106 protein-coding genes and 2 tRNA genes (2 of these 108 running past the window's edge) are annotated in these 112,133 nt (G+C 66.6%); 57 read left to right on the top strand and 51 right to left on the bottom strand.

The annotated features are described in order from the left end of the window. The 3 genes from ABIC51_RS20730 to ABIC51_RS20720 form a co-directional block, all read right to left on the bottom strand. Positions 1-57, bottom strand: partial view of an HAD family hydrolase gene (locus ABIC51_RS20730; RefSeq protein ID WP_124815311.1) — the start only. Its footprint begins 627 nt before the window's first position; the window shows 57 of its 684 coding nt (coding positions 1-57); the start codon lies at positions 55-57; its stop codon lies beyond the left edge, outside the window. 94 nt (positions 58-151) lie between these two features. Next, a complete protein-coding gene (argH, locus tag ABIC51_RS20725) occupies positions 152-1,561 on the bottom strand; it encodes an argininosuccinate lyase (protein ID WP_027786739.1) in 1,410 nt (469 codons plus the stop codon). 138 nt (positions 1,562-1,699) lie between these two features. Further along, on the bottom strand, positions 1,700-2,509 hold the full coding sequence (locus tag ABIC51_RS20720; RefSeq protein WP_060359490.1) for a helix-turn-helix transcriptional regulator: 810 nt from the start codon (positions 2,507-2,509) through the stop codon (positions 1,700-1,702). 218 nt (positions 2,510-2,727) lie between these two features. Between ABIC51_RS20720 and ABIC51_RS20715 the strand changes: the two genes are divergently transcribed. Further along, on the top strand, positions 2,728-3,480 hold the full coding sequence (locus tag ABIC51_RS20715; RefSeq protein WP_060083242.1) for a class I SAM-dependent methyltransferase: 753 nt from the start codon (positions 2,728-2,730) through the stop codon (positions 3,478-3,480). Positions 3,481-3,615: 135 nt separating this feature from the next. On the opposite strand, the gene ppc is transcribed toward ABIC51_RS20715, so the two are convergent. Beyond that, the gene (gene ppc / locus ABIC51_RS20710) at positions 3,616-6,630 is read right to left on the bottom strand and encodes a phosphoenolpyruvate carboxylase (RefSeq protein WP_027786742.1); all 3,015 of its coding nucleotides are present in this window, start codon (positions 6,628-6,630) and stop codon (positions 3,616-3,618) included. Positions 6,631-6,837: 207 nt separating this feature from the next. Here ppc and hemC point away from each other — a divergent pair, with 207 nt between their 5' ends. Genes hemC through ABIC51_RS20695 form a run of 3 tightly spaced genes read left to right on the top strand, consistent with a single transcriptional unit; the run spans position 6,838 to position 11,002 of the window. Continuing rightward, positions 6,838-7,842, top strand: coding sequence for a hydroxymethylbilane synthase (gene hemC / locus ABIC51_RS20705; protein ID WP_027786743.1), 1,005 nt, complete (start codon positions 6,838-6,840; stop codon positions 7,840-7,842). Continuing rightward, entirely contained in the window at positions 7,842-9,812 is a 1,971-nt protein-coding gene (gene hemDX, locus ABIC51_RS20700; RefSeq protein WP_059697683.1) for a fused uroporphyrinogen-III synthase HemD/membrane protein HemX, read from the top strand. The genes hemC and hemDX overlap by 1 nt, the downstream gene beginning before the upstream one ends. Before the next feature lie 2 nt (positions 9,813-9,814). Then, entirely contained in the window at positions 9,815-11,002 is a 1,188-nt protein-coding gene (locus tag ABIC51_RS20695) for a heme biosynthesis protein HemY (protein WP_011352869.1), read from the top strand. Between the two features lie 126 nt (positions 11,003-11,128). Here the strand turns inward: ABIC51_RS20695 and ABIC51_RS20690 are convergent, their stop codons facing one another. The 5 genes from ABIC51_RS20690 to ABIC51_RS20670 all read right to left on the bottom strand — a co-directional run bounded on the left by ABIC51_RS20690 (position 11,129) and on the right by ABIC51_RS20670 (position 16,699). Next, positions 11,129-12,343 carry an alpha/beta fold hydrolase gene (locus ABIC51_RS20690; protein WP_175898236.1) on the bottom strand — a complete coding sequence of 405 codons (1,215 nt, stop codon included), beginning with the start codon at positions 12,341-12,343 and terminating at the stop codon, positions 11,129-11,131. After that, complete coding sequence (locus ABIC51_RS20685) at positions 12,340-12,753, bottom strand: helix-turn-helix domain-containing protein (protein ID WP_027786747.1); 414 nt, start codon at positions 12,751-12,753, stop codon at positions 12,340-12,342. Before ABIC51_RS20685 ends, ABIC51_RS20690 begins: the two co-directional genes overlap by 4 nt. 226 nt (positions 12,754-12,979) lie before the next feature. Next, complete coding sequence (locus ABIC51_RS20680; RefSeq protein WP_027786748.1) at positions 12,980-14,284, bottom strand: MFS transporter; 1,305 nt, start codon at positions 14,282-14,284, stop codon at positions 12,980-12,982. Positions 14,285-14,409: 125 nt separating this feature from the next. Further along, positions 14,410-15,168, bottom strand: coding sequence for an SDR family oxidoreductase (locus tag ABIC51_RS20675; RefSeq protein ID WP_027786749.1), 759 nt, complete (start codon positions 15,166-15,168; stop codon positions 14,410-14,412). Between the two features lie 91 nt (positions 15,169-15,259). Further along, positions 15,260-16,699: an aldehyde dehydrogenase family protein gene (locus ABIC51_RS20670; protein ID WP_027786750.1), complete on the bottom strand. Its 1,440-nt coding sequence runs from the start codon at positions 16,697-16,699 to the stop codon at positions 15,260-15,262. A gap of 233 nt (positions 16,700-16,932) precedes the next feature. On the opposite strand from ABIC51_RS20670, the gene ppa reads away from it, so the two are divergent. Continuing rightward, positions 16,933-17,460 (top strand): inorganic diphosphatase, encoded by a 528-nt coding sequence (gene ppa, locus ABIC51_RS20665; RefSeq protein WP_027786751.1) that lies wholly within the window; start codon positions 16,933-16,935, stop codon positions 17,458-17,460. A 56-nt stretch (positions 17,461-17,516) separates the two neighbouring features. On the opposite strand, the gene ABIC51_RS20660 is transcribed toward ppa, so the two are convergent. Then, on the bottom strand, positions 17,517-18,389 hold the full coding sequence (locus ABIC51_RS20660; RefSeq protein WP_175898237.1) for a GIY-YIG nuclease family protein: 873 nt from the start codon (positions 18,387-18,389) through the stop codon (positions 17,517-17,519). Between the two features lie 49 nt (positions 18,390-18,438). Beyond that, on the bottom strand, positions 18,439-19,473 hold the full coding sequence (locus ABIC51_RS20655) for a helix-turn-helix transcriptional regulator (protein ID WP_175898238.1): 1,035 nt from the start codon (positions 19,471-19,473) through the stop codon (positions 18,439-18,441). Between the two features lie 150 nt (positions 19,474-19,623). Here ABIC51_RS20655 and ABIC51_RS20650 point away from each other — a divergent pair, with 150 nt between their 5' ends. Beyond that, a complete protein-coding gene (locus tag ABIC51_RS20650; RefSeq protein ID WP_175898239.1) occupies positions 19,624-21,882 on the top strand; it encodes a glycoside hydrolase family 3 C-terminal domain-containing protein in 2,259 nt (752 codons plus the stop codon). Between the two features lie 85 nt (positions 21,883-21,967). Here the strand turns inward: ABIC51_RS20650 and ABIC51_RS20645 are convergent, their stop codons facing one another. Then, positions 21,968-23,146, bottom strand: a complete 1,179-nt coding sequence (locus tag ABIC51_RS20645) for a GNAT family N-acetyltransferase (protein WP_027786755.1) — start codon at positions 23,144-23,146, stop codon at positions 21,968-21,970. A gap of 110 nt (positions 23,147-23,256) precedes the next feature. Here ABIC51_RS20645 and ABIC51_RS20640 point away from each other — a divergent pair, with 110 nt between their 5' ends. Then, on the top strand, positions 23,257-24,966 hold the full coding sequence (locus tag ABIC51_RS20640) for an NAD+ synthase (RefSeq protein ID WP_175898240.1): 1,710 nt from the start codon (positions 23,257-23,259) through the stop codon (positions 24,964-24,966). Positions 24,967-25,049: 83 nt separating this feature from the next. Beyond that, positions 25,050-25,388, top strand: a complete 339-nt coding sequence (locus ABIC51_RS20635) for a P-II family nitrogen regulator (protein WP_006398637.1) — start codon at positions 25,050-25,052, stop codon at positions 25,386-25,388. A 136-nt stretch (positions 25,389-25,524) separates the two neighbouring features. Here ABIC51_RS20635 and ABIC51_RS20630 read toward each other — a convergent pair whose 3' ends face one another. Together ABIC51_RS20630 and ABIC51_RS20625 are read right to left on the bottom strand one after the other, a co-directional pair. After that, the gene (locus ABIC51_RS20630; protein WP_034195856.1) at positions 25,525-26,604 is read right to left on the bottom strand and encodes a porin; all 1,080 of its coding nucleotides are present in this window, start codon (positions 26,602-26,604) and stop codon (positions 25,525-25,527) included. Positions 26,605-27,167: 563 nt separating this feature from the next. After that, on the bottom strand, positions 27,168-28,094 hold the full coding sequence (locus ABIC51_RS20625; protein WP_174393304.1) for a LysR family transcriptional regulator: 927 nt from the start codon (positions 28,092-28,094) through the stop codon (positions 27,168-27,170). 133 nt (positions 28,095-28,227) lie between these two features. Between ABIC51_RS20625 and ABIC51_RS20620 the strand changes: the two genes are divergently transcribed. Then, a complete protein-coding gene (locus tag ABIC51_RS20620) occupies positions 28,228-28,725 on the top strand; it encodes a GNAT family N-acetyltransferase (RefSeq protein WP_021158490.1) in 498 nt (165 codons plus the stop codon). A 76-nt stretch (positions 28,726-28,801) separates the two neighbouring features. Here ABIC51_RS20620 and ABIC51_RS20615 read toward each other — a convergent pair whose 3' ends face one another. From ABIC51_RS20615 to ABIC51_RS20600, 4 genes are all read right to left on the bottom strand, one after another. Beyond that, positions 28,802-29,581, bottom strand: coding sequence for an ABC transporter ATP-binding protein (locus tag ABIC51_RS20615; protein WP_027786759.1), 780 nt, complete (start codon positions 29,579-29,581; stop codon positions 28,802-28,804). 18 nt (positions 29,582-29,599) lie between these two features. Further along, positions 29,600-30,313 carry an ABC transporter permease gene (locus ABIC51_RS20610; protein ID WP_027786760.1) on the bottom strand — a complete coding sequence of 238 codons (714 nt, stop codon included), beginning with the start codon at positions 30,311-30,313 and terminating at the stop codon, positions 29,600-29,602. Next, positions 30,310-30,999, bottom strand: coding sequence for an ABC transporter permease (locus tag ABIC51_RS20605; protein WP_027786761.1), 690 nt, complete (start codon positions 30,997-30,999; stop codon positions 30,310-30,312). The genes ABIC51_RS20610 and ABIC51_RS20605 overlap by 4 nt, the downstream gene beginning before the upstream one ends. Positions 31,000-31,240: 241 nt before the next feature. Further along, positions 31,241-32,023, bottom strand: a complete 783-nt coding sequence (locus tag ABIC51_RS20600; protein WP_021158492.1) for an ABC transporter substrate-binding protein — start codon at positions 32,021-32,023, stop codon at positions 31,241-31,243. Between the two features lie 369 nt (positions 32,024-32,392). Between ABIC51_RS20600 and ABIC51_RS20595 the strand changes: the two genes are divergently transcribed. After that, the gene (locus ABIC51_RS20595) at positions 32,393-33,088 is read left to right on the top strand and encodes a pirin family protein (RefSeq protein ID WP_060174820.1); all 696 of its coding nucleotides are present in this window, start codon (positions 32,393-32,395) and stop codon (positions 33,086-33,088) included. Between the two features lie 73 nt (positions 33,089-33,161). On the opposite strand, the gene ABIC51_RS20590 is transcribed toward ABIC51_RS20595, so the two are convergent. Then, positions 33,162-33,713 carry a Spy/CpxP family protein refolding chaperone gene (locus ABIC51_RS20590; protein ID WP_027786763.1) on the bottom strand — a complete coding sequence of 184 codons (552 nt, stop codon included), beginning with the start codon at positions 33,711-33,713 and terminating at the stop codon, positions 33,162-33,164. Positions 33,714-33,937: 224 nt separating this feature from the next. Here ABIC51_RS20590 and ABIC51_RS20585 point away from each other — a divergent pair, with 224 nt between their 5' ends. Continuing rightward, complete coding sequence (locus ABIC51_RS20585; protein WP_021158495.1) at positions 33,938-34,663, top strand: response regulator; 726 nt, start codon at positions 33,938-33,940, stop codon at positions 34,661-34,663. Continuing rightward, complete coding sequence (locus ABIC51_RS20580; RefSeq protein ID WP_060062600.1) at positions 34,647-35,963, top strand: ATP-binding protein; 1,317 nt, start codon at positions 34,647-34,649, stop codon at positions 35,961-35,963. Before ABIC51_RS20585 ends, ABIC51_RS20580 begins: the two co-directional genes overlap by 17 nt. Before the next feature lie 42 nt (positions 35,964-36,005). Here ABIC51_RS20580 and ABIC51_RS20575 read toward each other — a convergent pair whose 3' ends face one another. Next, positions 36,006-36,272, bottom strand: a complete 267-nt coding sequence (locus tag ABIC51_RS20575) for a double-stranded DNA-specific endonuclease (protein WP_027786765.1) — start codon at positions 36,270-36,272, stop codon at positions 36,006-36,008. A gap of 509 nt (positions 36,273-36,781) precedes the next feature. On the opposite strand from ABIC51_RS20575, the gene ABIC51_RS20570 reads away from it, so the two are divergent. The 9 genes from ABIC51_RS20570 (at position 36,782) to ABIC51_RS20530 (ending at position 48,239) form a co-directional block, all read left to right on the top strand. Next, on the top strand, positions 36,782-38,539 hold the full coding sequence (locus tag ABIC51_RS20570; RefSeq protein ID WP_354006611.1) for an ABC transporter permease: 1,758 nt from the start codon (positions 36,782-36,784) through the stop codon (positions 38,537-38,539). 22 nt (positions 38,540-38,561) lie between these two features. Further along, positions 38,562-39,899: an ABC transporter ATP-binding protein gene (locus tag ABIC51_RS20565; RefSeq protein ID WP_027786767.1), complete on the top strand. Its 1,338-nt coding sequence runs from the start codon at positions 38,562-38,564 to the stop codon at positions 39,897-39,899. A 510-nt stretch (positions 39,900-40,409) separates the two neighbouring features. After that, positions 40,410-43,409: a type VI secretion system tip protein TssI/VgrG gene (locus ABIC51_RS20560; RefSeq protein ID WP_175898241.1), complete on the top strand. Its 3,000-nt coding sequence runs from the start codon at positions 40,410-40,412 to the stop codon at positions 43,407-43,409. Between the two features lie 95 nt (positions 43,410-43,504). Continuing rightward, positions 43,505-44,191 carry an ankyrin repeat domain-containing protein gene (locus tag ABIC51_RS20555; RefSeq protein ID WP_226127849.1) on the top strand — a complete coding sequence of 229 codons (687 nt, stop codon included), beginning with the start codon at positions 43,505-43,507 and terminating at the stop codon, positions 44,189-44,191. 97 nt (positions 44,192-44,288) lie between these two features. Continuing rightward, entirely contained in the window at positions 44,289-45,104 is an 816-nt protein-coding gene (locus tag ABIC51_RS20550) for a DcrB-related protein (RefSeq protein WP_027786769.1), read from the top strand. A gap of 12 nt (positions 45,105-45,116) precedes the next feature. Beyond that, the gene (locus ABIC51_RS20545) at positions 45,117-46,460 is read left to right on the top strand and encodes a PAAR domain-containing protein (RefSeq protein ID WP_196487810.1); all 1,344 of its coding nucleotides are present in this window, start codon (positions 45,117-45,119) and stop codon (positions 46,458-46,460) included. A 5-nt stretch (positions 46,461-46,465) separates the two neighbouring features. Further along, entirely contained in the window at positions 46,466-46,936 is a 471-nt protein-coding gene (locus tag ABIC51_RS20540; protein WP_027786770.1) for a hypothetical protein, read from the top strand. Positions 46,937-47,000: 64 nt separating this feature from the next. Beyond that, on the top strand, positions 47,001-47,483 hold the full coding sequence (locus ABIC51_RS20535; RefSeq protein WP_048028495.1) for a tetratricopeptide repeat protein: 483 nt from the start codon (positions 47,001-47,003) through the stop codon (positions 47,481-47,483). A gap of 69 nt (positions 47,484-47,552) precedes the next feature. Further along, a complete protein-coding gene (locus ABIC51_RS20530) occupies positions 47,553-48,239 on the top strand; it encodes a hypothetical protein (RefSeq protein ID WP_027786772.1) in 687 nt (228 codons plus the stop codon). 69 nt (positions 48,240-48,308) lie between these two features. Here the strand turns inward: ABIC51_RS20530 and ABIC51_RS20525 are convergent, their stop codons facing one another. Next, a complete protein-coding gene (locus ABIC51_RS20525) occupies positions 48,309-48,803 on the bottom strand; it encodes a hypothetical protein (RefSeq protein WP_027786773.1) in 495 nt (164 codons plus the stop codon). Further along, positions 48,800-49,351: a hypothetical protein gene (locus ABIC51_RS20520; RefSeq protein ID WP_027786774.1), complete on the bottom strand. Its 552-nt coding sequence runs from the start codon at positions 49,349-49,351 to the stop codon at positions 48,800-48,802. Before ABIC51_RS20520 ends, ABIC51_RS20525 begins: the two co-directional genes overlap by 4 nt. Positions 49,352-49,639: 288 nt before the next feature. On the opposite strand from ABIC51_RS20520, the gene ABIC51_RS20515 reads away from it, so the two are divergent. From ABIC51_RS20515 to ABIC51_RS20505, 3 genes are all read left to right on the top strand, one after another. Next, the gene (locus ABIC51_RS20515) at positions 49,640-49,837 is read left to right on the top strand and encodes a hypothetical protein (protein WP_060063454.1); all 198 of its coding nucleotides are present in this window, start codon (positions 49,640-49,642) and stop codon (positions 49,835-49,837) included. 141 nt (positions 49,838-49,978) lie between these two features. Further along, entirely contained in the window at positions 49,979-51,400 is a 1,422-nt protein-coding gene (gene otsA, locus ABIC51_RS20510) for an alpha,alpha-trehalose-phosphate synthase (UDP-forming) (protein WP_027786775.1), read from the top strand. Beyond that, entirely contained in the window at positions 51,393-51,986 is a 594-nt protein-coding gene (locus tag ABIC51_RS20505) for an AAA family ATPase (protein WP_146253583.1), read from the top strand. The genes otsA and ABIC51_RS20505 overlap by 8 nt, the downstream gene beginning before the upstream one ends. A 24-nt stretch (positions 51,987-52,010) precedes the next feature. Here ABIC51_RS20505 and ABIC51_RS20500 read toward each other — a convergent pair whose 3' ends face one another. Both ABIC51_RS20500 and ABIC51_RS20495 read right to left on the bottom strand, forming a co-directional pair. Beyond that, a complete protein-coding gene (locus ABIC51_RS20500; RefSeq protein ID WP_146253584.1) occupies positions 52,011-53,378 on the bottom strand; it encodes an MFS transporter in 1,368 nt (455 codons plus the stop codon). A gap of 159 nt (positions 53,379-53,537) precedes the next feature. Next, entirely contained in the window at positions 53,538-53,918 is a 381-nt protein-coding gene (locus tag ABIC51_RS20495) for a DUF5594 family protein (RefSeq protein WP_059697999.1), read from the bottom strand. A 117-nt stretch (positions 53,919-54,035) separates the two neighbouring features. Here ABIC51_RS20495 and ABIC51_RS20490 point away from each other — a divergent pair, with 117 nt between their 5' ends. Further along, positions 54,036-54,437 (top strand): hypothetical protein, encoded by a 402-nt coding sequence (locus tag ABIC51_RS20490; protein ID WP_021158522.1) that lies wholly within the window; start codon positions 54,036-54,038, stop codon positions 54,435-54,437. A 222-nt stretch (positions 54,438-54,659) separates the two neighbouring features. Here the strand turns inward: ABIC51_RS20490 and ABIC51_RS20485 are convergent, their stop codons facing one another. Beyond that, positions 54,660-54,965, bottom strand: a complete 306-nt coding sequence (locus ABIC51_RS20485; protein ID WP_021158523.1) for a hypothetical protein — start codon at positions 54,963-54,965, stop codon at positions 54,660-54,662. Between the two features lie 143 nt (positions 54,966-55,108). Here ABIC51_RS20485 and eco point away from each other — a divergent pair, with 143 nt between their 5' ends. Beyond that, positions 55,109-55,609, top strand: coding sequence for a serine protease inhibitor ecotin (gene eco / locus ABIC51_RS20480; protein WP_021158524.1), 501 nt, complete (start codon positions 55,109-55,111; stop codon positions 55,607-55,609). 36 nt (positions 55,610-55,645) lie between these two features. On the opposite strand, the gene ABIC51_RS20475 is transcribed toward eco, so the two are convergent. Continuing rightward, a complete protein-coding gene (locus ABIC51_RS20475) occupies positions 55,646-56,260 on the bottom strand; it encodes a TetR/AcrR family transcriptional regulator (RefSeq protein WP_060172941.1) in 615 nt (204 codons plus the stop codon). A 115-nt stretch (positions 56,261-56,375) separates the two neighbouring features. Here ABIC51_RS20475 and ABIC51_RS20470 point away from each other — a divergent pair, with 115 nt between their 5' ends. After that, complete coding sequence (locus ABIC51_RS20470; RefSeq protein ID WP_027786779.1) at positions 56,376-57,116, top strand: SDR family NAD(P)-dependent oxidoreductase; 741 nt, start codon at positions 56,376-56,378, stop codon at positions 57,114-57,116. Positions 57,117-57,168: 52 nt separating this feature from the next. Here the strand turns inward: ABIC51_RS20470 and ABIC51_RS20465 are convergent, their stop codons facing one another. After that, complete coding sequence (locus ABIC51_RS20465; protein WP_146253585.1) at positions 57,169-57,501, bottom strand: hypothetical protein; 333 nt, start codon at positions 57,499-57,501, stop codon at positions 57,169-57,171. 213 nt (positions 57,502-57,714) lie between these two features. After that, positions 57,715-57,791, bottom strand: a tRNA-Met gene (locus ABIC51_RS20460). A gap of 240 nt (positions 57,792-58,031) precedes the next feature. Between ABIC51_RS20460 and ABIC51_RS20455 the strand changes: the two genes are divergently transcribed. Then, on the top strand, positions 58,032-58,367 hold the full coding sequence (locus ABIC51_RS20455; protein ID WP_059710042.1) for a hypothetical protein: 336 nt from the start codon (positions 58,032-58,034) through the stop codon (positions 58,365-58,367). 849 nt (positions 58,368-59,216) lie between these two features. Then, positions 59,217-60,167, top strand: coding sequence for a DUF4238 domain-containing protein (locus ABIC51_RS20450; RefSeq protein WP_011545905.1), 951 nt, complete (start codon positions 59,217-59,219; stop codon positions 60,165-60,167). Positions 60,168-60,177: 10 nt separating this feature from the next. Here ABIC51_RS20450 and ABIC51_RS20445 read toward each other — a convergent pair whose 3' ends face one another. Further along, a complete protein-coding gene (locus ABIC51_RS20445; protein WP_041489322.1) occupies positions 60,178-60,753 on the bottom strand; it encodes a recombinase family protein in 576 nt (191 codons plus the stop codon). Positions 60,754-61,048: 295 nt separating this feature from the next. Between ABIC51_RS20445 and ABIC51_RS20440 the strand changes: the two genes are divergently transcribed. The 10 genes from ABIC51_RS20440 (at position 61,049) to ABIC51_RS20395 (ending at position 68,010) form a co-directional block, all read left to right on the top strand. Beyond that, positions 61,049-61,735: a hypothetical protein gene (locus tag ABIC51_RS20440; RefSeq protein WP_354006610.1), complete on the top strand. Its 687-nt coding sequence runs from the start codon at positions 61,049-61,051 to the stop codon at positions 61,733-61,735. 371 nt (positions 61,736-62,106) lie between these two features. Beyond that, positions 62,107-62,619, top strand: a complete 513-nt coding sequence (locus tag ABIC51_RS20435) for a DNA-binding protein (RefSeq protein WP_354006609.1) — start codon at positions 62,107-62,109, stop codon at positions 62,617-62,619. Positions 62,620-62,756: 137 nt separating this feature from the next. Further along, the gene (locus ABIC51_RS20430; protein WP_354006608.1) at positions 62,757-63,020 is read left to right on the top strand and encodes a helix-turn-helix transcriptional regulator; all 264 of its coding nucleotides are present in this window, start codon (positions 62,757-62,759) and stop codon (positions 63,018-63,020) included. Next, positions 63,020-63,304, top strand: a complete 285-nt coding sequence (locus ABIC51_RS20425) for a hypothetical protein (RefSeq protein ID WP_354006607.1) — start codon at positions 63,020-63,022, stop codon at positions 63,302-63,304. The genes ABIC51_RS20430 and ABIC51_RS20425 overlap by 1 nt, the downstream gene beginning before the upstream one ends. Before the next feature lie 361 nt (positions 63,305-63,665). Next, positions 63,666-63,842: a hypothetical protein gene (locus ABIC51_RS20420; RefSeq protein ID WP_354006606.1), complete on the top strand. Its 177-nt coding sequence runs from the start codon at positions 63,666-63,668 to the stop codon at positions 63,840-63,842. Next, the gene (locus tag ABIC51_RS20415; RefSeq protein ID WP_354006605.1) at positions 63,835-64,137 is read left to right on the top strand and encodes a hypothetical protein; all 303 of its coding nucleotides are present in this window, start codon (positions 63,835-63,837) and stop codon (positions 64,135-64,137) included. Before ABIC51_RS20420 ends, ABIC51_RS20415 begins: the two co-directional genes overlap by 8 nt. Continuing rightward, positions 64,130-64,342, top strand: a complete 213-nt coding sequence (locus ABIC51_RS20410) for a hypothetical protein (protein WP_059553361.1) — start codon at positions 64,130-64,132, stop codon at positions 64,340-64,342. The genes ABIC51_RS20415 and ABIC51_RS20410 overlap by 8 nt, the downstream gene beginning before the upstream one ends. Then, positions 64,335-64,682 (top strand): hypothetical protein, encoded by a 348-nt coding sequence (locus ABIC51_RS20405; RefSeq protein ID WP_009908645.1) that lies wholly within the window; start codon positions 64,335-64,337, stop codon positions 64,680-64,682. Before ABIC51_RS20410 ends, ABIC51_RS20405 begins: the two co-directional genes overlap by 8 nt. A gap of 9 nt (positions 64,683-64,691) precedes the next feature. Then, positions 64,692-65,018 carry a hypothetical protein gene (locus ABIC51_RS20400; RefSeq protein ID WP_175999272.1) on the top strand — a complete coding sequence of 109 codons (327 nt, stop codon included), beginning with the start codon at positions 64,692-64,694 and terminating at the stop codon, positions 65,016-65,018. A 127-nt stretch (positions 65,019-65,145) separates the two neighbouring features. Continuing rightward, positions 65,146-68,010 (top strand): DUF927 domain-containing protein, encoded by a 2,865-nt coding sequence (locus ABIC51_RS20395; protein ID WP_354006604.1) that lies wholly within the window; start codon positions 65,146-65,148, stop codon positions 68,008-68,010. Positions 68,011-69,278: 1,268 nt separating this feature from the next. Here the strand turns inward: ABIC51_RS20395 and ABIC51_RS20390 are convergent. From ABIC51_RS20390 to ABIC51_RS20380, 3 genes are all read right to left on the bottom strand, one after another. Then, a complete protein-coding gene (locus ABIC51_RS20390) occupies positions 69,279-70,493 on the bottom strand; it encodes a tyrosine-type recombinase/integrase (protein ID WP_354006603.1) in 1,215 nt (404 codons plus the stop codon). A gap of 163 nt (positions 70,494-70,656) precedes the next feature. Further along, positions 70,657-70,731 (bottom strand) — tRNA-Arg (locus tag ABIC51_RS20385). 150 nt (positions 70,732-70,881) lie between these two features. Then, entirely contained in the window at positions 70,882-71,064 is a 183-nt protein-coding gene (locus ABIC51_RS20380; RefSeq protein WP_060319497.1) for a rubredoxin, read from the bottom strand. Between the two features lie 200 nt (positions 71,065-71,264). Between ABIC51_RS20380 and ABIC51_RS20375 the strand changes: the two genes are divergently transcribed. The 5 genes from ABIC51_RS20375 to ABIC51_RS20355 all read left to right on the top strand — a co-directional run bounded on the left by ABIC51_RS20375 (position 71,265) and on the right by ABIC51_RS20355 (position 79,161). Then, entirely contained in the window at positions 71,265-71,669 is a 405-nt protein-coding gene (locus ABIC51_RS20375; protein ID WP_027786782.1) for a DUF4399 domain-containing protein, read from the top strand. A 209-nt stretch (positions 71,670-71,878) separates the two neighbouring features. Continuing rightward, positions 71,879-73,828, top strand: a complete 1,950-nt coding sequence (locus ABIC51_RS20370) for an ATP-binding cassette domain-containing protein (protein WP_425126919.1) — start codon at positions 71,879-71,881, stop codon at positions 73,826-73,828. Between the two features lie 242 nt (positions 73,829-74,070). Further along, positions 74,071-76,053, top strand: coding sequence for a DNA topoisomerase IV subunit B (gene parE / locus ABIC51_RS20365; protein WP_027786784.1), 1,983 nt, complete (start codon positions 74,071-74,073; stop codon positions 76,051-76,053). A gap of 69 nt (positions 76,054-76,122) precedes the next feature. Beyond that, entirely contained in the window at positions 76,123-78,444 is a 2,322-nt protein-coding gene (gene parC, locus ABIC51_RS20360; protein WP_059697995.1) for a DNA topoisomerase IV subunit A, read from the top strand. A gap of 258 nt (positions 78,445-78,702) precedes the next feature. Next, positions 78,703-79,161, top strand: coding sequence for a CopD family protein (locus ABIC51_RS20355; protein ID WP_021158534.1), 459 nt, complete (start codon positions 78,703-78,705; stop codon positions 79,159-79,161). Positions 79,162-79,210: 49 nt separating this feature from the next. On the opposite strand, the gene ABIC51_RS20350 is transcribed toward ABIC51_RS20355, so the two are convergent. Further along, positions 79,211-80,095 carry a LysR family transcriptional regulator gene (locus ABIC51_RS20350; RefSeq protein ID WP_059697994.1) on the bottom strand — a complete coding sequence of 295 codons (885 nt, stop codon included), beginning with the start codon at positions 80,093-80,095 and terminating at the stop codon, positions 79,211-79,213. Between the two features lie 113 nt (positions 80,096-80,208). Between ABIC51_RS20350 and ABIC51_RS20345 the strand changes: the two genes are divergently transcribed. Further along, positions 80,209-80,655 carry a multidrug/biocide efflux PACE transporter gene (locus tag ABIC51_RS20345; RefSeq protein ID WP_059698014.1) on the top strand — a complete coding sequence of 149 codons (447 nt, stop codon included), beginning with the start codon at positions 80,209-80,211 and terminating at the stop codon, positions 80,653-80,655. A 45-nt stretch (positions 80,656-80,700) separates the two neighbouring features. On the opposite strand, the gene ABIC51_RS20340 is transcribed toward ABIC51_RS20345, so the two are convergent. The 7 genes from ABIC51_RS20340 to ABIC51_RS20310 all read right to left on the bottom strand — a co-directional run bounded on the left by ABIC51_RS20340 (position 80,701) and on the right by ABIC51_RS20310 (position 89,049). Continuing rightward, the gene (locus ABIC51_RS20340; RefSeq protein ID WP_027786787.1) at positions 80,701-81,909 is read right to left on the bottom strand and encodes a chromate transporter; all 1,209 of its coding nucleotides are present in this window, start codon (positions 81,907-81,909) and stop codon (positions 80,701-80,703) included. A gap of 196 nt (positions 81,910-82,105) precedes the next feature. Further along, positions 82,106-84,445, bottom strand: a complete 2,340-nt coding sequence (locus ABIC51_RS20335; RefSeq protein ID WP_175898275.1) for a bifunctional diguanylate cyclase/phosphodiesterase — start codon at positions 84,443-84,445, stop codon at positions 82,106-82,108. Positions 84,446-84,663: 218 nt separating this feature from the next. After that, positions 84,664-85,545, bottom strand: a complete 882-nt coding sequence (locus tag ABIC51_RS20330; protein WP_175898277.1) for a PhzF family phenazine biosynthesis protein — start codon at positions 85,543-85,545, stop codon at positions 84,664-84,666. Positions 85,546-85,558: 13 nt separating this feature from the next. Further along, entirely contained in the window at positions 85,559-86,017 is a 459-nt protein-coding gene (locus tag ABIC51_RS20325) for a RidA family protein (protein ID WP_006478174.1), read from the bottom strand. Between the two features lie 42 nt (positions 86,018-86,059). Continuing rightward, entirely contained in the window at positions 86,060-87,241 is a 1,182-nt protein-coding gene (locus tag ABIC51_RS20320; protein ID WP_021158541.1) for an aminotransferase-like domain-containing protein, read from the bottom strand. Positions 87,242-87,393: 152 nt separating this feature from the next. Continuing rightward, positions 87,394-88,302, bottom strand: a complete 909-nt coding sequence (locus ABIC51_RS20315; protein ID WP_021158543.1) for a DMT family transporter — start codon at positions 88,300-88,302, stop codon at positions 87,394-87,396. 54 nt (positions 88,303-88,356) lie between these two features. Further along, positions 88,357-89,049, bottom strand: a complete 693-nt coding sequence (locus tag ABIC51_RS20310; protein WP_059697990.1) for a VOC family protein — start codon at positions 89,047-89,049, stop codon at positions 88,357-88,359. Between the two features lie 230 nt (positions 89,050-89,279). Here ABIC51_RS20310 and ABIC51_RS20305 point away from each other — a divergent pair, with 230 nt between their 5' ends. The 4 genes from ABIC51_RS20305 (at position 89,280) to ABIC51_RS20290 (ending at position 93,880) form a co-directional block, all read left to right on the top strand. Further along, positions 89,280-90,740, top strand: coding sequence for an aminotransferase-like domain-containing protein (locus ABIC51_RS20305; RefSeq protein WP_027786792.1), 1,461 nt, complete (start codon positions 89,280-89,282; stop codon positions 90,738-90,740). Between the two features lie 157 nt (positions 90,741-90,897). Beyond that, positions 90,898-92,796 carry a molecular chaperone HtpG gene (gene htpG / locus ABIC51_RS20300; RefSeq protein ID WP_059697987.1) on the top strand — a complete coding sequence of 633 codons (1,899 nt, stop codon included), beginning with the start codon at positions 90,898-90,900 and terminating at the stop codon, positions 92,794-92,796. A gap of 8 nt (positions 92,797-92,804) precedes the next feature. Further along, positions 92,805-93,404, top strand: coding sequence for a chorismate--pyruvate lyase family protein (locus ABIC51_RS20295; RefSeq protein ID WP_146253617.1), 600 nt, complete (start codon positions 92,805-92,807; stop codon positions 93,402-93,404). After that, entirely contained in the window at positions 93,404-93,880 is a 477-nt protein-coding gene (locus ABIC51_RS20290; protein WP_059698011.1) for a DNA-deoxyinosine glycosylase, read from the top strand. The genes ABIC51_RS20295 and ABIC51_RS20290 overlap by 1 nt, the downstream gene beginning before the upstream one ends. 44 nt (positions 93,881-93,924) lie before the next feature. Here the strand turns inward: ABIC51_RS20290 and ABIC51_RS20285 are convergent, their stop codons facing one another. Beyond that, a complete protein-coding gene (locus ABIC51_RS20285; RefSeq protein WP_060193418.1) occupies positions 93,925-94,179 on the bottom strand; it encodes a hypothetical protein in 255 nt (84 codons plus the stop codon). 143 nt (positions 94,180-94,322) lie between these two features. Between ABIC51_RS20285 and ABIC51_RS20280 the strand changes: the two genes are divergently transcribed. The 3 genes from ABIC51_RS20280 (at position 94,323) to mctP (ending at position 97,228) form a co-directional block, all read left to right on the top strand. Further along, positions 94,323-95,240, top strand: coding sequence for a class I SAM-dependent methyltransferase (locus tag ABIC51_RS20280; protein ID WP_060085994.1), 918 nt, complete (start codon positions 94,323-94,325; stop codon positions 95,238-95,240). A 198-nt stretch (positions 95,241-95,438) separates the two neighbouring features. Continuing rightward, entirely contained in the window at positions 95,439-95,681 is a 243-nt protein-coding gene (locus tag ABIC51_RS20275; RefSeq protein WP_027786798.1) for a DUF3311 domain-containing protein, read from the top strand. After that, positions 95,678-97,228: a monocarboxylate uptake permease MctP gene (mctP, locus tag ABIC51_RS20270; protein WP_059697981.1), complete on the top strand. Its 1,551-nt coding sequence runs from the start codon at positions 95,678-95,680 to the stop codon at positions 97,226-97,228. The genes ABIC51_RS20275 and mctP overlap by 4 nt, the downstream gene beginning before the upstream one ends. Before the next feature lie 61 nt (positions 97,229-97,289). Here mctP and ABIC51_RS20265 read toward each other — a convergent pair whose 3' ends face one another. The 5 genes from ABIC51_RS20265 to ABIC51_RS20245 all read right to left on the bottom strand — a co-directional run bounded on the left by ABIC51_RS20265 (position 97,290) and on the right by ABIC51_RS20245 (position 102,409). Next, positions 97,290-97,745, bottom strand: a complete 456-nt coding sequence (locus tag ABIC51_RS20265) for a VOC family protein (RefSeq protein WP_027786800.1) — start codon at positions 97,743-97,745, stop codon at positions 97,290-97,292. A gap of 241 nt (positions 97,746-97,986) precedes the next feature. Further along, on the bottom strand, positions 97,987-98,940 hold the full coding sequence (tal, locus tag ABIC51_RS20260; protein ID WP_027786801.1) for a transaldolase: 954 nt from the start codon (positions 98,938-98,940) through the stop codon (positions 97,987-97,989). Positions 98,941-99,096: 156 nt separating this feature from the next. Beyond that, positions 99,097-100,308 carry a benzoate/H(+) symporter BenE family transporter gene (locus ABIC51_RS20255; protein WP_027786802.1) on the bottom strand — a complete coding sequence of 404 codons (1,212 nt, stop codon included), beginning with the start codon at positions 100,306-100,308 and terminating at the stop codon, positions 99,097-99,099. Positions 100,309-100,363: 55 nt separating this feature from the next. Beyond that, a complete protein-coding gene (locus ABIC51_RS20250) occupies positions 100,364-101,539 on the bottom strand; it encodes a vWA domain-containing protein (RefSeq protein WP_059697977.1) in 1,176 nt (391 codons plus the stop codon). Positions 101,540-101,566: 27 nt separating this feature from the next. Next, positions 101,567-102,409 (bottom strand): AAA family ATPase, encoded by an 843-nt coding sequence (locus ABIC51_RS20245; RefSeq protein ID WP_021158556.1) that lies wholly within the window; start codon positions 102,407-102,409, stop codon positions 101,567-101,569. Positions 102,410-102,643: 234 nt separating this feature from the next. On the opposite strand from ABIC51_RS20245, the gene ABIC51_RS20240 reads away from it, so the two are divergent. Continuing rightward, positions 102,644-103,003, top strand: coding sequence for a c-type cytochrome (locus ABIC51_RS20240; protein WP_021158557.1), 360 nt, complete (start codon positions 102,644-102,646; stop codon positions 103,001-103,003). Between the two features lie 38 nt (positions 103,004-103,041). Beyond that, on the top strand, positions 103,042-103,401 hold the full coding sequence (locus ABIC51_RS20235) for a c-type cytochrome (RefSeq protein WP_027786804.1): 360 nt from the start codon (positions 103,042-103,044) through the stop codon (positions 103,399-103,401). 99 nt (positions 103,402-103,500) lie between these two features. Here the strand turns inward: ABIC51_RS20235 and ABIC51_RS20230 are convergent, their stop codons facing one another. Continuing rightward, complete coding sequence (locus ABIC51_RS20230; protein WP_027786805.1) at positions 103,501-103,935, bottom strand: DUF1841 family protein; 435 nt, start codon at positions 103,933-103,935, stop codon at positions 103,501-103,503. Between the two features lie 283 nt (positions 103,936-104,218). On the opposite strand from ABIC51_RS20230, the gene ABIC51_RS20225 reads away from it, so the two are divergent. Continuing rightward, the gene (locus ABIC51_RS20225) at positions 104,219-105,148 is read left to right on the top strand and encodes a DMT family transporter (protein ID WP_027786806.1); all 930 of its coding nucleotides are present in this window, start codon (positions 104,219-104,221) and stop codon (positions 105,146-105,148) included. Between the two features lie 143 nt (positions 105,149-105,291). On the opposite strand, the gene nth is transcribed toward ABIC51_RS20225, so the two are convergent. Next, a complete protein-coding gene (gene nth / locus ABIC51_RS20220) occupies positions 105,292-105,936 on the bottom strand; it encodes an endonuclease III (RefSeq protein WP_027786807.1) in 645 nt (214 codons plus the stop codon). After that, positions 105,933-106,916, bottom strand: coding sequence for an electron transport complex subunit RsxB (gene rsxB / locus ABIC51_RS20215; protein ID WP_027786808.1), 984 nt, complete (start codon positions 106,914-106,916; stop codon positions 105,933-105,935). Before rsxB ends, nth begins: the two co-directional genes overlap by 4 nt. 156 nt (positions 106,917-107,072) lie before the next feature. On the opposite strand from rsxB, the gene ABIC51_RS20210 reads away from it, so the two are divergent. After that, a complete protein-coding gene (locus ABIC51_RS20210) occupies positions 107,073-107,705 on the top strand; it encodes a TetR/AcrR family transcriptional regulator (protein ID WP_021161256.1) in 633 nt (210 codons plus the stop codon). An 87-nt stretch (positions 107,706-107,792) separates the two neighbouring features. On the opposite strand, the gene ABIC51_RS20205 is transcribed toward ABIC51_RS20210, so the two are convergent. Together ABIC51_RS20205 and ABIC51_RS20200 are read right to left on the bottom strand one after the other, a co-directional pair. After that, the gene (locus ABIC51_RS20205; RefSeq protein ID WP_027786809.1) at positions 107,793-109,271 is read right to left on the bottom strand and encodes a polyhydroxyalkanoate depolymerase; all 1,479 of its coding nucleotides are present in this window, start codon (positions 109,269-109,271) and stop codon (positions 107,793-107,795) included. Between the two features lie 211 nt (positions 109,272-109,482). Continuing rightward, positions 109,483-111,312, bottom strand: coding sequence for a glycoside hydrolase family 15 protein (locus tag ABIC51_RS20200; RefSeq protein ID WP_060172951.1), 1,830 nt, complete (start codon positions 111,310-111,312; stop codon positions 109,483-109,485). Between the two features lie 166 nt (positions 111,313-111,478). On the opposite strand from ABIC51_RS20200, the gene ABIC51_RS20195 reads away from it, so the two are divergent. Beyond that, positions 111,479-112,133, top strand: the 5' portion of a protein-coding gene (locus tag ABIC51_RS20195; protein ID WP_175898278.1) for a lactonase family protein. The gene runs 590 nt beyond the window's last position; 655 of the gene's 1,245 nt are visible here — the first part of the coding sequence; the start codon lies at positions 111,479-111,481; its stop codon lies beyond the right edge, outside the window.

Here is a 112,133-nt window from a genome sequence, read left to right as displayed (position 1 = left end):
CCGCTCGGAATCGACGAGCAGGCCGTCCATGTCGAAGAGTGCGGCGGAAAAGGTCATCGGCGGCATTCGGGAAGCGGGGAAGGCGATGGGCGGCGCGACGGCCGCCCGAATGAAAAACGGACGCCGATGGCGTCCGTCCGGAACAGCGGGCTTACCGGCCGAGCGCGGCGCGGGCTGCCTTGACCGCCGCACGCACCTGGTCGGGTGCGGTGCCGCCAGGGTGATTGCGGCTGGCGACCGAACCTTCGAGCGTCAGGTAGCCGAACACGTCTTCGCCGATCAGGTGCGCGACGTTCGGCAGTTCCTGCTTCATCTCGTCGAGCGTCAGGTCGGCCAGGTCGATGCCACGGTCGTCGCAGATCTTCACGGCGTGCGCGACGGCTTCGTGCGCATCGCGGAACGGCAGGCCGCGCTTCACCAGGTAGTCGGCGAGGTCGGTGGCGGTCGAGAAGCCCTGCAGGGCGGCCGCGCGCATCGCGTCCGGCTTCACGGTGATGCCGGCCACCATCTCGGCGAAGATCCGCAGCGTGTCGGCGACGGTGTCGACCGTGTCGAACAGCGGTTCCTTGTCTTCCTGGTTGTCCTTGTTGTACGCGAGCGGCTGGCCTTTCATCAGCGTCAGCAGCGCCATCAGGTGGCCGTTCACGCGGCCCGTCTTGCCGCGCGCGAGCTCGGGCACGTCCGGGTTCTTCTTCTGCGGCATGATCGAGCTGCCGGTGCAGAAGCGGTCGGCGATGTCGATGAAGCCGACGCGCGGGCTCATCCACAGCACGAGTTCTTCGGAGAAGCGCGACACGTGCGTCATCACGAGCGCGGAAGCCGCCGTGAATTCGATCGCGAAGTCGCGATCCGACACCGCGTCGAGCGAGTTCGCGCAGATGCCGTCGAAGCCGAGCGTCTTCGCCACGGCGTGACGGTCGATCGGGTAGCTCGTGCCGGCGAGCGCGGCCGCGCCGAGCGGCAGGCGGTTCACGCGGGTGCGGCAGTCGCGCATGCGCTCCGCGTCGCGCGAGAACATCTCGACGTACGCGAGCAGGTGGTGGCCGAACGTGACGGGTTGCGCGACCTGCAGGTGCGTGAAGCCCGGCATGATCGTGTCGGCGTTCTGTTCCGCGAGGTCGAGCAGCGCGCCGCGCAGGTCGTTCAGCAGGCCGCCGATGCGGTCGATCTCGCCGCGCAGCCACAGGCGGATGTCGGTGGCGACCTGGTCGTTGCGCGAGCGGCCCGTGTGCAGGCGCTTGCCGGCATCGCCGATCAGCGCGGTCAGGCGCGCCTCGATGTTCAGGTGGACGTCTTCCAGGTCGAGCTGCCATTCGAATTCGCCGCGCTCGATTTCTCCCTTGATCTGCGCCATTCCGCGTTCGATCGCGGCCAGGTCGTCGGCGCTGATGATCTTCTGCGCGGCGAGCATGTTCGCGTGCGCGAGCGAGCCGGCGATGTCGACGAGCGCGAGGCGCTTGTCGAAAAACACCGACGACGTGTAGCGCTTGACCAGCTCCGACATCGGTTCCGAGAAGCGGGCCGACCAGGCCTCGCCCTTTTTGTGCAGTTGGGACGTCATGGCGATTCTTCGAAGGGGATGTTGGGCGGCGTGCGCCGCCGAGGGAATCCCGCGATTCTAACATTCGCGGGCCTGCCCGCCGCGGCGCGCAGCCGTTCGCGGCGGCCCGCCGGCCGTGGTCCGCGCGGGCCGGCCCGTTCAGTCGCGCACGAGCACGACCAGCTTCAGGTCTTCGCGGTGCGCGGGCTTCAGCGTGATCTGCTGATACACGAGGCGGCCGTCGGCCGGATGGTCGAATTCGCGCCGGCCGCCTTCGCGTTCGAACACGTCCTGCGATGCCCAGTACTGCGCGAAGGCATCGCTGCCGGCGGTCAGTGCGTCGATCAGCGCACGCGTGGGCGCGTCGGTCAGGTGCCGGATCGAATCGGCGCGGAATTCGGCCGCGAGCCGCCGCGCGCGGGTTTCCCAGTCGACGATCAGCGTGCGCGCGGCCGGCGACATGAACGTGAAGCGCAGCAGGTTGCGGTCGTGTTCGCCGTCGAGCCAGCCGGAAAAGAGCGCGGCGGCCGGTGCGTTCCACGCGAGTGCGTTCCATTGCCGGTCGAGCACGTAGGCGGGCGTCGCGATGGCCGCGACGGTCGCGGCGAGCGTCGGCGGCAGGTCGCCGCCCGCGACGTCGGGCTCGGCCGGGTCGCGCTGCGCGGCCAGCTCGAACAGGTACGCGCGCTCGGCCTTCGACAGTTGCAGCGCGACGGCGATCCGCGCGAGTGCGTCGGCCGACGCGGACACGGGGCGGCCCTGTTCGATCCACGTGTACCAGGTGGGGCTGACGCCGCAGAGCTGCGCGACTTCCTCGCGCCGCAGCCCCGGCGTGCGGCGGCGCGGGCCGGGCGGCAGGCCGACGGCCTGCGGCGACAGCCGCTCGCGGTGGGCGCGGATGAATTCGCCGAGCGCACGGGCGGGCGTGGCGTCGAGCGGCGGGACGGGGACGGAGGACGGCTGGTTCATGCGGAAACGGCGAAGTGGAAGCGGGGATGCGGCAACGATCAGACGGGTGTATCGAATACCAGAATAACTGCTTAACTTGTACTGGTACAAGCGCGGGCCTATTGTAGCGGCTCGCGCGCTGCCAGGGGAGCGGGCGTCCCACAAAACGTGTTGCATGGGGCCGGAAAGTGCACTGACGCATCCGCGCCGGCCGATTGCGCAAAAGAAAGGAGAGAACGATGAAACACCACGACCAGGTCGCCGACGCATTCGGCACGACGGCCGCCGCCTACCTGACGAGCACGGTCCACGCGACGGGCGCCGACCTGCAGACGCTCGCCGACGCGGTGCGCGCGACGCCCGATGCCGCGGTGCTCGATCTCGGCTGCGGCGCCGGCCACGCGAGCTTCGCGGTCGCGCCGCACGTGCGCGACGTGGTCGCCTACGATCTCGCCGCGCAGATGCTCGCGACGGTCGACGCCGCGGCGCGCGAGCGCGGGCTCGCGAACATCCGTACGCAGCAGGGCCCGGCCGAGAAACTGCCGTTCGAGACGGCGACGTTCGACTGGGTCGTGAGCCGGATGAGCGCACACCACTGGCACGACATGCGCGCGGCGCTCGCCGAAGTGCGCCGCGTGCTGAAGCCGGGCGGCCGCGTGCTGATGATCGACATCGCCGGCAACGACCATCCGCTCCTCGATACGTACCTGCAGGCCGCGGAAGTGCTGCGCGACGCGTCGCACGTGCGCGACTACCGCGCGGACGAATGGCTCGCGATGTTCCGCGATGCCGGCTTCGACGCGCACGTGCACAGCCGCTGGCGGCTGCCGATCGATTTCGATACGTGGGTCGCGCGCATCCGCACGCCGGCCGACAGCGTGACCGGCATTCGCGCGCTGTGGACGCATGCGCCCGACGAGGTGCGCGGCTATTACGCGGTGCAGCCCGACGGATCGTTCGAGCACGACGCGCTGCTGATCGACGCGCACTGAGCGTGCGGTGCGCCGGCACGGTTTCGTCGACGCCCGCGAGCATGAAAAAAGCCGCGATACGCCACCGTGCATACGGTGGGTATCGCGGCTTTCACGTCGCCGGCCGGCGCGGCATCGCGCCGCGCCGCATGCGGATCAGCCCGTGTTGCGCAGGCCGGCCGCGATCCCGTTGATCGTCAGGTGAATCCCGCGGCGCAGCCGCGCGTTCGTGTCGCCCGCGCGGTGGCGCTTGATCAGCTCGACCTGCAGGTGGTTCAGCGGATCGAGATACGGGAAGCGGTTCTTGATCGATCGCGCGAGCAGCGGGTTGGTCGCGAGGCGGCCTTCGTGCCCGGTGATTTCCGCCAGCGCCTGCGCTGTGCGCTCCCATTCCGCGACGATCCGCTCGAACACGTGCTTGCGCAGCTTGCGGTCGGCGACCAGTTGCGCGTAGCGCGACGCGACCGCGAGGTCGGTCTTCGCCAGCACCATGTCCATGTTCGACATCAGGTTCGAGAAGAACGGCCAGGTCTTGTTCATCTTCTTCAGCAGCGCGACGCGCTTCGTGCGCTCGGTTTCATCCTGCGCGCCGTCGAGATATGCACTCACCGCGCTGCCGAAGCCGTACCAGCCCGTCAGCAGCAGCCGGCACTGGCCCCACGAGAAGCCCCACGGAATCGCGCGCAGGTCCTCGATCTTGCGCTGCTTCGGATCCTGCAGCTTGCGCGAGGCCGGGCGGCTGCCGATGTTCAGCTCGGCGATCTCGGTGATCGGCGTCGACGAGAAGAAATAGTCGGTGAAGCCCGGGGTTTCGTAGACGAGCGCGCGGTACGCGGCCATCGCCGAATCGGACAGCGTCTGCATCGCGGCCTCGAACGCCGGCAGCTGCGCGGGCGCGTTGTTCTGCGGCAGGAGCGTTGCCTCGAGCGTCGCGGCGACGACCGTCTCGAGGTTCCGGCGGCCGATCTCCGGGTTCGCGAACTTGCTCGCGATCACCTCGCCCTGTTCGGTCAGGCGGATCTGGCCGTTCACGGTGCCCGGCGGCTGCGACAGGATCGCCTGGTAGGTCGGGCCGCCGCCGCGGCCGACCGTGCCGCCGCGGCCGTGGAACAGCCGCAGCGTGATCTTGCGGTCGCGGAACAGGTCGACGAGCGCGAGTTCCGCGCGATACAGCTCCCAGTTCGACGTGAGGAAGCCGCCGTCCTTGTTGCTGTCCGAATAGCCGAGCATCACTTCCTGCTCGGCGCCCTGGTGCGCGATCAGCGCGTCGATGCCCGGCAGCGCGAAGTATTCGCGCATGATGCGCGCGGCGTCGCGCAGGTCGGGAATCGTCTCGAACAGCGGGATCACCATCAGGCTGTTGCGGGCGTTGCCGCCGGGCACGCCGAGCGCGCCTTCGAGCAGGCCCGTTTCCTTCTGGAGCAGCAGCACCTCGACGAGGTCGCTGACGGTTTCCGTATGCGAAATGATGTAGTTGCGCACCGCGCGCGGGCCGAATTGGGCGCGCACGTCGCGCGCCTTCTCGAACACGCCGAGTTCGCTCTGGGCGAGCGCGGAGTATTCGAGGTACGGCGAGCGTAGCGGACGCGGATCGGCGAGCGCGGCGAGCAGCACGCGCAGCTTGTCTTCCTCGGCGAGCGCCGCGTAGTCGGCCTCGACGCCCGCGCGCGCGAACAGCTCGGCAACCACGGCTTCGTGGATGTCGGAGCTCTGGCGCAGGTCGATGCTCGCGAGATGGAAGCCGAACACTTCGGCCGCGCGCACGAGCGGCGCGAGGCGCGGCGCGGCGAGCGACGTGCCGTGGTGTTCGTCGAGCGATGCGGTCAGCACCTTCAGGTCGGCGACGAACGCTTCGGAATCCGCATACGGGATCGCGCGCACGGGCGGCGCGCCGCGGCCCGCGCTGCGCACGGGCACCGTTCCTTCGCCGAGGCGCACGCGTGCGCTTGCGGCGAGCCGCGTGTAGATGCCGATCAGCGCGCGACGATACGGCTCGTCGACGCGGTGCGGCGACTGGTCGGGCGACGCGGCCGCGAGCGCCTTCACGGCGTCGTTCGCGCCGACGAGCAGGTTCGACACGGACAGTTCGGCGCCGAGCTTGTGCACCTGTTCCAGATAGTGCTCGAGGATTACCGCGGCCTGGCGGTTGATCGCTTCGTCGAGCGTCGACGCGGTCACGTTCGGGTTGCCGTCGCGGTCGCCGCCGATCCAGCTGCCCATCTGGAAGAACGCGGGTACGCGCGCGGACAGGCCGTGCTCGGCGAGCGCGGCCTCGATGTCGCCGTACAGCGCCGGCAGTTCGTCGAGGAACGTCGCGCGGTAGTACGACAGCGCGTTCTCGATTTCGTCGCCGACCGTCAGGCGCGCGTCGCGCAGCATGCGGGTCTGCCACAGCGTGGTGACGCGTGCGCGCAGCATCGATTCGTTGTACTGGCGCTCGCGGCTGGTCAGCTCCTGGTCGCGCTCGGCGAGCAGGCGCGCGATGTCGTGCTGCGCGTCGAGGATGCTCTTGCGCTGCACTTCGGTCGGGTGCGCGGTCAGCACCGGCACGATCAGCGCATCGTCGAAGAAGCGCTGCAGCAGTCGCTTCGACGCGTTGCCGGTCGTTTTCAGCTGCTCGAGTGCGTACGCGACGGTGCCGGGCTGCGACGCGGAGCCGGCCAGCGCGTGGATGCGGCGGCGGCGGTTGTGGTGGCGGTCTTCCGCGATGTTCGCGAGGTGCGAGAAATAGCTGAACGCGCGCACGACGCTCACCGTCTGCTCCGGCGTCAGCTTGCGCAGCTTTTTCTCGAGCGTCTGCGCGGCTTCGCTGTCGTCCTCGCGGCGGAACTTGACGGCGGTCTGGCGGATCGTCTCGACGACGTCGAACACGGTGTCGCCTTCCTGCTCGCGCACGACGTCGCCGAGCAGGCGGCCGAGAAAGCGGATGTCGTCGAACAGCGGGCCGTCCTTGTCGTCGCGCGTGCGGGTGCCGGCCTTCGTCGCCCCGGCCGTGCGGGCGGCCGGGCCGGCGGCTTTCGCCGTGCGTTTTGTCTGACGTATCGGGTCTTTCGGTTTCGTTGCCGTTTTCGCACGGCCGTTCGCGGCGGTGGCGACGGTGTCCGTCGAGGCGTCGGAGGAGGACAGGGCAGCATTGCGGCGCGCCGTACGCGCCGATCCGGAAGACTTCACGATGGGTTTCCTTGGGAAAGCTCGAGTCAAAAGGAACTGCGGAAACTGCGAAACTGCGGTCAAGCAACCAGCTACGTGCGGCACATCCGCACATCGGCGCCGCGACCCGCCCGGCGGCAGGCCGGACGCAGGCTCCGGGCCCGGGCGGGCGGGGGCGTGCGTGCTACCATTGTTCGATCTTCAATCCCGTCCTTCGATGTTCCAGAAATGAATTCCGAGACTCCTGCGGCCGGGCCGCAACAGGCACAGCCGCCCGCGACGTTGACGATTGCTTCGCGCGAGAGCCGCCTGGCGATGTGGCAAGCCGAACATGTGCGTGATGCGCTGCGCAAATTATATCCAGCTTGTGACGTGAAAATCCTCGGAATGACGACGCGCGGCGACCAGATTCTCGATCGCACGCTGTCGAAGGTCGGCGGCAAGGGCCTGTTCGTGAAGGAACTGGAGGCCGCGCTGGCCGACGGCCGCGCCGATCTCGCCGTGCATTCGCTGAAGGACGTGCCGATGGCGCTGCCGGAAGGCTTCTCGCTTGCCGCGATCATGGAGCGCGAGGACCCGCGCGATGCGTTCGTGTCGAACGACTACGCGTCGCTCGACGCGCTGCCGGCCGGTGCCGTGGTCGGCACGTCGAGCCTGCGCCGCGAGGCGATGCTGCGCTCGCGCTACCCGCACCTGGACGTGCTGCCGCTGCGCGGCAACCTCGACACGCGCCTGGCGAAGCTCGATCGCGGCGATTACGCGGCGATCATCCTGGCGGCCGCCGGCCTGAAGCGCCTCGGCCTCGAAGCGCGGATCCGCGCGCTGCTCGACGTCGACGCGAGCCCGCCCGCTGCGGGCCAGGGCGCGCTCGGCATCGAGATCGCGTCGCACCGCGACGACGTCGCCGCGTGGCTCGCACCGCTGCACGACCCGCAGACCGCGCTCGCGGTCGAGGCCGAGCGGATGGTGTCGCGCGCGCTCGGCGGCAGCTGCGAGGTGCCGCTCGCCGCGCATGCGGTGTGGCGCGCGGGCGAGCTGTACCTGACGGGCCGCGTGTCGACGACCGACGGCAAGCGCGTGCTGACCGCCGAGGAGTGCGGGGCCGTCATGAGCGTCGCCGATGCGCTCGCGCTCGGCCGCGCCGTGTCCGACGAACTCGAGGCGCAAGGCGCGCTCGAGATCGTCCAGGCGCTGCTCGCGGGCTCGCAGGCCGCCGGCAAGGGCGACGCCTGATGGCGGGCGGCGCGCGCGCGTTCACCGCTGTCCTGACGCGCCCGGACGGCCAGTCCGGCGCGCTCGCGTCACAACTGGCCGAGGCCGGTTGCGACGTGCTCGAATTCCCGTTGATCGATATTGCGCCCGTCGACGATCCGGCGCCGCTCGACGCCGCGTTCGCGGCGCTCGCCGATTACGCGCTGGTGATTTTCGTGTCGCCGAACGCGATCGACCGCGCGCTCGCGCAGTACGGCGCGATTTGGCCGAACGCGCTGCCGGTCGGCGTGGTCGGACCCGGCAGCGTCGCGGCGCTCGAGCGTCACGGCATCGCGGCGCCCGCGCATCGCGTGATCGCGCCGCAGGCGCCGGCCGACGGCGGCGTACCCCATTACGATTCGGAAAGCCTGTTCGCGTGCATCGAGGCCGAATTCGGCGGCGCGCCCGCGCTGGCGGGCAAGCGCGTGCTGATCGTACGCGGCGACGGCGGGCGCGAATGGCTCGCCGACCGGCTGCGCGAAGCCGGCGCGGACGTCACGCTCGTCGCCGCGTACCGGCGCGTCGTGCCCGAGCCGCGCGTCGGCGCGTGGGAGCGCGTGCATGCGCTGCTCGACGGCGAACCGCATGCGTGGCTCGTCACGAGCTCGGAAGGCGTGCGCAACCTGCACGAACTCGCACGGACGCATCTGAACGATGCCGAGATCGCCGCGCTGAAGCATGTGCCGCTCGTCACGCCGCATCCGCGAATCGAGCAGACCGCGCGCGCATTGGGTTTTGATAGGATTACGCTGACCGGCGCGGGCGATGAGCGCATCGTCCGCGCGTTTCGAACGATGGCCGACGAGGCCGTCCAACCGGCGACAGCCGCACCGGTGACTAAACGCATGACAGATACCAACGATTCCAAAAGCGTCGCTTCCCAGCCGGCCGCTGCATCCGCACCGCCGTCCCGTCCCGCCTATATGGCGTCCGAACCGCCCGCGCGCCGCGGCGGCAGCGCGGTGCTGTGGTTCGTCGTCGTCGTGCTCGGCTGCGCGGCGGGCGTCGGCGGCTACGCGCTGAACCGCAAGATCGACCGGCTTGACGGCACGTTCGTCGCGCGCCAGAAGGCGCTCGACGCGCAGACGGCCGAAACGCGGATGAAGACCGAGCAGGCGCTGGCGAGTACGCACCAGGTCGACACGCAGCTCGCGCAGCTCGACGGCAAGCTCGCCGACGCGCAGAGCGCGCAGCAGGCGCTGCAGCAGCAATACCAGGACCTGTCGCGCAACCGCGATGCGTGGATGCTCGAGGAAGTCGACCAGATGCTGTCGAGCGCGAGCCAGCAGCTTCAGCTGACCGGCAACACGCAGCTCGCGCTGATCGCGCTGCAGAATGCCGACGCGCGCCTCGCCACCTCGCAGAGCGCGCAGGCCGTCACGGTGCGCAAGGCGCTCGCGCTGGACATCGAGAAGCTGAAGGCCGCACCGGCGGCCGACCTCACGGGCCTCGCGATCAAGCTCGACGACGCGATCGCGAAGATCGACGCGCTGCCGCTGTCCGGCGAGGCGATCGTCCCGCACGAAGCGCCGAAGGCCGCGCCGGCCGTGGCTGCATCGTCGGCCGTGGCCGGCGAGCCGCGCTGGAAGGTGTGGTGGCACGACTTCTCGGCCGGCCTCGGCCAGCAGCTGAAGGGGCTCGTGCAGGTGCGCCGGATCGACAACGCGGACGCGATGCTCGCGTCGCCCGACCAGGGTTACTTCGTGCGCGAGAACGTGAAGCTGCGCCTGCTGACCGCGCGCCTGTCGCTGCTCGCGCGCAACGACGGCGCGATGAAGGCCGACCTGCACGCCGCGCAGGCGTCGCTCGGGAAGTATTTCGACCAGGCATCGAAGGACACGCAGACCGTCGAGGATCTGCTCAAGCAGGTTGACGGCGCATCGCTGACGGTCGCGGTGCCGAACCTGAACACGAGCCTGAACGCCGTTCAGCAGTTCAAGAGCCGGGGGTAACGATGACGCTTCGAGGAATCGTCTGGCTCGCGGTCCTGTTCGCGATCGCCGCTGCGCTCGCCACCGTCGGCCGTTTCGACGCGGGGCAGGTGCTGCTCGTCTATCCGCCGTACCGGATCGACGTGTCGCTGAACCTGTTCGTGATCGCCATCGTCGTGCTGTTCATCGTCGTGTATGCGCTGCTGCGCATCGTGCGCAACATCTGGCGCATGCCGCAGCGGGTCGCCGCGTATCGCGCGCGTTCGCGCAACGAGAAGGCGCAGGCATCGCTGCGCGACGCGATCGCGAACCTGTACGCGGGCCGCTTCTCGCGCGCGGAGAAGGCCGCGCGTGAAGCGCTGTCGGTCGACGCGAACCAGGGCGCGGCGAGTCTCGTCGCGGCGACTGCCGCGCACCGGATGCACGAGTACACGCGTCGCGACGACTGGCTGTCGAAGGTCGACGCACCCGAGTGGCAGGACGCACGGCTGCTCGCCGCGGCCGACATGCGCGCGGACGCGCGCGATGCCGACGGCGCGCTCGCCGCGCTGGCCGACCTGCAGGCGGGCGGCAAGCGTATCCATGCGCAGCAGGTTGCGCTGCGCGCGCAGCAGCAGCTGAAGAACTGGGCCGAGGTGCTGAAGCTCGCGAAGGCGCTCGAGAAGCGCGAGGCGCTGCATCCGGCCGCAGCCGTGCGGCTGCGCCAGCAGGCTGCGGAAAACCTGCTGCGCGAACGCCGGCACGACCCGGACGCGCTGCTCGAGGTGTGGCAGTCGCTGTCGCCGGTCGAGCGCCAGTCGCCGCGTCTCGCCGATCTCGCGGCCGATCTTCTCGTTCCGCTCGAGCGCCGCAACGAAGCGCGCCGCATCGTCGAGGACGCGCTTGCCCACAACTGGGATGCGCGCCTGCTGCGCCGTTACCCGGATACGGCCGGCGCCGATGCGCTGCCGCTGATCCAGAAGGCCGAAGGGTGGAAGAAGGATCATCCGGAGGATGCCGACCTGCTGTTCGCGCTCGGCCGTCTCTGCCAGCAGCAGCAGCTGTGGGGCAAGGCGCAGTCGTTCCTCGAGTCGGCGCTGAAGCTCGCCGACAACGAGGCGCTGAAGGTGCGTGCGCATCGTGCGCTCGCGCGCCTGTTCGAGCATCTCGGCGAAACCGACAAGGCCGCGAAGCACTACCGCGAAAGCGCGCTCGCGATCACCGTGGTCTGACGCGGGCGGCGTGGCTGCCTGCCGCAGGCGGCCCGCGCAACCCGCGCAAGAAAGCCCCGAATGCCGGAAGGCCTTCGGGGCTTTTTTTCGTCCAGGGCGGGCCCGGACGACACGTCATGCGCCTAGCTAGCGCAGCAGGTCGTCCTCGCTGGCGACGAACCACACCGATTGCCCGCGATTCGATTCGCGCACGAGTGCGCGGAACGCTTCGCTGCGGGTGAGCCAGCGCTCGATGTCGCCGACCACGCCGAGCCTGACGCCGTAGTTGACGAGTTTCTGCAGGACGGCGCCCGCGAGGCCGCTTTCGAGCCGGTAGAAGTCGTCGTGCAGCGCGTCCGCGGGTACCGCGATCCAGTCGGCTTCGTGCTCGTGCGCGAGGGCGACGAGGTCGAGCGCATCGCTTTCCCGCTGCACGACGGCGGCGAAGGGATCACGGACCAGCACGCGGCGGCCGGCTGCCTGAACGATTCGGTGGGGCATGTCGATGGTTTCCGTCGACGCGAGAAACGCGAGTACGGTGTCGCGTTGCCCGCGGATGAAGTGGGGCTGCTCGGGAAGAAACAGGATCTGCGCGTGCGGCACGAGACGCGTCAGGCGCTCACGCGTGTCGCGCGAGTCGAGCATCACGTCGCGGCCGCCGACGATCGCCAGCGTGGGCACCGACAGCGTGCGCAGCACGTTGTCGGCGAACACCGGAATCGGCTCGATGCGCGGGCGAAACCCGCGATCGACGGCGTGCATCAGCGCGAGCGTGTCACGCTCGGCCGCCGTCGACGCGGGCGGCAGGCGGCCGAGCACGCGCCGTCGCACGCACGCGCGCCCGGCATCGCCGAGCAGCAACAGCGGCAGCGCCCACCACAGAAACCGCTTCTGCCGGCCGATGCCGGACGGGCAGAGCAGCGCGAGCCGCGTCACGCGTGCCGGCCGCCGCAACGTGAAGTCGAGCGCCGTTCGCGCCCCGAGCGAGATGCCGACGAACGCGGCACGTGACGCCTGCAGGCCGTCCAGCACGTCGTCGAGCCACTGCGCATGCGCGTCGCCCTCAAGCGGCAGTCGCGACGGCGCGCTCGGTCCTGCTTCGCCGATCACGTCGATCGCATGGAGCCGGAAGTGTGTCGACCATTGCGCCGCGTAATGCTGCCAGCTCGCCGCCGTCGTCTGCGCGCCGTGGATCAGCACGACCGGCGGCGCGTGCTCGGGGCCGCAGGTGATCACGTGCGTCGCGCCATGGCGCGTCTGCACCGTGACGCGCCGATGCCCGGCCGGCCAGTGCGACAGCGCGGCGTCGTAAGCCGCGCGAATGGCGCGTGCATGGCGCGGCGACCTGAAGATCGCGCTCATGTCCCGCTTTGCTGCAGCAGCGCCTCGAGCGACGACATCAGCACGGCCGTGTCGGCCGGCGTCGCGGCGACGATGATCTTGACCTGGCTCGCGGCGGGATCGAACGTGACGTCGATCCGCACGGGGTCGACGTACGACGTGCGACCGGACGCCATCGCATGCAGCGATCGCGACAGGTACTGGTGCAGCGACTGCGACGCGTCCGGAATGTCGACGATGCTGGTGACGCGCACCGCACGCGGCACGGGCGCGGGCGGCTCGGTTTGCGCGAACGCGGCGAGGTCGGTGTCGAGGATGCGGTAGGCGCGGCCGACCCGCGTCGCACGCAGCTTGCCCTCGCGGATGAAGCGCAGGACGGTCTTCGGGTGGAGGCGCAGGCGGGCGGCGGACTCGTCGACGGTATGGAACATGATCGGCTCGTGATGCTCAATATGCTCTCTATTGTTCCATGAAATTGGGATCGTTAGGGGGTATTGTGGAGATTATGGCATCAGCACTGGCGGGATGCCGAGCCGGCATCGGCCGGGCGGCACGCATGTGGAAGCAGAAACGCCCCGCTGGCCGGAGCGGTTCCGGCCAGCGGGGCGTTTCCGGGGCGGATCGTCCGCCGGCAGGGGGGCGCCGATGCGCCCCGCGTCATTTGTCGACCAGCCGCTTCGGCACCGACAGCGCGAGCAGCCCGCCGAGCACGAGGAACCCGGCGAGCATGTACATGCCCGAATCGTTGGCGCCCGTCGCCTGCTTGAGCCAGCCCATCAGGTACGGGCTCAGGAAGCCGGCGAGGTTGCCGATCGAGTTGATCATCGCGATGCCGGCCGCGGCCGCCGTGCCGCCGAGGAACGCGGTCGGCAGGCTCCAGAACAGCGGCAGCGTGGTCAGGATGCCGATCGTCGCGAGCGTGAGGCCGAGCATCGCGAGCGCGGTCTGGTGCGCCCAGACCACCGACAGCACGAGCCCGAGCGCGCCGATCGCGGCCGGAATCGCGACGTGCCAGCGGCGTTCGCGGTGCCGGTCCGCGCTGCGCGCGATCAGGATCATCGCGACCACCGCGGCTGCATACGGAATCGCCGACAGCAGGCCGATCATGAACGTGTCGGTCACGCCGGTGGCCTTGATGATCGTCGGCAGCCAGAAGCCGACGCCGTAGAGCCCCATCACGAACGAGAAATAGATCAGCGCCATCAGCCACACGCGCGGGCTCGACATCACGGTGCCGAGCGGCAGGTCTTCCTTGGTCGCTTCCTCCGCGTCGACGTTGCGGGTGAGCAGCGCCTTTTCCTCGTCGGTCAGCCACTTCGCCTTCGAGATCCGCTCGTCGAGCGAGAAGAACACGAGCACGCCGGCGAGCACCGACGGGATGCCTTCGAGCAGGAACAGCCACTGCCAGCCGTGCCAGCCGCTCACGCCGTCGAATGCCTTCAGGATGAAGCCCGAGATCGGCCCGCCGATCACGCCGGACAACGCGACCGCCGTCATGAAGAACGTCGTCATCCGGCCGCGCCGGTGCGCGGGATACCAGTAGGTGAGGTAGAGGATCACGCCGGGGAAGAAGCCTGCCTCGGCGACGCCGAGCAGGAAGCGCATCACGTAGAACATCGCGGGCGTCGTGACGAACATCGTCAGGATCGAGATCACGCCCCACGTCGCCATGATGCGGGCGATCCACACGCGCGCGCCGACCTTGTGCAGGATGATGTTGCTCGGCACTTCGAAGAGGAAATAGCCGAAGAAGAAGATCCCGGCGCCGAGCCCGTAGACGGTGTCGCTGAGATTCAGGTCGCTCGCCATCTGCAGCTTCGCGAAACCGACGTTCACGCGGTCGAGATACGCGACCACGTAGCACAGCAGCAGGAGCGGCACGAGCCGCCACGACACCTTGCGATAGGTTGCTTCCTCGAATGCGCCGGACGAGCCCGGCAGCGATTGCGTCGATGTTGCCATGTTGTCTCCTGTCCTTGTAATTGGCCGGAGAAGGCGTATCGGTGCCTGGTCCGGAGTCGTGCGAAGCCATGCGCGTGTGCCGCGGCGGTTGCCGGCCGCGGCACGCCGCGGCAAGGGGGATACGGCTAGATGCAGCGCCCGCCGTCGACTTCGAGACAGACGCCCGTGATGAACTCGGCCTCGTCGGATGCCAGGTACAGCGCCGCGTTCGCGATGTCCTGCGGCGTCGAGAAGCGGCCGAGCGGGATCGTCGCGAGGAAGCGGCTGCGGTTCTCGGGGGTATCCTCGCAGCCCATGAATTCGGTCATCAGCGCGGTTTCGCCGAGCACGGGGTTGATGCAGTTCACGCGGATGCGGTCGGCGCCGAGTTCGGCCGCGAGCGACTTGCTCGCGGTGATCATCGCGCCCTTCGTGCTGTTGTACCAGACGAGGCCCGGCCGCGGCCGCACGCCGGCCGTCGACGCGACGTTCACGAACACGCCGCCGCCCCGCTCGCGGAAGTACGGAACGAACGTCTGCACGCACCAGAACAGGCTTTTCATGTTGACCGCGTACACGCGGTCGAATTCGGCTTCCGACACGTCGAGCACCGGCTTGTTGCGGTGCGTGGTGCCCGCGTTGTTCACGACGATCTGCACCGCGTGGAAATCGTCGAGCGTCGCCTGCAGCAGCGCGTGCCAGTCGTCCTGCCGCGACACGTCGCCGGCCACCGCGATTGCCTTGCCGCCCGCGAGCGCGATCTCGCTCGCGACACGCTCGGCCGCTGCTCCGTTCAGGTCGTTGACGACGACGTTCGCGCCTTCGCGCGCATACGTCTTCGCGATGCCTTCGCCGAATCCCGAGCCGCCGCCCGTGACGATGGCCGTCTTGCCGCTCAACCGCATGGTGTGTCTCCTATGCTGGATTTAGTGTCGTCGTGCTTCGGCATGCGGCCGCGCGCTGCCGGCCGCATGCCGCGTCCTGCTTGCCGCGTGTTCAGCCGTGCCGGATCGCGATCGTTTTCAGCGCGGTGAAGCCGTACAGTGCCTCGAAGCCTTTCTCGCGGCCATGCCCCGAATGGCCGACACCGCCGAACGGCAGCTCGACGCCGCCGCCCGCGCCATAGTTGTTGATGAACACCTGGCCGGCCCGCAGGCGCCGCGCGATACGCATCTGGCGTGCGCCGTCGCGCGTCCAGATGCCCGCGACGAGGCCGTACGGCGTGCCGTTCGCCAGCGCGACGGCTTCGTCTTCGTCGACGAAACGCATCGCGGCGAGCACGGGGCCGAACACTTCCTCCTGCGCGAGCCGGTGCGACGGCGGCACGTCGCGCAACAGCGCGGGTGCCTGGTAGAAGCCGCTTTCGGGCGCCTCGGCGACGACCTGCCCATGCGCGGCCATCGGAATGCCGTCGTGCTGCGCGTCGGACAGGAAATCCCACACGCGCTGCTGCTGCTTCGCGTTGATCAGCGGGCCGCAGTCGAGGTCGGCGCGGCTCGGGCCGACGCGCAGCCCGTTGAACGCGGTGGCGAGCCGCTCGACGAGCGGCTCGTACACCGCGCGCTCGATCAGCACGCGGCTGCCGGCCGAGCAGGTCTGCCCGCCGTTCTGCACGATCGCCGACACGAGCACGGGCAGCGCCGCCTCGAGGTCGGCATCGGCGAACACGATCTGCGGCGACTTGCCGCCGAGTTCGAGCGTGACGGGTACGTGGTTCTCGGCCGCCATCTGCGTGACCAGCTTGCCGGTGGCCGGGGAGCCCGTGAACGAGATGTGGTCGATGCCGGGATGGCGCGCGAGCGCGGCGCCGGCCTCATGGCCGTAGCCGGTGACGATGTTGAGCGCGCCGGCCGGCAGCCCGGCCTCGGCGGCCAGCTCGGCGACGCGCAGCAACGACAGGCATGCATCCTCGGCCGGCTTGACGACGCATGCGTTGCCGGCCGCGAGCGCGGCGCCGACGCTGCGCCCGAAAATCTGCATCGGGTAGTTCCACGGCACGATGTGGCCCGTGACGCCGTGCGGCTCGCGCACCGTCAGCACGGTGTAGCCGGCTTGGTAGGGAAGGGTTTCGCCGTGCAGCTTGTCGGCCGCGCCTGCGTAGAACTCGAAGTAGCGCGCGAGCGCGGCGGCATCCGCGCGTGCCTGCTTGAGCGGCTTGCCGGTGTCGCGTGCCTCGATCGTGGCGAGTTCCTCGAGGGAATCGGCCACGCGCGCCGACAGCCGCATCAGCACGCGGCCGCGCTCGGCGGCGCTTTTTGCGCCCCATGGGCCGGCGAACGCGTCGCGGGCCGCGGCGACCGCACGCTCGATGTCGGGCGCCGTGCCGCGGGCAATGGCTGCGAACGGCTGGCCGTCGGACGGATCGACGACCGCGATGGTTTCCAGTTGCGCAGGCAACGTCCATTCGCCTGCGATGAAGTGCTTCGCCTCTTCCATGCGTGCTCCTGTCTTCGCGCCGACCGCCGACGGTGCTCCGGCGCCGACGCCGATTCCATGCAACGCGGCCGGTGGTTCGACGGCCGGACATCGGGAACGATTATCGCGCCGATCGTCATCCGGACGCCACCGGTCGATTGGCTATAATGGCGCATTCCGTTGGGGGACGCCTGCGGCGATGCATCGGCCGCGGCGCCCTGTCCCGAATTCCCATCGACCTACAGAGAGTGCTCATGAGCTTCAACCATGTTCCGGCCGGCAAGGACCTGCCGCAAGATTTCAACGTGATCATCGAGATTCCCGCGCAAAGCGACCCGGTGAAGTACGAGGCGGACAAGGAACTGGGCCTCCTCGTCGTCGACCGTTTCATCGGCACGGGCATGCGCTATCCGGTGAACTACGGCTACATCCCGCAGACGCTGTCGGGCGACGGCGATCCGGTCGACGTGCTGGTGATCACGCCGTTCCCGCTGCTGGCCGGCTCGATCGTGCGTTCGCGCGTGCTCGGCATGCTGCAGATGACCGACGAGTCGGGCGTCGACGCGAAGCTGGTCGCGGTGCCGCACGACAAGGTCTGCCCGATGACGGCCAACCTGAAGTCGATCGACGACGTGCCCGAGTACCTGAAGGACCAGATCAAGCACTTCTTCGAGCAATACAAGGCGCTCGAGAAGGGCAAGTGGGTGAAGGTCGAAGGCTGGGCCGGCATCGAAGCCGCGCACAAGGAAATCGCCGACGGCGCAGCGAACTACAAGAAGTAAGCCGGCTGGCCGGCCTCGCGGCCGGTTCGTTCGGAACGCAAACCGCGCGTGTCTCGTCAGGAGGCCGCGCGGTTTTGTTTTGTGCGCGGGCCGGCGCCCGGGGTGGCCTTCTTTCGGGGGCGCGCGGGGGCCGGCGCAGGCAGGGCGGTCGCGTTCGATGCGCTTCTCGCACGATTCGCGCGCGTGGCGCGGCGGGTCGCGGTGACGGGATTCGCCGGGGTTTCGACCGTGTCGGTGGTGGTCTTTGTTGCCGATGCACGGCTGCGCGCCGGCGCGGCAGCAACGTCGGTGCGTGGTTTGGCGACGGACTTGCCGCCGGCTGCCGGCGCTTTCTGCTTCGGTGCGGCCTTCGTGGCCTTCGTGGCCGCCTTGCCGCGAGACGATCCCTTTTTCACTTCGGCCGCGTCGTCGGTCTTCGCACGCTTCGTGGCAGGCGTGGCCTTGGTCTTCTTGGGCGCCTGCGCGGCTTGTCCGCGCTTCACGGTTTTTGCGGGCACGGACGCTTTCCCGTCATTCCCGGCCTTCGCGGCTTTCTTGACGGGCTTGTCCGTTTCAGCGGCCTGCGTCGCGATGTCGACAGACTGCGCCTTCGCCTTCTTCTGCCCGCGCTTACCGGCCTTCAACCCTGCCGCATCGACGTTCCCGCCGATCGACATCCCGGCCGGCAACACCGACTCGAGCGTCCGGATCCCGGCCGCCAGTTCGCGTTTCTGCGCGGCCGTGAGCCGCTTCACCCAGTACTCGGCACGCGATGCGATCGACCGGTCGGGCAGCGGAAACGACGCGAGCACCGCGCGCGGCTTGCGCGAGCGCGTGTAGCGCGCGCCCTTGCCGGACGCGTGCTCGTCGAAGCGCGCGGCGACATCGGTCGTGATGCCCGTGTAGACGCTGTCGTCGGCGCATTCGATCAGGTACAGAAACCAGGACATGGCAGGGCGGCGGGATGCGAAGCCGCCAGTGTCTCAGAAAAGGCGCGCGTCAACGCCATCGATCGCCGTGCCCGTCGCGAAAACGGCTCGGCGCCGCGCCGAGTTCGCGCGTGAAGAAGCGCGTGAACGCGCTCGTCGAACGGAAGCCGACGCGCACGCCGATCTCGCCGATCGGCAGTTGCGTATTCAGCAGCAGGTCGCGCGCCTCGCCGAGCCGCGCCTGCGCGACGAGCGCATGAAAGCCGACCGCCTCGCGATGCAGCCGCCGGCGCAGCGTCCAGCGCGACATCGCGAAGCGCGTGCACACGTGCTGCATCAGCGTGTCGGTCGGTACATCGGCTTCGTCGGCGGTACGCAGCCAGTCGCGCACGCATTGCTCGACCGACGAGCCGAACGTCGAGCGCACGCGTACACGCTCGCGCGCGGCGTCGGCCGCGTGACGCTGAATGCCGGCGAGCGGCGCGTTGTAGCGTTCGAACGGCGTGTCGAAGTGCGCGGAGCGCAGCACGATGCGGTTGTGCGCGGCATCGAACGACATCGGTGCGCCGAGCATGTCGCGCAGCGCGGCGGTGGGGGCGAACGGGCGGCCGGCGAAGGCGGCGTCGTCGACGCACACGTGCGGATCGTACAGGCGGGCGAGCGCGGCGAGGATCGCGAGGTTCGCGAACGCGCTGCCCGCGTGCCGGCCGTCGCCTTCGTTCACGTATTCGAGCGCGATCGCGTCGCCGTTCTCGTGCGCGAAGACCCAGTCGACGTTGCCGATCAGCTCGCGATAGTGCAGGTAGCCGTGCAACGCGTCGCGCAGTGTCGCCGCGTTGCACGTGACGCCCGCGAGTTCCGGGAACGGCACGAGCCACGGCACGACCTGCGGCGGCGGGCGATGCCACGACAGCGGCCATGCGCTCGTGAGCCGCATCGCGGCGACGTGCCGGTCGCCCGCGATGCGGCGCGTGTCGTCGGCAAGCTCGGCCGGACCGATGCCGAGCGTGTCGTAAAGCGATGCGAGATCGATGCCGTTCGCGCGCGCGTCTTCGCACAGCCAGCGGTAGATCCGCACGGATACCGATTTCTGTTGCAACTCCATGTCTGTCCCCCTTCGTCATGCCGTTCGGGTTTGTCCCCGCTGCGAGAGGTCAACGCATGCTCCTGCCGGTCAAGCGTGGTGACCGGTCAATTTTTAGACTCGGACGCTGGAGTGTGGCGACAAGTACAACAGAACGATTCAGGAGGATCAATGAAAACTTCGCTGTTCCGGTGTTCGACGATTGCGTCCGCGTGCGCGCTCACGGTGCTGCTCGCGTCGTGCGGCGGCGACGACATCCACGCGGGTCCGGCCGCACCGGCCGACCCCGATGCGGCGGCCGACCAGCGCGCGGCCGCGCTCGTCGCGCAACTGACGACCGACGAGAAACTGCAGCTCGTGCACGGCACGGGCCTGCCGGCGCTCGACCTGGGCGGCCCGTTCCCGGCCGACGCACTCAATGGCGCGAGCTTCATCCCGGGCGTGCTGCGGCTCGGCATTCCGGCCGTCAGCAGCGCCGATTCGGCGGGCGGCGTGAACGTGAAGAACGCGCGCGTGACCGCGCTGCCCGCACCGGTCGCGCTCGCGGCAACGTGGGACCCGGCGCTCGCCGGCACCTACGGCACGCGCATCGCGCTCGAACTGCGTGCGCTCGGGTTTGCGGAAGGGCTCGGCGGCGGCGTGAACCTCGCGCGCGAGCCGCGCAACGGCCGCACGTTCGAATACATGGGCGAGGATCCGGTGCTCGCGGGTACGCTGAGTGCCGCGCGCACGCAGGCGACGCAGGCGCAGAAGGTGATCGCGACGATCAAGCATTTCGCGTTCAACGACCAGGAAACCAACCGGATGACGATCGATTCGGTCGTCGACGAGCGGACCATGCGCGAGGCCGAACTGCTCGCGTTCGAGATCGGCGTGAAGGACGGCCAGCCGGGCAACGTGATGTGCTCGTACAACAAGCTGAACGGCGTGTATGCGTGCGAGAACCCGTATCTGCTGACCACGGTGCTGAAGAACGAATGGGGCTTCAAGGGCGTCGTGCAGTCCGACTGGGGCGCGACGCATTCGACGGTCGCGGCCGTGCAGGCGGGGCTCGACGAGGAGGAACCGGGCGCGGCGGACGACAACAACGCGCCGCTCGGCTCGTTCTTCAACACGAAGCTGCGTGCGGCGCTGCAGGCCGGCAGCGTGTCGGCCGCGCGGCTGAACGACATGGTGCAGCGCAAGCTGCGCACGCTGATCCGCATCGGCGTGATGGACGCACCGCCGAAGCCGGGCGGCGCGATCGACGAAGCGGCCGGCAACGCCGATGCGCTCGCGATCGCGCGGCAATCCGCGGTGCTGCTGAAGAACGCGGCCGCGCCCGGCGATGCGCAGCCCGTGCTGCCGCTGGCGGCCGGCGCGCTGAAGTCGGTCGTCGTGATCGGCGGGCATGCGGACGCGGGCGTGCTGTCGGGCGGCGGCTCGGGCGCGGTGCCGGCGATCGACGGCAATGCGGTGACGACCTGCCAGCAACCCGCCGACACGCTGTTCGGCGGCTGTGCGACGTGGTACAAGTCCGCGCCGCTCGCGGCGATTCGCGCGAAGGCGCCGAACGCGGCGGTCAGCTACCTCGACGGAACCGACGCGAATGCCGCGGCGAGCGCGGCCGCGCAGGCCGATGTCGCGATCGTGTTCGCGACGCAGTGGCAGACGGAAGGGCTCGACCTCGCGAGCCTGTCGCTGCCCGATGCGAAGGCCGATCCGTACAACCAGCAATACGACCAGAACGCGCTGATCGCGGCGGTCGCGGCGAAGGCGAAGCGCGTGATCGTCGTGCTCGAGAACGGCAGCCCCGTGCTGATGCCGTGGCTCGCGAACGTGCATGGCGTGCTCGAAGCGTGGTATCCCGGCGCGCAGGGCGGCCAGGCGATCGCCGACCTGCTGTTCGGCGATGCGAACCCGTCGGGCCGGCTGCCGCTGACGTTCCCGAAGCAGGAGGCCGACCTGCCGCAGCCGGCGATCGATCCGTCGCGCACGCAGACCGTCTACGCGGAAGGGCTCGCGTACGGCTATCGCTGGTTCGATGCGAAGGCGATCGAGCCGCTGTTCCCGTTCGGCTACGGGCTGTCGTACACGACGTATGCGTTGTCGGCGATGTCCGCGCGGGCCGATGCGGCAGGCAACGTGACGGTCGGCGTGACGGTGACGAACACCGGCGCGCGGGCCGGCGCGCAGACGGTGCAGATCTACGCGGCACTGCCCGCGTCGCTCGGCGAACCGCCGAAGCGCCTCGTCGGCTGGACCAAGGTCGCGCTGCAGCCGGGCGAGGCGCGTACCGTCAGCGTTGCGGTGCCGGCGCAGCGCTTCGCGGTGTGGGATGCGAATACGCATGCGTGGCGGATCGCTGCGGGCAGCTACGGGCTGTCGGCGGCGGCTTCGTCGCGTGACCCGCAGGCGCAGTCGACGACGGTGACGCTCGCCGCGCACTGAGCCGGGCGGCCGCGCGGCATGCGGCGAGGCCGGTCGCGGTCTCGCCGCATGCCGGCACGTACCGCCACGTTCCGGCGCGCAGTCGTTACCCGGCGCCGCGCCGGAACGGATCGTGTTCGCGCAATTCGTCGACGTACGCGTGGATATGCTCGGTCTCGCGTTCGAGAAAGCGCGCGACGGCGTCGGAGAATGCCGGGTGCGCGAGCCAGTGCGCGGAGTGCGTGACGGTCGGCAGGAAGCCGCGCGCGAGCTTGTGTTCGCCCTGCGCGCCGCCTTCGAACGTGTCGAGCCCGGCCTCGATGCAGAATTCGAGCAGCTGGTAGTAGGCCGTTTCGAAATGCAGGCACGGCACGTGCTCGACCGCTCCCCAGTAGCGGCCGTACAGCGTGCCGCCGCCGTTCTCGCCGCGCCGGTAGACGGCGAGTGCGCTCGCGATCGGCTGGCCGCCGGCTTCCGCGATCACGAGCAGCAGGTTCTCGGGCATCGTCGCACCGATCGTGCGGAAGAAGTCGAGGTTCAGGTACGGGCTCGAATAGTGTTCGCGATAGGTCTGCCGGTAGCAGCGCGAGAAGAAGCGCCAGTCGGCGTCGGTGATCCGGTCGCCGGTCAGCCGCCGGAACGTTACGCCCGCCTCGTGCACCTTGCGCCGCTCCGCGCGGATGTTCTTGCGCTTCTTCTGCTCGAGCGTGCCGAGGAAATCGTCGAAGTGGCGGTAGCCGTCGTTGATCCAGTGGAACTGCACGCCTTCGCGCAGCATCATGCCCATCGATTCGAGAAGCGCCGCTTCGTCGCCGGTCGGGAACAGCACGTGCAGCGACGACACGTCGCTCTGCTCGGCGAATGCGAGCAGCGTGGCCGCGAGCCGGCGGCGCGCATCGTCGTCGGCCGCGAGCAGGCGCGTGCCCTGCACGGGCGTGAACGGCACCGCGCACAGCAGCTTCGGGTAGTAGGGCAGGTCGTTGCGCTGGTACGCGTCGGCCCAGGCCCAGTCGAACACGTATTCGCCGTACGAATGCTGCTTCGCGTAGACGGGCGCGGCGGCCGCGAGGCGGCCGGTGCGCTCGTCGGTCAGCGTGACGAAATGCGGCGACCAGCCGGTGTCGTCGACCGCGCAGCGCGCGACGTGCAGCGCGTCGAGGAATTCGTGGCGCAGGAAGGGCGTCGGCTGCGCGTCGCGGGCGAGCAGCGCGTTCCATTCGTCGGCCGGCACCTCGGCGGGGGACGACAGGATGCCCGTGCGATAATCGATGCGTTCGTGTTTCAAGCGTGAATCCGTACCGTTCTGTGTCGCCGGATGCGAGGGCCTGCGTGGCCCGCACCGGGACGATTTCGTCAGCCGTTCAGGGCGCGCCGCCGGGCTGCGCCGATCCCGCCATGAAGACCCGACTCGCTCTCGCCCAGATCAACGTCACCGTTGGCGATTTCGCCGGCAACGTCGCGCGGATCGTCGCGGCCGCACGCGCCGCGCACAACGATGGTGCGCAGCTGATGATCGCCCCCGAACTTGCGCTGTCCGGCTATCCGCCGGAAGACCTGCTGCTGCGGCCGGCGTTCTACGCGGCGGCGGCGGCCGCGCTCGACGCGCTCGCCGGCGCCTTGAAGGCGTTCGACGGGCTCGCGGTGCTGGTCGGCCATCCGTTGCGCGGCGCGCCGGGCGGCGATCCGCATGCGCCAGCCGTCGATGGTAATGCAAACCGCCCGATCGAGCGCGGCGTGCCGCCCACCGATACCTACAACGCGGTATCGCTGATCGTCGGCGGCGAGATCGTCGGCACCTACCGCAAGCAGGACCTGCCCAACACCGAGGTGTTCGACGAGAAGCGCTACTTCGCGACGGACGCCGAGCCGCTCGTGTTCGAGCTGAACGGCGTGAAGTACGGCGTGATCATCTGCGAGGATGCGTGGCATGCATCGGCCGCGCAGATCGCGAAGGCGGCCGGCGCGCAGGTGCTGCTGATCCCGAACGGCTCGCCGTACCACATGAACAAGGAAGCGGTGCGCGTCGACATCCTGCGCGCGCGGATTCGCGAAACCGGGCTGCCGATGGTGTACGTGAACCTCGTCGGCGGCCAGGACGAACTCGTATTCGACGGCGGCTCGTTCGTGCTCGACGCGCAGGGCGCGCTCGTCGCGAGGATGCCGCAGTTCGACGAAGGGCAGGCGATCGTCGAATTCGACGGCGCGCGGCCGCTGCCCGGCGCGATCGCGCCCGAGCTGTCGACCGACGCGCAGGTGTACCGCGCGCTCGTGACCGGCGTGCGCGACTACATCGGCAAGAACGGCTTTCCGGGCGTGCTGATCGGGCTGTCGGGCGGTGTCGATTCGGCGCTGGTGCTCGCGGTCGCATGCGATGCGCTCGGGCCCGGGCGCGTGCGCGCGGTGATGATGCCGTCGCGCTTCACGGCCGACATCTCGACCACCGACGCGGCGGACATGGCGCGGCGCGTCGGCGTGCGCTACGACGAGATCGCGATCGCGCCGATGTTCGACGCATTCCGCGCATCGCTCGCGGGCGAGTTCGCGGGCCGCGCGGAAGACGCGACGGAAGAGAACATCCAGGCGCGCATCCGCGGCACGCTGCTGATGGCGCTGTCGAACAAGTTCGGCTCGATCGTGCTGACGACCGGCAACAAGAGCGAGATGGCGGTCGGCTACTGCACGCTGTACGGCGACATGGCCGGCGGCTTCGCGGTGATCAAGGACATCGCGAAGACGCTCGTGTACCGGCTCTGCCGCTATCGCAACGAAACGGCCGACTATGCCCTGCGCGACGTGATCCCCGAGCGGATCCTCACGCGTGCGCCGTCGGCCGAGCTGCGCGAGAACCAGACCGACCAGGACAGCCTGCCGCCGTACGACGTACTCGACGCGATCATGCGGATGTACATGGAAGAGGATCGGCCGCTCGCCGAGATCGTCGCGGCCGGTTATGCGCAGGCGGACGTCGAACGCGTGACGCGGCTCATCAAGATCAACGAATACAAGCGCCGCCAGGCGCCGATCGGCATTCGCGTCACGCATCGCGCATTCGGGCGCGACTGGCGCTACCCGATCACGTCACGTTTTACCGAACGCCTCGACTGAGCCGTGATGGGCCGCATGCGGCTCGCAGGCTTACAATCGGGGTCGCGATTTTTCATCCAAACGAGCATTGGGGGACAACCACCATGAAACGCATCACTGCCATCATCAAGCCGTTCAAGCTGGACGAAGTCCGCGAAGCGCTCGCCGAAGTGGGGCTCACGGGCCTGACCGTGACGGAAGTGAAGGGCTTCGGCCGCCAGAAGGGGCATACCGAGCTGTATCGCGGCGCGGAATACGTCGTCGACTTCCTGCCGAAGATGAAGATCGAGGTCGTCGTCGCGGAAGCGCAGGTCGACCAGGTGATCGACGCGGTGATCGGCGCGGCGCGCACCGGCAAGATCGGCGACGGCAAGATCTTCGTGTCGGATGTCGAGCGCGTGATCCGCATCCGCACCGGCGAAGAGAACGAAGCGGCCGTCTGAGCGCCGCATTCGTCAGCGGGCCGTTTCAGGCCCCGCCAATAAAAAACGGTGCGATACCCGGTTGGGTACCGCACCGATACGCGCCTCTCGCAGCAGCGTGGAAAGTGTTGCCGAATCGTTATTTGACGGCGCCTGATCAGAACAGGTGCTGGATGCCGGCGTAGACGCCGGTCTGGCTGCCGCCCGGATTCGGGTTGCCCGTCGACACGGCCGTACCGGCGCCGTTCGCGTTCAGGCCGAAGTTGGCGTTCTTGCTGTTGCGCACCGTCGCGACCTGCAGGTCGAACAGCGTGCGCTTCGAGATGTTGTACGAGCCGCCGACGGTGTAGATGTTCGCGTTGCCGCCGCCGTGGTTCGCGTTCACGTGATACACGGCCGCGATCAGCGCCGCTGCCGGCGTTGCCTGCCACGTCACGCCGCCCCAGACCTGCTGGGTGCCCGTCACGCCGGCGTTCACTGCCGGGCCGCCGCTGCCGTCCGCGCGCGAGGCCTGGTAAGCGGCCTGAACCTTGAACTGGCCGAGGAACACGTTCACGCCCGCGAAGTATTCACGCGAGTAGTTGAACACGTCCGAGAAGCGGCCGTTGCTGTCGCGCGTTTCGTCGTAGATGCCGCGCAACTGGAACAGCGAATTCGTATAGGTGACCTGTGCACCGGCTGCACGGCCCGGTTGGCCGGCCGTCGTGTTGCCGTTGAAGCTGGTCGAGTTGGAGAACGAGAACTGGCCGTAGAAGTCGAGGCCGTAGAACTGCGGCGACTGGTACGACACGTTGTTGCTGGTCTTGTTCCAGTTGCGGCCGCGCACCAGCGATGCCGTCGACCAGGCCGACTGGCCGAACGGGTCGAAGTCCCACACGCCGTTGGCGATCGCGAGTTCACGACCCAGCAGCAGCGTACCGTAGCGGTCGTTCGAGATCCCGACCGTCGCATAACGATCCCAGATCGAGCCGCTGAAGCCGCCCGTCATCGTGTTGAACGCGCCTTCGAGGTGGAACAGGATCTTGTTGCCGCCGCCGATGTCTTCGGTGCCCTTCAAGCCCCACAGGCTGGTGCCCCAGTCGCCGCTTTCCGCGCGCACCTGGTGGCCGTTTTGCAGGCCGTTCAGGTACTCGAGGCCGGCATCCAGGCGACCATACAGCGTGACGCTGCTCTGCGCGTGCGCCGTCACCACCCCAGCAGCCATCAGCGCGGCCGCGACCAAAGCTTTCTTCATCATCTCCTCCATACCCTGTCAAAAAGTCAACCCAGACTGCACGAGATGCCCGGAGCGCGAGCGCCGGGCAAAAGCGGGATAACCAGGGAGACCTCGTGCAGGGCCGGTAAGCGCAGCACGCGGGCAAGCGGACGGAAAACCGTTGAGCGGTCCCGCGCAGCCGGGTCGGCCTGCGGGGTCTCCTTGTAGTGTCGTGAAGCTAAACTACATTTCACGAACTTCGTTTTGCTACTTTGGTTACTAATTTAGCAAAAATACAATTTTGTGGCGATGGAAATCGTTGTTTGACTAACACCTGTCGCCAAATTGCCATGCAACACGGTAGGCAACAGGTGCGCCAAGGGTTTGCAATTAACGGAAAACCCTTGTCCCACAAGGGAGACACGACTTTCGCAAACATGGATCAAGGATTGCCACTATTGACGTTGCAGGGGGCGCGGGCGTAAGCGCCATACAAGAGAAATTGGTAAGTATTTCGTAATGATTGGGCGGGCACCGGACGTCGCCGGCCTGTGCCTGTCGCACTGGCACGGCAACGCGCGACGCGGTGCGCCGGCGCGCTCCGGTCAGGCGGGCTCCGGCCTCGCTTCGAGCAACTGCGTGCGAATCCAGCGATGCGCATCGGTGCGCGCGTGCTTCGCGTGCGAGTAGACCTTCACGGTGTAGCGCGGGATCTCGAACGGCGCCGGAAAGATGCGGATCGGCGCCGCGTGCCGCAGCGCCTGCGCGGCGCGGTTCGGCACGGTCATCAGCAGCGCGGATTCCGCAATCACGAACGGCGCGGCCAGCACTGTCGGCAACTGCACGGCGACTTGCCGTGCGAGGCCGAGCCGGTCGAGCACGTGGTCGACGACGCCGCGCGACTCGTTCCACGGCGTGACGACCACGTGGCGTGCCGCCAGGTACTGGTCGAGCGTGAGCCGCCGGCGGAGGTCCGGATGCGCGGCGCTCGCGATGACGACGTAGTCGTCGGAGAACCAGTCGAAGTCCTCGATGCCCGGCGCGTCGGCCGCCGATTCCTCGTGGTAGCCGAGCGCGAAATCGATGCGGCCGGCCGCGAGTTCGTCGACGGAAATCTTCCGGTCGGAATGCACGACGCGGATCCGCAACCGCGGCGCGACCTGCTGGATGCGCGCGAGAAACGCCGGCAGCACGGCGAATGCCGTGTAGTCGGTCGCCGCGAACACGAACGTGCGGTCGCTTTGCGCGGGATCGAAGCGGCGCGCGCGGGCAAGCCCCTTCGACATCGCGTCGAGCGCGTCGCCGGCCCAGGTGGCGATGTCGTCGGCGCGCACGGTCGGCTGCATCTCGTTGCCGAGGCGCACGAACAGGGCATCGCCGATCGCGTCGCGCAACCGCGCGAGCGCGTGGCTCAGCGCGGACGGGCTCAATGCAAGCTCGTGCGCGGCCGCGGCGACGGACCGGTGGCGGTACAGCGCGTCGAACACGAGCAGCAGGTTCAGGTCGAGACGGCGCAGGTCGGGATGCATCATGTTCAGGTCGGGATGAAAAACCTGCACTTCCTGCAGGCGCTGCGTGAACGTAGCATGACGATCTGATTGGCGCCAGCGCGGCTGCGCGGCGCCGCTTTCCGTTTCAAGTCCGGGCCGGAGGAGGGCTCATCCCGTGCAAATCGACATTCGTTCCGCCACCGTCGCCGACGTGCCGCAGATCCTGCGTTTCATTACCGAACTGGCCGTCTACGAGAAGGCGGAGCACGAAGTGGTCGCGACGCCCGCGTCGCTCGAGCGCAGCCTGTTCGGCGACGGATCGCCGGCGCGCGCGCTGATCTGCGAGGTCGACGGCGAGCCGGCCGGCTTCGCCGTGTATTTCTTCTCGTATTCGACGTGGCTCGCCCGGCAGGGGCTGTATCTCGAAGACCTGTACGTGTCGCCGCGTTTTCGCGGCGCGGGCGCCGGGCTGCGGCTGCTGAAGGCGCTCGCGCGGATCGCGGTCGAGTCGGGCTGCGGGCGTTTCGAGTGGAGCGTGCTCGACTGGAACGAGCCGGCGATCCGCTTCTACGAGAGCGTCGGCGCGGCGCCGCAGAGCGAATGGGTGCGCTACCGGCTCGCGGGCGACGAACTGCGCGCGTTTGCCGACAGCGCGCCGGTGAGCGCCGCATGAACGCCACGTAAATGCCGCGTAAACGCAAAATGGGCGCCGCGAGGCGCCCGTTCGAACGTCGTGCGTTTCGTGCGCGTTACTTGAGGCTGCCGGACAGGAACCCGCGCAGGCGTTCGCTCTTCGGGTTCGCAAACACCTCGGACGGCACGCCTTCTTCCTCGACGCGGCCCTGGTGCAGGAACATCACGTGGTTCGACACGTTGCGCGCGAAGCCCATCTCGTGCGTGACGACGATCATCGTGCGGCCTTCCTCGGCGAGCTTCTGCATCACCTTCAGCACTTCACCCACCAGTTCCGGGTCGAGGGCCGACGTCGGTTCGTCGAACAGCATCACGTCCGGATGCATCGCCAGCGCGCGCGCAATCGCGACACGCTGCTGCTGGCCGCCCGACAGGTGCGATGGATACTGCTTCTCGACGCGCGGCGCGAGGCCGACTTTCTCGAGATAAGCGCGCGCACGTTCCTCGGCTTCCTTCTTCGGGATGCCGAGCACGTTCACGGGCGCTTCCATCACGTTCTCGATCACGTTCATGTGCGACCAGAGATTGAAGTGCTGGAACACCATCGACAGCTTGGTGCGCACGCGCTGCAGTTGCTTCGTATCGGCCGCGCGCAGCGCGCCCGTCTTGTCGAGCGCGGTGCGCACTTCCTCGCCGTCGACGAAGATGCGGCCCGCATTCGGCTGCTCGAGGAAGTTGATGCAGCGGAGCATCGTGCTCTTGCCGGAGCCGGACGAGCCGATCACGCTGATCACGTCGCCCGAGTTCGCCTTCAGCGACACGCCCTTGAGCACTTCGTTGTCGCCGTATCGCTTGTGCAGATCGTCGACGAAAAGCTTCTGAGTCTGGGAATTCATCAATAGTCCTGCGAAAACTTACTTGCCTTGCGGGCGCAGATACGCGAGCCAGCGACGCTCGGCCTGGCGGAACAGCCACACGAGCGTGAACGAGATCACGAGGTAGAGCAGGGCGGCGATGCCGAACGCATGGAACGACATGTAGGTCGCCGAGTTCACGTCGCGGGCGATCTTCAGGATGTCCGGCACGGTCGCGGTGAAGGCGACGGTGGTCGCGTGCAGCATCAGGATCACTTCGTTGCTGTACAGCGGCAGCGCACGGCGCAGTGCCGACGGCAGGATCACGCGGCGATACATCGTGAACGTGGACATCCCGTAGGCACGCGCGGCTTCGATCTCGCCGTACGACGTCGCCTTGATCGCGCCCGCGAAGATCTCGGTGGTGTACGCGCAGGTGTTCAGCGTGAACGCGAGCAGCGTGCAGTGCATCCCGTCGCGGAAGAACGCGTCGAGCATCGGCGTGCCGCGCACGGCCTGCAGGCTGTAGAGGCCCGTGTAGCAGAGCAGCAGCTGCACGTAGAGCGGCGTGCCGCGGAACACGTACGTGTAGAGCCATACGGCGCCCGACAGCCACTTCTTCTTCGACACGCGCGCGACGGCGAGCGGCACCGACAGGCAGAAGCCGAGGCCGATCGACACGACCAGCAGCCACAGCGTGATCGCGACGCCGGTGATGCGGTAGCCGTCGGTGTAGAGGTAGTTGCGCCAGTATTCTTGGATGAGGTCGATCATAGGTCAGCCTTGCGGACGCCGGTCGAGTAGCGCTTTTCGAGCCACATCAGCACGAAGTTCGAGATCGTCGTGATCGCGAGGTAGACGGCACCCGCGATCAGCGTGAAGAAGAAGAACCGCAGCGTGCCCTTGCCGGCGTCCTGCGACGCCTTCACGACATCGGCCAGGCCGATGATCGACACGAGCGCGGTCGACTTCACGAGCACCTGCCAGTTGTTGCCGATGCCCGGCAGCGCGAAGCGCATCATCTGCGGGAACATGATCCGCGTGAACACCTGCCAGCTGGTCATCCCGTACGCGCTGCCGGCCTCGAGCTGGCCGCGCGGCACCGACAGGAACGCACCGCGGAAGGTCTCGGTGAAGTACGCGCCGTAGATGAAGCCGAGCACGAGCACGCCGGCGAGGAACGGGTCGATGTCGATCTGGTCCCAGCCGAGCGCGTCGGTCGCCATGTTCAGCCAGATCTGCAGGCTGTAGAACAGCAGCAGCATCAGCACGAGGTCGGGCACGCCGCGGATCAGCGTGGTGTAGACGGTGCCGACGCCGTTCGTGAAGCGGTTGCGCGACAGCTTCGCGCCCGCGCCGAGCAGCCCCAGCAGGAACGACAGCGCAAGCGAAAGCACCGCCAGTTTGACGGTTTGCCAGGTGCCCGCGAGGATCAGCGGGCCGTAACCTTGTAGAAACATATGTGGTCCCTGGTGTGGTCCCTAGTGGGGTCCCGTAGGGCGCACGCGGTGCGCCGCGAAAGACGCGCCCGCCAAGCTGCGCGGAACGCCCCGTGCGTATCATGACCGTCCGCCCCGGCATCGGTGCCGGGCCAGCCCGTCGCGCGAGCGGCGGGCGAGGGGGCGGGCGGCGCGTGGTCGACTGCCTGTACTGCCCGGACACGGGGCCGCCCCCGCATCCGTTGCCTCTTCTTTTCGACGCTCAGCGGGCCGAAGCCGAATAGACGCTGAACGCGAAATACTTGTGCGACAGCCGGTCGTACGTGCCGTCCTTGTGCATGTCGGCCAGCGCCTTGTTGATCTTGAGCTTCAGGTCCGTATCTTCCTTGCGCAGGCCGATCGCGGTGCCGTCGCCGATCGTCTTCGGATCCTTCACTTCCGGCCCGGCGAACGCGAAGCCCTTGCCGCGCGGCGTGCGCAGGAAGCCGTAGTCGGCTTGCAGCTCGTCCTGCAGCGTCGCGTCGAGGCGGCCCGAGCCGAGATCGGCATAGACCTGGTCCTGGTTCTGGTAAGGAATGATCGTCACGCCCTGCGGCTCCCAGTACGCCTTCGCGTAGGTTTCCTGCGTCGAGCCCTGCTCGACGCCCACGCGCTTGCCCTTCAGCGAGGCGATCGTCGGCAGCAGCGGCGAACCGGCCTTCGCGATCATCCGCGCCGGCGCGTCGTATACCTTGTCGGAGAAGTCGATCTGTTCGCGGCGCTTGTCCGTGACGGTCAGCGACGACACGATGACGTCGTACTTCTTCGCCTTCAGCGCCGGGATGATCCCGTCGAGATCCTGCGCCACCCACACGCATTTCACGTTGATTCGCTTGCAGATTTCCTTGGTGAGATCGACGTCGAACCCGACGATCTCGCCGCTCGGCGCGGTCGACTCGAACGGCGGGTAGCTGGCGTCGACGCCGATCCGCACGGTCTTCCACTCCTTCGCGAAGGCGCTGCCCGCCACGAGGGCGAGGGCGGCGCACAGGGCGGCCTTCTTCATTTCGATCCTTCTGTTGCTGACTTTCCGGGGGCGCTCGCGGCCGGTCGGACCGGGCGCCGCGGCGTATTCTAGACGGCCAAAATTCGCCGATCGGCGCTCTGGCGATGGCGGCCGCCGGAACGGCGAACGCCAAAAGGGCGGTATTTTACCCGAACGCGATACCCGGAAACCGGCAATCCGGGCCGACCGATCGATTCTTCGAGGCATTGATCCGGCTGTTGCGATAATCGTCGCATTCGCAGCGGGCATTGGGTCAATTGCATCCGCAGATGCAACGATGCAGTGCGCGAGCGGTGGATTGTGGCGCGATTGGCACACTCATACAGTGACGGCATACCAGAACAGCGCCTCTCACGGAGTGTCCGTCCCATGTTCCAGATCCGCCGCGCCGCCGATCGCGACCAGCGCAGCCATGGCTGGCACGAATTCCTTCACAGCTTTCCTTGCGCGTCCGCCCGGAGCGGGCCGCCGGTCTTCGGCGCGTTGCGCGAACTGAACGAGGAATGCATCGCGCCGACCCGCGGCTACGGGATGCGGCCTTACCGGGATGCGGAAATCGTCACCTACGTGCTCGACGGCGCGCTCGCGCACCGCGACAGCCTCGGCAACGGGGCAATCGTGCGTGCGGGCGGCGTGCAGCGCTTGAGCGCCGGCACCGGCGTCATGCTCAGCGAAGCCAACGCGTCGTGGGACCAGCCGCTGCGCCTGCTGCGGATCTGGCTCGCGCCGGCCGGGGCGGGCGGCCGGCCCGGCTACGCGCAGACGCGCTTTGCCGACGGCGAGAAGCGCGGGCGGCTGCGGCTCGTCGCGGCGCCGGACGGCGGCGGCGGCGCGCTGCCGTTGGGCGCGGACGCACGCATCTTTGCGGGACTGATCGACGGCGACGAGGCGGCGGCGTTCGACCTGCCGGCCGGGCGCCGCGCCTATGTGCACGTGGTGCGCGGCGACGTCGCGGTGAACGGCCGCGCGCTGGCCGCGGGTGACGGCGCGCGGATCGGCGGCGTGGACGCGGTGGCGTTCGCACGCGGCCGGGCGGCCGAGGTGCTGCTGTTCGACGTCGCCTGAAACGCAAAAGGGGACGCAGGGCGGTGCCCGCGTCCCCTTCGAGGATGCCGCTCCGCGGAGCGGCCCCGCCGGCTTACTGCGCCGGTGCCGACGCGGCCTTGGCCGCGCGATGCTGCTGCCAGCGCTCCTTCATCTTCTCGTGGCGCTGTTCCATCTTCGCGAACTGCTGCTTGAGCGCCGTGCTGACCGTGGTCTTCTGCTGGTCGTTCAGGCCGTTGTAGAACGCGAGCCACGCGGCGGACGTCTGCTCGCGCAGTTGCGCGTTCTGCTGCTCGGCCTGCTGGCGCGCGGCGTGCATCGCGCTGAGATCGAGGATCGGCTGGTTCTGCTGCGCCTTGAACTGCTCGCGCATCTGCTCGTGGCTCTTGCGCATCGCGTCATGGTTCTGCTTCATCGTGTTGACGGCGGCCTGCCACTGCTGTTCCTGCGATGCGTTGAGCTTCAGCTGGTCGTGCAGTTTCATGATCACGCCGAACGGGCCGCCGTCGTGCCCGCCGTGCATCTGGTGGGCGCCGGGGCCGCCCGGAGGCGGCATGTCGCCGGGTTGCGCGGCGTGCGCGGTGCCGAATGCGAGAGCGAGCACGGTGGCGGCCGCGATGGCCACGCGGGAAGTCTTCTTATACATTTCAGAAACTCCTTGTATCCAAAGGGTCCGGCGATGCGGTGCCGGGAAAGCCGTGTACCGCATCCGGTAAGACGCAGGTTAGCGAGGCAGGCCCCGGCCGATGTTACGTGGCGCGGTGGCCGGGTTACCGCGCATTACAGTTCCCTTGCGCGGTAACCCGCAGTAACCCTTTCGTCCCTTTGTTTCGTTCTTCGACTCCGCCCTCGCGCGGTAAACTTCGAGCCATGACTACCCAGATCCTCATCGTCGACGACGACCAAGAACTCCGAGACCTGCTGCGCGACTATCTCGTGCGCCAGGGGATGGAAGTGTCCGTGCTGCACGACGCGGCGACGCTCGAGAAACGCCTCGAGCGCGAGCGGCCCGACCTGATCGTGCTGGACCTGATGATGCCGGGCGTCGACGGCCTGACCGCGCTGCGCCAGTTGCGCGCGGCCGGCGACGACATCCCCGTGATCATGCTGACCGCGCGGGCGGACGACGTCGACCGCATCGTCGGGCTCGAGCTCGGCGCGGACGATTACCTCGGCAAGCCGTTCAACCCGCGCGAGCTGCTCGCGCGCGTGCAGGCCGTGCTGCGCCGCCGCCGCGCGACGCCGTCGGCGGCGGCGCCCGAGCAGCGCGAGCCGTTCGGATTCGGCCGCTTCGTGCTCGACTTCCAGGCGCGTACGCTGTCGGTCGACGGCAAGCCGGCCACGCTGTCGAGCAGCGAATTCGCGCTGCTGAAGATCTTCGTGAACCATGCGCTGCGCACGCTCACGCGCGAGCGGCTGCTCGAGCTGCTGCACGGGCCCGAGTACGACGGCACCGACCGCGGCATCGACGTCCAGGTGTGGCGCCTGCGCCGCATTCTCGAAACGGATCCGTCGACGCCGCGCTTCATCCAGACGGTGCGCGGGCGCGGCTACGTGTTCGTGCCCGACGGCGAGGCCCATGCGCAAACCCATTGATTCACTGTTCGGGCGGCTGGCGCTGCTCGTCGTGGGTGTCCTGCTCCTGTCGCACTTCGCGTGGTTTTTCGCGATGCGGCTCGAGCGCAGCCAGATGCAGACGCGCTACGCGGTCGAAGAGGCCGCGTTCCTGGTCGACGCGGTGCGCCAGCACGTCGAGCGCACGCCCGACCAGCCGTTGCCGTCGCGTGTGCGGCTCGTGGCGCCGGACAGCGCCGACGTGCCGAACGGCGATCCGTCGAACCTGCCGGCGGCGCTCAGGCGGTTCCGCGACGACGTGAGCGAGCGGATGCCGCCCGGCACGCGCGTCGAGCTCGGCGCACCCGGCCATCCGCCGGTGCTGTGGGTGAAGGAGCCGACCGACCGCAACTGGATCGTGGTGCCGGTGCAGCCGCTGCGGCCGCCGCGCTCGCTCGACCGGATGCTGCTGTGGCTCGGCACGATCTTCTCGGCCGGCGTGATTGCCGCGCTGTTCGCGGCCTGGCAGCTGCAGCAGCCGTTGCGTTCGCTTGCGCGCGCGGTCGCACGCTTCGGCCGCGGCCAGCCGGTGCCGCCGTTGCGCGAGCGCGGCCCGCGTGAGCTGCGCCAGCTCACGCACGGCTTCAACCAGATGGTGGAACAGGTGTCGCAGGCCGAAAGCGACCGTGCGGTGATGCTGGCAGGCGTGGCGCACGACCTGCGCACGCCGCTTGCGCGGATGCGGCTGCGGGCGGAAATGATGGACGACGTCCGGCTGCGCGACGGTGTCGTGCGCGACGTCGATTCGATGTCGCACATCGTCGACCAGTTTCTGGTGTTTGCCCACGGCGGGTCCGATCGCAGCGAGCCGGTGCCGGTCGATCAGGCGTGCGAGCGGATCGCACGCAGCTATCGCGCGGTCGCGCCGAACGCGCCGACGGTCCAGACCCGGCTCGACGCCGATCCGGGCTTCCGCCTGCCGACGGCGACGCTCGACCGGATCCTGTCGAACCTGCTGGACAACGCGCATGCGTACGGTGCGCCGCCCGTGCTCGTCGAGACGGCACGCACGCCGGCCGGTTATGTGCTGTCGGTCAGCGACAGCGGCGGCGGGATCGCCCCGCGCGATCTCGCGGCGGCGACACGGCCGTTCGTGCGGCTCGATCCCGCACGCGGCGGGAACGGCCACAGCGGGCTCGGGCTCGCGATCGTCGAGCGGCTCGTACTCAGGCTGGGCGGGGCGTGCGACATCGGCAACCGCCCCGAAGGCGGCCTGCGTGTCGCGATGACGTTCCCGTTCGAGGCCGTGCCGAAGGACGAACCCCACGCACAGGCCGCGTGAGCGGCTGCGGCGCCGGCCCGGCCGGGCTGGCGCCGCGTGGCATCATTCGCCGAACAGCGTGCCGAGCGTCTCGGCCGCGTTGCTGTCGATGGTGTTGTAGGTCACGCTGGTGGCCTCGAAGATGTAGACGGTCGTATACCGGCCGAGGCGCTCCAGGATTTCTTCCTGCAGCGATTCAGGCACGACGTTCATGTTGAGGTACCATGCCGTCGACGACAGCCGCGTCTGGAACGACCCGTATTCCTGCATCAATTCGTAGAACGCGTCGGCATCCTGATCGCGGCAGACGATCACCAAGTTTCCTGCCATTCCCTTTCCTCCCGCTCGTCGATCGATCCCCAGGGCCTGCGGACACCGGGAACGCGCATGCGTTGCCATCGGTACGGCCGCAACCGACCCCAGGGGCCAGCCCCGATCATACCCGCTTAGTCGTATCGGGCTGATGACGCCCGACATGGTTTGCGCGTGCGTGCGGCGGGCGGGTTCCCGGCCGGGCCGGATCACGGCATAATTCGGGCCTGCGTGCCGGCCGAAGGAGTGCGGCCGGGCTGCTTGTACCGCGCACCCGTCATTCGCCCGCGCGCCAGGCACGATCCGTGCGCCGCCTGCGCCGTTCCCGGACGGTTGTACCTGAAATACAGGTTGGTGTAGTGTCGTGCCGTCGCGGGCCGGCACGTCCGGCGCGCGGCAGCGCGTGCACGCACGGCGCACCGCGCTCGCGCGCGATCGTCAGTCAATCGAATTACCGCACCCGTGCGCTTTGCCATGAATCAACATCGACTGCCGGCTTCGTTCGGCCTTACCGGGGAGGGCGCCTGATGAACGTCGGATTCTTCAATCCGAACCGGACCGCCAACGCGTCCGCATGGCGTGTTCTGCCGAACCGGTGGGATTTCATCGCGTTTCCGCTGATCATCTGCCTGATCGCGATGGCGGTCGTCGGTTTCCACGAAACGATGGCGCCGATCGGCACCCTGCAGACGCAGAAGATCTCGCTCGACCCGTCGAACCTGCCCGAATACGCGCTGCGCACCACGCTGCGGATGCTCGCCGCGATGGTCGCGTCGCTCGCGTTCACGCTCGTCTACGGCACGCTCGCGGCCAAGAGCCGCCGTGCCGGCATGGTGCTGATCCCGATCCTCGACATCCTGCAGTCGGTGCCGGTGCTCGGCTTCATCTCGTTCACCGTCACGTTCTTCCTTGCGCTGTTCCCGAGCCGCGTGCTCGGCGCCGAGCTCGCGGCGATCTTCGCGATCTTCACGAGCCAGGCGTGGAACATGACGTTCAGCTTCTACCAGTCGCTGCGCACGGTGCCGCGCGACCTCGACGAAGTGTCGCGAGGCTTCCACCTGACGTCCTGGCAGCGCTTCTGGAAGCTCGAGGTGCCGTTCTCGATGCCCGGCCTGATCTGGAACATGATGATGTCGATGTCGGGCGGCTGGTTCTTCGTCGTCGCGTCGGAGGCGATCACCGTCGGCAACCAGACCATCACGCTGCCGGGCATCGGCGCGTATCTCGCGCAGGCGATCTCCGACAAGAACTTCGGCGCGATCGGCTGGGTGATCCTCACGATGACCGTCGTGATCCTCGCGTACGACCAGTTCCTGTTCCGCGCGCTGATCGCGTGGGCCGACAAGTTCCGGATGGAGAACACCGCGTCGGGCGACGCGCCGCAATCCTGGCTGCTCGACCTCGTCCGCCGCACGCGCCTGATTCATCAACTGCTCGTGCCGGCCGGCTGGTTCTTCGCGAAGGCCGCGCGGATTCCGCTGCGCCTGCCGCTGTCGGGCGCGATGCGCTTCACGCTGCCGAAAGTCGAGAAGAAGGCGTCGCGCACGGTCGACATCGCATGGGCCGCGCTCGTGCTGCTCGGCACGGCCTATATCGTGTGGCGCGTCGTCAGCTTCGTGTCGACCGGCGTGACGATGGCCGAGGTCGGCCATGTGGTCATGCTCGGGCTCATCACGCTGCTGCGCGTGGTTGTGCTGATCGCGATCGCATCGGTCATCTGGGTGCCGGTCGGCGTGTGGATCGGGCTGCGTCCGCGGCTCGCCGAGAAGCTGCAGCCGCTCGCGCAGTTCCTCGCCGCGTTCCCGGCGAACCTGCTGTTCCCGGTGTTCGTGATCGTGATCGCGCGCTTCCACCTGAACGCCGATATCTGGCTGTCGCCGCTGATCGTGCTCGGCACGCAGTGGTATATCCTGTTCAACGTGATCGCCGGTGCGACGTCCTACCCGAACGACTATCGCGAAGCGGCGACGAACTTCCGCATCCGCGGCTGGCAGTGGTGGCGGCAGGCGATCCTGCCCGGCATCTTCCCGTACTACGTGACCGGCGCGATCACCGCATCGGGCGGCGCGTGGAACGCGAGCATCGTGTCGGAAGCCGTGCAGTGGGGCAATACCAGGATCGAGGCGCATGGCCTCGGTGCCTATATCGCGCAGACCACCGCCGCCGGCGACTTTCCGAAGATCATCCTGGGCATCGCCGTGATGTCCCTGTTCGTTACCCTGTTCAACCGCCTGCTGTGGCGTCCGCTGTATGCCTTCGCCGAAGCGAAGCTGCGGCTCGACTGAGACCGATTGAGAGCGAAACGCGATGCACAATCCGAATGCTGTAAACGCCCCCGTCCAGACGAACCAGCCGCCGCGCCTCGGTGAGGAAATCCTGCGCGTCGACCACGTCTGTCGCGGCTTCAACAAGACGCAGGGCGAGCTGCTCGTGCTCGACGATGCGAACCTGTCGCTGCGCGAAGGCGAGATCGTCGGCCTGCTCGGCCGTTCCGGCTCGGGCAAGTCGACGCTGCTGCGCATCATCGCCGGGCTGATCGAGCCGACCGGCGGCGAGGTGACCTACCTCGGCAAGCCGCTGCGCGGCCCGGCCGAAGGCGTCGCGATGGTGTTCCAGACCTTCGCGCTGTTCCCGTGGCTCACCGTGCTGCAGAACGTGGAAGCCGGGCTGGAAGCGCTCGGCGTCGGCGCGCGCGAGCGGCGCGAGCGTGCGCTCGCCGCGATCGACCTGATCGGTCTCGACGGTTTCGAGAACGCGTACCCACGCGAGCTGTCGGGCGGCATGCGCCAGCGCGTGGGCTTTGCGCGCGCGCTCGTCGTCGATCCGACGATCCTGCTGATGGACGAGCCGTTCTCCGCGCTCGACGTGCTGACCGCCGAGACGCTGCGTACCGACCTGCTCGACCTGTGGACGCAAGGGCGCATGCCGATCAAGTCGGTGCTGATCGTCACGCACAACATCGAGGAAGCGGTGTTCATGTGCGACCGGATCCTCGTGCTGTCGTCGAACCCGGGCCGCGTGATCGCCGAGATCAAGGTGCCGTTCAAGCATCCGCGCAACCGGCTCGACCCGGCGTTCCGCAAGCTGGTCGACGACATCTACGCGAAGATGACGGCCCGCCAGACCGGCGAGGCGACGAAGAAGGGGCTGGAGCTCGGCAGCTGGCTGCCGCAGGTGTCGACCAACCTGATGGCCGGCCTGATCGAGACGCTCGCGATGGCGCCGTACCACGGTCGCGCGGACATGCCGGAAATTGCGCGCACGCTGCATCTCGAGGTCGACGACCTGTTCCCGATCGCCGAAGTGCTGCAATACCTCGGCTTCGCGGACGTGCGGGAAGGGGACGTGTTCCTGACGCCGCCGGGGCGCGTGTTCGCGGAATTCGGCACGCAGGAGCGCAAGCTGATGTTCGCGGATCACCTGTTGAAGCACGTGCCGCTGGCCGCGCGGATCAAGAAGGTGCTGAACGAGCGTCCGGGCCATCGCGCGCCGCGCGTGCGCTTCGAGCAGGAGCTGGAGGATTTCCTGTCGGACGGTGCCGCCGAGGAGACGCTCGACGCGGTGATCGACTGGGGGCGTTACGGCGAGATCTTCTCGTACAACGACCAGACGGAGATTTTCAGTCTCGAGGACGTCGAGACCTGAAGCCGGCGGGACGATTCCTGCGCATCCGGCCGGAATCGCCCGGATGCTCCCAGCGGCCTGATGCGGCCGTCGCGGGCCAAGGGCTGCGGCCCGACCCCGGCGTTCGCAACGGGCGCCCGGCCATGGATACTTGATTGTCGGATCGTGCGCCTGCCGGAAGCGCTGCGAATGGTGTTCGGCGACGATGCCGCGTCCAGTTTCACTCTTCGGCGACAACGCTTCGTTCACCTCGGACACCGTTCTCCACTTCACCACGTATTGAATGCCTGCCGCGTCGGTGCGGTGTGCTTCGACGCGCGATCACGCTCGTCGATCGGCAATAGATATTAGGGATTGATCTGCTGATCGATCGGGCTGCTTTCTGCACTGAACATTAAATCCTGACAAGTGGTTATGAATTTCCCTACGGTTTGATATATTTGGCGCCACCAAGGCGGCTGAGAGCGCCTTGTTGGTGCGATAGCGTCCAGATCGCGGCGGGTCCGCCCGACAAAAAGAACGAGGTTAATGATGAGTTTCGCAGCAAACGGAAACCCTGACGGGATGGGCGGGGGCGGTGCAGCCTTGGCCGGCGGTTTGAGCAACCTGGGTTCGCTTGCCGGCATGGCGGGCCAACTGGGCGCGCTGACGGGTATGCCTGGCGCGGGGCTGCTGGGCGGTGCCGCGAGCGCGGTGCAACTGGCGCAAACTGGCTTGTCGCTGATGGGCAAGGCTCCCGAATCGATCGTCGCGGCCATCAACAGCCTCACGGGCGCGCTTCCGCGCCTGACCCAGGACAATCGCTTCATCACGATCGAAACGCCGCTCGGCCCGGACGTGCTGCTGGTCAGCGCGGCGGTCATCGACGAGCACGTCAATCAGCTGACTGAAACACATCTCGACCTGCTTTCCCACCGCAACAATATCGAACCGCAGGAAATCGTCGGGCAGCGGGTCAAGATCACGCTCGAGCCGCAGAGCCGCAATTTCAGTCTGACGCGCGTCGTGACGTCGGCTGCGGATATTGAGACGAAACGATATTTCGACGGTTACGTTGCGTCGTTCGGCCGCGTCGGAAAATCGGGTTCGGTGACCCGCTACGAAATGTCGGTCGTTCCGTGGTTCTGGTTTCTCACGCGCTCCACCGATTGCCGGATCTTCCAGAACCAGACGCCGCAGGACATCCTGAGCGACATTTTCCGCGAGATGGGTTTTTCGGATTTCGAGTTCACGATGCAGGGCGAACGTCCGAAACTCGAATACATCGTCATGTACGACGAGTCGTACTACAGTTTCTGCTCGCGCCTGATGGAGCAGGAAGGGCTGATCTGGACGATCCGCTACGAACAGGACAAGCACATCCTCGTGATCGGCGACACCAACGCGGTGTTCCAGCCGATTCCGAACCTGAAGACCATTCCGTACGAAGCCAGTAGTGCCGCCAGCGAGCAGAACGGCATCGATCGATGGGACGAGGCGTTTAGTTTCCGCGTCGGCAAGATCACGTACCGCGACTTCAACTATAACCAGCCGTCGTCGCAACTGATGCATGTCGAGGTGCCGACCGTCAATCTGAAGCACCCGAACATCCAGACGACCGAGCGTTATCAGTTCCATTCGCTGTATGACCACGGCGACGACGGGCAGCGCTACGCGTGCTACGCGATGGAAGCGGAAGAAGCGCTCGCACATCGTTTCAACGGTGCCGGTCATGCGCACGGGATGACGACGAGCGGGCGGTTCACGCTGGTCAATCACGGCACGTCCGCCTACAACAACAAGGACTTCGTAATCCTTCGCGTTCGTCACCAGGTGGCGAACGACTATACCCAGCAGACCTCGAAACTGCCGTACCACAACACGTTTACGTGCCTGCCGATCGACATCCCGTTCCGACCGGAGCGACGTACGCCCAAGCCGCACATGCAGGGTACCCAGTCGGCGATCGTGGTCGGGCCGAAGGGCGAGGAAATTCACACCGACGGCAGCCGGGTCAAGCTGCATTTCCTGTGGGACCGGCGCGGCAAGCTCGACGGTTCCGATTCGATGTGGGTGCGTGTATCGCAACCATGGGCGGGCAAGGGCTGGGGCGGCTCCGCGATCCCGCGGATCGGCCAGGAGGTGCTCGTCTCGTTCAATCAGGGCGATCCGGACAACCCCATCGTCGTCGGCCGTGTGTTCAACGGCGATTCGGGCAACCCGTATCACGGCAGCGGCGGCCAGACGATGGGGATGCGCAGCCAGACGCACAAGGGCGAGGGCTTCAACGAGCTGCGGTTCTCGGATGTGAACGGCGCGCAGGAAGTCTTTCTGCATGCGCAGAAGGACATGAAGACGATCGTCAAGGACAGCGAATCGCACACGGTCGAGTCCGGCGCTCGGAACGTGTCGGTGCTGAAAGGCGACGAGAGCAAGCATGTCGCGGAAGGCAGCCTGTCGGAAAAGATCGCGAAGGCGCGCTTCACGACGGCCAACACCGTCGGCGTGCAGGCGTTGGCGGGCGATGCCGGCCCGGGCAAGCAGAGCTATCAGGCGACGGACGAGATCGAGCATCGGGTCGGTGCGAGTATCGTGACGCTCAAGCCGGACAGCATCAAGCTGTCCCACGGCGCATCGAGCATCCTGATTAATCAGAGCGGCATTTTCCTCGATGGCCCGGTGATCCACCTGAACCAGGGGTTGTTCGTGACGCCCGAGCAGGCGATGGCGATCGAGTGGGCCAATCAGCAGGCGATCATCGCGGCGGGTCTCGCCTCGGCCGATCCGAAGGTGCAGGCCGCGGCACGCAAGCTTCAGGCGACGGTCAAGGCGCAGCAGTTGGCCAAACTCGCGGGAGCCGTGTATGCGCCGGGTACGGCGCCGCCGGGATGGAAGAACGTGTCGAACGATCCGGAAGTTCTCAAGAAGTTCGGCTTGAGGCCGCAGGACTTGCAGATTCCCGGCAGCAACTTCGGTGCGCAGGCGTACGTGCCCGATCCCGCGGTGTTCGGCGACAGCATGAAGCCTGCTCTGGCCTTCAAGGGAACGCAGCCCACGGTCAAGGAAGACTGGTCGAACAACCTTAATCAGGGATTGGGCGACAACTCTCCGTACTACGATCGAGCGGTGACCATCGGCAAGAAGATCTACGGCTCCGGCAATGCAGGCGGCCTCGATCTCACCGGTCATTCGCTCGGCGGCGGCTTGGCTTCGGCGGCGTCCCAGGCCAGCGGCGCGGGCGCGACGACGTTCAACGCGGCCGGCCTCAATTCCGAAACGCTGCCGATGTACGGTGCAGCACCTCAGGCGTCGGCCATCACGAACTATCGGGTCGATGGAGATATCCTGACCGGGGTGCAGGAAGGCAGGCTGGGCCCGATCAGCGACGTGACGTCGGAATTGATGCCCAAGGCCGTCGGTGAGCAGATCACCATTCCGGGCTCCAGTTTGACGACCGTTCAGCGCCACATGATGGGGCAGGTGACGAGCGGACTGGAAACGACCGTTGCCGATCAGCAGGCGTCGTTGCTGAGTCAACTTCAGGGACATTGATGAAATACAGCAAGGTCATTGCCGCGGGCGCGGTTGTCGCGGTAATCGGTTTGTCGTCGCCGTTCTGGTGGCCGACTCATGCACAGGAAACAAAAATGGCAGACTTCAAGCGTTACCCGCCCGAAGACTTTTTCTCGGGATCGCAACTCGAGCTGGCGCGTGCCATTCGCGACGGAAATCTCGAGCAGGTCAAATCGCTTGCGACGCATATCGATCTGGCTGCGCCGGGCAACAAGAAGGCCACCCTGTTGTCGTTCGCGGTGCAGGAGGCGATTCCGGTGAAGACGGACACCTCGAACGTGCACTTCCAGATCATCAGCGAACTGGTTCGGGACGGCGCGAAGCCCGAACAGCCGTTCGGCGAGAACGGTGCGAACGTGGCATATCTGGCTGCGCGGGCAGACACGCCCAACCTGCTGAAAGCGTTGCTGGCCGGCGGCATGAGCCCGGATCTCAAGTACGACGGCGATACACCGCTGCTGTTCGCAACCTGCAAGGACACGCTGTTGCCGCAAATGCGCGTGCTGGTCGAACACAAGGCCGACGTCAATCTGCGGGACTCGATGAAGGAAACCGCGCTCTACGAAGCGACGCGCCTGCGGCAGTGGGACGTCGTCGATTATCTGCTCGCGCATGGTGCCGATCCGTCGGTGAAGAACGACAACGGCCTCGCCTATTCGAAAGTCCTCGGCGACGAACTGCAGCAGACGCCGAAAGGCTCGCCGCAGCTGAGTCGCATCGAAGCCATTCACAAGCGTTTGGTCACGGCTGGCGTGCAGTAACGCAAGCCGCAGACGGCTGCGCCGGCTGCGGCTGTGCCGCGGGCGAACAGTTTCAATCCGGCGCCTGCCCCGACGGGCGGGCCGAACCGAGAAGAGCATGTCCGAATATCAGATGAACGATGCCGTCATTCAGTTGCCGGCGCACTTCAAAGACAAGACGATCCACCTGTTCACGGTAGACGAAGCAGGAAGCAGCGGATTTACCTTCGTGGTGTCGCGCGCGCCGATGGAGCCGGACGACACGGTCGATACGTTCGTGACGCGATTGGTTTCGGAGATGCGCAAGTCACTGCCGCGTTTCGAATTGAAGCATCTGGAAAACCGCGAAATCGACGGCGAAACCGCGCGCGAAATCGATTACCAGTGGGTGTCGGAAGGCTCGGCGCTGCATCAGCGCCAGACGGTCGTGATGTCGCCGAAAGCGGGGCGCGAGCGCATGGCGATCAGTTTCATCGGTACCTGTCCGAAGTCGTTCACGGAGGACAAGAGCAAGGAATACAAGAGCCTGCTCGCGAGTGTCGTGTTGACGCGGCCCGAGCGGGCGGCCTTCGCGCCGAGGGTGCTCGGCCAGGACGAGGCCGGCATCGTGTTCGTGCTGCACGAGCCGAGTGCGACGCTGTACGCGCTCACCGGCATGGCCGAACTGTACCGCCACGACGTCACGGAAATGTTCGAAGACACCGCGTTCTTCGGCCCTGGCGGCGAGCCGCTTGCGCTGCAGCCTGCGCCGCACGGGCAACCGGCGTGGCGAGCCGTGGATGGCCGTCAATTCGCGCTATGGACGACGGATTCGCGCGAGCACGCGTCGCTCGGTGACCGGCTGGGTGACGTGGCGGCGGTGAAAGGCATGGTCGGCATGCAGAACGTCGAGGCCGTACGGGCTTATCTGACCGCGGTTGCGAACGCGGGCTGACGGGGAACCTGCGTGGATACATTGCTTGCTGCTGCGCGGTTCGGCGATCCGATTGCGCATACGGCGTCCAAGGGGTGGATGATCGCCGGGATGATTGCCGGCGCGGTGATTGGCGCCGTGGCGGTGGTCGCAACCGGCGGTGCGGCGTTGACGGTGATTGCCGCGGTCGCCGCAGGGGCTGCCGCTGGCGGCGGACTGGGCGAAGTGCTGGGCACGATGTCGTGGGCGCCGCGGCACGTCACCGGAAGCCTGATAAAGGGCTCGCCCAACGTCTTCATCAACAGTCGCCCGGCGATACGGGCCATTTTGAGCCTCGGGCTGTGCAGCGACCACGCGGGTCCGCCGCAGGTGGTCGCGCAGGGTTCGTCGACGGTGTTCATCAACAGCCAGCCGGCGAGCCGCAAGGAAGACCGGATGATGTGCGGCGCGTTGATCAACGACGGATCGCCGAACGTGTTCATCGGTGGCCCGGCAGTCGGGGAGTTCAATCCCGAGATCCCGGCGTGGGTGAACTGGACGATGGCTGCGGTGGGCATTGCTGCCGCGGCCGTTCTTGCAGGGCCGGCGCTGGCGTTTCTCGGCGCGGCCGGCGGCTTTCTCGGCGGCGAAGTTGGCGGCTGGCTGGGCGGAAAGATTTTCGGCGAGGGTTCGGACGGGCAGAAGTGGTCGATGCTTGGAGGAAGCTTGCTGGGCGGGTTCGGGGCGGCGAAGGGCGCCGGGCTCGTCAGCGGGGCGAGGGGAGCGGGCTCTGCAGCTGGCGAACTGTCGGCGCTGGAAGCAGCCGAAGGTGCCGCAGGGGCGACGGAGCAGCCGACGATTTCACTGTTCGGTGTGCGTGGTGGCGGGCGGGTGTCCGATGTCGAAGGCGGGATGCATCCGTATCAGTACACTGGCCACGTCGGGTATTCGCTGGACGGCGGCAAGACGATATGGGGCTTTGGCCCTGCAACGGGCGATGCGAGCGCGGCGGAAGTGTTTGCTAATCTGAAAGGATCGGGCAGCTACCCCGGGATGATTACCGCGGATCAAGATGCATTCATCGCGATCGCGAAAAATCCGATGGCTGCCCGTGGCGGTGGCGGAGCGCTACAGACCGTGTACGAGCAAAAGATACCGGTCACGCAGGAGCAGTACGAATCGATACTGGCGGCGCACGAGGAACTGGTTGCGCGCGGGCCGATGGATGACATTCGGTATCAATGGCCACCCAAGTCTGGCGAATGGCCGGAAAACAACTATAACTGCGCGACGTTTCCAGGTCGCCTCGGCATTCCCATTCCCGAAGGGACAGGGAAATTGCAGAACTACATGCCGGAGCTCGAGAAAGTGGGTACGCCTTGGATGCCAGGGAATTAAATCTTATGAACATGTCAGAGAGCCTCTATTCTGTCGCTGCTGGTATGCACGATCTGGTGGTCGTGTCCGTCATCGATTCGCCGAGTCCGCACGTTTTTCGCGCAAAAATCGAGCAGATCTATTCCTGCGGGAAGGGCATCACGCCGGATCGTCTCGGAACGGAGTTCGAGTTTTACAGCGGGCCTGCGACGTGGGGGAACGTACCGCTCCAGATCGGGGAGCGGGCGTTGCTCTTCGTGCATCAGGTGTCCGGTGTGTTTAACGAATATCCATGGCGCGGCCACATGGTTCTGGAGGAAATTGACGGTGAATCGTACGCCCGATTACAGATTCCCGAGTTGTGGTTGAGGGACGATCTGCCGGAAGCCGTGAAAGCTGCGGCGGCTCCTCATCCAACCAGGCGAAACGCATCGATTGTCAGGTTCGGTGCGCTCGAGAACTACCTGAAAGGGCTCATCGAGAAAGCGGTTCGCTGAGCCGGGGCGGCTTCCGGACAGCGAAGCGGATAATGCGCGTGCGAAGTTTTTGGAGCTGAATTGAATGACCGATAAGAACCCCGATTTTTCACCGATGCGCATGCGGGCACGCGGATTCGTGTCGCAGGGGCGCATCGAGGATGCGCTCGGACTGTACGGCGACATCCTGAAGGTGGCGCCGGAAGACGCGGCGACGTATGCCGATCGCGGCACGACCTTCGCGATGATCAAGAAGACAGCGCTCGCGCTGAACGATCTGAACCGGGCCATCGAGCTGGGCTACACGGATCCGTCGGCGTATTGCACGCTCGCGACGATTTACCTCGAAGGCGGCGCCTACCAGAAGTCGCTCGATTACTTCGACAAGGCGCTGAAGCTCAATCCCGACCAGCCTTTCGTCTATTTCAATCGCGCCAGGGCATACGAGACGCTGGGTGATATCAACGCGTCGATCGCCGATCTCGAGCGGTGCCTGACTTACGACCCGGACGATGCGCTGTCCGCGAAGATCAAGGAAAGGGTGGCGCAGCTTCGCGCGCGTCTGTAACGGCTGCCTCCGGATGTGAAGTGTGCGGTACCCGGCCCGGAAGAGTCCGGGCGAATTGAGGGAGTAATGATGTTGAAGCGGGACAGCTTGCCGTATTCCGTGCTGCCTTCCTCGTTGGCAGCATTGATCTCAGAGACTGATTTTCTGACGGCGTTCGAGAATGCGGAGTCGCAAACCGTCATCGTTTGGTATGTCGACGCGCGAATCGGTCGTCAGCACGAAATCGAGTTTTCCCCGAGGCTAGGACGTCTACTGTCGCGCGGCGAGCGCGAAGCGCAATTTCCGCCGGAGCGTCAGATGGTGCTGCAAGACGGGATCCGCGTGCACGTAGGCAATAGGCTCGAGGCCGATACCGACGTTCGCTATGAAACCTATACCGCACACGATCCGGTGACGTCGTCGAAGCTTGCCGTCGGCGAACAGATGTTCTTTGTGCCGTTTCTGGACGAGCCCGAGCCGGTCGTTCGGCAGGCAATCGAACGAGCAAAGTTCCCGAATACGTATGCGGGATGGAGCGCAATCGAGCGCACTCGTTATTGGGTGGGCGTGCTGTATCGTGCGCGACGCCAGACGGGGGAGTCGGGTATCAACGAAGACGAAGCCTTTCGGCCCGCAGTGTTGAAGCACATGAGGGCGGTGGATCCTGATGTCGATGGCATGCTTGCGGCGGTGCTTGCCGAACTGAGTCGAATGGAAATGATCGCCCCGGATATCATGCGGGCTGCGTTCAATCGACGTACAGGCGCGTCGATCTGATCGCCCGGACCACCAGTGTGTCCGATGAGCGACGCGCATTGATTGACCGACGCGCCGCACACCGCACCGCTACTGCAAATTCCCCCACCGATCGACGGCCGGCTCCGCCGACGCCCACTTCCAGTGCGTGCCTTGCTGGCACGCATTCGCGAAATACCAGTCGGCCTTGTCGCCGTCCTTCACCGAAAACGCGAATTCCTTGCACAGCGCGAGCGCCGACGAGTACGCGCGCGTGACGCGCACTTCGCCTTCGCCGTTTTCGAGCGGCAGCGTGTTCTTCACCTTCCACGGCTTCACTTCGCCGACGGCGAGACTGCCGGCCGTCTTCGCGATCGCGTCCTGCTGATTCTGATGGAGTTGTTTCATCGTGCGGTTCACGGCTTCGTCGGTCGCGGCCTGCACGGCGATCCCGACGCCGACGCCGACCGCCGGGTTCGCGGTGACGAGGCCCGTCGCCGCACCGGCAAGCGCGCCGCTCGCCGCGCCGACCGACCCGCAGCCCGACAGCGTGGCCGCCGCCGCGCACAGCGCGCCGACGGCCGCGATACGGATCGCGACGCTCATTGCAGCGAGCCCCAGCGTTCGGTCGCCGGTTCCGCCGACGCCCATTTCCACACGGGGCCGTCGCGGCAGATCGTGGCGACGTAGAACGCCGATTGCGCGGCCTTGTCGGCCTTTGCGGGCGTGTCGACCGCGAACACGATTTCCTTGCAGTCGAGCGGGCCGATGCTGATCATCCGGCTGACCGTCACGCGACCCTGTTCGTCGTCCTCGATCGGGAACGAGTGGTGCGTCGACCACGGCGCGACGCCGCCCACGTCGAGCGGGCCGGCCGCCTTCGCGATCTGTTCCTGTGTGTAACGGTGTGCGACGCGCTGCGAGTACTGGACGCCCGCACGCGCACCGGCGACGGCGCCGAGGCCGATGCCGGTCGCGACGGCGGCGTTGTTGGTGACCTTGGAGGCGATCGCGGCACCCGCGATACCGGCGCCGGCTGTCGCGCCCTCGCTGTACAGCGAGTTGCAGCCGGACAGCAGTGCGGCCGTGGCGATCGCGGCCAGCACGACGCGCGCCGGAATGGCCCGGCGCGGCGATTCGAAACGAATGTTCATCCCTGAGTGCAAGTCCTGTCTGGGTGAGCGGCAACGCGTGCGCGCCCTCATGCCGCGTCATTGTTTCGCAATTGTCATAGGAAAACTGCAAAGCTTTGACAAATCGCCGGACGGCATTCCGCGCGCGTACGCGCGGCGTTATTGTCGGACAGGTGGATCGTGAGGGGTCGAAACGTTACAAATTGAAGGTAATTGTTACTTTGGCGTGCAAGGAAGCGACCTAGACTTTTCAGTTATGGAATGTTTCTACGACGGCCTCGGGCCGCGCCGCACATGAGACACCCGGCCATGCGACGTTCGAAACGGTTTTCGCCCCGGCCGCCCGACGCAGGGGCGGTCCGCCCGCATTCGCAGACCGACGCGCCATCGGCACCGCCTGCCGGCGCGCCCGGCGAGACGCCGTCCGACGGCGATCACAACCAGGGCGGTGCCCGCCCGGAAGGGCTCGACTATCAGCGGGATCTCGGTCAGGAGCAGGACGCCTGATGTCGTTGCCGTCGTATTCCGCCGCTGCCTTTCACACCTGCATTTCTCACGTCTGAATCGCCGCACGGCCGCCTTCGGGCAGCCGTGCCAGCCTTGGCGCGCGCCGCGCGCCAGCCCATCGAATCGAGGAGGGAAAGCCGCATGAGCAGATTGATCGTGGTATCGAACCGTGTCGCCGCCGGCGAGGACACGCGCCCGAGCGCCGGCGGCCTGGCGGTCGGCGTGATGGACGCGCTGAAGGAAACGGGCGGTGTCTGGTTCGGCTGGAATGGCGAGATCGTCGGCGCACCCGACACCGCGCCGGCGATCCAGCGGGACGGCAACGTGACCTATGCGACGGTCGGGCTGACCCGGCGCGACTACGACCAGTATTACCGCGGCTTCTCGAACGCGACGCTGTGGCCGGTGTTCCATTACCGCGGCGATCTCGCGCGCTTCGACCGCCAGGAGTACGCGGGCTATCTGCGCGTGAACGCGATGCTGGCGAAGCAGCTTGCCGCTTTGCTGCGTCCCGACGACCTGATCTGGGTGCACGACTATCACCTGCTGCCGTTCGCGCATTACCTGCGCGAACTCGGCGTGAAGAATCCGATCGGCTTCTTCCTGCACATCCCGTTTCCGTCGCCCGACATGCTGCGTCTCGTGCCGCCGCACGAGGAACTCGTGAAATTCATGTGCGCATACGACGTCGCGGGCTTCCAGACCGAGGCCGACAAGCAGGCGTTCACCGACTACATCGAGCGGCGCGGCATCGGTGCGGCGAGCGACGACGGGATGCTGCATGCGCACGGGCGTGTCGTGAAGGTCGCCGCCTATCCGATCGGCGTTTATCCCGACGCGATCGCGCAGGCGGCCGTCCAGTACGGCGCGCGCAAGCCGGTGAAGATGCTGCGCGAGGCGCTCGACGGCCGCAAGCTGGTGATGAGCGTCGACCGCCTCGATTATTCGAAGGGGCTCGTCGAGCGCTTCCAGGCGTTCGAGCGGATGCTCGCGAACGCGCCGGGCTGGCAGGGACGCGTGTCGCTCCTGCAGATCGCGCCGCCGACGCGTTCCGACGTGCAGACCTATCAGGACATTCGCGAAACGCTGGAAGGCGAGGCCGGCCGCATCAACGGCCGCTTCTCGCAGCTCGACTGGACGCCGATCCAGTACCTGAACCGCAAGTACGAGCGCAACCTGCTGATGGCGTTCTTCCGGATGTCGCAGGTCGGCTACGTGACGCCGTTGCGCGACGGGATGAACCTCGTCGCGAAGGAGTACGTGGCATCGCAGGATCCGGCCGACCCGGGCGTGCTCGTGCTGTCGGAGTTCGCGGGCGCCGCGGCCGAGCTGACCGGCGCGCTCCTCGTCAATCCGTACGACCTGTCGCAGATGGCCGAGGCGCTCGAGCGCGCGCTGTCGATGCCGCTCGCGGAGCGGCAGGCGCGCCACGAGGAGAACCTCGCGCGACTGCGCGGGAACGACCTGTCGGTCTGGCGCGATACGTTCGTCGCCGACTTGCGCAGTGTCGCGGCGGCCGCGTCGGTCACGCGGCGCGCGGGCCGGCGGGTCGTGCATGCGTGAGGTCGTACAGGGGCGCGGCGCCGCCGACGACACGAGCGACGACGCCACCCGCCGCTTCTTCGTCGTGACCGGTGGCCCGGGTTCGGGCAAGAGCACGCTGCTCGATGCGCTCGAGCGCGCCGGTTGCGCGCGCTCGCAGGAAGCCGGGCGCGGCGTGATCCGCGACCAGATGGCGATCGACGGTCACGCGTTGCCGTGGCGCGACCCGGCCGCGTTTGCCGAGCTGATGCTGAGCTGGGAGATGCGCTCGTACGATCTCGCGCGGCATGCGCGCGGGCCCGTGTTCTTCGATCGCGGCGTGCCGGACGTGATCGGCTATCTGCGGCTGACGGGGCTGGCCGTGCCCGCGCATGCGGAGGCCGCGGCCAACCGTTTCCGCTATCACCCGCGCGTGTTCATCGCGCCGCCGTGGCCGGACATCTATGCGCAGGACACCGAGCGCCGGCAGGATTTCGCGGAAGCCGTGCGTACCTGCGACGCGATGGTCGAGTGCTATACGTCGTATGGCTATCGGCTGATCGAACTGCCGCGCGAGAGCGTGCAGGCGCGCGTGCGTTTCGTGATGGACGCGCTCGACGCCGAATGACGCGCGGGGCGGCGCGCGACGGTGTCAGGTTGTCGCGTCCGGTCGCGGCGACGCGATGCGCAGCATGCTGACGAGCGCGGCCACCGCCGCGAATGCCGCGGCGACATAGAGCGCAATCGTCGGCCCGCGATCGGGGACGAGCCCGAAAATCAATGCGACGAGCGCGGCGCCGAGCGTCTGCCCGGTCAGCCGCGCGGTGCTCAGCATGCCACCCGCGCCACCGCTGCGTTCGCGCGGCGCCGACGACAGCATCGCGCGGTTGTTCGGCGACTGGAACAACCCGAAGCCCGCACCGCACAGCGCCATCCGCCACACGATGTCGACGGTGCCCGGGTGTGCGCCGATCGTCGCGAGCGACAGCAGCCCGGCCGCGAACAGGGCGAGCCCGATCCCGCCGAGGATGCCCGCGGAATAACGATCCGACAGCACGCCCGCGAGCGGCGCGGCGAACACGATCACGAGCGGCCAGGGCGTCATGTAGAGGCCCGTCTCGACCTGCGAGAAACCGAGCGAGTGCTGCAGCCAGAACGGCAGCGCGACGAACGCGAGCATCTGCGACGTGAACGACGCCATCGACGTATAGATCGACAGCGCGAACATCGGGATGCGCATCAGGTCGACGGGCAGCAGCGGCGCCGGCTGCGACAGCTGGCGCTTCACGAAGAAGTAGCCGACGACAAACGCGACGGCCAGCTCGGCCGCGACGTACGCATGGCCTTCGCCGTGGCCGAGCCCGTCGACCGCCGTGATCAGCAGGCCGAACACGCACGCGTTCATCAGCGCGCTCGGGAAATCGTACGGCGCATCGTGCAACGGGTTGGACGGCAGCGCGCGCAGGCTGCCGATCACCGCGGCGATGCCGATCGGCACGTTGACCGCGAAGAGCCACGGCCACGATGCGAACGACAGGATCGCGGACGCGACCGTCGGCCCGATCGCCGACGACAGCGCCACGACCATCGCGTTGATCGACAGCCCGCGCCCGAGCATCGACGACGGGTAGATCATCCGCACGAGCGCCGCGTTGACGCTCATGATGCCGGCCGCGCCGAAACCCTGGATCACGCGCATCACGGCCAGCATCGGCAGCGAGCCGGCGAGCGCGCAGCCGAGCGACGCCGCGGTGAACAGCGCGAGCCCCGCGACGTAGATGCGGCGATAGCCGATGCGTTCGCCGAGCGAGGCGAGCGGCAGCAGCGTGATCGTGACCGCGAGCTGGTATGCGTTGACGATCCAGATCGATGCGGCGTCGGATGCGTGCAGGTCGCGCGCGATCGTCGGCAGCGCGACGTTTGCAATGGCGCCGTCGAGCACGGCGAGCGTGATGCCCAGTGCGACGCAGAGGATCGCCCAGTAGCGTTGCGGAAGCGGCAGGCCGGTATCGGCGTTCATGGCGGGAGCAGATGCGTGGTTGTCCGCGCGCCCGGCTGCCGGTTGCGTGCGCAACCATGCGGAAGGGCGGAGGCGGCGATGAGCGGCCCGGCCGGCCCAACTGCACCGGGGCGTGGCCGGCCGAGTGTATCACCGGGCCGCATTGCGCGACGTCGGCACTCAGCCTTCGAAGTCGAGGCCGCCGAGCCGCACGAGCGGGTCGGCCTGCGTGCGCGACAGGAGATCGATATCGCGCGCGCCCTGCCATGCGCCCAGTTTTTTCGGCAGGGCAGCCAGGTAGTGCTCGAAGCGCCGCGGGCCGTCCGGCTCCATCAGCCGCTCGATTTCGTCGGTGTCCCAGGTCAGTTCGAGATTCAGCGGATGCTCGAAGCCGCTGACGTGCTCGTGCGGCGCGCTGCGGATCTGCACGCGCGTCGGGTGCCCGTGGCCGCCATACGGGACGACGTCGGTCAGCACGTGATCGGCGAAGAAGGCGGCGATCGCCTGTGCGATGCGCGGGGCGAATTCTGTATCGAAACGGCGGGCGGTTTCGGGCTGCATGAAGGCGTCTCCTGTATGCCGAAAATCCTAGCATGGCGGCGCTGCGTTTCGGTGTGCGTGATAGCGGTAATCGCGCGTTACCACTTGCTGCATCTATTACGGCCGCCTGCCGCCACAATGCATCGCATCCAGTACCACTTCGCGTGGGAGCCCATCATGAAAAAAATTGCCGCAGTGTGTGTCCTCGCCGGTTCGCTTGCCGTGGCAGGTCCGGCGTCCGCGCATGGCCGCGACGGCGGCGCCGTCATCGGCGCATTGATCGGCGGCGCGGTGCTGGGCGCGATCGTGACGTCCGCGATGAATCCGCCCGTCGCGTATCAGGCGCCCGTGTACCAGGCACCGGCCTATCAGCCGCCGACGTACTACCAGGCACCCGCGTACCAGCAGCCTGCCTATCCGACCTACCAGCAGGCGCAGTACCAGGACGACGGCCCGAACTATTGCTACGACCGCTACCAGCGCGCGTACGTGTGCGGCGCGCCGGTGCGGGGCGGCTACGCGCAGCCGGCCGGCTGGTAAGCGGGCGGATGCGTGACGCGTGTCGTGTGACCGGCCAGTGCCGGACGGCCTGCGCCGCCGACGTTCGCTTCGCTGCACCGGACGACAAAAGGCCCTCGCTTCGTGCGAGGGCCTTTGTCTTTTGCGCGGGAGTCCGTTCGTCTGCGTAACGCACGACCGGCAAGACCGGCACGACCGATCATCGGCGGGCCGTGCGCGGATACAAACGGTTGCAATTGTGCGTCAGTGGCGATGGCCGCCGCCTCCGCCGCCATCGTTCCAGTCGCCGCGGCGTCCGCCGCCGTGCCCCCAGCCGTTGCCGCGGTTGCCGCGATCGCCGTCCCAGCGATGGTAGTCGCGCCGGCCGCGATCCCAGTCGCGTCCGCCGCCACCGCCCCAGATGTTGACCGTGCCGTACACGGGGGACGGCGCGTAGGCGTAGCCCGGATCGGAATAGTAGGGCTGGCCGTAGCCGTATCCGGCGTCCGGGGCGACGACGCAGCCGGCCAGCAAGGTCGCGACGCCGGCGGCAGCAATGAGCTTCAGCATGATGTTCTCCGTTGGTTCCCGTATAAGTACCGCGCAAGGGGATTGCCAGCTGTTTGCAATTGTGTCGTCAAATTACAGCGCCGTAAGGTCATGCGACGAAAGTGTTAGCATCCGGAGCTCATTTGTTTTCCAGGAGTACCTCGATGAAATTCGCGATCCGGGCCGCGCTGGCCGCCTTGTGCGTGACGACTGCCGCCGCCTGCGTGGCCGCGCCTGCATCGGCGCCCGCCGTGCCGGCCGAGTCGATCAAGATGTTTCCGCAGGCAGCGGCCGGCCAGCAGCGCGTCGTGATCGCGCTGCCCGCGCTCGAGAACGAAGGCGATGCGCGCGTCGAACTGATGATCGGCAAGACGTTGCAGACCGACTGCAACCAGCAGTGGTTCGGCGGCGAGCTGACCGCCGAGGACGTGAAGGGCTGGGGCTATACGTACTACCAGCTCACCGACGTGAAGGGCCCGGCGTCGACGCTGATGGCGTGCCCGGGCCAGGCGCCGCAGCAGCGGTTCGTGCAGGTGCGCGGCGATGGCCAGCTGCTGCGCTACAACAGCCGCCTGCCGCTCGTCGTCTATGTGCCGGACGGTTTCGAGGTGCGTTATCGCGTGTGGCATGCGTCGAAGGACGTGCAGCACGCTGAAAGGCAGTAACGCGCGGGGGCGGCCGTGTGCGGCGGCGTCCTGCCGCTACGCGCCGCCCATACCGACGAGCGCTGGCCATGCGGCCAGCGCAGCCGTCGCGACGGCCTCGAGATCGCGACGGCTCGCACCATCGCGGGCCTGGATCGACATCCCCTGCTGGACGGTTACGTAGTACCGCGCGATCGCGTCGAGGTTCGCGTGCGCCGAGATCTCGCCGGTCGCGACACCTTGCCTGAGGCGCTCGCGCAGGCTCTCGACCGTACCCTCGCGCATCGCGATCAGCGTTTGCCGAACCGTATCGGAGCGCTCGGCCGGATGCAGCGCCGACAGCACGACCAGGCAGCCAGCCGGCTTCGACCGCCGCGTGAACACGCGTGCGGTATCCATCAGGTAGTTCCGCACGGCGTCGTGTGCGCTGCCGGCCTCCTCGACGCCCCCCCAGATTTCTTTTCCCTCCGTTGCGCGGTAGTGATCGAGCGCTTGCCGGAACAATGCTTCCTTGCTGCCGAACGCCGCATACAGGCTCGGCGATGCGATGCCCATCGCGGCCGTCAGGTCGGTCATCGACGCGCCCTCGTAGCCGAGGCGCCAGAACACCTCCATCGCGCGTTCCAGCGCCGCTTCCTTGTCGAAGCTCCTCGGTCGGCCCCGTTCAGCCATTGCGTCCGTTCCTTCGTCGATATCTGTGTCGATCGATAAAATAAATCAATTGACTGTGCCGCGCAACTTGCCACATTCTGTGCCGGTCGTTACATAAATGAGGAAAGGAACCGACATGAATCGACTTCAGGGCAAGCGTGCACTCATCACGGGCGGCAGCCGCGGCATCGGCGCGGCGATCGCGAAACGGCTGGCGGCCGACGGCGCGGACGTCGCGATTACCTACGAGAAATCGGCCGAGCGGGCGCAGGCCGTCGTGGCCGGCATCGAGGCGCTGGGCCGGCGCGCCGTCGCGATCCAGGCCGACAGCGCCGATCCGGTGGCCGTGCGCGACGCAGTGGATCGTGCAGCGGAGGCGTTCGGCGGTCTCGACATCCTCGTCAACAACGCGGGGATTTTCCGGGCCGGCGGGCTGGACGATCTCACGCTCGACGATATCGACGCGACGCTGAACGTGAACGTGCGCGCGGTGATCGTCGCGTCGCAGGCGGCGGCGCGGCATCTCGGCGAGGGCGGGCGCATCGTGTCGACCGGCAGTTGCCTCGCCACGCGCGTGCCCGATGCGGGGATGAGCCTCTATGCGGCGAGCAAGGCCGCGCTGATCGGCTGGACTCAGGGGCTCGCGCGCGATCTGGGCCCGCGCGGCATCACGGTCAACATCGTGCATCCGGGGTCGACGGATACCGACATGAACCCGGCCGACGGCGAACACGCCGGCGCGCAGCGTTCGCGGATGGCGATCCCGCAGTACGGCAAGGCCGACGACGTCGCGGCGCTCGTCGCGTTCGTCGTCGGGCCGGAAGGGCGGTCGATCAACGGGACCGGGTTGACGATCGACGGCGGCGCGAACGCGTGATCGCGTGATGGCGGGACGCCCGGTGTGAGTTGACCGTGCGGCGTTGCGTTCGTTATCGGCAGCCGAGCCGTTGATGCTCGGTTTCGAGATCGGCGCGCTTGTCGTAAGCGCGCAGTTCGTTGCGCGGCTTGCCGTCCGGGCCCATCCCGCGCACGACCTTCTGGCCGCGGTCGGGGGTGTGCGTCACGGCGTCGATGCCGGCAGCCAGTTCACGGCAGCGTGAGTCGGAGGATGTTTTTTCCGGGCGCGGTGCCGCTGCGTTCGCGACGTTGGCGATGTCGGGGCTGACATAGCGCCGCTTCGCGGGCGCGGTGATGGTGTCGGCGGCGTTCGCCGTGCCGGTAATCGCGGAAAGCGCGGCGAGTGCCGCGATCGTTCGAATCATTGCGGAAGTCCGGATGCTGAAGAAGGTTCGGAATTCTACGCAATGTCTGACGTGGAACCGCGGCGATCGGGCAGGATGCGATCGTGTGTCGCAGTTGGTGCCGGCGGCTGAATGTTCCGCAGTTTGTCGGCGATGCCGGCCAGGCGGTGCGCACGCAGCAGTGCATGCGGAAAGCAAAAAGCCCGCTTGCTTTCGCAAAGCGGGCTTCGGTATTGGTTGCGGGGGTAGGATTTGAACCTACGACCTTCGGGTTATGAGCCCGACGAGCTGCCAGACTGCTCCACCCCGCGGCGCGAAGTGTACTTGGGCTGATGCCGAGAGTCAAACGATCTTTGATTTGTGTCGAATGGAAGCCGTGGTTCACCGGCAGGCTCGGCACGCATCGTGAAGGCCGCACAGAAGGGTGAGCTGCCCACGAAAGGCCAAACTTGGCCGATCGACAACGGTCGGTAGATCGTCAAAAATCACGATTCGCTCCGCACACCGTGAAGAGCCGTGTTTGAATGAAAAAAATAATGGAGTAGGTTCGAATGAGCTTTCACACTCAGGTTTCGGTTCATCCGTTCGATGGTGAGCCGTTGAATGTTGCCAGTGTCCGTGAGGAACTCTTGAGGTTTCTTGACGAATATTCGCTAAGCCACGACGTATTGACCAACCTCACCGAAGCATGTGGTTCGGCTCTACCAACGTCAACTCTCTTCTTTCTGAACAGCATGGCGATCGTCATGCTGTTCGACAAGTTGGCTTCATGCCTACCGAACGCGTCGTTCGCGGTAAAGGGCTCTGGCGAGGATCACCGCGATATATGGGTGCGAGAGTATGCCGCCGGAGTGGCTACGTTCGAAGCCGGGCCGTTCGACGAATAAGCTGGCGGCAGTCCAACATCGTCGCGCCTCGCCCGTCGCCGGCGGTGGGGCGGAAAGGGCGAGTTGGGGCGCGACCAGTGTTGATGCGGTAGCGAGCTGACGCGATAACTGCGCGTCCGTGAGAGGTGTGGTTGGTATCTGCTGATACCAACGAAAATCGCAAGAGTCTCGGGTACGGCTGGGAGGCAGAGTGGCGCCAGACGGGGGCGAAGCGGGGAGATTCTTGTGAATCCGGGGGATGGCTGAGAGCTTGGCTGGTCCCCCGACAGAATTCATATCTCTAGGCTCTATGTGCCATTCGGGCGACAACGTTCCGTAAATACCAACAAAAATACCAACAGGCGCATCCGGGTACGCTCGATCACTCGAAGGGAGACGCGGTGCGTACCCTTGTCGTGCCGCCGGAAGCAAAAATATCTGGAGATTTGGAGATAAACACCCGTTTCGGCTTGTGAGCCTTGTCTGGCGGGGATGTGGTTATCTCCAAGTCTATCTCCAGAACACATACTTTCTTGGAGATAACGTTGGAGATATGTGGCCGAGCAGCCAATGGTCGCTCTATCGCTCGCCAACTGCCCGCCATCTGGAACACTGCGCGCAAAGGATCTCCCGCCCCCCATTTCCGGCCGCGAGCAGAGTCAGCTCTTTGTGGATTTGCTGGCAGAGTTGGGTCAAGCGCCCGGCAGCATTCCGTCCCGCCTTCGCGGCTTCCGCATCCGGATCTATAATTCACTGTCATATCGCGGCACAGTCTCGAAATGATCGGCTGGCGTGTGTTTGTAAGCCCACTCGACCTCGGCGCACTTCTTTGTCTCGCGTGACCGATGGCAAAAAAGAAAAGGCTCGGACATGGGGAAAAGTCACAAGAAGCAACACTACGTGCCGGCGTCCTACCTCAAGGCGTGGTGCGATCCCGATCGCCCAGCGACACATGAGCCGTACGTGTGGGTGTTCGAGCGTGACGGTACAAGCCGCCATCGGCGTGCGCCGCACAAACTATTCACTGAGACGGATATGTACACCATCGAAACGGCGGATGGTGGACGTGATCTGTGCATCGAAGCAACGCTTTCGATGCTGGAGGACAGATTCACGCGAATGCGCATCAGCAAGTTCAATCACAAACGACCGCTGACACCTGAGGAGCACGTATATTTGTGTACGTTTGTCGCCGCTGCGCAGTTTCGCACCGCCGCCTCGCGCAATCATCATGCTTCGCAGTGGCAGAACGTCTTAAAGATCGCAGACGACCTTGCTGCAAAAGTGAAGAGCGCAACCGCCGAGCAGCGCGAATCGATGGCGCGTATCTCGGAGCTTTCGTCTGGGGAGGGGCAGTCGTTCACACACGAGCAGGTACGCGAGCTCGCCGCCAAGCCCTTGCAAAAAATGATGGCTCCGGTTCTGCGTACCACCGTGCCGATCCTTCTTCGAATGGATTTGGCGATCTACAGTACCAGTGATGAGACGGGGTTTATCACGTCGGACCGGCCATGTACGTGGTTCGATCCTGAGGCATATAAAATGCCACCATTCTTCAGAAGCCCTGCACTTGGCAGCGAGACTATAGAAGTGACGATGCCAATTTCCCCTCAGCAGTGTCTATGCCTAAACTGGCAGGGGTATGCGGGCTATTTAGATGCTTCGAAACTGCTACTCGATGAGTTCAACCGTCGGCATCGATTTCATTGCAAGAATCAATATGTCGTTCGAAATGATCTGAAAAACGACTACTGGTTCTATGAGCAAGAAATCCCTGATGACGCGCGGGAGAAGCGTCACACAGGTGCAAGCGCAAAGTAACTTGAAGTAATCAAACTGCATCGCGCACCCGCATAATCGTTTGACGGCTCGTGCCGTAGCACTTCGCTAGACTCGCCACGCTCGCCCCCTGACTCAACTGCTTGCGAACTTCGTCCTGCTGTTGCTTGGTGAGCGCAGAGGGACGTCCCATCGCTTTCCCTTCCGCCTTTGCTCGGGCGATGCCGGCTTGTGTGCGTTCGATCAGCAGATCGCGCTCAAACTCAGCAACAGCGTTCAATACCTGCATCGTCATCCGGCCGGCCGCACTGGTCAGGTCAACGCCGCCAAGCGCAAGGCAATGAATCCGAATGCCTCTCTCCGCCAATGTCTCCACGGTTGCGCGTACGTCCATAGCATTTCGGCCAAGCCGGTCGAGCTTCGTAACGATCAACACGTCGCCTTCTTCCAGTCTGCGGAGCAAGTCCGCAAACCCTGGCCGCTGGTCCGCGCTTACGCTACCCGAGATGCTTTCCGTTACGACCCGGCGCTTGTCGACATTGAAGCCAGCCGCCTCGATCTCGCGGAGTTGGTTAGCTACCGTCTGGTCGGCCGTGCTGACGCGAGCGTATGCGAAGGTTCGGGACACCATGGGCTCCAATGTGTTCAAAAGGGGTGTACGAATTATAACCCCTGTACGAAAATAGCAAAGCCTTATTTTCGAACATCCATTCGTACCCATGTCCGCAAGGGAACGGTTTCGGACATGTCGCTGCATGTAGCGAGGACGTTAGCGCGTACGCATTGCTATCCGGGGATATCGCCGGAGTACATGCAAGCGGTATGCTGCACCGTGCTTTGCCTGCTGGATGCGTGCAGCCAGTCGGGCCGCTAGTCGTCTCGGGTTGTCGTGCGTCGGCCAAAATTACGTGAGGAGAATCCCCTTGAGCTTGTTGTTAATGAAGATCGGTGGGGTATCGGTAGTCGTCTTTCTTGCCGGATGGGCGCTTCGGAACTGGATTGCGGCGCAAGCTAGTCGCGCAGTTAGCCATCTCTTTGACCAGCGTCTAGAGTCACATAAGGCAAGGCTGAAGACCGAAAGTGACTTGGCGGTCGAGCACGTCAGATCGACGTTGCGTTTCGAGGCAGATCACAAGCTCGAAGAGCTGCGTGCAGCCCTTGGTCGCGAGGGAAGCCGGCAATTGGCGGTCCACGGGGAACTGATTCGAAGAAGATTCGATGCAATTGAAGCGGTCCATAGCGCACTTCTCGCACTTTATGAGGCTGTTAGGCAATTGGTCGACCCGACCGCCCGCAATGGCGGAGACACGGATGAGGACTGCTCAACGCGGGTCTGGGACACCTTTCAGTGCTTTGACCAGAGTCACCGTGAAAAGCGCATTTTCCTTAGCAAAGCAACGGCGGACCATATTGCGGCGCTTCGTCAGCAACTTGTGAGCAACGCAAACCTATATCAGTTGCAAGTGAAAAGCCCGAACAATCAGAACCCCTACGAGAGTTGGATCAAAGTACACGAAAGTGTGTCGCAGGACATCAAGCAGTCGATCGATGAATTAGAGGCCGAGCTGCGTACCCTTATGGGTGACGCAGTCACGCTTAAGGCGAAATGAGGCTTGACTCGGATTTTTGATATCGCGAGGTGATGCGCGGGGATATCGCAGTTCACGCGATGGGTGATGCGAGTGTCGGGAACGTTGCCGTGAGAAAATGTGGCCCGTCGAGTCTAGGGCGGCCACCCGAAAACCGGTTACCTTCACCGGCTGGCTCGGCTTTCTTCGTGAAGGCCGCACAGAAGGGTGCGCTATTGCCACGTACAAAGACATCTCATCCAGATTTCACGCACAAACCACGCGCCGGTCTTCGTGCGCGGCGGCCGAGGCAATGTGTCAGAAGGAGCATTCTCTCCTCCGCTGCTGCGGATGCGAAACATCGAGCTTCGCAGCCTTTCGCTGAAAGAGACGGTGAAAGTCCATTCGGGCGGATGCAAGACATCATTCCACGCGACGTGCCGGTTGGGGAGGCGATGGCCTTGCTGGCCGGCCTGCTCGTCAAGTGCATTGACGAAGATGATCTGCGCACGGCGCAAGAGCTGATGAAGCATGAGTTGTTTAATAGCCGTACGTTGGAAGGAGTGGTGCTATACGCGCGCCGTGAAACGGAATCCGCATTGCTCGAACGAATTAATGCTTTGCATGATCAGCTTGCCGAGCACGCTGAAGAGCGCGACATGTCGCAGGCACATTTGGCGCAGCTCCAAGCTGAACAACGAGAGCGGCAAGATCAGTCCATGCGCGAAAGGCAAAAGGCCATCAAGCCGGCTCAGGCTGCGCGGCTTGCTGGTGCAAAGAATACAAAGATCGTCGAAGAATTTAACCGGCGTCGGCGTAGCGGTGAGGACTTTCAGGGGCGCAATGTTTGCTCAGATATTGCGGCTCGCTTCGGCGTCACGGCTGATCACGTGCGCAAGCTGAAACGGGCTTGGCTTGCCACGTGAATTGATAAAACGAGATTGACGCAACGATAGTCTTGTTTTGCATGGTGCTAAACGCGATTGTCGATACGTCGGTCGCGTTTGGTGCTTCAAGCTCCCGGTTGTGCCGATGGTGGCACAGCTACGCTTAGGGAGCACAAATGTCTGCAAGCAATACATTCGCGTCACAGGCCCCGGTCGGACTGCCGCTTGACGGCTTTTCGCGTTGGAGTGACCTGCGTCGCTTTGTTCCGTTGTCCCGTGAGACTGTTCGGCAACGCGAACTGGAAGGGAGATTTCCGCGTGCACGTCGTTTGACGCAGCGCTGCACCGTCTGGTCGAACAGAGAGATTCATCGCTGGATGGCCGACCCGTTGACTTACCGCTCTGCCGATGTGGCGGGCGACGTGACGGAGGGCGCGTAATGGCGAATGCCGTGGACGTTACGAATATGCGCGTTGCCGCGCGCGAAACCAAGAAGCAAGCAGACGCGGCCTTTTTTGAAAGCGAGTTGGAGCGCCAGCGCGAGCGATTCGCCGAAGCGCACGCTAGCTGTGTGGACGAAGGTCGACGCGAGGCGGCTTGTTGGATCGCGGCGGCGGCCACCGTATTCGAGCGCGACGCCGAACGTATGCCGACGCGTGCCAAGCGCGCGGTCGAACTCCTCAAGCACGCGGTTTTCATGCTCGATCCAAAGGCTCCTGCATGACGTCGTGCCAAAGTCACTTTGCCGTGGTGGCTGGGCCGGTGTGTCGGCCGTGTTACGCCAGCTGCGCTGATCGGTCCCTTCCTCGATTTGCGCATCCTGGCGGGGCGCAGTATCCTGTGGGCGTCGCTGAGACAACAGCGACCCGGGGTGACAGCCGGAATAGTTCCAAGGCGGACAACCGCCTTCGCGCGGTTTTTTTACGTCCGTACACCTTGCGCCTTCTATGGTCGGGCCTTGGTGGGGGTGCGTTCGCGCACGCCGGTTCCCTTGGACGCCGGTCTGTCAACCCTGCCATGTGCCCGGCCACCCCGTTTGACAGCGGGGACCGGGTTCGTCAACCCGTCCAAGGAGGTCGCATTCAATGCGCCAGTCGTCGCACGCCCGTACCGGGCCGCAATCCCACCTCATTCAATCCATCGTCCGCGCAGCACTGCGCGACGCCGCAACGGCCAACACGTATCAAGACGCGCTCGATGCGACCGGTGCAGCACTGGCCGCAATCGCCGCGCTCGTCCGTGCGGAGGTGCGTCATGGCTGACCTGCGCTGCAAGATTGGCGATCTGGCGATCGTCACGAAGTGCGATGCTCGCTCGCGTATCGGCATGCTGGTCGAGGTGGCATCGGCTCGCCCGACGCCCGATCACGATTGGCGCGTGCGGATCTTGGGCGGCCCCGTCTCGGGGCGCAGCGTCTGCGGTTGGCGGTCCGGCGAATTCACGCACGCAGCCGTCCACGACTGGAACCTCACGCCGATTCGCGGCGAAGCGGAGCTGGATTGCACGATCGACGTCGGGCAACTCCTCGCGTCGATTCTGGAGGTGCGCCATGTCTAAATACCGCCTGCCGAACGAAGTCACGATGATCGCCATGTGCGCGGCCCATCAGCTCGCCCAGCTCGAAGCCCTGTTCGATGCTGTCCGTTCGCATCTTGCGGAGGGCACCTACGAGCGCGCGCTCGTCGACATGGGGCAAAGCGTTGCGAGCCGGTATTCGGCCGAAATGCGCCGCACTGCGCAGCCGGAGGTGTGCCATGACTGATCAGCGCATCCGAACCGCGGTTGTCGATGGATTCGACAACGCCCCGCCGCTCGATACCGGCGCTCCGATCGAGCTGCAATTCGCCGTCGACCTGGGCGCGATCTGCGCCGACGCATGGCTCGACCTGAAAGGCGACGTGCGGCTGCACGACTACGCGGCCCATCAAGCGGCCGCGTTCGCGCGCGGCATGGAAGCCGCCATGCAGGATGCGGGCGACGTCGACGCGCATCGCGTGACGATCAGCCGCCAAGCGTTCGCGGCCGGCCTGATGGGGCGCGTGCAACAGCACCTGTTCGCGGCGCTCGGGCTCGTCACGCGCGAACCGCGCACGACGCACTGAGGGGCGGTCATGGCAAAGACGAACAAGAACGCCGTGCAACCGCTGGCTTCGCACTTCGTGGCCGAGGTGAATCGCCCCGATCACGACCGCATCGGCACGCGGATCAGCGATGCGATGGAGCTGCTGGATAGCCTGCATTGGGCGGCTGACAAGGCCATGTCCGATGACGACTACTGGCTTGTCCTGAGCCTGTTCCGCGCGTCCCTGCCGTCGATCGGCGCGGCGCTGGAGGCGGCCAACGACGCCCTTGGCGAGTCGCGGCTCGGCCGCTACGTCTACAGCAACGACGTCACGGCCGGCGGTGCCGTTCTGTCGGTGCCTCGCGCGGCCGGTTGACGCTGCGCCGCTAGGCATCGTCGAATCATTCAATTCTTCGCGCGTCGGGTAGCTGCTTACCCGATATGGACTACTAATCGGCAGTCGACCGACGCGCGTCCAGTGGGAACCTATGAGTAACGTACCCATGTCCGAATTCGAGCGGGCGAGAGTCGCGCTCGGCTATGTCCCGCCTGACGACCGCGACACGTGGAGTCAGGTGGGGATGGCGCTCAAGGCCGAGTTCGGCGAGGAGGGCTTCGCCCTCTGGAACGAATGGAGCCAAGGCGCGCAGAACTACAACGGCAAGGACGCGCGCGATGTGTGGAAGTCGTTCAAGGGCGGCAAGATCACCATCAACACGCTGTTTCATCTCGCCAAGGTCGGCGGATTCGATCCGCGTGCGCATCGCGCCAAACCGATCGATCCAGCGGAGCGCGAGCGGCAGAAGGCCGAGCGCGCGGCCCGCGAAGCGGCCGAGCTGGCGGAGCTGACCGAGAAGCAGCAAGCCGCGTCGGCGCTCGCTGAGTCGATCTGGTCGGCGGCCGAGCCCGCGCCGGCCGATCACCCGTACCTTGTTCGCAAGCGCATCCCGGCCGACGCGCTGCGCCTCTATCGCGGCAGCTTGTGCATCGGCACGGCCGCATGCGACGGCGCGCTCGTCATTCCGGCCCGTGATGCGGAAGGCAAGCTGTGGACGCTGGAGTTCGTCCTGACTGACGGCCAGAAACGCTACCTGCCGAACGGCCGCAAGGCGGGCTGCTTCTCGCTGATCGGTGGCCCGTTATCTTCCGCGCCGCCCACGCTGCTGATTGGCGAGGGTTACGCCACGTGCGCGACGCTCGCGGCCGCAACGGGCTATCCGGCCGCCGTCGCATTCGACGCCGGCAACCTGCACGCGGTCGCGACGGCGCTGCGCGGCCAATATCCGGACGCCCGCATCGTCGTGTGCGCCGACGACGACCACACGACAAAGGGCAATCCGGGCGTGACGAAGGCCCGCGCGGCGGCCGAGGCGGTCGCCGGCATCGTCGCGGTGCCTGACTTCGGTCCGAATCGCCCGGCGAACGGGACCGACTTCAACGACCTGGCTGCGCACCTCGGCCCGGATGCGGTGGCCGCCGCCGTGCGTGCTGCGCTCGCGCTGGCCGGCTCGTCCGATGCTGGCAAGGCCAAGGCTGCACTGCCTGCCGTGAAGCCCGCCAAGCGCCCGAAAACGGCCCGCGCGCAGGATGGCAAGTCGCGGTTCGTCGTCGACGACAAGGGCGTGTGGTTTCACGGCTTCAACAATCAGGGTGATCCGCTGCCGCCGCATTGGGTCAGCACGCGGATCGACGTGATTGCGGAGACGCGCAACGAGATGAACAGCGAGTGGGGCTACCTGCTCGAATTCACGGACCGCGACGGCATCCAAAAACGGTGGGCGGTGCCGGCCGGCCTCTTTGCCGGCGACGGCACGGAGCTGCGCCGCATGCTGCTCGATATGGGCGTGAAGCTCGGCGTCACGCAGATCGCCCGCACGCAGATCGCGAACTATGTGCAGATGGCGCAGCCGGACGAGCGCGTGCGCTGCGTGCCTCGCGTTGGCTGGCATCACGGCGCGTTTGTGCTGCCCGATCGCGTGATCGGCACCGGCAAAGAGGCGTTGATCTATCAGGCGGATACGCCGATCCAGAGCCAGTTCAAGGAGCGCGGCACGCTGGAGGACTGGCAACGCGAGGTTGCGGCCTACTGCGTCGGCAATAGCCGGCTGCTGTTCTGCGTCGCTACCGCCTTCGCTGGTCCGCTGCTGCACTTCTCCGGGCTTCAGTCGGGCGGGTTTCACCTGCTCGGCACGACGTCCAAGGGCAAGTCGACGGGCGGCGTCATCGCCGCGTCCGTGTTCGGCTCGCCGGACTACGTGCGGAGCTGGAAGGCGACCGACAACGCGCTCGAAGCCGTGGCCACGCAGCATAGCGACGCGCTGCTGATCCTCGACGAAATCGGGCAGGTGGAACCGCGCCTGGTCGGCGATGTGATCTACATGCTCGCGAACGAGTCGGGAAAGGCCCGCGCGTCGCGTAGCGGCTCGGCCAAGCCCGTGCTGACGTGGCGGCTGCTGTTCCTGTCGAACGGCGAAAAGAGCGTGTCCGCGCTGATGGCCGAGGGCAACAAGCCCATGAAAGGCGGTATCGAGGTGCGCTTGCCCGCGATCCCGGCCGAGGTCGGCGAGATGGGCGTCGTGGAGAAGCTGCACGGTTTCCCGACGCCGGCCGCGCTGATCGAACACCTAGAGCGGCACGCCGGCATGCACTACGGCACGGCCGGCCCCGCGTTCATCGAGTGGGCGTCGTCGCAGGCCGGCGAGCTGGCCGAGCATCTGCGCATGCGCGTCGACGAGCTGGTCGGGCAATGGGTGCCGGAGGGCTCGCATTCGCAGGTCGCGCGCGTCGCCAAGCGGTTCTGCCTCGTTGCGGTGGCCGGCGAGCTGGCGACGGCGCACGGGCTGACCGGCTGGCCGCAGGGCGAAGCGGTCGAGGCCGCGCGTCGCTGCTTCGAAGGCTGGCTCGAACTGCGCGGCGGCACCGGCAATTCGGACGAAGCGGATGCGGTGCGACAGGTGCTGCACTTCCTCGTCGCACACGGCGACAACCGTTTCGTGTGGATGAACCGGGCGCAGGACGACCATCGACCGAACGCGCCGCACCGTGCGGGCTGGAAACGACTCGTGAAACACGACAAGAGCAGCATCGCCATCGAGTCGGATCAAGCGTATTACGCCGAGTTCGGCGAGAAGATGAGCGCCGAAGACGCGGAAAGCGTCGAGACGGAATACCTGATCGAGTCAACCGTGTTTCGCAAGGAAGTATGCGCCGGCTACGACCATAGGATCGTCGAGAAGGCTTTGATGAAGCGGGGTGTGCTGATGCTGCGTAGCGATGGGCGTCCGTATCGACAAGAACATATCCCCGGCATGACAAAGAAACTCATGGTCTATCGCGTCCTGCCGTCCATCTTCTCACTCGAAATCTAAGCTGCACCGCCGCCGTCCGGGAGGGCGGTGGCGGGCATCCCTTTGCGCGGCACTTTTGGCCCGTGCGTCAAAGTTACTTTGAGCGATACGCTCCAGATGGAACCGGGTCGGCGGTTGCCTCGACTCTTGCTGAGGATGTAACAATTCAGCCCGGTTTATCTCCAGTATCTCCAGCGTTCTCCAAATCGTTTGGAGACACACGAAGCCTTACCCCACAAGGCTTTGCGGCCGATTCTGGCGTTTATCTCCAACTCTCCAACTCGTTTTGCACTGAGCGGACAAGAGTCGACCGTCTGCGTCGACCGCGAAGCTAGACGGGGTGCGGCTCTACGGGATTCGAGGGGCGTCGAAACCGTGTTTTCGAGGGGGGTGTCCGCGACGCGCCTCGGTCGGGCATTGTTGCGCCGGCTGTAAGTGTCATGGCGGCCGGAAAGCGGGGGACCCTCCGTCTAGGGCAAAGACGCGGGGGCTCACACCCGCGTCTTTTCTCTACTGACGGCAAACATAGGGGGGGCACATAATAATAAGGGGCCAAATCACTCGGTGATCCTATGCCTAGACCGCTTGCGTTTTACTGGTGGGAAACGCACGGAAGGGGGTCATAACCATGCAGGGAAGCTATAGCCGGAACGCAGGGGGCAGATTTTGGGCAATGTCCCGCGACGCCGAGCCCTCGCGACGTAACAAAGGTTTGCTGTAGGCGTTCGGGGAGTGCGATGAAGTCGTGCGCGTTCGGCGATCAGTGGGAGTAGGTCGGTAGACCCCAGACCTTCAGCGATTCATGCAAAATCATGTCCGATCGACACTTTAAGAAAGTCTCCTCCATGAAAAATGCATATGCGTTTGTCGCATGCATTGTTGTGTCAATGCAGTCGATTGCGCAGACACAACATTGGCCTTTGTTCACGGTTAGCGGGCCATATTGGACGTACCCAACAAACTTGCCCGGCCAACACGATCCGTGTTTCTCGAAGGTGCTCTATACACGAGTCAACCTTTCATTCGAGATGCGATGTGAGAGTTGGGACGAACGTCAACACCGTCATTTCGGCATCGTGACTGGAGATGATAAAGACAGAGAGGGCCCCGAATATTCATTCCATAACCCTGTACTCTAATATTGCACACCCTTGCTCGCGATAGATCCCTGATGCGATGGTTGAGGAGTCGTTGAGGGGCAGTAAGCGACAGGAACCTAGCCAAATATACGAGCAACTGAACCCCCCGCTTCCTTTGGTGGTAGCGAGGGGGCGGGCGACATTGGGACACTAGCGGGCTGACGCGATACGGACGACCGCCGCTCCTGCCTTGAGGTGGTCGAGGTGATCTCCCCATGCCTGCATCATTCGCCTGCGCTCCGGCAGATATTCGGCGTGAACGTAGGCTGCCGTCACCTGATTCCGTTCGGCGTGCGCCATCTGGCGCTCTACAACGTCCCGGCCGAAGCCGAGTTCACGCAGAGCCGTAGCAGCCAATCCGCGAAAGCCGTGCCCCGTCATCCGCGACTTGTAGCCCATGCGATAGAGCGCGTAGAGCATGGTGTTGTTCGAAATGTGGCTCCGGCCTTGCACGCTGTAGAACACGAAGCGATGTTGACCGTTGATCGCGCGGAGCTGGGCGAGCACGTCGAGCGCCTGTCGCGACAGCGGCACGATGTGCGGGTCGCGCATCTTCATGCGCTCCGGCGGCACGCGCCATTCGGCTGCGACATCGTCGAATTCCGACCACTCTGCACGGATCATTTCCGTTGTCCGCACGAAGGTCAGAGCCATCAGGCGGAGCGCGAGCCGGGTAACTAGGTCGCCTTGGTAGGCGTCAATGTCGCGCATGAGCTGCGGGATCTCCGTCGCCTTGACGCGGGCCATGTGTTGCACGCCGGGACCTTTCTTCAAGACCGTCTGCGCGTCGATGTCGGCCGCTGGATTCCTGGAGCATCGCCCAGTCATGATCCCGTACTGGAAGACCGCGCGAGAGCGCTGGAGAATCCGCTTCGCTGTCTCGCGCACCCCGCGCGCTTCAACCTCGCGAACGATGCTGAGCATCTGCGGCGAGTCGATCTCCGCGATCGGGCGAGGGCCGATCTTCGGGAACACGTCGACCTCAAGCGAATTCAGCACCTTCTCCGCGTAGCCGTCGCTCCAGCCCGGACGCTGAGAGTCGAACCACTCGCGGGCTACCGCTTCGAACGAGTTCGCCGCTGCGATCTCGGCGGCCCGTTTCGCATCCTTCTTCGCTTCGCCCGGATCGATGCCGGCCGCGATCTGCTCGCGGGCCTCGTCGCGTTTCTTCCGCGCCGTCGCAAGCGTGACGGCCGGATAGACGCCGAGCGCGAGCGTCTTCTGCTTGCCAAGGAAGCGGTAGGACAAGCGCCAGTACTTCGCGCCGTTCGGTTGGACGAGCAAGAACATTCCGTTGCCGTCCGTGAGTTTGTACGGGGCCGCGCTGGCCTTCGCGTTCCGTACCTGCACGTCAGTGAGAGGCATTGTTGGTATCTGTGTTGTTGGTATCTGCTGATACCAACAAAAATACCAACACTTTCTCCGGCTGTCACTGAGCAACCTTGGGTAACGATAGGAGCTAGATGGCCGTCAGACGGGCCTGAGCAGGGAGTTTCTTGTGAATCTTGGGGGAGGTTTGGGGCTTGGCTGGTCCCCCCGACAGGAATCGAACCTGTATCTAGCGCTTAGGAGGCGCTTGTTCTATCCATTGAACTACGGGGAGCGCCATGTCCGGGTGCTCGCACAAAAAACGCGAACCGGACGGCAGTGTGGACAGCGCGCAGAGTATAGCAAACGCGCGGCGCGTCGGCAGGGCGGAATGCACGCCGACGCGTGCGATCGCGCAATCAGCCGCGATCAGAACATCGTCGAATCAGAAATCGACGACAACAAAATCTTCCTTGCCCACGTCGCACAGCGGGCAGCGCCAGTCGGAGGGAATGTCGGCGAAACGGGTGCCGGGTGCGATGCCTTCGTCGGGCAGCCCTTCCGCTTCGTTGTAGACCCACCCGCAAATCAGGCAGACCCAGCTCTGGTATTCGGTGACTTCGCTCATGTGGCGCTCGGTAAAAATGGAAATCCGGTGATGCCGTCCGCGGCCTGGCCGGCGGACGAAAGGCGCAATGGTACCGGAATTTCGCCGAACGGCTCCGCAACGTCGTTTTAAACGTACGCATCGCGAACAACGCAACCGGAACACGCATGCCGTAAGTGCGGTGTATGCTTCCCGGGCTGTCCAACCATAAGGAGAATGCGATGCTGAACAAAAAGTGGATCGCGAGTGCGGTATGCGTGGCGGCGATGGCCGTGTCGACGGTCGCGCGGGCCGAGGCGCGCGTGTTTTTCGAAGCGCCGAGAGACGGCGCGACGGTGTCGAATCCGGTGCTCGTGAAGTTCGGGCTCGAAGGGATGGCGCTTCGGCCCGCCGGCGACATGACGCCGGATACCGGCCATCATCATCTGCTGATCGACGGCCGGCCGATTCCGAAGGGCGACGTGATTCCCGCGGGCGAACGTTCGCTGCACTTCGGCAAGGCGCAGACCGAAACCGAGCTCAGGCTGCCGCCCGGCCAGCACACGCTGACGCTGCAGTTTGGCGACGGCGCGCACCGCTCGTACGGTCCCGAAATGAGCTCGACGATCTCCGTGAACGTCAAGTAAGCACGCATTTCCGCGAGGGCGGCCGTGCCGTCCTCGCGACGGAGTGAGCCCGCGCCTGCAGGCGCGGGCGCCCGCCGCACGCGCGGCACTCGACCTCCGGCAACCGGCCCGCGCGACCGGTCTTGCACCTTATCCGTCCGGCCATACCGGTGCCGGCGCCCGCGACCGGTACAATGGGCGCTTCCGATTTCTCTCTTCGCCGTCTCCCCATGTCGCTCTATTCCATTACCGGCGCGCAGCTCGCGTTCGGTCACGTCGCGTTGCTCGATCACGCGGATTTCTCGCTGGAAGCCGGCGAGCGCGTCGGCCTGATCGGCCGCAACGGCGCGGGCAAGTCGTCGCTGCTGAAGATCGTCGCCGGGCTCGCGAAGCCCGACGACGGGCTGGTCACGCGCCAGCAGGAGCTCGTGACCGTCTATGTGCCGCAGGAGCCCGAGTTCGAGCCGGGCGCGACGGTGTTCGAGGCGGTCGCGTCGGGGCTCGCGCACACGCGTGAAGTGCTCGAAGAATACGATTCGATCGCGCACCGCCTCGCGGATACGCCCGAAGGCGCCGAACACGATGCGTTGCTCGCGCGGATGAACGCGCTGCAGTCGTTGCTCGACGCGCACGACGCGTGGAACTGGCGCACGCGCGTGTCGATGACGCTCGCGCAGATCGGCCTGGCGGACGTCGACGCGCGCGTCGACGCGCTGTCGGGCGGGATGCAGAAGCGGGTCGCGCTGGCGCGCGCGCTGGTGTTGCAGCCCGACGTGCTGCTGCTCGACGAACCGACCAACCACCTCGACTTCGACGGCATCCGCTGGCTGGAAGAGCTGCTCGTCGCGCAGCGCGCGGGCCTGCTGTTCATCACGCACGATCGCGCGTTCCTCGACCGCGTCGCGACGCGCATTGTCGATCTCGACCGCGGCCGGCTGTTGTCGTACCCGGGCAATTTCTCGGCGTACCAGACGCGCAAGGCGCAGCAGCTCGAAGTCGAGCGCGTGGAAAACGAGAAGTTCGACAAGCTGCTCGCGCAGGAGGAAGTGTGGATCCGCAAGGGGGTCGAAGCGCGCCGCACGCGCAGCGTCGGCCGCATCGCGCGGCTCGTGCAGATGCGCAACGAGCGCGCGGAGCGCCGCAATTCGCAGGGCAACGTGAAGCTCGACGTCGCGCAGGGCGAGAAGTCCGGCAAGATCGTCGCGGAGCTGACCGACGTGACGAAGCGCTACGGCGGCCGCACGGTCGTCGATCGCTTCTCGACGACGGTGATGCGCGGCGACAAGATCGGCTTCATCGGCCCGAACGGCGCCGGCAAGACGACGCTGCTCAAGCTGATTCTCGGCGAACTGAAGCCCGACGAAGGCACGGTGCGCACCGGCACGAACCTGCAGGTCGCGTATTTCGACCAGATGCGCGCGCAGCTCGACCAGGAAAAGAGCCTCGCGGATACCATCAGCCCCGGCAGCGAATGGGTCGAGATCGGCGGCGTGCGCAAGCACGTGATGAGCTATCTCGGCGATTTCCTGTTCGCGCCGGAGCGCGCGCGTTCGCCGGTGAAGTCGCTGTCGGGCGGCGAGCGCAACCGGCTGCTGCTTGCGCGCCTGTTCGCGCGTCCGGCCAACGTGCTGGTGCTCGACGAACCGACCAACGACCTCGACATCCCGACGCTCGAACTGCTCGAGGAGCTGCTGGCCGACTACGACGGCACGGTGCTGCTCGTCAGCCACGATCGCGCGTTCCTCGACAACGTCGTGACGTCGGTGATCGCGTCCGAGGGCGACGGCAAGTGGCGTGAATATGTCGGCGGCTTCACCGACTGGCAGATCCAGAGCGCGCGCGCGGATCAGCTCGCGCAGCAGGAAGCCGCGAAGCGCGCGGTGAAGGAAGCTGCACCCGTCAAGGAGGAGCCGGCAAAAAGCGCCGCGGGCCGCAATGCGCAGCGCACGGTGAAGCTGTCGTTCAATGAGCAGCGCGAGCTCGATTCGCTGCCGGAGAAGATCGCCGCGCTCGAAGAGGAGCAGAGGACGATCAATGCCCGGCTCGAAGACGGTTCGATCTTCGCGAAGGATCCGCAGGAAGGCACGCGCCTGACCGAGCGGTTCGCGGCGATCGACGACGAATTGCTCGCGGCGCTCGAACGGTGGGAAACGCTCGAGGCGAAGCGCAAGCCGGCGTAATCCGCATGACGCGTCGCGCGGCCGGCGGCGGCCGCGCGCGATTGCGCGATTGGCGCGCCACGCGGAACCAGTAAAATACCGCGCGTCCCGGGCAGCGCAGCCAACGCCGCGCGCCCGCTTTCGGAGCAGTCCAAGCACACCGTTGTTTCGATTCGCTTTTTTACGGAACTCAACGTTTTGTCCACGACGTTATCCACACGAGGTGTGGACAACGTCCCGATGAATGACGAAATTCAGCGCCTATGTCAACGAAGAAACCCAGCGCGGCCTATAGCGAAGCATCGATCAAGGTGCTCAAGGGTCTCGAGCCGGTCAAGCAGCGGCCCGGCATGTACACCCGTACCGAGAATCCGCTGCACATCATCCAGGAAGTCATCGACAACGCGTCCGACGAAGCGCTCGGCGGCTACGGCAAGCAGATCACGGTCACGCTGCACGCCGACCAGTCGGTCTCGGTCGAAGACGACGGCCGCGGCATCCCGTTCGGCATGCACCCGGAAGAGGGTGTGCCGGTCGTCGAGATCGTATTCACGCGCCTGCACGCGGGCGGCAAGTTCGACAAGGCCGCGGGCGGCGCCTATACGTTCTCGGGCGGCCTGCACGGCGTCGGCGTGTCGGTGACGAACGCGCTCGCGACGCGCCTCGACGTCACCGTCTGGCGCGACGGCAAGATCGCGGAACTCGGCTTCGCCGAAGGCGATGTGGTGAAACCGCTCGCGACGCAGGGCGCGGGCCGCGGCGAAAAGAAATCCGGCACGCGCGTGCAGGTGTGGCCGAATCCGAAGTACTTCGACTCGCCGAACCTGCCGCTCGGCGAGCTGCAGCGCCTGCTGCGCTCGAAGGCCGTGCTGCTGCCGGGCGTCGAGGTCGTGCTCGTCAACGAAAAGAGCGGCGAGCGCCAGACGTGGAAATATGAAGACGGCCTGCGCGGCTACCTGCTCGACGAAATGAACGGCAGCGAGTTGCTGATCCCGTTGTTCGAAGGCGAGCGTTTCGCCGATTCGCGTTCGGGCGACGACACCTTCGCCGAAGGCGAGGGCGCGTCGTGGGTCGTCGCCTGGAGCGAGGAAGGTTCGCTCGTGCGCGAGTCGTACGTGAACCTGATCCCGACGCCGGCCGGCGGCACGCATGAATCCGGCCTGCGCGACGGTCTCTACCAGGCGGTGAAAAGCTTCGTCGAACTGCACAACCTGCAGCCGAAGGGCGTGAAGCTGCTCGCGGAAGACGTATTCGCGCGCGTGTCGTTCGTGCTGTCGGCGAAGGTGCTCGATCCGCAGTTCCAGGGGCAGATCAAGGAGCGCCTGAACAGCCGCGACGCGGTGAAGCTCGTGTCGTCGTTCTCGCGTCCGGCGCTGGAGCTGTGGCTGAACCAGCACGTCGAGCACGGCAAGAAGCTCGCCGAACTCGTGATCAAGCAGGCCCAGGCGCGCACGCGCGCGGGCCAGAAGGTCGAGAAGCGCAAGAGCTCGGGCGTCGCGGTGCTGCCCGGCAAGCTGACCGACTGCGAAACCGAGGACATCACGCGCAACGAGCTGTTCCTCGTCGAGGGCGACTCGGCGGGCGGTTCCGCGAAGATGGGCCGCGACAAGGAATACCAGGCGATCCTGCCGCTGCGCGGCAAGGTGCTGAATACCTGGGAAACCGAGCGCGACCGCCTGTTCGCGAACAACGAGGTGCACGACATCTCGGTGGCGATCGGCGTCGATCCGCACAGCCCCGATGAAAGCGTCGACCTGTCGAACCTGCGCTACGGCAAGATCTGCATCCTGTCGGACGCGGACGTCGACGGCTCGCACATCCAGGTGCTGCTGCTCACGCTGTTCTTCAAGCATTTCCCGCAACTGATCGAGCGCGGCCACGTGTGCGTCGCGCGGCCGCCGCTGTTCCGCGTCGATGCGCCGGCACGCGGCAAGAAGGCGGCGCAGAAGCTCTATGCGCTCGACGAGGGCGAACTGGAAGCGATTCTCGACAAGCTGCGCAAGGACGGCGTGCGCGAGACGCAATGGAGCATCAGCCGCTTCAAGGGGCTCGGCGAAATGAGCGCCGAGCAGCTGTGGGATACCACGATGAACCCCGACACGCGCCGCCTGATGCCGGTGAAGCTCGGCGAACTCGACTACGAGGCGACCGTCGCGCGCATGACGATGCTGATGGGCAAGGGCGAGGCAGCCGCGCGACGCGGCTGGCTCGAGGAAAAGGGCAACGACGTCGAAGCGGACATTTAAGCCGGGAATCCGCGCGGCCGGGCATGACGCCCGGCCCGGCCTCACGCCACTTACGAATACGGAATTCAGATGGACGACAACACCTCCGATCTCTTTGCCGACTCCGGCGCGCCAGAGAGCGATGCGCTGACGCTCGGCAACTACGCGGAGCAGGCGTATCTCAGCTACGCGGTCAGCGTCGTGAAGAGCCGCGCGCTGCCCGACGTGTGCGACGGCCAGAAGCCGGTGCAGCGCCGGATCCTGTTCGCGATGAACGAAATGGGCCTCGGCCCGGACGCGAAGCCGGTGAAGTCGGCGCGCGTCGTGGGCGACGTGCTCGGTAAATACCACCCGCACGGCGACCAGTCGGCGTACGACGCGCTCGTGCGTCTCGCGCAGGATTTCTCGCTGCGCTACCCGCTGATCGACGGGCAGGGCAACTTCGGCTCGCGCGACGGCGACGGCGCGGCGGCGATGCGATACACCGAAGCGCGGCTCACGCCGATCTCGAAGCTGCTGCTCGACGAGATCGACCAGGGCACGGTCGACTTCATGCCGAACTACGACGGCTCGTTCGAGGAGCCGAAGACGCTGCCGAGCCGCATGCCGTTCGTGCTGCTGAACGGCGCGTCGGGTATCGCGGTCGGTCTCGCCACCGAGATTCCGTCGCACAACCTGCGCGAGGTCGCGGCGGCGGCGGTCGCGTTGATCCGCAATCCGAAGCTCTCGCACGCGGAGCTGATGAACCTGATCCCCGGCCCGGATTTCCCGGGCGGCGGCCAGATCATCTCGAGCGACACGGAAATCGCGGCGGCCTATGAAACGGGCCGTGGCAGCCTGAAGGTGCGCGCACGCTGGAAGATCGAGGATCTCGCGCGCGGCCAGTGGCAACTGGTCGTCACCGAGCTGCCGCCGAACACGTCGGGCCAGAAGGTGCTCGAGGAAATCGAGGAGCTGACGAACCCGAAGCTCAAGCTCGGCAAGAAGACGCTCACGCCCGAGCAGCTCAACACGAAGAAGGCGATGCTCGACCTGCTCGACGCGGTGCGCGACGAGTCGGGCAAGGAAGCGGCGGTGCGGCTCGTGTTCGAGCCGAAGTCGCGCACGATCGACCAGACGGAATTCGTGAACACGCTGCTCGCGTACACGAGCCTCGAGTCGAACGCGACGCTGAACCTCGTGATGATCGGCGCCGATGGCCGGCCGGGCCAGAAGGGCCTGCTGACGATCCTCGACGAATGGGTGAAGTTCCGCCAGCTGACGATGACGCGCCGTTGCCGCCATCGTCTCGCGAAGGTCGACGACCGCATCCACATCCTCGAAGGGCGGATGATCGTCTTCCTGAACATCGACGAGGTGATCCGCATCATCCGCGAGTCGGACGAGCCGAAGGCCGCGCTGATGAGCGCGTTCGGTCTCAGCGAACGGCAGGCGGAAGACATTCTCGAAATCCGGCTGCGCCAGCTCGCGCGGCTCGAGAAGATCAAGATCGAGAAGGAACTCGAAGCGCTGCGCGACGAGAAGGCGAAGCTCGAGGAACTGCTCGCGAACGAAAGCGCGATGAAGCGGCTGATGATCAAGGAGATCGAGGCCGACGCGAAGCAGTACGGCGACGATCGCCGCACGCTGATCCAGCAGGAAAAGCGCGCGACGTTCGAGGCGAAGGTGGTCGACGAACCGGTGACGGTGGTCGTGTCGCAGAAGGGCTGGGTGCGTGCGCTGAAGGGCCACGGGCTCGACCCGGCCGGCTTCACGTTCAAGGCCGGCGACCATCTGTACGCGGCGTTCCAGTGCCGCACGCCGGATCGCCTGATCGCGTGGGGCAGCAGCGGCCGCGTGTACTCGGTCGACGTGTCGGTGCTGCCGGGCGGGCGCGGTGACGGCGTGCCGGTCACATCGCTGATCGAGCTCGAATCGGGCTCGCACCTGATGCACTACTACGCGGCGCCGGCCGACCAGCAACTGCTGCTCGCGTCGAGCAACGGCTTCGGCTTCCTCGCGAAGGTCGGCGACATGGTGAGCCGGGTGAAGGCCGGCAAGTCGTTCATGACCATCGATGCGGGCGCGGTGCCGCTCGCGCCGATGCCGGTGCTGCCGAACGCGACGCAGGTCGCGTGCCTGTCGAGCGGCGGCCGCCTGCTGGTGTTCGGGATGGACGAGATGAAGACGCTGTCCGGCGGCGGTCGCGGCGTGATCCTGATGGCGCTCGACGACAAGGAAACGCTCGTTCAGGCGCTCGCGATCGATCCGGCCGGCGTCGTGCTGATCGGTACCGGCCGCGGCGGCAAGGCGCAGGACGAGACGCTGTCGTACGCGGGGCTGGCGCCGCACGTCGGCAAGCGCGCACGCAAGGGCCGCGCACCGGAGACGAAGCTCAAGGTCGTCAACGAGCTGCGTCCGCTGCTCGGCTGACGCGACGCACGATCGATCGACCGGCCGGCCGATTCGGCCGTGATCGAAGGCCGCACCTCCGCTTCGGCGGGCGTGCGGCCTGTTCTTTTTGAGCGGGCATTCGGGTAAGCAAGCGTGGCGCTGTCACGCGGAACTTGCAAAATAGTGTGAAATCGCGCCTGGGGTCTGAACCGGGCGGCGACAATCCGGTCGAACGTCGCTCGATGCCGCGTGCGACGCGGCCGTTCGCCGTACCCCACTCCTCACAGGATTGCCCTCATGTCCCATGCTGTCTCCGTCGCGCTGTTTCTTCATCTGCTGGCCGTCGCCGTGTGGGTGGGCGGGATGGTCTTCGCCAACTTCTGCCTGCGTCCGGCGCTGTCCGACCTGTCGCCGCAGCTTCGGTTGCCGCTGATCGAAGGCGTGTTCGGCCGCTTCTTCAACTGGGTGTCGGGCGCCGTGATCGTGATCCTGCTGTCCGGCGGCTTCCTGCTCGTGGAATTCGGCGGCGCGCACGCAACGTGGTCGCTGCACGCGATGGCCGGGCTCGGCGTCGTGATGATGCTGATCTTCGGGCATATCCGGTTCGCGCTGTTCCCGCGCATCCGTCGTGCGGTGCAGGCGCAGAAGTGGCCGGACGGCGCGCGCGCGGTGAATACGGTGCGCCTGCTCGTCCTCGTGAACCTCGTGCTCGGCGTCGTGACGATCGGCGCGGCGGTGTTGTCGCGCGGGTTCTGACCTGTCGGTGCCGGCCGGCGCGCAGCCGCCGGCGCATCGGCCTGCGTCGCTACGCGGCCAGCATCGCATCGAGCAGCCATGAGCCGACCGGGCCGAGCGGCCGGTTGCGCGACCAGACCGCATCGACCCGCACGCGGCGCGGCCAGCCGCGCGCACGCAGTTCGCACAGGCGATCGCGCGCAAAGTGGTCGACCATCCAGCGCGGCAGTTCGGCCCAGCCGAACCCCTGCACGGCCATCTCCAGCAGCATCAGGTAGCTCGGCGCCAGCCAGTGGTGCGTGCCGACGACGATCCGGTCGCCGGTGCCGCGACCTTCCGGTTTCACATAGGTATTGAGGCGCAGTTCGCGCACGTCGCGCAGCGCGGCGTGCGGCACGTCGGCGTCGCCGTATTCGGCGAGCGCGTGCATGCGGCCGACGAACAGCCCGATCTCCGATTCCTCCGCGATCGTCGCCGCGCCGATGTCGGCCGGGTAGGCCGCGCGCGCGGCCATCAGCCCGAGCTGCGCGCGTCCCTGCTGGATCAGGTCGAGCACGTCGTCGTGCTCGGCGATCTGGCACTCGAACTCGAGCGCCGGAAAGCGCCGCTCGAGCGCCATCAACGTTTCCTCGTAGCGCTTCGACTGGTACGTATCGGACACGACGAGCGTCAGCCGCGCTTCCTCGCCGCGCGCGAGCCGCGCGGCCGTGCGGTCGATTGCCGCGCCGGCCTCGAGTGCGCGCTGCACCTGCGGCAGCAGTGCCCGCCCGGCGTCGGTCAGCGTCGGCGTGCGCGTCGAGCGGTCGAACAACTGCACGCCGAGATCGATCTCGAGGTTCGCGATCGCCTCCGACACGGTCGACTGGCGCTTGCCGAGCTTGCGCGCGGCGGCCGTGAACGAACCGAGCAGCGCGGCTTCGGCGAATGCGAGCAGGGCTTCGGGGGCGTGGCGCATGCGGCGCTCCTGATGGCGTTATATCGGAAAAACCGATGATATCAAACTGGATTCATACGGTTGTGCCGATCAAAATGGCCGCCATCAACGAAGCAGACGAATCGGAGGGAATCATGAAACAGGTCAACAAAACGGTGACGGAACGGTTGCTGCATGCACTGACGTTCGAACTGGTCGCGATCGCGCTGTGCGCGCCGCTCGGCGCGTGGCTGCTCGACATGCCGGTGTCGCACGTCGGTGTGCTGACGGTGATGGTGTCGCTGATCGCGATGGCGTGGAACATGGCGTTCAATACGCTGTTCGACCGCGTCGAGCGACGCGCGGGGTGGTCGCGCACGCTCGGCGTACGGATCGCGCACGCGGCCTTGTTCGAGCTCGGCCTCGTCGTGCTGGTGGTGCCGGTCGCCGCGTGGTGGCTGAACGTGAGCCTCGTCGAGGCGCTGCTGCTCGACCTCGGTATCGTGCTGTTCTTCCTGCCTTACACGTTCGCCTTCAACCTTGCGTACGACGCGCTGCGCGCCCGCTGGATGGCACGCCGGGTCGCGGTGCAGGCAGGGTAAGGACGGGCGAATGCCGGTCAAGGCCGACGGGGCGGCCGCCGCCCGTCAGCGCGCGGCGGCCCACAGCCACACGCCGCACGCAACCGCGACCGTGCCGTACACGGCATAGACGGGCACCTTGAAGCGCGCGAAGCAAAGCGTCGCGAAGGCGCCCGTCAGCCAGTAAACGGGGTCGGCCGGTTCTCGGTGCAGGATCCTCACGACCGCGACGACGAGAAAACCCGTGGTCGCCGCGCGCAGCAGGCGCATCCCGTGCTCGAAACGCGAATGGCGCTTGAGCCGGGACAGATGGTTCTGCGCAAACACGACGAGGCAGCCCGACGGAATGAACAGCGCGGCCGTCGCGAGCAGCGCGCCGACCCAGCCGTCGGTCAGGTAGCCGAGAAACGGCACGACGTTCAGCAGCGGCCCGGGCGCGACGGGCGACAGCGCGAACGCAAGCGTGAAGTCGTGATCGGAGATGCCGGTTGCCGGCGTGACGAACAGCGTCTTGAGCACGGGCAGCGCGGAAAAGCCGCCGCCGAACAGCGTCATGCCGGCGCCGGCGAGGCGCGGCCACAGCAGCGTCGCCTGGTAATCGCCGGGCAGCGGCACCGCGAACAGCGTGACGAGCACGCCGAGCAGCACGAGCAGGTTGCGGTCGCGGGCCGACAGCGTGAAATCGACCGCGTCGCGCTGCGGCGGCCCGGTCAGCCAGCCCGCCGCGAATGCGGCGAAAAGAATCCCGACGAAAGCGGCCGGATTATGCGCGAAAGCAAGCAGAATCGTCGACAGCGCGGCGATCAGCTGTTCGCCCCGTGTGCGCGCGAGCGAGCGCAACTGCTTGACCCACGTGACGCCGATCAGTGCGGCGAGCACCATCCCGAAGTGATTGATCAGCATCGGCGCCGCCAGCGAGCGCACGAATGGCGTGCGATAGAAGATCGCGAACAGCGTCATCAGGATGGAGAAGGGCAGCACGCTCGCGATGCCGGCAACCCATGCGCCGACGCGGCCATGCAGTATCTGGCCGACCTGTACCGCCACGTTGCAGCCTACGGGGCCCGGCACGAGCCAGGCCAGCGCGACGAGATCGCCGAATACGTGAGGCTCGATGCGCTGCAGCCGCTCCACGTAGTGGCGTTCGAGCTGCGCCATCATCGAAAGCCCGCCCCACGAGACCGCCGAAATGCTGGCAACGACCTTGAACAGGTCCCACAGGGAAGCCTGTGCCTGTTCGACATCAGCGGTCGCTTCGATTTCGACGGTTGTCATCTTGGTGGTATGGGCTCGGGGCCCGATCTCTCGCGTATGGCCATGCCGGCGGCCCGCCGACACGTTGCCCCTCCCGATTGTCCGCCGCGCATCGTGACACGACCATGAGCGAAAACGCTAGTTCATGAACCGGACAATCGGATCGGAAAACGAAACAATGACGGTGCACGCAACGCCCGCCACGGCTACGGTGCGCTTACGCGCCCGTGCTGCCCGTCGCGCGGTGCGTGATCACGTTCGGTGAATCGCTGCGCACGCCGAAGCGTGCGATCAGCGCGGGAATCGCGTCGGCCGGCACCGGTCGCGAGAACAGGAAGCCCTGCGCTTCGATCTCGCCGAGCGCGGACAGCCACGTGATCTGCTCCTCGGTTTCCGTGCCCTCGACGACGACGGTCAGCCCGAGCGAGCGCGCGAGATGCACGATCGACGACACCATCACGCACACGCTGCGATCGTTCGGGATCGCCTGCACGAACGAGCGGTCGACCTTCAGCGTGTCGACTGAGAAGCGGTGCAGGTACGACAGCGACGAATAGCCGGTGCCGAAATCGTCGAGTGCGATCCGGATGCCGAGTTTCTTCAGTGCGACGATCTTCTCGGACACGAGCTCCGGATATTCCATCATCGCGGTTTCGGTGATCTCGATTTCGAGCCGGTTCGCGTCGATGCCGGTTTCCTGCAGCGTGCTCGAGATCGTCTCGATCAGATCGCCGCGCCAGAACTGCACCGGCGAGATGTTGACCGCGAGCGTCAGCGTATCGTGGCCCTCGTCGCGCCAGCGTGCGATCTGCTCGCACGCGGTGCGGATCACGAAGTCGCCGATCGGCACGATCAGGCCGGTCGATTCGGCAATCGAAATGAATTCGTTCGCGGAGATGATCCCGTGCTCCGGGTGATCCCAGCGCGCGAGCGCCTCGAAGCCGGTGATGTGGCGGTGCGTGAGGTCGATCTTCGGCTGGTATGCGAGGAACAGCTGCCCCTCGGCGAGCGCGACGCGGAGTTGCTGTTCCCAGCGCATCAGGTGGTCGGCGCGGTGCGACAGGTGCGGCGCGTAGAACTGATAGCAGTTCTTGCCGGCGTCCTTCGCGCTGTACATCGCGAGATCGGCCTTCTTCAGCAGGTCGATCTCGCTTTCGTTCGCGACCGTGTGCAGCGCGATGCCGATGCTCGCGTGCAGGACGAACGAGCTGCCGCGCACGTCGAACGGTTCGCTGAACATCCGGATGATCGCTTCCGCGAGCCGCACCGCGCGCCGCTCGACGTCGTCGCCCTTCATCACGACGACGAACTCGTCGCCGCCGATCCGCGCGAGCGAGCCTTCGTCGCCGACCGCATCGGCCAGGCGCGACGCGGTCATCTGCAGCACGATGTCGCCGGCGTTGTGGCCGAGCGTGTCGTTGACGGTCTTGAAGTTGTCGAGGTCGATGAACAGCAGCCCGAGCCGCGACAGGCTCGTCGGCATCGACACGTCGTTGCGCAGCCCGCGCAGCGTCGCATAGCGGTTCGCGAGGCCGGTGAGCAGGTCGTATTCGGCGAGCTGCGTCATTTCCCGCTCGCGGCCGAGCAGCTTGCCGATCAGCCCCGTCGCGACGCCGAAGAACGCGAGCATCGCGAGCGTGATGAAGCTCGTCATCAGCAGGTAGACGTTGCGCGTGTGGTAGTAGTCCGCGAATTCCTCGGTCTGCGACAGCCCGACCATCACCGCGAGCGGGTAGCCGTCGAGGTGGCGGTACGACACGATGCGCGTCACGCCGTCGATCGGGTCGATGATCGTGCCCGTCACGCGCTCGGCGATCGGGTAGACGCCCGACGCCGAAAACGCGCCCGGCGCGTTGCTGACCGAGCCCGTGCGCCGCGCGAGCACGCCGCCCGTATCGGACACGACCGCGATCACGCCTTCCTTGCCGATCGCCGCGTTGTTGTAGAAGTCGTTCGTGAAGTAGCTCGGGTCTTCCGACACGACGACGATGCCCGCGAAGCTGCCGTCCGGGTTGTTCAGGCGGCGTGTCATCTGCAGCGTCCAGTGGCTCGATACGCGGCCGAGCACGGGCTTGCTGATGAAGAGGCGGTCGTCGTTGTGCGCGAGGTGGACCTTGAAGTGCTCGCGGTCGGACAGGTTGATCGGCTGCGGATGCAGCTCGGCCGTGTTCGCGAACAGGATGCCCTTCGCGTTGACGAGCGACACCTGGATCAGCGTGTCGCTCGGCACGACGCCTTTCTCGACGGCGCTCGCGAGGTTGAAGCGCGCGGGCGACTTCTCGAATTCGAACTTGACGAAGCGGGTGATCTGGTCGACCTGGTGGATCGCCTTGACCGTATGCTGCTCGAGCGCGGAGGACAGGATCGCCGCGGAAGCCGCCGCCTCCTTGTAGGCGCTGTCCTTTTCCACCGAGAGACGCGCGATGATCACAGCCCACAGCAGCGCAAGCGCCAGCATCCCGAGCAGCGGGATCGCAAATAGCGCACGCCGGCGCGATTTGCGCGGCGCGCGAAGCGGCCGGGTCGGCGGCGTGTGGTTGGACCGGGCGGAGCTCATCGAAGAGGGTGGCGTCCTGCTCGCGTGCGCCATCCGTCAGGATGGCTGGCTATGGTTCGGGTTGTCCCGACGTCTGTTCGTTCGCGGGACACGCAACCATGGACAGACCTCCGAAACAACGGATTAGGCCCGATATTACTGGCTGGAACGTTTTTGCGATAGTTGGGCGAAGCGTAGGGGGCGCCGGGCGGGCCGGCGCCATCGCACATCGCGAAATGTCACACGGGTGACAGGAAGGTGCCGTCGACGACCGTGACGACATGGCCGCCGATCCAGGTGGTGCCGTCTTCGGCATAGCTGACGAAGATGCGGCCGTCGCGGCCGATCGCCGTACCCTGGCGGGCCGTATACGACGGGCCGGGGGGGCGCTCCTGCCGCGTCAGCAGCCCCGCCAGTGCGGCGTTTGCGCTGCCGGTGACGGGATCCTCGCCGAAGCCGAAGTTGCCGCCCGTCATCAGGCAGCGGATTTCGAACGTCGCGGGGCCGCCTTCGGCGTGCGGTGCGTAGACCGCGAGGCCGTCCATGCCGTAACGGTGCGTGAGCGCCTCCAGCGCGGCCGGATCGGGCGACAGGCCGATGCACGCGTCGGCCGACTTCAGCCGCACGACCAGCCACGGCGCGCCGTTGTCGACCGCGCACGGCTCGGCTTCCAGGTCGATCGCGTCGCTGCGCAGCGCGGCAGCCAGCGCCGCGTAGTCCGAACGGGCGAGCGGCGTGACGCGGGCCGGCGGCGCGGCGAACGCCCAGCCGTCGGCCTGCTCGCGCAGCGCAACCAGGCCGACCCCGCACTGCTGGATCAGCCGGCCCGGCGTACGCGGCCGCGCGCCGCTTTCCAGGAACGCATGCGCGGTGCCGAGCGTCGGGTGGCCGGCGAACGGCAGTTCACCGGCCGTCGTGAAGATCCGGACGCGGTAGTCGGCTTCCGGATCGGTCGGCGTGCAGACGAACGTGGTTTCCGACAGGTTCGTCCAGCGGGCGATCTCGAGCATGGCGTCGTCGCCGAGCGAATCGGCGTCGAACACCACGGCGAGCGCGTTGCCCTTGAACGGCACCGACGTGAACACGTCGACCTGCTTGAAGCGGACGAGACGGCCGGGCACTGCGTTGCGCCCGTTACGCAACTTCGGCGATCAGCTCGATCTCGACGCACGCGCCGAGCGGGATCTGCGCGACGCCGAAAGCCGAGCGTGCGTGCTTGCCCGCGTCGCCGAACACTTCGGCGATCAGTTCCGACGCGCCGTTCGTCACGACGTGCTGTTCGGTGAAGTCGAGCGTCGAGTTGACGAGGCTCATCAGCTTGACGATGCGCGTGACCTTGTTCAGGTCGCCGGTGTGTGCGTGCAGCGTCGCGAGCAGGTCGATCGCGATCGAGCGCGCGGCCGCCTTGCCGTCTTCCGTCTGCAGATCCGCGCCGAGCTTGCCGGCCCAGACCTTGCCGTCCTTCTTCGCGATGTGGCCCGACAGGTAGACCGTATTGCCGCTTTGCGCGCTCATCACGTAGGCGGCGGCCGGTGCGCCGGCGGTCGGGAGCTCGATGCCGAGCGACTTCAGCTTGTCGTAAACGTTAGCCATGGATTCGATTCCTCGTAGAGAGTCGTGACAGGAAAAAGGGGATCAGAGGCGCTCGCGCAGCAGCTTGCCGAGGCGAGCGACGCCTTCCTCGATCTTCTCGGGCGGCACCGTCACGAACGACAGGCGCAGCGTGTTCTGCTGCGCGTTGTCCGCGAAGAACGGCGCGCCCGGCACGAAGGCGACGTGGTTGTCGACGGCCGCGGCGAGCAGCTTCATGCTGTCGATCTGCGCGGGCAGGTTCACCCAGATGAACATCCCGCCTTCCGGCCGGTTCCACGTGACGCCTTCCGGCATGTGGCGCTCGAGCGAGCCGAGCATCGCGTCGCACTGCGCGCTGTACAGCTCGCGGATCGTCGGGATGTGCTCGTCGAGGAAACCGTCCTTGATCACTTCGTGCGCGATGCGCTGCGTGAGCGTCGGCGTATGCAGGTCGGTGGCCTGCTTGGCCTGCACGAGCTTGAAGTGGAGTTCCTCGGGCGCAATGATGTAGCCGATCCGCAGGCCCGGCGCGAGCACCTTCGAGAACGTGCCGAGGTGCACGATATGATCGGGCGCCATCGACAGCATCGTCGGCAGCGGCTCGCCGCGGTAGTTCAGCGCGCCGTACGGATCGTCTTCCAGCACCGGGAACGGGCTCGACTGCGCGAACGCGGCGAGCGCGCGGCGGCGCTCGACGGGCAGGCGGCGGCCGGTCGGGTTCTGGAAGTTCGGCTGCGCGTACAGCAGGCGCGCGCCTTGCGTGAGTTCGGGCGTCAGGCCTTCCGGCAGCAGGCCCTGCTCGTCGGTCGGCACCTGCACGTAGCGCGGCTCGTACAGCGAGAACGACTGCAGTGCGCCGAGGTAGGTCGGGGTTTCGACGAGGATCGGGCTGCCCGGATCGACGAGCGCCTTGCCGAGCAGGTCGAGCGCCTGCTGCGAGCCGGTCGTGATCAGCACCTGCGACACGCGCACGCTGTAGCGCTCGGCGATCCATTCGCGCAGCGGCAGGTAGCCTTCGGTTGCGCTGTACTGGAGCGCGGCGGCCGGCGCGTCGCGCAGCACGCGATCGGCGGCGGCGCGCATGCGTTCGGCCGGGAACGTCGCGGGGGCGGGCAGGCCGCCGGCGAACGAGATGACCTCGGGGCGTTCCGTGACCTTCAGGATTTCGCGGATCGCAGAGCTCGTCAGCTTGCGGGCGCGTTCGGAAAGCTGCCAGTGCGGCGGATGCAGGTCGCTCGGATTCATAGTCTCCTCGTTCGGATATCGTGGTCAGTCAAGAAAGGTCGTTCGGGCAAATCGCTTCGACGCTGCCGGGTGGGCATGCGCGAGCGCGATCGAGCCTTCGCGGCCGGGTGGGCAAAACCGATCAGGCAAAATGTCCATTATGGCGCACCTGTTCAGCCGGCGCGAGCCGGTTGCGCGGCCGTGGCGACCGCCGAGCGGCGCCCGAGCACCACGGTGGCGATCACCGCGGCCGCGAACAGCCACGTGGACGACGTGACCGTTTCGCCGAACAGCAGCGCGGAAAAGGCGATCGTGAAGAAAATCTGCAGCAGTTGCACCTGGCCCACGCGCGCGATGCCGCCCATCGCGAGCCCCGCGTACCACGCGAAAAAGCCGATGAATTGCGAAAAGAGGGTCACGTAGCCGAAGGCGAGCCACGTGCGCAGGGCGAGCGGGCCCGGATGCGCGGCATGCTGCATCCATGCGAGCCAGCCGACCGGCAGCACGAGGAACGGCGCGGACACGACGAGCGCCCAGCAGATCACCTGCCAGCCGCCGATCTGGCGCGCGAGGCGCGCGCCTTCCGCATAGCCGAGCGCGCCGATGCCGACCGCGACAAGCATCAGCGCGTCGCCGGCCTGCACGGTGCCGCCGCCGTCGCGCAGCGCGAACGCGATCACGAGTGCGCTGCCGGCCACCGCGCTGGCCCAGAACGCCTTCGACGGCCGCTCGTGCGACAGCCATGCCGCGTACAGCGCGACGAACAGCGGCTGGAGGCCGTTGACCACCGCGCCGTGCGACGCCGGTACCGATTTCATCGCCCACGCGGAGAACACCGGATACGCGATGATCACGCCCGCCGACGTGATCGCGAGGCTTTTCAGTTGCGCGCGGGTCGGCAGCGGCTCGCGGCGCCACCACAGCAGCAGGCCGGCCGGTACGGCGGCGGCGAGCGCGCGGCCGAGCCCGTTGAGCAGCGGATGGAGTTCGGAGACGACGATCCGCGTCATCGGCAGCGTCAGGCTGAAGATCATGACGCCGATGAGGCCGAGCAGCATGCCTCGGGTTTCGCGCGAATTCATGGGGTAAGTGTCTCCGTGTTGCCGGTATTGGGGTGGGGTCGGGGCAGCGGGGGCTCAGCGCAGCGTGCGCGGGCCCTGCGGCGTGTCGAATTCGGCGACGAGCGCGGGCGGGCCGTCGGCGGCTTCGAGGTCGAGCAGATGGGCTGCGCCGAGCCAGTCGAGCTGCTCGCGGACGGCGTCGGCACGCGGGTGGGTGCCCTTGAGCGCCTTCAGCGCGATGCCGTTATCCGGCAGCGACTCGGCCGGGTGGCGCGGGCTGTCCCACTGGATCAGCGACGGCACGAGGCCGTCGCCCGCGCCTTGCCACGCCGGGAAGCTGCCGTCGTCGGGCACCGTGAGGCCCCAGCGCAGGTCGCCGCGGCTCATCGCGACCACGGGCGCGATGCGTGCCGGGTACTGGCTCTGCCACAGCGCGAGCTGGCGCGGACGGTCGACGCGCGCGACCCAGTGCGCGAGAAACGGGCCTTGCGCGAGCCGCGCGTGCATGGCCGGCTCGTCGAGCGCGAACAGCCGGGCGCGCGGCGGCTCGGCGCCGTCGTTCGGCGCCGGCGCGTCGGGGTCGATCGCGATCACCTCGAGGTACAGCCCGCCCCACGCGCCGAACAGCGCATTGTGGGTTCGCATCAGCGGGTGGCGGCCGCCGCCGGCCGGTTCGATGCCGAGCGCGTCGGCGACATGGCGTACGCCTTCGTCGAGCGTGCGCGCGGCGATCACGAGATGGTCGAGTGTCAGGGAGCGGGCTGGCATGAACGTCGGTCGGGAAGCGAAAGTGTCATGGTGGGCAGGCGAGGCGCCGGGCGGTGGCCGGACCGGCCGGCGTACCGGCCGCGATGCGGGCCGGTGGGCGCTGTGCCGGGTGCGGCGGTGCCGGAACGGCAGCCGCACGGTCGCCAGTCCGGTCAACTGTAATCGTCGCTACCGGCACAGTAACGGTACAATCGGCGCGATAGCCTTCGGTACAGTTGGAGCTGCCGCCCATGTCCACCGTTCCACTCGCCCAGATTCCCGCGCCGCACGATACGGCCACGCTCACGCTCGTCGACCAGCTGGTCCAGTGGGCGCGGCGGCGTATCGACGAACGCGTGTTCCGGCCCGGCATGCGGATGCCGTCGATCCGCAAGCTCGCGCTCGACAAGAGCGTATCCCGCTTCACCGTCGTCGAGGCCTATGAGCGGCTCGTCGCGCAGGGCTATCTCGACTCGCGGCGCGGCTCGGGTTTCTACGTGCGCGAGCGCACGGCCGCCGGCCCGCAGCCGGCCGACAGCGTCGCGCGCGTGGCCGAGGCCGCGCCGGTGCACAACACGATCGACGTCGTCTGGCTGCTGCGCAACATGCTGCACACCGTCAGCCCGGAAAAGGGGCCGGGTCTCGGCTATCTGCCGGGCCGCTGGCTCGACGGCGAACTGATTACCGGCGCGCTGCGCGCGCTCGGGCGCCAGTCCGGCGCGCAGATGCTCGGCTTCGGCACCGCGCAGGGCTTCCTGCCGCTGCGCCAGCAACTGCAGACGCGCCTCGCCGAAGTGGAGATCGGCGCGAAACCCGAGCAGATCGTGCTCGTCTCGGGGATCACGCAGGCGATCGACCTGATTTCGCGGATCTACATGCGGCCTGGCGACGCGGTGATCGTCGGCGATCCGGCCTGGTTCCAGATGTTCGGGCGTTTCGCGGCGCAGGGCGCGCAACTCGTCGGGATGCCTTACACGCCCGACGGCCCCGATCTCGACGCGCTCGAAACCCTGGTGCAGATGTGGCGGCCGAAGATGCTCGTGATCAACTCGGTGCTGCAGAACCCGACCGGCACGTCGCTGTCGGCCGCGCAGGCGTTCCGGATCCTGAAGCTCGCGGAGGCGTACGACTTCCTCGTCGTCGAGGACGACGTGTACGGCGACCTGTGCCCGCCGAGCTATCCGGCCACGCGCCTCGCGAGCCTCGACCAGCTGAAGCGCGTGATCTACCTCGGCAGCTATTCGAAGACGCTCGCGGCGAACCTGCGGGTCGGCTATGTCGCGTGCGCGCCGGAGATCGCGAAGGCGGTCACCGACCAGAAGATGCTGGTCGGGATGACGACGCCCGAGCTCAACGAGCGCGTGCTCTACAAGATCCTGACCGAAGGGCATTACCGGCGCCACGTCGAGCGGCTGCGCGCGCGGCTCGACGGCGTGCGCGACAAGACCGCGCGGATGCTCGAGCGCACCGGGCTCGGCCTCTTCACGATGCCGGCGGCAGGGATGTTCCTGTGGGCCGACACGGGCGTCGACTCCGACGCGCTCGCGGCGGTCGCGCACGAGGCCGGCTTTCTGCTGACGCCGGGCAGCCTGTTCTCGCCGCAGCAATCGCCGTCGACGTGGATGCGCTTCAACGTCGCGAACTGCGGCGATCCGGCGCTGCCGGGGCTGCTGTCGCGCTATATCGATTCGGCCGTACGCCGCGCGTCGTGACGCGGCGCGGCACGCCGGCCCTTGAAATCGGGCATGCGATCCCCAGATACGCGCGCAAACCGCTTGCGCCAGGCGGTGGCCCTCCAGGGCCGTCCGGCATCGCGCGCCGGGCGCCTGCGCCACACCATTCAAGTTCAAGTAAGAGGAAACAGCATCCATGGCACATGAAACGATGAGCTTTCAGGCAGAGGTCAAGCAACTTCTCCACCTGATGATCCATTCGCTCTACAGCAACAAGGAAATCTTCCTGCGCGAACTGGTGTCGAACGCGTCCGACGCGGCCGACAAGCTGCGTTTCGAAGCGCTCGCGGACAACGCGCTGTACGAGAACGATCCGAACCTGCGCATCCGCATCGGCTTCGACAAGGCCGCACGCACGATCACGATCGAGGACAACGGCATCGGCATGAGCCGTGACGAGGCGATCGCGAACCTCGGCACGATCGCGCGTTCGGGCACCAAGGAATTCTTCACGAAGCTGTCCGGCGACCAGCAGAAGGACGCGGCGCTGATCGGCCAGTTCGGCGTCGGTTTCTACTCGGGCTTCATCGTCGCGGACAAGATCACCGTCGAGACGCGCCGCGCGGGCCTGCCGGCGAACGAAGCCGTGCGCTGGGAAAGCGCGGGCGAGGGCGACTTCACGATCGACGCGATCGAGCGCGCGCAGCGCGGCACGACGATCACGCTGCACCTGCGCGAAGGCGAGGACGAGCTGCTGTCGTCGCACCGCCTGAAGTCGATCATCCAGAAGTATTCCGATCACATCGCGCTGCCGATCCTGATGCAGAAGGAAGAGTGGGATCAGGAAAAGGGCGAGATGGTCCTGAAGGACGAGGACGAGACCGTCAACCAGGCGAGCGCGCTGTGGACGCGTTCGAAGAGCGACGTCACCGACGAGCAGTACACGCAGTTCTACCAGCACATCGCGCACGACCACCAGGATCCGCTCACGTGGACGCACAACCGCGTCGAGGGCCGCAGCGAATACACGCAGCTGCTGTTCGTGCCGGCGCACGCGCCGTTCGACCTGTGGAACCGCGACTACCGCGGCGGCCTGAAGCTGTACGTGAAGCGCGTGTTCATCATGGACGACGCCGAGCAGCTGCTGCCGCAATACCTGCGCTTCGTGAAGGGCGTCGTCGATTCGGCCGACCTGCCGCTGAACGTGTCGCGTGAAATCCTGCAGGAAAGCCGCGACGTGAAGGCGATCCGCGAAGGCGTGACCAAGCGCGCGCTGTCGATGCTCGAGGAGCTCGCGAACGCGGAAGAGGATGCCGGCAAGGAGAAGTACAAGACGTTCTGGGGCGCGTTCGGCCAGGTGCTGAAGGAAGGCCTCGGCGAGGATCACGCGAACCGCGAGCGCATCGCGAAGCTGCTGCGCTTCGCGTCGACGCACGGCGACACCGACGCGCAGGACGTGTCGCTCGCCGACTACGTGTCGCGCATGAAGCCCGAGCAGAGCAAGATCTACTACGTGACGGCCGACACGTGGCAGGCCGCGAAGAACAGCCCGCACCTTGAAGTGTTCCGCAAGAAGGGCGTCGAGGTGCTGCTGCTGACCGACCGCGTCGACGAATGGATGCTGTCGTTCCTGCATGAATTCGACGGCAAGCCGCTCGCGAGCGTGGCGCGCGGCGACCTCGACCTCGGCGAGCTGAACGACGAAGAGAAGAAGGCGCAGGAAGAAGCGGGCGAGGCGATCAAGCCCGTCGTCGAGAAGATGAAGGAAGCGCTCGGCGACAAGGTGAAGGAAGTGCGCGTCACGTTCCGCCTGACCGATTCGCCGTCGTGCCTCGTCGCCGACGACAACGACATGAGCGGCTACCTGCAGCGGATGCTGAAGGCGGCCGGCCAGAATGCGCCGGCGATGCAGCCGATCCTCGAGATCAACCCGGAGCACGCGCTCGTCAAGCAACTGAAGGCCGACAGCGCCGATTTCGGCGACTGGGCCCATCTGTTGTTCGATCAGGCGCTGCTGGCCGAAGGCGGCATGCTGGACGATCCGGCGAGCTTCGTGAAGCGGACCAACGCGCTGCTGCTGTCGCGCACCGCGTGAACGCGCGCTTGCGATTCGACGGCGGGCAGGCCGGCTGGCGCGAGACGCCGCGGCCTGGCTGCACGCTCGACCAGCGCGACTGGCTGACGCGCGGCGGATCGCTGACCGCGCACCTCGCGCGGCTCGGCCGCGTGAACGTGCGGGTGACGCGCGAGGCCGTCGACTGCCCGTGGTTCGACGAGCCGGACGCGCTCGCCAGTTCGCCGCGCGCGCCGATGTGGGTGCGCGAGGTGATCCTGTCGGTCGACGGCACGCCTTTTGTTGCCGCGCACAGCATCGCGCCGCTCGCGGCCAGCAAGGGCGTGTGGCAGGCAATGCGGCGGCTGCGCACGCGGCCGCTGGCCGAGTTGCTGTACAGCGATCCGCAGGTCGAACGTTCTGCGCTCGTCAGCCGGCGCGTGATCGCCGGCCATCCGTTGTATGCGCTCGCGAGCCATGCGCTCGGCGCGGGCGTGCGCGCGCCGCATGCGTTTGCCGCGCGACGCTCGGTGTTTCAGCGTCACGGCAAGCCGTTGATGGTCACCGAATGCATGCTGCCGGCGCTGTGGCGTCATCTCGCTGCGCACGGCGACGGGCCCCGGTCCGTCGGGCCGCGTGGAGTCGCGTGATGCTGCAGGGGTTTGCGCCGGTCGTCGGGCCGGATACGCACACGATGATCCTCGGCAGTTTTCCGGGCGAGGCGTCGCTCGACGCCGCGCAGTATTACGCGCATCCGCGCAACCAGTTCTGGCGGTTGCTGGGGGCGGTGCTCGGCGAGCCGACGCTTCATGAACTGCCGTACGATGCGCGGCTCGTGTGCGTGCTTTCGCATGGCATCGGCATCTGGGACGTCCTCGATGCATGCCATCGGAAAGGCAGTCTCGACTCGGCGATCCGGAATGCGAAGCCGAACGACTTCGATTCGTTGCGGGAACATGCGCCGTTGCTCAAGCGCGTGTGCTTCAACGGCAAGACGGCAGGGCGGTTCGCCGACGTGATCGGCCACGCCGGATACGACACGCTCGTGCTGCCTTCGTCGAGTCCGGCGAATGCGATGTTGTCGTTCGAGCAGAAGCTCGCGCAGTGGCGGCAGATTCGCGACTGATTGCGGCGCGAGGGGGCGAGGCGGGCAGCCATCGTGCGCGACGCTCAATCGTCCTTGCCCCATCTCCATCTGGGCTTCTCGCCCTTGATCCAGCACACCATGGTCAGCAGCGCGACCAGCACCACGATGCACACGCCGTAGGCGAACGGTGAACGGTGAGGCGGCGCCAGCCATGCGCTCGCGATGATCCCGAGCGCGAACAGCACCAGCACGACCCAGCCCTGCCACGCAACCGGCAATCCCCAGCCCCATCCGTAGCGTTTCGCCGGAAACCAGATCTTCCTGTCGGTTGAGGTCATGTTTCCTCCTTCGAGCGATGAATGCCGTGTATCGCCAACGGGATTCGAAGTCGGGGGCAGCCGGGCGCGCCTCGCGGCTGCCATCCCCCACCAATGCTATCCTCTCGTCCGCTAAAACCAGCGTCACCCAGCGAGATTCAATCATGACCCGACTGATCAAGCGCGCGTCCGCCGAGGCGCGCGCGTTCAAGAATCGCAAGCCGTCCTCCTACAACGGCTCCGAAAAACTCCAGCCGCCGCGCGTGAAGCGCCGCCCGGACATCGACGAACACGACGACGTGCCCGTGCTCGAAGCGCCGCGCAAGCCGCGCTTCGCGCCCGTCACGTTCTCGGAAGAGGGCGGCGTGCGCTTCCTGCACTTCGGCACCGAGTGGGTACAGGGTGCGATGCGGATCTCGAAGCCGCTGCACATCGAGCTCGAATACGCGCAGCAGATGATGGCGTGGCTGCTGTTCCTCGAAACGCCCGGGCGGATCGTCCAGCTCGGGCTCGGCACCGGTGCGCTGACCAAGTTCTCGCACCGCTTCCTCCCGCAGGCGAAGGTCGAGGCCGTCGAGCTGAACCCGGCCGTGATCGTCGCCGCGCGCACGATGTTCGCGATGCCGCCCGACGACGCACGTCTCGTCGTGCACGAAGCCGACGCGTGGGACTTCGTCAACGACCCGGCCAACCGCGGCACGACGGGCGCGATCCAGATCGACCTGTACGACGCGACCGCGCGCGGCCCGGTGCTCGACAGCGTCGCGTTCTACCGTGCGGTGCGCGGCTGCCTTGCCGACGCGGGCATCGCGACGATCAACCTGTTCGGCGACCATCCGAGCTTCGTGCGCAACATGAAGCACCTGAACGCGGCGTTCGATCATCGCGTGATCGCGCTGCCGGAAGTGCATGACGGCAACCGGATCGCGATCGCGTTCTCGGGCCCCGCGCTCGACGTGTCGTTCGCGCAGCTCGACGCGCGTGCGAAGCTGATCGAGGACACGCTGAAGCTGCCCGCACGCAAGTGGGTGAAAGCTTTGAAAGAAACGATCGGCGCGCGCGATACCTCGTTCGCGATCTGACGCTTCAGGCACCGGCGGCAGGCCGGTGCAACCACGCGGCAAGGGGCGGATCACCTCGGGTTCGCCCCCGCTTGACCGCGTGCTCGCGGCTCCTATACTGGCGCGAAGCCAGGGGAGCCGCAGCCTACCCGTTTTGCGCTCCTCTCGGCGCCGTACCCGCTCAACAAGATCGATAACCGGGAAAGAAGAGGAGACGTCATGGCTCACGATGCCGACGCCAACCGGGCCGCCAAGCGCTGGCTCTGGCTGCTGGTACTGCCGTTGATCGCGATGGTCTGGGTACCGTCGTACAGCAAGATCGAACCGCAGGTGTTCGGTTTTCCGTTTTTCTACTGGTACCAGCTGCTTTGGGTCTTCATCAGCGCGGTGATCACCGCGTTCGTGTACTTCAAGACCAAGAACGCGTGGAAGGCGAGCGGCCCGCAGGGAGGTGCACGATGAATCTCGGCGCAACCTTCGTCTTCGTCCTGCTGTTCATCGGCGTCACGATCATCGGTTTCCTGGCCGCGAACTGGCGGCGCGGCGATCTCGCCCATCTCGACGAATGGGGCCTCGGCGGACGCCGCTTCGGCACGATCGTCACGTGGTTCCTGCTCGGCGGCGACCTCTATACGGCGTACACGTTCGTCGCGGTGCCCGCGCTCGTGTTCGGCGCTGGTGCGATGGGTTTCTTCGCACTGCCCTATACGATCCTGATCTATCCGTTCGCGTTCGTCGTGTTCCCGAAGCTGTGGAGCATCGCGAAGCGGCACGGCTACGTGACGGCCGCCGACTTCGTCAACGCGCGCTACGGCAGCCGGATGCTCGCGCTCGCGATCGCGGTGACGGGCATCCTCGCGACGATGCCGTACATCGCGCTGCAGCTCGTCGGCATCGAAGTGGTGATCGGCGCACTCGGTTTCGACACGACCGGCTTCGTCGGCGACCTGCCGCTGATCATCGCGTTCGCGATCCTCGCCGCGTACACGTATACGTCGGGCCTGCGCGCGCCCGCGATGATCGCGATCGTCAAGGACATCCTGATCTACATCACGATCGCCGCGGCGGTCATCGTGATCCCGGCGAAGCTCGGCGGCTTCGGACACATCTTCGCGAGCGTGCCGCCGGCCAAGCTGCTGCTGAAGGCGCCCGACGCGATGAGCCTGAACGGCTACAGCGCGTACGCGACGCTCGCGATCGGCTCGGCGCTCGCGTTGTTCCTGTATCCGCACTCGGTCACGGCGATCCTGTCGTCGTCGTCCGGCAACTCGATCCGCCGCAACATGGCGATGCTGCCCGCGTACTCGTTCGTGCTCGGCCTGCTCGCGCTGCTCGGCTACATGGCGCTCGCGGCGGGCGTGAAGGACATGCCGCAGTACGCGCCGTACTTCAAGGCGTTCGGCCCGAACTTCGCGGTGCCCGCGCTGTTCCTCGAGTATTTCCCGTCGTGGTTCGTCGGCGTCGCGTTCGCGGCGATCGGCATCGGCGCGCTGGTGCCCGCGGCCATCATGTCGATCGCGGCCGCGAACCTGTACACGCGCAACATTCACCGCGAGTTCGTGAACCGCAACATGTCGCACGAGCAGGAGACGCACGTCGCGAAGCTCGTGTCGCTGATCGTGAAGGTCGGCGCGGTCGCGTTCATCCTCGGGCTGCCGCTGACCTATGCGATCCAGCTGCAGCTGCTCGGCGGGATCTGGATCATCCAGACGCTCCCCGCGATCGTGCTCGGCCTCTACACGCGCGTGCTCGACCATCGCGGCCTGCTGGCCGGCTGGGCGGCCGGCATCGTGTGCGGCACGTGGATGGCGATTTCGCTGAAGCTGGCCGGATCGATCTTCACGATCCACCTGTTCGGTCTCGCGATTCCCGGCTACGCGGCCGTGTGGTCGCTGATCGTGAACCTGGTGGTGGCGGTGGTGGTGAGCGTGCTGGTGCGCGTGATGGGCATGGCGCATGCGGAGGATCGCACGCGGCCGGAGGACTATCTCGACGTCGTCGAAGGCTGAGACGGACGACGCGCGGTAACGAAAACGCCCGCCACCTCACGGTGGCGGGCGTTTTCCTGCGTCAGCCCTGCGCGCGTTTCGCGAGCTCCTCGCGCTGCGACAGGTCTTCGACGTTGACCATCCAGTGCACGCCGAAGCGATCCTTGGCCATCCCGAAGCCGAGCGCCCAGAACGTCTTGCCGAACGGCATCGTCACTTCGCCGCCGTCGGCGAGCGCATTGAACAGCTTCTGGCCTTCCTCGACCGTCTCCGGGTTCAGCGACAGCGAATAGCCGGCGTGCGCGGCGCCTGCCGGCTGGCTGCAGTCGCCGTCCGAGCACATGATCATCGAGTCGCCGATCGTGAAGCTCGCATGCATCACCTTGTCGCCCATCTCCGGCGCCATCGGGTAGTCGGGATTCGGCGGCGCGTCCTTGAAGTGCATCTTGAACATCGTCTTCGCACCGAGTGCCTTTTCGTAGAACTGAAGGGCTTCGTCGGCGCGACCGTAGAACGTCAGGTACGGTTGAACTTGCATCGTTGTCTCCTGTGATGAGCCGGCCTGCGCATCTGCGCGGGTTCGGCGTCGAACAAGACTGACCGGGAAAAGGGGGCATCGGGAGGCGGCCGCCGCACCCGTGACGTGGATTGTAGTGCGCGTGCTTGACGATGGAATGAAAAATAAAAACGGCCGCGAACATGACGTTCGCGGCCGTGTGCGTCGCGCTTGCTGACGGCTGTTGTCAGTGTTGCCGACAGCCGCTGACGCGTATCGCGGCTCAGCGCAGCGAGTCGATCAGCTTCTCGAGCTTCACCGCATCGGCGGCGAATACGCGGATGCCTTCGGCGAGCTTTTCGGTTGCCATCGCGTCGTCGTTCAGCTGGAAGCGGAACGCTGCCTCGTCGATCGCGACACGCGCGGCGGGCTTGTCGTGCAGCGCTTCCGGCGACAGCTTGCGCGTGACCGTCTCGTTGCTGTCCTGCAGCTTCTGCAGCAAATCGGGACTGATCGTCAGCAGGTCGCAGCCGGCGAGTTCGGTGATCTGGCTGGTCGTGCGGAAGCTCGCGCCCATCACTTCGGTCTTGTAGCCGAACGTCTTGTAGTACGTGTAGATGCGGCGCACCGACTGCACGCCCGGATCGTTCGCGCCGCCGTCCTTCTCTTCATTCCACTCCGCGCCGGCCTGCTTCTTGAACCAGTCGTAGATGCGGCCGACGAACGGCGAGATCAGCTGCGCGCCGGCTTCCGCGCAGGCGGCGGCCTGCACGAGCGAGAAAAGCAGGGTCATGTTGCACTTGATCCCGTCCTTCTGCAGCACTTCGGCCGCGCGGATGCCTTCCCACGTCGACGCGAGCTTGATCAGGATGCGCTCGCGGCCGATGCCGGCTGCTTCGTACAGCTTGATGAGTTCGCGACCCTTGTCGATCGAGCGCTGGGTGTCGAACGACAGGCGCGCGTCGACCTCGGTCGACACGCGGCCCGGGATCAGCTTCAGGATCTCGGTGCCGAATGCGATCAGCAGGCGGTCGATGATGAAGTCGGTGCTTTCGTTGCGATGATCGCGGACGGTTTTCTCGAGGATCGGCTTGTACGCGTCCTTCTGGACGGCCTTCAGGATCAGCGAAGGGTTCGTGGTCGCGTCCTGCGGCTGGTATTGCGCAAGCTGCTGGAAATCGCCCGTGTCGGCGACGACGGTCGTGTACTGCTTCAGCTGGTCGAGTGCGGTAGTCATGGCGATTCGGAAGAAGGGCGCAAGGCGCCGGGTTCTCACGGGCCGCGCGAGCGCGGCGGCGAAGCGAAGCGGCGCCGGGCGCCGCTTCCAAGCCATCATTCTAGGCCCGATTCGCGTCGAGCACGTTTTGGCATGGCCGGCGAGCGCCGTGCCGGATTATTCGGGGCGGCGCGCGTTCAGGATCACCTGCGTGACGATCCCCGCGACGAGCCCCCAGAAGGCCGAGCCGATCGACAGCAGCGTGAGGCCCGACGCGGTGACCATGAACGTGACGAGTGCGGCTTCGCGCTGCTTCACGTCCTGCATCGCGTTCGCGAGGCCGCTCATGATCGAGCCGAACAACGCGAGCGCGGCGACCGACACGACGAGCGCCTTCGGCAGCGCCGCGAACAGCGCGGCGATCGTCGCGCCGAAGACACCGGCGACCAGGTAGAACATGCCGCACCACACGGCGGCCGTGTAACGCTTCGCGTGATCCTCGTGCGCTTCCGGGCCCGTGCAGATCGCGGCCGTGATCGCCGCGAGGTTCACGCCGTGCGAGCCGAACGGCGCGAGCAGCAGCGATGCGAGGCCGGTGGTCGCGATCAGCGGCGACGACGGGGTCTGATAACCGTCCGCGCGCAGCACCGCGATGCCCGGCACGTTCTGCGACGCCATCGCGACGACGAACAGCGGAATGCCGATGCTGACGATCGACGCGATCGAGAACGCCGGCATCGTGAACACGGGCTTCGCGAACGCGATGTGAAAGCCGCTGAAGTCGAGCAGGCCGAGGCCGCCGGCCACCGCGGTGCCGACGATCAGCGTCGTCGGAATCGCGTAGCGCGGCGCGAGCCGCTTGACGATCAGGTACGTGAAGAACATCGCAAGCACGAGCGCGGTCTGGAACTGCGCGGCGCGGAAGATCTCGATGCCGATCTCGAACAGGATGCCCGCGAGCAGGGCGGCGGCGATGCCGGCCGGAATCTTGCGCATCAGCGTGTCGAACAGCCCGCTCACGCCGACGGCCGTCAGCAGCACCGCGCAGACGACGAACGCGCCGATCGCCTCGGGGTAGGGCACGCCGGGCAGCGACGCGATCAGCAGCGCGGCGCCGGGCGTCGACCACGCGACGACGACGGGCGCGCGAAAACGCAGCGACAGGCCGATCGTCGTCAGCGCCATGCCGATCGACAGCGCCCAGATCCACGACGAGATCTGCGCATCGGTGAGGTGGGCGGCGCGGCCGGCCTGGAACATCAGCACGAGCGAACTCGTGTAGCCGGTCATCATCGCGACGAAGCCGGCGACGAGCGCGGACACGGACGTATCGGCAAAAAAACGGCGGCCGCCGGCGCGGCTGGCGCTCGCGGTGGGCGAGGGGTTCATGCAATCTCCGGGGGGAGGCCGCTCGGAGGCGACCTTCGTGTCTTGGTGGGTGTCGTTACTTGCTGAGTGCGCGCATCGCGGTTTCGAGGCCCGCGAGCGTGAGCGGATACATGCGATGGCCGAGCAGGTCGCGGATCACCGCGACCGACTGCCGGTATTCCCATAGCCGCTCGGGCTCCGGGTTCAGCCATGCATGATGGGGGAACTGGTCGGCGAGGCGGCGCAGCCACACGGCGCCGGCTTCCGGATTGTTGTATTCGACCGAACCGCCGGGCTGCAGCACTTCGTACGGGCTCATCGTCGCGTCGCCGACGAAGATCAGCTTGTAGTCGGGCGTGAACTTGTGCAGCACGTCCCACGTCGCGGTGCGTTCCGAGTGGCGGCGGCGGTTGTTCTTCCACAGGTGGTCGTACACGCAGTTGTGGAAGTAGAAGAACTCCAGGTGCTTGAATTCGGCCTTCGCGGCCGAGAACAGCTCCTCGGTGCGCTTGATGTGATCGTCCATCGAGCCGCCGACGTCGAGCAGCATCAGCACCTTCACGTTGTTGTGGCGCTCGGGCACCATCCGCAGGTCGAGCCAGCCCGCGTTCGCGGCGGTGCTGCGGATCGTGCCGGGCAGGTCGAGCTCCTCGGCCGCGCCTTCGCGCGCGAAGCGGCGCAGCCGCCGCAGCGCGACCTTGATGTTGCGCGTGCCGATCTCGACGGAATCGTCGTAGTCGCGGTATGCGCGCGCCTCCCACACCTTGACCGCGGTGCGGTTGCCGTTCGACGGGCCGCCGATGCGCACGCCTTCCGGGTTGTAGCCGCCGTGCCCGAACGGCGACGTGCCGCCGGTGCCGATCCACTTGTTGCCGCCTTCGTGGCGCTCCTTCTGCTCGTCGAGCAGCGCCTTCAGGCGCTCCATCAGCTTGTCGAGGCCGCCCATCGCCTCGATCTGCGCCTTCTCCTCCGGCGACAGCTCGCGCTCGAGGCGCTTTTCGAGCCAGTCGAGCGGAATGTCGAATGCTTCGGACGGCAGCGCGGACACGCCGTGGAAATACGCGCCGAACGCCTGGTCGAACTTGTCGAAGTACTGCTCGTCCTTGACGAGCGTCATCCGTGCGAGGAAGTAGAACGCGTCGATCGACGGCGAGATCAGCCCGGCCTTCAGCGCTTCGAGCAGCGTCAGGTATTCCTTCACCGAGACGGGCAGCTTGGCTGCGCGCAGCGCGTAGAAGAAATTGAGCAGCATGGCCGGGCCTTCGCGGGTGAGGGGGGATTACCGGTTGTGCCGGTTCATGTAGACGAGCCGCTCGAGCAGGCTCAGGTCCTGCTCGTTCTTCAGCAGCGCGCCCGCGAGCGGCGGCACGATCTGCTTCGCGTCCGCGCCGCGCAGCGCGTCGGCCGGGATGTTCTCGGCGAGCAGCAGCTTCAGCCAGTCGAGCAGCTCGGACGTCGACGGCTTCTTCTTCAGGCCCGACACGCCGCGCAATTCGAAGAAACTCTCGAGCGCCGCGCGCAGCAGCTCCTCGCGGATGTCGGGGAAGTGCACCGCGACGATCTTCTGCATCGTCGACGGGTCGGGGAACTGGATGTAGTGGAAGAAGCAGCGGCGCAGGAACGCGTCGGGCAGCTCCTTCTCGTTGTTCGACGTGATGATGACGAGCGGGCGGTGCTTCGCGCGGACCGTCTCGCGCGTCTCGTACACGTGGAATTCCATCCGGTCGAGCTCGCGCAGCAGGTCGTTCGGGAATTCGATGTCGGCCTTGTCGATCTCGTCGATCAGCAGCACGCTCGGGTGCTCGGCATCGAACGCCTGCCACAGCACGCCCTTGACGATGTAGTTCGAGATGTCCTTCACGCGCTCGTCGCCGAGCTGCGAATCGCGCAGCCGCGACACGGCGTCGTATTCGTACAGGCCCTGCTGCGCCTTGGTGGTCGACTTGATGTGCCACTGCAGCAGCGGCATGTCGAGCGCGGCGGCCACTTCCTCGGCGAGCATGGTCTTGCCGGTGCCGGGCTCGCCCTTGATCAGCAGCGGGCGTTGCAGCGTCAGCGCGGCATTGACCGCGAGCTTCAGATCGTCGGTGGCGACGTAGTGCGAGGACCCTTCGAAACGCATGGCGGCGCTCTTCTCAATCGCGAAAAAAACCCAGTATAAGTCAGAAGGGCTGTCCGGTTGGGCCGCGCCCGCGTATCGTTGCGGGACTGTGGCGGGGCGCCTTGTGGACGCGTTCCCCGCCGACGCGGTACAATCTGGCCGTTTTTTTTGGCCTGCGTGGCGACCGACAAGCAAAACGGCGCGGGCCGTTGCCGCTTCGGCGCCAGTTTCCCCTCAAGCTAGGTTACAAGAGCTATGAACAAATTCGTCGGCAAACACGTCGTTGTCGCAGCGCTCGTGGCGCTCGCGGGCAGCGCGCAGGCGGCCGGTGTGGTCGGCAACCCGAAGGACGGGGCGAGCAAGGTCGCCATGTGCATCGGTTGCCACGGCATCCAGGACTACCGCGCGGCGTACCCGGAGGTCTACCGGGTGCCTGTCCTCGGCGGCCAGAACCAGCAATACCTCGAGAACGCGCTGAAGGCCTACCGCAAGAAGGATCGTCACTTCCCGTCGATGAATGCGATCGCCGGTTCGCTGACGGACCAGGACATCGCGGATCTGTCGGCGTACTACGCCGCCCAGAAGGCCGACTCGAAGGACAACCCCTATAAGTAAGCGCGCGCCGCCGATCTCTCGGCGGGACAGGAGCATTCATGAACAACGCATTCAAGACGGCGGCGGTTGCACTGGCGGCCGGCCTCGCGATCGGTACCGCGCACGCGGCGGACATCACGAAGGGCAAGGAACTGGTCGAATCGCACAACTGCGCCGCCTGCCACGGCGCGCAGATGAACAAGCCGATCAACGCCGAATACCCGCGCCTCGCCGGCCAGCATGCCGACTACCTCGTGTGGGCGATGCGCCAGTACCAGATGGGCCTGACGAATCCGCTGCTCGGCCGCAACAACGCGATCATGCAGGCACAGGTGCAGAGCCTGTCGGTCAGCGACATGAAGGACATCGCGGCCTACATCGAGTCGCTGAAAGAGACCGATCTCGTGTTCAAGAAGTAAGCGCGACGGGCCCGGCGGGCCCGCGCAGCAAGGATACCCCGCCCCGGCGGGGTATTTTTTTGCCCGCGCGCCGGCGCCCGCGGGCCGCCGCGGCGGCGCTCAGTCGCGCGATGCGCGGCGCAGGATGCGCTGCAGGTACGCGTCGGTATCGGGCGGCGTGTTCGTGCGCTGGGCTTCCCAGATCGTCTCGCCGAGGCATTCCATGATCACGTGCTGCGCGTCGTGGGTCGAGTCGAGCTTCGCCGCGAGCTTGTCGTGCGCGGCGCGGATGCCGGGCGGCTGGTCGATCGACAACTGCTCGCTGATCGCGAGATGCATCGACAGGTGCAGGAACGGGTTCGTGCGGCCTTCCTCGGGCGTGTACTCGCGCGCGGTGGCGCCATCGGCGTCGGCGAGTTCGTCGTGGTATTCGGGATGCTCGACGATCCAGTCGGCTGCCATCGCTTCCAGCGGCGTCAGGATCTCGCCGGCGCGCTGCTTGCGCCAGGTCTCGGTGAAAAAGCGACGCACTTCGTCGCGGCTCGGATTGAACATGGTGGGGAAACGTCGTGACTCGGACGGCTTGATGCCGCGTCGCGCATTGTACGCCGGGTCGGCGGGCGGCGCTGGCGGCGGGTTTGGCGCGATCGCGTGGCCGCAGCGGCGGGGGTTCCGCGGGCCTTGCGGGTGAGCGGCGCGGGCCGGTGGCGTGCGCCGCCGGTGCCGGTTAACGGGTAAGCGTGGGGTAAGCGCGGGGTAAGCGCGGGCTAGGCTCGCGGCCGCCGCGCCGTTACACTCCAACGCTTCCCGTCACCGCACCGTTCTCATCCGTTCCGTCATGACCGCCACCGCTCGCCCATCGTCCGCAGCCCTGCAGGGCACGCTCTACGTCGCGCTATCCGCCGCCGCGTTCGGCGCGATGGCGATCTTCGGCCGCTACGCGTATGCGGCCGGTGTCGACGTGCTCGGGCTGCTGATCGTGCGCTTCGCGATCGGCGGCGCGGTGCTCGCCGCGATCGCACGGCATCGCCGCGTCACGTGGCCGCGCGGGCGCTCGCTCGCGCCGCTCGTGGCGATGGGCGCGCTCGGCTACGTCGGGCAGTCGTTCTGCTACTTCAGCGCGCTGCAGCACGCGCAGGCGAGCCTTGTCGCGCTGCTGCTGTACCTGTATCCGGCCTTCGTCACGCTGCTGGCCGCGTGGTGGCTCGGCGAGCACCTCACGCGCGCGAAGGCCGTCGCGCTCGTGCTGTGCGTCGCGGGTTCGGCGCTGATGGTCGGCGGCGGGCATGGCGAGCCGCTCGGGATCGCGCTCGCGCTGGCCGCCGCGGTGATCTATTCGCTGTACATCGTCGGCGGCACGAAGGCGACGCGAGGCGTCGATCCGCTCGCGACCACCGCGATCATCTGCCTGTCGGCGACCGCGACGCTCGTGGCGATCGCCGTCGTGCGGACCGCGGCGTTCGGCGCGCCGCCGCGCTGGCCCGCGACGGCCGGCGGCTGGGCGTCGATGCTTGCGATCGCACTCGTGTCGACGGTCGCGGCGATGATCGCGTTCTTTGCGGGGCTCGAACGGCTTGGGGCCGCGCGCACGTCGATGCTGTCGACGCTCGAACCGGTCGTGACGGTCGCGCTGGCGGCGCTGCTGTTCGGCGAGGCGCTGTCGCCGCTGCAGTGGGCGGGCGGCGTCGCGATCCTGGCTGCCGTGCTGGCGCTGGTGCGCGCGGGTGGCGCGGCGGCCGACGATGCGACCGCGACCTCCAACGCATAGTCGGGAAGGGGAAAGCGGCGGCGCGGATGGCTACGCGCTGTCGCGGCCGCGGTTTGCCGGCGGAGGGCGGCCGGTGGGGCGTGCGTCGAGCGTCGGGCCGCATGGCGTCCGGCGGCTTGCGGCAGGCCGGCCGCGGTTGCGCGTCACTCGTTGGGCGGCGGGGTCTTCGGCTTGAATTCGCACAGCGGCTCGATCGCGCAATGCCAGCATTCGGGCTTGCGGGCCTTGCACACGTAGCGCCCGTGCAGGATCAGCCAGTGATGCGCGTCCTGCAGGAACTCCTTCGGCGTGAACTTCTCGAGCGCGGCCTCGACGGCGCGCACGTCCTTGCCCGGCGCGAGCCCCGTGCGGTTCGCGACGCGGAAGATGTGCGTGTCCACCGCGATCGTCGGCTGGCCGAACGCGGTGTTCAACACGACGTTCGCGGTCTTGCGGCCGACGCCCGGCAGGCCTTCCAGCGCTTCGCGATCGGCCGGCACCTCGCCGTCGTAGCGGTCGAGCAGGATCCGGCACGTCGCGACCACGTTCTTCGCCTTGGTCCGGTACAGGCCGATCGTCTTGATGTACTCGGTGACGCCTTCTTCGCCGAGTGCGACGATTTGTCGCGGGGTGTTCGCGACCGGAAACATCTTCCGCATCGCCTTGTTGACCGATACGTCGGTCGCCTGAGCGGACAGCATCACGGCGATCAGCAGCTCGAACGGCGTCGAGTATTCGAGCTCGGTGGTCGGATGCGGATTGAGGCTCTGCAGCGTTTCGTAGATCGCGCGTCGTTTGCTGGTGTTCATGGAGCGTTCTGGTCGGGCGGTGCGGACGGGCCGTCGTCGCCTGCGTCGTTTTCTTCGTCGTTGCCGCTCGCGGCCGCCGCTTCGGCGTCGCGTTGGGCCTGCTGTTCCGCGAGCCGCTTGCGGCGCGCCTCGGCGGCGTCGATCTGCGCCTGGACGGCCGCGCTCACGCCCTCGGTGTTCTTCGGCCCGGCACCTTGCCCGGACAGTTCTTCCTTCTTCTTGCGCGCACGCTCGAGCGCGGCGGCGATGATCGCGCGCTTCTTCGCTTCGGCGTCATCCGCAGCCGGTGCGGCGGATGGCGTTCCCGCGGAGGCCGCGGCCGGCTTCGCGGCGCTGGCCGCGCGGCGTGCGGCCGCGCGCGCTTCGGCGGCTTCGCGTTCGCGGCGCTGGCGCGCGAGCCGCAGGTCGTGGCGTTCGCGTGCGGCATCGGCCTGTTCCTGCGACCACGCGTCCCAGCCGGTGCGTTCGCCGGTCACCGGCAGCATCGCGATGCAGTCGACCGGGCAGGGCGGCACGCACAGGTCGCAACCCGTGCACAGCGACTCGACGATCGTATGCATCTGCTTCGGCGCACCGACGATCGCGTCGACCGGGCACGCCTGCATGCACAGCGTGCAGCCGATGCACAGGCTTTCGTCGATGAAGGCGACGGCGCGCGGATGCTCGCTGCCGTTCACGGGGTTCAACGGAATCACGGGCTTGCCGAGCAGGCCCGCGAGGCGCGCGATGCCTTCGGCGCCGCCGGGCGGGCACTGGTTGTAGTTCGCGTCGCCGGCGGCGATCGCCTCGGCGTACGGCCGGCAGCCGTTATAGCCGCACTTCGTGCATTGCGTCTGGGGAAGCAGATCTTCGATGCGATCCGCGAGTGTTTTGGAGTCGGTCACGGTGACAACGGGCGCAGCGGCGCCGAATGGCTCTCGGCCGCTTCGGGCGCGGCCGGAAAGGTTTGCCAAAGCTCGATTATCGCCGATTTCCCGCATTGCGCTGGACGCCGTCTGTGCGCATAATCGAACCGCTTTTTTGCAGGGGCTCAGCAGGAGGGCGGCCGCCCGCGGCGCGCCCGTTCCAGGGCGGCCGGCGCCGAGGCGGTGGGGGTGCCGGTCCGGATCAAGCGGCTCACATAGCAAAACGCCACCATGAATCAGCCAAAAATCAAAAGAGATCCTGAAGGTACGCGCCGCCGCATCCTGATGGCGGCAGCCGAAGAGTTCGCGAGTGGAGGGCTGTTCGGCGCGCGCGTCGACCAGATCGCGCGCCGGGCCGAAACCAACGAGCGCATGCTCTATTACTACTTCGGCAGCAAGGAGCAGCTGTTCACGGCCGTGCTCGAACACGCGTTCTCCGCGCTGACCGAGGCCGAGCGCGTGCTCGACCTCGACGGCGTCGCGCCGGTGGAAGCCGTCACGCGGCTCGCGCATTTCGTCTGGGACTACTACCGCGACCATCCGGAACTGCTCAGGCTCATCAACAACGAGAACCTGCACGAAGCGCGCTACCTGCACAAGTCGACGCGGATCCGCGAGATGATGTCGCCGATCGTCGCGAAGCTCGGCAACGTGCTGACGCGCGGCCAGAAGGCCGGGCTGTTCCGCACCGACGTCGATCCGCTGCGCTTCTACGTGACGCTGTCGGGGCTCGGCTACTACATCGTGTCGAACCGCTTCACGCTCGCCGCGACGCTCGGCCGCGATTTCACCGACACCGACGAACGCGCCGAGATGGTCCGCATGAACACCGAGTTGCTGCTCGCGTATCTGCTGCGTCGCTGACGCACCGGCCGGCTGAAGCGGTCGAAGGATGCAAAAACGCCGCCGTGCGCAGGCAACGGCGGCGTTTTTTCGTCGGAACGCGGTGCGTCAGGCGGCCTTGCGCGTACGCACGGCCTTGACGCGCGGGCCGCTGGCGGCGCGTTTCGCGGCCGGTGCGGCCTTGGCCGGCGCCGCTGCGACTGCCTTGGCGGGGGCCTTCGCGCGCGTGCGCTTCGCCGCGGTGGCGCGCGTCGTTTCGAGCGGCGCATGGCTGGCCGGCACGGCGGAGAGCGTCTTGGGCGCCGGCGCATCCGCGGCATCCTTCGTCGCGCCGTGCTTCGGCTCCGGCGCATGCTCGCGGATGAAGTCGCGCAGTTGCGGATAGATGATCGTGCGCCAGCGGCGGCCCGAGAAAATCCCGTAGTGACCGCACTTCTCGGCGGTCAGGCTGCGGCGCTGGTCCTGCGGGATGCCCGTGCACAGCTCGTGCGCGACGTGCGTCTGGCCGCTGCCGGAGATGTCGTCGAGTTCGCCTTCGATCGTCATCAGCGCGGTACGCTTGATGTCCTGCGGACGCACGCGCTCGCCTTCGACATCCCACGTGCCCTCTGCCAGCCGGAATTCCTGGAACACGATGCGGATCGTCTCGAGGTAATACTCGGCGGCCATGTCGAGCACCGCGTTGTATTCGTCATAGAACTGGCGGTGCGCTTCGGCGTCTTCCTCGTCGCCGCGCAGCAGGCTCTGGTAGAAATCCCAGTGCGACTGTGCGTGCCGCTCCGGGTTCATCGCGACGAAACCCGTGTGCTGAAGGAAGCCCGGATACACCTGGCGGCCTTCGCCCGGGTAGTTCGCGGGCACCGTGTGGATCACGTTGTTCTCGAACCACGCGGTCGAGTGCTGCGTGGCGAGCGAATTCACCGACGTCGGGCTGCGGCGCGCATCGATCGGGCCGCCCATCATTGTCATCGTGAGCGGCGTGTCCTCGCCGCGGCTCGCCATCAGCGAGATCGCCGCGAGCACCGGCACCGTCGGCTGGCACACCGAGATCACGTGCAGGTTGCGCGCGCCGATGTGACGGATGAATTCCTGGATGTATGCGATGTAGTCGTGCAGGTGGAACGGGCCGACCTCGACCGGCACCATCCGCGCGTCGATCCAGTCGGTGATGTACACCTTGTGATCCTGCAGCAGCGTGCGCACGGTGTCGCGCAGCAGCGTCGAGTGGTGGCCCGACAGCGGCGCGCAGACCAGCACGACCGGCTCGTCCTTCAGCTGCGTGACGGCATCGGCGTCGTCCGAATAGCGCTTGAAGCGCAGCAGCCGGCAGAACGGCTTCTCGACGATCGTCTGCTCGACGATCGGGATGTTGTGGCCGTCCTTGACGATCTGGTGAATGTTGAACTCGGGCTTCTCGTAATCCTTGCCGAGCCGGTACATCAGCTCGTACGCGGCGGCCATCCGCGGCGCGCCGGGCATCAGCGAGAACGGGCTGGACGGATTGGCGAACGATTTGGACGCGGCCTGGGCCCAGGCCGTCAGCGGGCTCAGCATGGCTCGCTGGAATTCGTGCAGTTGGTAAAGCATGCAGACTACTCCCGCGTGGGGGACGGTGCGCAAGGGCGGCGTGAGGCGTCGCGGCGTGCCGTGTGGGTCAGCGGCCGGCCATGTTGCACTGCAGCCGGACAATCGCGTCGATCATATCGGACAACGATGGGTGGTGCAATGCAACATTTCCCCGATTTTTCATCAAAGTTTTGCGATTTGACGTTCTCTGAACAAGCCGCTCGCGCCCCGTTCAGCGCCCCGTGGCGACGGCCGGCGCCGGCTGGCCGGCCGCGCGCGCCATCGCGTCCTCGTGGTGCATCAGGTTCATCGCGGTATGCACGAGCGCCACGTGCGAGAACGCCTGCGGGAAATTGCCGACGAGCCGCCCGGCCACCGGGTCGTATTCCTCGGCGAGCAGCCCGAGGTCGTTCGACAGCGCGAGCAGCCGGCTGAACAGGCGGTGCGCGTCGTCGATCCGGCCCAGCAGCGCATAGTTGTCGACCAGCCAGAAACTGCACGCGAGAAACGTGCCTTCGCCGGGCGGCAGGCCGTCGTCGTATTCGGTCGTGCGGTAGCGCATCACGAGCCCGTCGTGCAGCAACTCCCGCTCGATCGCTTCGACCGTGCCGACGATGCGCGGATCTTCCGGCGGCAGGAAGCCGAGCAGCGGCATCAGCAGCACGCTCGCGTCGAGTTCGTCGCTGCCGTAGCTCTGTGCAAACGCCCGTTTGCTTTCGTGCCACGCGTTGTCGCACACGTCGGCATGGATCTGCTCGCGCAGCGCGCGCCAGCGGTCGAGCGAGCCGGGCAGTCGGAACATCTCCGCCGACTTGATCGCGCGGTCGAACGCGACCCACGCCATCACCTTCGAGAACGTGAAATGGCGGCGGCCGCCGCGCGTTTCCCAGATGCCTTCGTCGGGCTCCTGCCAGATCTTCTCGAGATGGTCGAGCAGCGCGCACTGCACCGACCACACCGTGTCGTCGGCCTGCAGGCCGCCCACGCGCGCGAGGTGCAGCGCGGCCATCACCTCGCCGAATACGTCGAGCTGGAGCTGGTTCGCGGCGCCGTTGCCCACGCGCACCGGCTTCGAGTCCTGGTAGCCGGGCAGCCAGTCGAGTTCCATTTCCGGGAGCCGGCGTTCGCCGGCGATCCCGTACATGATCTGGATCTGTTCGGGCGAGCCGGCCATCACGCGGCCGAGCCACGTGCGCCACGCGCGCGCCTCGTCGTAGTAGCCGCCGCGCATCAGCGCGAGCAGCGTGATCGTCGCGTCGCGCAGCCAGCAGTAGCGGTAGTCCCAGTTGCGATTGCCGCCGATCTTCTCGGGCAGCGACGTGGTCGGCGCCGCGACGATCCCGCCGGTCGGCTCGTACGCCAGTGCCTTCAGCGTGATCAGCGAACGGCGCACGGCGGCCGCGTAGCGGCCCTGCACCTGGCAGCGGCCCGACCATTCGAGCCAGTAGTTCTCGGTGCGCGCGAGCATCGACAGCGGATCGCGTGCGGGCGGCAGCCGCATGTGGGACGCCGCATAGCTGAGCGAGAACGGCACGCGTTCATCGGCGTTCACGGTGAATTCCGCGAGCGTATGGAGGTTCTTGCCGGTGAGCGGCACCGGCGTGCGCAGCACGACGGTGTCAGGGCCCGCGATCGCCTTCATGCCGTCCTCGCGGGTCAGCTGCGTGACCCACGGAATCGAGAAACCGTAGTCGAAGCGCAGCACGAGCTCCATGCGCATCTTCATCGTGCCGTGGCGGCCGATGACGATCCGCACCAGCTCGGACCAGCCGTTGCCGGGCGGCATGAAGTCGACCACGGTGACGGCACCGTCGGCGCTTTCGTAGTCGGTTTCGAGAATCAGCGTGTCGCCGCGATAGCGGCGCGACGTGTGCGTGATCGCGGCATCGGCGGCCGGCGCGAGCAGCCAGCGGCCGTGCTCGGGGGTGCCGAGAAGCGCCGCGAAGCAGGCGCCCGAATCGAAGCGGGGCCAGCACAGCCAGTCTACGGAGCCGTCTTTGGCGACCAGCGCGGCGGTGTGGCCGTCGCCGACGAGGGCGTAGTCTTCGATCAGGGCAGGCATGGGCAGGCGATCCTTGGGTATTCGAGTTCACAATGCGGACGGCGGCGGCCAAGGCTTCACGCGCGGGCGCCGCGCCCCGTATACTCGGCCGGGCGGCGGAGCGCATGAACGGCCGGCGTTTCGTCCTATCTCAACACTTGAAGCGACTCGATGCAAGGAGGATTCAATGCCCAACCGTTTACGCGAGCGTGACGCACGCGCTTCGACACGAGGGTTCCCGCTTAGGCTCGCTCACTGGATGAAAGGTTTCGCGATCGTGCTCTCCCTTTCCGCGACCCATGCATTTGCGCAGCAATCGCCCGCTCCGGCCGACGGCGTGTACAACCTGCTCGTGGGCACCTACACGGGCGGCGGCAGCGACGGGATCTATGTTTACCGCTTCGATACGAAAACCGGCAGCGTCGCGCCGGTGTCGTCGGCGAAGACGGTGAATCCGTCGTATCTGTTGCCGAGCCGCGACGGTCGTACCGTCTACGCGGTCAACGAACTGCCCGGCGACGACGGGCCGGCGTCGCAGCGCGGCGGCGTCAGCGCCTTCCGCTTCGACGCGAAGACGGGCGCGCTGAGCTTCATCGACCGCGTGTCGTCGGAAGGGAACGATCCTTGCTATCTCGCGCTGTCGCCGGACGGCAAGTACCTCGTGACGGCCAATTACTCGGTCGCGAAGGACCCGGGCGGCAGCTTCGCGGTGTTTCCGCTGCGCGACGACGGCGCGGTCGGCCAGGCCGTGCTGACGGTGCACCACGAGGGCACGGGGCCCGTGAAGGGCCGTCAGGACGGCGCGCACGTGCATTCGACGGTGTTTTCGCCGGATGGCCATT

This window comes from Burkholderia sp. 572, from assembly GCF_040545135.1.
In the GTDB taxonomy this organism is placed as follows: Bacteria; Pseudomonadota; Gammaproteobacteria; order Burkholderiales; family Burkholderiaceae; genus Burkholderia; species Burkholderia cepacia.
This window is presented reverse-complemented; position numbering and strand designations above follow the sequence as displayed.

Coding starts and splice junctions, on each gene's coding strand:
- ABIC51_RS20685 (WP_027786747.1), bottom strand. CDS start 12,753: ATGTTCCATACCGTCGACGAGTCCGCCGCCCGCCTGCGCCTCCACCCG.
- ABIC51_RS20200 (WP_060172951.1), bottom strand. CDS start 111,312: ATGCCTGCCCTGATCGAAGACTACGCCCTCGTCGGCGACGGCCACACC.
- eco (WP_021158524.1), top strand. CDS start 55,109: ATGAAATTCGCGATCCGGGCCGCGCTGGCCGCCTTGTGCGTGACGACT.
- ABIC51_RS20515 (WP_060063454.1), top strand. CDS start 49,640: ATGCGACGTTCGAAACGGTTTTCGCCCCGGCCGCCCGACGCAGGGGCG.
- ABIC51_RS20605 (WP_027786761.1), bottom strand. CDS start 30,999: ATGTTTCTACAAGGTTACGGCCCGCTGATCCTCGCGGGCACCTGGCAA.
- ABIC51_RS20335 (WP_175898275.1), bottom strand. CDS start 84,445: ATGAGCTCCGCCCGGTCCAACCACACGCCGCCGACCCGGCCGCTTCGC.
- ABIC51_RS20650 (WP_175898239.1), top strand. CDS start 19,624: ATGAAAACTTCGCTGTTCCGGTGTTCGACGATTGCGTCCGCGTGCGCG.
- ABIC51_RS20340 (WP_027786787.1), bottom strand. CDS start 81,909: ATGACAACCGTCGAAATCGAAGCGACCGCTGATGTCGAACAGGCACAG.
- ABIC51_RS20310 (WP_059697990.1), bottom strand. CDS start 89,049: ATGCCAGCCCGCTCCCTGACACTCGACCATCTCGTGATCGCCGCGCGC.
- ABIC51_RS20615 (WP_027786759.1), bottom strand. CDS start 29,581: ATGAATTCCCAGACTCAGAAGCTTTTCGTCGACGATCTGCACAAGCGA.
- ABIC51_RS20580 (WP_060062600.1), top strand. CDS start 34,647: ATGCGCAAACCCATTGATTCACTGTTCGGGCGGCTGGCGCTGCTCGTC.
- ABIC51_RS20720 (WP_060359490.1), bottom strand. CDS start 2,509: ATGAACCAGCCGTCCTCCGTCCCCGTCCCGCCGCTCGACGCCACGCCC.
- ABIC51_RS20680 (WP_027786748.1), bottom strand. CDS start 14,284: ATGGCAACATCGACGCAATCGCTGCCGGGCTCGTCCGGCGCATTCGAG.
- ABIC51_RS20670 (WP_027786750.1), bottom strand. CDS start 16,699: ATGGAAGAGGCGAAGCACTTCATCGCAGGCGAATGGACGTTGCCTGCG.
- ABIC51_RS20610 (WP_027786760.1), bottom strand. CDS start 30,313: ATGATCGACCTCATCCAAGAATACTGGCGCAACTACCTCTACACCGAC.
- ABIC51_RS20595 (WP_060174820.1), top strand. CDS start 32,393: ATGTTCCAGATCCGCCGCGCCGCCGATCGCGACCAGCGCAGCCATGGC.
- ppa (WP_027786751.1), top strand. CDS start 16,933: ATGAGCTTCAACCATGTTCCGGCCGGCAAGGACCTGCCGCAAGATTTC.
- ABIC51_RS20695 (WP_011352869.1), top strand. CDS start 9,815: ATGACGCTTCGAGGAATCGTCTGGCTCGCGGTCCTGTTCGCGATCGCC.
- ABIC51_RS20550 (WP_027786769.1), top strand. CDS start 44,289: ATGTCCGAATATCAGATGAACGATGCCGTCATTCAGTTGCCGGCGCAC.
- ABIC51_RS20590 (WP_027786763.1), bottom strand. CDS start 33,713: ATGTATAAGAAGACTTCCCGCGTGGCCATCGCGGCCGCCACCGTGCTC.
- ABIC51_RS20205 (WP_027786809.1), bottom strand. CDS start 109,271: ATGCTTTACCAACTGCACGAATTCCAGCGAGCCATGCTGAGCCCGCTG.
- rsxB (WP_027786808.1), bottom strand. CDS start 106,916: ATGCGGGAAATCGGCGATAATCGAGCTTTGGCAAACCTTTCCGGCCGC.
- ABIC51_RS20535 (WP_048028495.1), top strand. CDS start 47,001: ATGACCGATAAGAACCCCGATTTTTCACCGATGCGCATGCGGGCACGC.
- ABIC51_RS20565 (WP_027786767.1), top strand. CDS start 38,562: ATGCACAATCCGAATGCTGTAAACGCCCCCGTCCAGACGAACCAGCCG.
- nth (WP_027786807.1), bottom strand. CDS start 105,936: ATGAACACCAGCAAACGACGCGCGATCTACGAAACGCTGCAGAGCCTC.
- ABIC51_RS20290 (WP_059698011.1), top strand. CDS start 93,404: ATGCTGCAGGGGTTTGCGCCGGTCGTCGGGCCGGATACGCACACGATG.
- ABIC51_RS20315 (WP_021158543.1), bottom strand. CDS start 88,302: ATGAATTCGCGCGAAACCCGAGGCATGCTGCTCGGCCTCATCGGCGTC.
- ABIC51_RS20560 (WP_175898241.1), top strand. CDS start 40,410: ATGAGTTTCGCAGCAAACGGAAACCCTGACGGGATGGGCGGGGGCGGT.
- ABIC51_RS20265 (WP_027786800.1), bottom strand. CDS start 97,745: ATGCAAGTTCAACCGTACCTGACGTTCTACGGTCGCGCCGACGAAGCC.
- ABIC51_RS20395 (WP_354006604.1), top strand. CDS start 65,146: ATGTCCGAATTCGAGCGGGCGAGAGTCGCGCTCGGCTATGTCCCGCCT.
- ABIC51_RS20370 (WP_425126919.1), top strand. CDS start 71,879: ATGTCGCTCTATTCCATTACCGGCGCGCAGCTCGCGTTCGGTCACGTC.
- ABIC51_RS20500 (WP_146253584.1), bottom strand. CDS start 53,378: ATGAACGCCGATACCGGCCTGCCGCTTCCGCAACGCTACTGGGCGATC.
- ABIC51_RS20245 (WP_021158556.1), bottom strand. CDS start 102,409: ATGCGTTTCGAAGGGTCCTCGCACTACGTCGCCACCGACGATCTGAAG.
- ABIC51_RS20465 (WP_146253585.1), bottom strand. CDS start 57,501: ATGATTCGAACGATCGCGGCACTCGCCGCGCTTTCCGCGATTACCGGC.
- ABIC51_RS20470 (WP_027786779.1), top strand. CDS start 56,376: ATGAATCGACTTCAGGGCAAGCGTGCACTCATCACGGGCGGCAGCCGC.
- ABIC51_RS20570 (WP_354006611.1), top strand. CDS start 36,782: ATGAACGTCGGATTCTTCAATCCGAACCGGACCGCCAACGCGTCCGCA.
- ABIC51_RS20485 (WP_021158523.1), bottom strand. CDS start 54,965: ATGCTGAAGCTCATTGCTGCCGCCGGCGTCGCGACCTTGCTGGCCGGC.
- ABIC51_RS20430 (WP_354006608.1), top strand. CDS start 62,757: ATGTCTGCAAGCAATACATTCGCGTCACAGGCCCCGGTCGGACTGCCG.
- parE (WP_027786784.1), top strand. CDS start 74,071: ATGTCAACGAAGAAACCCAGCGCGGCCTATAGCGAAGCATCGATCAAG.
- ABIC51_RS20425 (WP_354006607.1), top strand. CDS start 63,020: ATGGCGAATGCCGTGGACGTTACGAATATGCGCGTTGCCGCGCGCGAA.
- ABIC51_RS20375 (WP_027786782.1), top strand. CDS start 71,265: ATGCTGAACAAAAAGTGGATCGCGAGTGCGGTATGCGTGGCGGCGATG.
- ABIC51_RS20625 (WP_174393304.1), bottom strand. CDS start 28,094: ATGATGCATCCCGACCTGCGCCGTCTCGACCTGAACCTGCTGCTCGTG.
- ABIC51_RS20450 (WP_011545905.1), top strand. CDS start 59,217: ATGGGGAAAAGTCACAAGAAGCAACACTACGTGCCGGCGTCCTACCTC.
- ABIC51_RS20540 (WP_027786770.1), top strand. CDS start 46,466: ATGAACATGTCAGAGAGCCTCTATTCTGTCGCTGCTGGTATGCACGAT.
- ABIC51_RS20210 (WP_021161256.1), top strand. CDS start 107,073: ATGAATCAGCCAAAAATCAAAAGAGATCCTGAAGGTACGCGCCGCCGC.
- ABIC51_RS20350 (WP_059697994.1), bottom strand. CDS start 80,095: ATGCGCCACGCCCCCGAAGCCCTGCTCGCATTCGCCGAAGCCGCGCTG.
- hemDX (WP_059697683.1), top strand. CDS start 7,842: ATGGCGGGCGGCGCGCGCGCGTTCACCGCTGTCCTGACGCGCCCGGAC.
- ABIC51_RS20525 (WP_027786773.1), bottom strand. CDS start 48,803: ATGAGCGTCGCGATCCGTATCGCGGCCGTCGGCGCGCTGTGCGCGGCG.
- ABIC51_RS20305 (WP_027786792.1), top strand. CDS start 89,280: ATGTCCACCGTTCCACTCGCCCAGATTCCCGCGCCGCACGATACGGCC.
- parC (WP_059697995.1), top strand. CDS start 76,123: ATGGACGACAACACCTCCGATCTCTTTGCCGACTCCGGCGCGCCAGAG.
- ABIC51_RS20490 (WP_021158522.1), top strand. CDS start 54,036: ATGCATCGCATCCAGTACCACTTCGCGTGGGAGCCCATCATGAAAAAA.
- htpG (WP_059697987.1), top strand. CDS start 90,898: ATGGCACATGAAACGATGAGCTTTCAGGCAGAGGTCAAGCAACTTCTC.
- ABIC51_RS20655 (WP_175898238.1), bottom strand. CDS start 19,473: ATGGAGTTGCAACAGAAATCGGTATCCGTGCGGATCTACCGCTGGCTG.
- ABIC51_RS20410 (WP_059553361.1), top strand. CDS start 64,130: ATGTCTAAATACCGCCTGCCGAACGAAGTCACGATGATCGCCATGTGC.
- ABIC51_RS20355 (WP_021158534.1), top strand. CDS start 78,703: ATGTCCCATGCTGTCTCCGTCGCGCTGTTTCTTCATCTGCTGGCCGTC.
- ABIC51_RS20400 (WP_175999272.1), top strand. CDS start 64,692: ATGGCAAAGACGAACAAGAACGCCGTGCAACCGCTGGCTTCGCACTTC.
- ABIC51_RS20435 (WP_354006609.1), top strand. CDS start 62,107: ATGCAAGACATCATTCCACGCGACGTGCCGGTTGGGGAGGCGATGGCC.
- ABIC51_RS20320 (WP_021158541.1), bottom strand. CDS start 87,241: ATGAATCCGAGCGACCTGCATCCGCCGCACTGGCAGCTTTCCGAACGC.
- ABIC51_RS20530 (WP_027786772.1), top strand. CDS start 47,553: ATGTTGAAGCGGGACAGCTTGCCGTATTCCGTGCTGCCTTCCTCGTTG.
- ABIC51_RS20415 (WP_354006605.1), top strand. CDS start 63,835: ATGGCTGACCTGCGCTGCAAGATTGGCGATCTGGCGATCGTCACGAAG.
- ABIC51_RS20225 (WP_027786806.1), top strand. CDS start 104,219: ATGACCGCCACCGCTCGCCCATCGTCCGCAGCCCTGCAGGGCACGCTC.
- ABIC51_RS20630 (WP_034195856.1), bottom strand. CDS start 26,604: ATGATGAAGAAAGCTTTGGTCGCGGCCGCGCTGATGGCTGCTGGGGTG.
- ABIC51_RS20250 (WP_059697977.1), bottom strand. CDS start 101,539: ATGCTGCTCAATTTCTTCTACGCGCTGCGCGCAGCCAAGCTGCCCGTC.
- hemC (WP_027786743.1), top strand. CDS start 6,838: ATGAATTCCGAGACTCCTGCGGCCGGGCCGCAACAGGCACAGCCGCCC.
- argH (WP_027786739.1), bottom strand. CDS start 1,561: ATGACGTCCCAACTGCACAAAAAGGGCGAGGCCTGGTCGGCCCGCTTC.
- ABIC51_RS20475 (WP_060172941.1), bottom strand. CDS start 56,260: ATGGCTGAACGGGGCCGACCGAGGAGCTTCGACAAGGAAGCGGCGCTG.
- ABIC51_RS20495 (WP_059697999.1), bottom strand. CDS start 53,918: ATGCAGCCCGAAACCGCCCGCCGTTTCGATACAGAATTCGCCCCGCGC.
- ABIC51_RS20635 (WP_006398637.1), top strand. CDS start 25,050: ATGAAACGCATCACTGCCATCATCAAGCCGTTCAAGCTGGACGAAGTC.
- ABIC51_RS20640 (WP_175898240.1), top strand. CDS start 23,257: ATGAAGACCCGACTCGCTCTCGCCCAGATCAACGTCACCGTTGGCGAT.
- mctP (WP_059697981.1), top strand. CDS start 95,678: ATGAATCTCGGCGCAACCTTCGTCTTCGTCCTGCTGTTCATCGGCGTC.
- ABIC51_RS20275 (WP_027786798.1), top strand. CDS start 95,439: ATGGCTCACGATGCCGACGCCAACCGGGCCGCCAAGCGCTGGCTCTGG.
- ABIC51_RS20380 (WP_060319497.1), bottom strand. CDS start 71,064: ATGAGCGAAGTCACCGAATACCAGAGCTGGGTCTGCCTGATTTGCGGG.
- ABIC51_RS20555 (WP_226127849.1), top strand. CDS start 43,505: ATGGCAGACTTCAAGCGTTACCCGCCCGAAGACTTTTTCTCGGGATCG.
- ABIC51_RS20600 (WP_021158492.1), bottom strand. CDS start 32,023: ATGAAGAAGGCCGCCCTGTGCGCCGCCCTCGCCCTCGTGGCGGGCAGC.
- ABIC51_RS20255 (WP_027786802.1), bottom strand. CDS start 100,308: ATGAACCCCTCGCCCACCGCGAGCGCCAGCCGCGCCGGCGGCCGCCGT.
- tal (WP_027786801.1), bottom strand. CDS start 98,940: ATGACTACCGCACTCGACCAGCTGAAGCAGTACACGACCGTCGTCGCC.
- ABIC51_RS20390 (WP_354006603.1), bottom strand. CDS start 70,493: ATGCCTCTCACTGACGTGCAGGTACGGAACGCGAAGGCCAGCGCGGCC.
- ABIC51_RS20345 (WP_059698014.1), top strand. CDS start 80,209: ATGAAACAGGTCAACAAAACGGTGACGGAACGGTTGCTGCATGCACTG.
- ABIC51_RS20675 (WP_027786749.1), bottom strand. CDS start 15,168: ATGCGGTTGAGCGGCAAGACGGCCATCGTCACGGGCGGCGGCTCGGGA.
- ABIC51_RS20690 (WP_175898236.1), bottom strand. CDS start 12,343: ATGAGCGCGATCTTCAGGTCGCCGCGCCATGCACGCGCCATTCGCGCG.
- ABIC51_RS20405 (WP_009908645.1), top strand. CDS start 64,335: ATGACTGATCAGCGCATCCGAACCGCGGTTGTCGATGGATTCGACAAC.
- ABIC51_RS20420 (WP_354006606.1), top strand. CDS start 63,666: ATGCGCCAGTCGTCGCACGCCCGTACCGGGCCGCAATCCCACCTCATT.
- ABIC51_RS20325 (WP_006478174.1), bottom strand. CDS start 86,017: ATGGCTAACGTTTACGACAAGCTGAAGTCGCTCGGCATCGAGCTCCCG.
- ABIC51_RS20235 (WP_027786804.1), top strand. CDS start 103,042: ATGAACAACGCATTCAAGACGGCGGCGGTTGCACTGGCGGCCGGCCTC.
- ABIC51_RS20455 (WP_059710042.1), top strand. CDS start 58,032: ATGAGCTTTCACACTCAGGTTTCGGTTCATCCGTTCGATGGTGAGCCG.
- ABIC51_RS20660 (WP_175898237.1), bottom strand. CDS start 18,389: ATGTCCTGGTTTCTGTACCTGATCGAATGCGCCGACGACAGCGTCTAC.
- ABIC51_RS20520 (WP_027786774.1), bottom strand. CDS start 49,351: ATGAACATTCGTTTCGAATCGCCGCGCCGGGCCATTCCGGCGCGCGTC.
- otsA (WP_027786775.1), top strand. CDS start 49,979: ATGAGCAGATTGATCGTGGTATCGAACCGTGTCGCCGCCGGCGAGGAC.
- ABIC51_RS20285 (WP_060193418.1), bottom strand. CDS start 94,179: ATGACCTCAACCGACAGGAAGATCTGGTTTCCGGCGAAACGCTACGGA.
- ABIC51_RS20585 (WP_021158495.1), top strand. CDS start 33,938: ATGACTACCCAGATCCTCATCGTCGACGACGACCAAGAACTCCGAGAC.
- ABIC51_RS20575 (WP_027786765.1), bottom strand. CDS start 36,272: ATGGCAGGAAACTTGGTGATCGTCTGCCGCGATCAGGATGCCGACGCG.
- ABIC51_RS20505 (WP_146253583.1), top strand. CDS start 51,393: ATGCGTGAGGTCGTACAGGGGCGCGGCGCCGCCGACGACACGAGCGAC.
- ABIC51_RS20230 (WP_027786805.1), bottom strand. CDS start 103,935: ATGTTCAATCCGAGCCGCGACGAAGTGCGTCGCTTTTTCACCGAGACC.
- ABIC51_RS20715 (WP_060083242.1), top strand. CDS start 2,728: ATGAAACACCACGACCAGGTCGCCGACGCATTCGGCACGACGGCCGCC.
- ABIC51_RS20280 (WP_060085994.1), top strand. CDS start 94,323: ATGACCCGACTGATCAAGCGCGCGTCCGCCGAGGCGCGCGCGTTCAAG.
- ABIC51_RS20240 (WP_021158557.1), top strand. CDS start 102,644: ATGAACAAATTCGTCGGCAAACACGTCGTTGTCGCAGCGCTCGTGGCG.